The sequence below is a fragment of the Lysinibacillus sp. FW12 genome (assembly GCF_050817245.1).
In the GTDB taxonomy this organism is placed as follows: domain Bacteria; phylum Bacillota; class Bacilli; order Bacillales_A; family Planococcaceae; genus Lysinibacillus; species Lysinibacillus irui.
In genome coordinates this window covers 690,001-805,343 of the sequence record NZ_CP139094.1, presented here as the reverse complement: position 1 = coordinate 805,343, position 115,343 = coordinate 690,001, and the positions used below count along the sequence as shown (strand labels likewise).

Sequence of the window (115,343 nt, the reverse complement as noted above, 5' to 3'; positions counted from 1 at the left end):
GACACCTGTTAAATTATCACCTGAATGCTCTACTGAACCGTTTCCACCAATTGTATTGTTGTAAAAAATAAAGTCATTTTGATCTGCTACTTTCCCTGTATCAGCAAGTAAAAATACAGATGAGTCTAAATCAAAATCATGACCACCATCATATTTATTTGTATCCCAGCCTAATCCTACCACAACATTTGTTAATCCTGGATTTGTTTTTGTTAAATCTACCTTTTGACCTTTTTGTAGTGAAATGCCCATATTTTTATTCCTCCTATTTAGTCATTTATTTATTGATATCTTCGAACAACGTCGCCAAGTTTCAAATCATTTGTTCCCGTACCAACTGCAGCAAATTTCCATTCATTATTATGGCGGTAAATCTCCCCACAGACTAACGTCGTTAAATTCGAATAATTATCAGTTAAATTATAACGAATTAGCTCACTTCCTGTCCTGTCATCATACACACGAATATATGCATTTTGAATCATACCAAAGTGTTGGTTACGCCCTGCTGCATCGTAAATGTTTACAACAAACACAAGCTTGTTATATTGAGTTGGCACAGACGATAGCTCAATTGTAATTACCTCATCATCCCCATCGCCGTCACCTGTTAAATTATCACCTGAATGTTGAACAGAGCCGCATTTACTTGTTAATTTTCCAAAATAAACAACATCGTCTCCCGCAATAACCTTATCATCTTGCAGCATTAATACAGATGCATCACAGTCAACGCTTCGTCCACTACCGCTATTTCTACTAGAAAATAAACCGCCTAAAAAGCCGCCGCTTTTCTCTTGCCCTACAGGGTCCCAGCCTAAGCCTACTTTAATTTTATTTAAACCAGCATTTCCTTTTGTTAAATCAACACGTTGCCCTTTTTGTAAATTAATCCCCAATTTTAACACCCTCCTAAAATATGTATTTCAACTGAAAGATTATATGGTAAGCAATAATCTACTATGATAAAAATTTTCTACTTTTTAAGTCTAAATTAACATGACAAAAAATTCAATTAATGGCTCCAGAAAGATAATTTCACTTATTTTTGAAAAGCCGTTTGGTCCACTACTATAATTTAGAACGTTTTTGCTGTAAAAGAGTTCCTATTTACCCCTTTGTTCATGTTTGCCAAGTAGCTGAAAAAAAACCTTCTAACTTGTAGAAGGTGTCATGTATTAACTAGCTTTTCATTTTTGGATCAAGTGCATCTCGTAGTCCATCACCCATTAGGTTAAAGCCTAGAACTGTTAGCATAATAGCTAAACCAGGGAAAATCATTGTCCAAGGAGCATTTAATAAATACTTCCGCGCATCGGCTAGCATTTTTCCCCATTCTGGTGCTGGAGCTTGAGCCCCTAGTCCAAGGAAACCTAACGCTGCCGCTTCAATAATAGCTGTCGCAATAGCAAGCGTTCCTTGTACTATAATAGGTGTCATGGAGTTCGGCAAAATATGTGAAAATAATATTCTTGAATCCCGCATGCCAATTGCTTTTGCTGATACGATATACTCCTCTTCCTTGACACTCAACACTTTTGAGCGTATTAAACGACCAAAATTAGGTATGTTAATAATTGCAATAGCAATTAATGCATTTTGTAAGGATGGTCCAAGCACTGACACGACAGCAATCGCTAATAGCATACTAGGGAAAGCTAGCATAATATCAAAAATACGTGAAATAACTGTATCAATCCATTTTCCATAATAACCTGCAATAATTCCAAGCAAACTACCAACAATTACGGATAAAACTACTGAAAAAAAGCCTACCCATAACGAAATTCGTGCACCATGAATGATTCTAGAGAAAATATCCCGCCCAAAATCATCCGTACCAAACCAATGTTCACTTGTTGGTGCCAATAAACGTTTTGATAAATCTTGTTCATTTATCCCCTGTGGCGCCAAATATGGGCCTAAAATAGCAAGTAAAATAAAAAATAGTACAATTCCTGCACCTACTAAAGACACTTTGCTCTTTTTAAAGCTTCGCCAGCCTTCAAGCCATGGGCCTACTGCCTTTTCTTGAACAGGTGCTGCTTCTTTTTTTATGTCAATTGCTCCAGTCATCATTGCAACTCCCTTCTATTTGTATTTAATACGTGGATCAATCACTGTATACAACAAGTCCACGATTAAGTTAATCATGATGAAAATAAATGCAACGATTAGGATACCTGATTGAATGACCGGATAATCCCTGAAGCCAATCGCATCATAAATATAACGACCAATGCCTGGCCAACTAAAAATCGTCTCTGTTAAAATGGCACCGCCTAACAGTAATCCTGTTTGTAAACCGATTACCGTTAATACAGGAATAACAGCATTTTTTAATGCATGCTTATAAACCACAATAAACATTTTTTGTCCTTTAGCTCGTGCGGTGCGTACATAATCTGAACGCATCACTTCAAGCATGGATGCCCTTGTGATTCTTGCAATAATAGCCATCGGAATCGTCGCAAGCGCAACACCTGGTAATATTAATCTCTTTAAAACTTCAATGAATTGATCGAAGCGTCCTTGCATGAGCGTATCTAGTAAATAGAAATGGGTTATGGCGGTTACAGGATTACGAACATCATCTCGACCTGAAGTAGGCAACCAGCCAAGCTGACTACTAAATGTCCACTGCTCCATTAAACCTAGCCAAAATACGGGTACAGATACACCAACTAGTGCCACAACCATAGCAATGTAATCGAACCAAGAATTTTGGAACCAGGCAGAAATAATGCCAGCATTAACACCTATAACAATAGCAATAATCATAGCAAAAAATGCAAGCTCAGCCGTTGCTGCTAGATACGGAAATACTTCCTCTGATACAGGTAATTTTGTACGTAAGGACACCCCTAAATCTCCCTGAAAAATACCTGCTAAATAACTAAAATATTGTGTATACCAAGGCTTATCTAATCCTAAACTTGCGTTTAATGCCTCGACCGCCTCTTTTGTTGCCTGTTGTCCTAAAATAACTTGTGCTGGATTTCCAGGTATTGCACGTATCAACATAAAGACGATAAAAGTCATTCCAAGCAAAACTGGGATTAGTTGAAGTAATCGTCTCCCCATATAGTGAAGCATTTTCATCACCTCTCTATGATTTTCATAATCTACTTTGAAGTCTATATACTGTTGAAAGGTTAAGCTTTCACCAAACGGCTTTAATGTTTAGATGAGATCTTTCATACAGAGTAAAGGATTGGATTTCCTTTACTAGAAAAGAATCTGCTAGAATTCCACGGCTTACCCGCAGAAAAGCAAGCAGATTCTTTACATACCTCTTTATTATTTAAGAATGCAGTTTACTATTGAATATCTATTGCATCTAAACGGTCAGAACCAGTTGGATGCGCAATATAATTTGTAACTTTCTTGTTAGCAGCTAAAATTGGTGTTGAGTGAGCAAGAGGAACCCATGGAGCATCCTCAGAAATAATAACTTGTGCCTGCTTATACAATTCATTACGCTTATCTTCATCAATTTCAGTTTGCGCAGCTGTTAATAACTTGTGTAATTCTTGGTTGTCGTAGAATGTATAGTTATTAGAGCCAATATTATCACCGTCTAATAATGAATAAAGGAAGTTATCTGCATCTCCATTATCACCTGTCCAGCCAAGTAAGAATGCATCCGCTTCACCCTTTTCAGCTTTATCTAAATAAGTTGCCCATTCATATGACACAATTTTAGATTTAATGCCCACATCTTCTAAATTCTTTTGAATCGCTTCAGCAATTTTTTGTCCGTCTGGCATGTATGGACGTGGAACTGGCATTGCCCATAGCTCAATTTCCTTACCATCATAGCCTGCTTCAGCAAGTAATGCTTTCGCTTTTTCAGGATCATACGTATAGCCTGTTACCTCATCGTTATAGCCTGTAATTACCGGTGGCATTGGGTTTTTCGCTGGCTCTGCTAAGCCTTCATAAAATGCATCTACTAAAGCTTGTTTATCAATTGCATAGTTGACTGCCTGACGTACTTTGACATTATCAAATGGAGGACGAGTTACTGTTAAACCAAGATATCCAACGTTCATAGATGGACGTTCAATTAACTGTAGATTTGCATCGCCTTCAATTGTTCCTTTATCAGATGGACTTAAGCCATCAGCTACATCAATATTACCTGCGATTAAATCATTTAAACGTGCAGAGTTTTCAGGTATAGAACGATAAATAACTTTATCTAGTTTTGGATAACCATCAATATAGTAATCTGGATTTTTTTCAATTGTGATAGAATCATTTCGTACCCAGCTAACAAACTTGAATGGACCTGTTCCTACAGGATTTGTTGATAATCCTTCTTCATCTGCCTCAAAGGCTGTTGGAGAAGCAATCGCAAATGGAGACATGGCTAAATTTTTCAGGAACGGTGCTTGTGGTTGGCTTAGTTTAAATACAACTGTATAGTCACCCTCAGCAGTTACTGAGTCAATAATTTGCTTGCCACCAACGACAAATTGAGTACTAAAGTATGGATATTTATCAGTACTTGATTTCCAACGTTCAATATTTTTAACAACTGCCTCGGCATTGAAGTCTGTACCATCATGGAATTTAACACCTTCTTGGAGCTGGAAAGTATACGTCAATCCATCCTCTGATGCCTCCCAAGATTTTGCTAGACCAGGATTAATTGTTACATCTCTCTCACCAAAGTTTACAAGCGTCTCGTAAATATTAGCTGTCACTGTAAAAGATTCACCGTCTGTGACAACAGCAGGGTCTAGTGCTACAGAATCTCCACCACGACCATAAACTAAAATTTTTGGTTCACCACTGCCAGCTGAATCGCCACCAGTTGATGTATCTTTACTACCCGTATCCTTAGTATCTGAGCCGCCACAAGCTGCTAAGATCGTCGAGAGAATAAGGAGTAGCATTACACCCAAGGTCCAAAGCTTCTTTTTCTTCATTGATTTTCCCCCTATGTCGTTTTTATATCATTTAATGTTGGAGCGCCTCATACAGATGGCAAGCAACATAATGACCTGGTTTTACTTCTTGCATTTTAGGCACTACTTGTGAGCATTGTTCCTTTTTAAAAGGACATCTCGTATGGAAGGTACAACCGCTCGGCGGATTTGATGCACTTGGGATATCTCCAGAAATAATAATCTGTTCACGCTCAAATGTAGGATCTGGAACTGGAACTGAAGATAAAAGTGCCTGTGTATATGGATGAAGCGGTTCAGCATACAAGTCCTCACTCGCTGTCAACTCAACTAATTTACCTAAGTACATTACGCCAACACGATTGCTAATGTGACGTACAACCCCTAAATCATGTGATATAAAAATATACGTTAGCTTTAAATCTTTTTGCAGCTTTTGCAATAAATTCAAGACTTGTGCCTGAATGGACACATCTAGCGCCGAGACTGGCTCATCCGCAATAATTAAGCGAGGGTTCGTCATCAATGCTCTAGCAATGCCAATACGCTGCCTTTGCCCTCCACTAAACTGATGCGGATAACGCTTGATATGATATTCATTTAACCCAACAATCTCCAGAAGCTCCAACACTTTTTGTTTTCGCTCTTTGGCATTACCGATGCCATGGACAATAAGTGGCTCCTCTAATATTTTGCCGATATTATGGCGCGGATTTAATGAGGCATAAGGATCCTGAAAGATCATTTGGATATCCCTGCGTGCCTTCCTCATTTCGTTGTTAGATAATTCTGAAATCATTTTACCTGCAAATTCTATTTTACCTTCAGTTGGCTCTAGCAAACGCATTAATAGGCGACCCGTCGTCGATTTGCCACAGCCAGATTCTCCAACAATACCTAATGTCTCTCCTTCAAACACTTCAAACGAAACATCATCTACCGCCTTTACATCTCCTGCATGAGAATTAAGGACACCCTTTCGAATAGGGAAATATTTCTTTAAACCATCAACCTTTAATAACGCTTTCGACACGTTGCTCCACCTCCTGCTCCTCTAGTAAAAAACATCTTGATTTATGGTTCTCTGCTGCCTCAAATAAAGGTGGTGTTTCCTGTAAACAGCGTTCCATCGCATATTCGCAGCGTGCCGCAAAGCGACAACCAACTTGAATACTTCCAGGTTTAGGAACACTGCCAGGGATGGAGTATAGATTATCCTTTTTATAGCGCATATCAGGCACTGATTGAATAAGACCTTGTGTATATGGATGTTTAGGATTCTTAAAAATTTCTTGAATCGGCGCCTCCTCTACAATTTGTCCAGCATACATAACAATCACACGCTCACACGTTTCTGCTACAACACCCAAATCATGTGTAATTAACAATACAGCTGTATTCAATCTTTTATTTAAGTCTTTCATTAGCTGTAAAATTTGTGCCTGAATGGTAACATCCAACGCAGTTGTTGGCTCATCTGCAATTAGTACCTGAGGGTCACAAACCAGTGCCATGGCAATCATCACCCTTTGGCGCATCCCTCCAGATAGCTGATGCGGATAATCTTTTAGTAGGTCCTCTGCTCGTGGTAAACCTACAAGTTTCATAATGTCGATTGCTCTTGAAACCGCTTCCTTTTTCGACCACTTAGGATTATGAATTAATATAGCCTCTTTGAGCTGATCACCGATTGTAAATAAAGGGTTTAGAGAAGTCATCGGTTCTTGGAAAATCATTGCTATGTCTTTACCACGTATTTTTTGCATTTGTTTATCTGTACATTTCGCAAGGTTTTTGCCATCTAGCAATATTTCACCACCTGTAATTTTTCCTGGTGGTGATGGAATTAACCCCATGATGGATAGCGACGTAACACTTTTACCACTTCCCGATTCCCCTACAATCCCTAAAATTTCTCCTTCATGGACAGAAAAATCGATATCGTCTACAGCAGGAATTTCTCCATTATCTGTAAAAAAGGTTGTTTTTAACCCTTTTATTTCTAGTAGCCTTTTCCTCATGTGTAACGCCTCACCCTACCTATATTTTACTTAATTGTATAATAATATTAATAGAATACTATAACTTTCGTTAAATTCCTTATTTTCAGATAATTCTAACTAAAATACTGAACTCTTTCAATCATTAATATTCTGCAAATTACATAGAATTTCTACAATAATCGCCTTCAATAATAATTAAATCTTATAAAGGGATAATTTTTTACATTTATCACAAAAAAATAGCCTTCCATTTATAAATAAATGAAAGACTTTTTTGAAATAATTTCATAATTTGTACGAATTTTAATCCAAATGCTGTACTTGGAATAAATTATAATACGTCCCTTGTTTGTCCATTAACTGCTCATGTGTACCGCTTTCGATTAATTGACCATGATCTATGACAAAAATTTTATCAGCATGGGTAATAGTAGAAAGTCGGTGTGCGATAACAATAGTTGTCCGTTCATGAGCGAGCTGATCTAAGGATTCTTGAATCAATGCTTCACTTTCTAAATCTAAGGCAGAAGTAGCTTCATCCAGAATTAAAATCGGTGGATTTTTTAAAAATACTCGTGCAATAGCAACACGCTGTTTTTGTCCTCCCGATAGCTTTACTCCTCGTTCACCAACCTTTGTGTCATAACCATTAGGCAGACTCATAATAAAGTCATGGGCATTTGCCGCTTTGGCTGCTTCGATGACCTGTTCATCTGTTGCATCTGGGCGACCCATTAAAATATTCTCTTTAACAGAATCACTAAAAAGTATATTATCTTGCAGGACGATCCCAATTTGTGAACGCAACGAATGTAAAGTGACATCTCGTACATCGTATCCATCAATGGTTACTTGACCACTTGTTGTATCGTAAAAACGAGGAATTAAACTGATAATCGTGGATTTACCACCGCCACTCATGCCAACAAAGGCAACAGTCTCTCCAGGATTAATCGTAAAATCAATTGAACTTAAAATAGGTGACCCCGTTTTTTCATATTGGAAGGATACATTGTGAAAGCGAACTTTCCCATTTGCACGTGGTAGTTCACGTGCATGTTCCCTATTTTTCACTTCATAGGGCTCGTCTATTAAATCAAACATCCTATCCATTGAGGCAATTGATTGCGTTAAAGTGGTTGATGAGCTTACAAGTCGTCTCAGTGGACCATATAATCGCTCAATATAAGCAATAAAGGCAACCATCGTACCGACAGAAAGTGAGCCATTTATTACTTGGTAGCCCGCATAGGCTATAACTAGCAATGGCGCAACATCGGTAATAGTATTCACGACTGCAAATGATTTGGCATTCCATTTTGTTTGATCAAGTGCCTTCTCTAAAAATTCCCCATTTGCTGTATCAAATAATTTTTGTTCATGCTTTTCTAACGTAAAGCTTTTAATAATACTCATACCCGCTACACGTTCATGTAAATAGCTTTGTACACCTGCAAGTGCTTGAGAACGTTTACGTGTTAAGTCTCGCAGTTTGCCAAAAAAGTATTTAACACTCAATGCATAAAATGGAAAGGCAACTAACGCCACTAATGTCAGCTTTACATCCATCGTTAGCATGATGACAATGGCAATAACAATTGTCGCAAGATCCAGCCATACATTCATTAAACCTGTCATAACAAAGTTTTTCGTTTGTTCGACATCATTAATGACCCTTGAGATCACATCTCCAGCACGTGTATTGGCATAATATCTTAAACTTAATCGCTGTAAATGTGCATAGATTTCCTTACGAATATCAAACAAAACCTTATTGCTTACGTGTTGTGCAAAATATTGTCGATAATACTCAATTGGTGGACGGATAATAAAGAACACAATAATCGTTCCGCCTAGCCAATAAAACAGCTCTTTCGTTTTTTCTACATCTGTTAAATCTTCTGCTGCAATAATATCGTCTAACACAATCTTAATGAGCAGTGGAATAAATAGAGGAATAGCAAATTTTACTATACCAATGACAATCGTTAAAATAATTTCCCATGTATATGGTTTTACAAAGCGCATATACCGCCTGATACTTCCCAATTTTTTATCACATCCTTACAAAAAGAAACAGACATTCAATGATGATGAATGCCCTAAGTATTATAGCAATATTTTGATTAAAATACAGTTATGTGACTTTATAGCGAACTATTTTATATTCGCTGTTATTACACCTAATTTTCCGAGGACACATACAACATGTGCTGAAATTAACAAAAAAACAGGCAAAAATCATTTACGCCTCTTGATAACCGAGTGTCTTAAATAGAAAAAACGAACTATCTGGAGTCACTACTATAGAGTCTCACAGAATAGTTCGGATTTTCTTTAACAATCATCTGACTGCATATCAAGTTGGAATTTGTAACGATTTGTCCAGACATCGATGAAATCGGGTGCAAATGGTCCTCTTTTTTGTTGAATCCAGCTTATTAATTTATCGACATTGCGCTTTAAAATTTTATCAATGACATCAGGATAAGACATTTCCTTACGATGAAGCTCATATTCATCCTCGTCTAAGAGGGTATAAGACATATCAGGAAAAACTTTAATGTCTAAATCATAGTCGATATATTTAATGGCATTATTATCGAAAACAAATGGTGAGCTTAGATTGCAATAATAATACACTCCGTCTTCTCGTAGCATACAGATGATATTAAACCAGTGTTCCGCATGGAAGTAACAAATAGAAGGCTCTCTCGTTAGCCATGTACGACCATCGGATTCTGTCACAAGTGTCCGTTCATTCGCACCGATCATGATATTCTTCGTACCTTTTAAAACCATCGTTTCTTGCCAAACACGGTGGATACGGCCATTGTGCTTATAACTATGTATTTGTATCGTTTCTCCTTCTACCGGTAATGCCATTTTGAAGCCCACCTTTTCGTCTATGCTACCTAAATCTAGCAGTCTCTAGTATATTATAGCAATGTGTACGCGAAAGGTGTAGTTAGAAAACCACAAATTTCACTACGCTATTTTGAATTCGTATAAAATTTAGTCAATTATAAATGAATTTTATTATAACATCCACTTTGTTGATATTTTTTAGTTTTTTCACCAACTATTCTACTTCTAAAGGCACGCCTATATTCACTTCTTTCCTCAATAAGAAAGGGGCTGTCTTATTCATCTTTTCGGATTTCAGACAGCCCCTTAGAGGTAAATGCATTATGCAATTACAAAGTGTTATTCACCTAAATCTTGGTTAGTTTTCGAGAAACGACCTGAAGATTGAGCTTTCTTTTGCTCTGCTTTTGCATTTTGCTTTTGCACTTCATTTACGTCCGTTTCAAAACCAAACTCTTCACTTTGACGTTGCATGTTTTTATTCGGTTGGAAATTTTGGTTGTTTTGCTTTTTCATTATTCATTCACCTCCACGCTAATTATTGTGTACGGAGGTGATGACATTTATGCTCATGAATTGATGATTTACAGAAGGATTTATTTCCCTATGATTTGCTTTTTTACTTCTTCCCAAATTTTTAACATAGGAACCGGCATCGGTAATCGTTCTATCTGCTCCGGCGTTAACCAATTGCCCATTGTAGCTGTCTCACATTTCATATAATAGCTATTTAAATGCCATGTTAAATGTGAAAAAACATGTTTAAAAGAAATCAGCTCCTGTTTAGCTTGTCCTTCTAATGGGTATTCCTTTGTAAAGTTTTCAATTGATGATTGACTAGTATCAATCATCGGAAATTGCCATAATTTAGCCAGCAATCCTTCCTCAGGTCGTTGTTCCATTAGAAATTTTCCATTAACATCTTCACATATAAGGACTTCGTACGTGAGATGCTTCATTTTTATTTTCTTTGATTTGACAGGTAACTTTTCTGGTTCGCCCTCATTAAATGCGGTGCAATACTCTCTTACTGGACATAATAAACATTTTGGAGAGGTAGGCGTACAAATGAGTGCCCCCAGTTCCATTAAACCTTGGTTAAAAGAGGAAGCATGATTAGGATCAATTAGCTCTTCGACCGCTACTTCAAAAATTTTCTTCGTTTTTGGCAAGGCTATATCATCATGTATATCAAGCACTCTACTTAAAACACGCATAACATTGCCGTCAACTGCATGTTCAGGCTTATTATAGGCAATACTTAAAATAGCTCCAGCCGTATAGGGGCCAACACCTTTTAATTTCGATATTTCGTGACGATTATCGGGCACAACGCCACCGTAATTTTCTAAAACTTCACGAGCACCTGCTTGTAAATTACGTACACGGGAATAATAACCAAGACCTTCCCAATGCTTCAGTAAATAATCTTGTGGTGCTTCCGCGAGTAAATCTAATGTTGGAAAACTTTCCATAAAACGATTGTAATAAGGAATAACTGTGTCGACACGTGTCTGCTGTAGCATCACTTCCGATACCCAAATTTTATAAGGGTCTGTTGTATGTCTCCACGGTAAGTCGCGTTTCTCAGCGTTAAACCATTCGACTAAAGATTGTCGAAATTCTGTTACATATGGGTAATTCACAGTGACCTCCGATGTTTTTACGATTTAATTTATGATGAAAAGGGTATACAATTAGGAAAAGTACATTCGGGAATAATCGACAAAAATTGTCTTTATTCCAAGACTGAATGTTAGAAATTTCAATATACCTTTTATTATTGAAATAAAGATGTATGCACATTGTACTCGATTTTATTGCATACTAGGAGTGGATATTTTTGGATTCAGGTACACATTTCGTTATGGGTATAGCCCTTGGCGGTCTTGCATTAGCCGACCCTGTAGTAGCCAACCATTCAATGACTTTTACTGCAGTAATGGCAGGTACAATTATTGGCTCACAGGCTCCAGATGTCGACACTGTGCTAAAACTACGTAATAACGCCATCTATATTCGTCATCACCGTGGAATTACACATTCACTACCAGCTGTAGCTATTTGGCCCATTTTAATTACAGTTGTTTTATCGCTTATTTTGCAAGACGTAAATGTGTTTCATTTATGGCTTTGGACATTTTTAGCTGTAGCCCTTCACGTCTTTGTTGATATTTTTAACGCCTATGGTACTCAAGCAATACGACCATTTTCTAGAAAGTGGGTAGCGTTAGGTGTTATAAATACATTTGATCCAATTATTTTTTCCTTACATTGTCTTGGTATTGTGTTATGGGCATTTGGTACAAATCCTGTTTGGACATTTAGCATCATGTATGTCGTCATTGTAGTTTATTATATTTTACGATTTGCTGTTCAAAAAGCTGTAAAAAAAGCTGTGCATCATACCTTACAGGACGAAGAATACGTCATTGTAGCACCTACTATGCGCTTCTTTCATTGGCGAATCGCAGCCAAATCTAAAACACATTACTATGTAGGGCGAGCTTATGGAAGGACAGTTAATATTTACGATAAATTCGAAATTAAGCCTTTACCAAAAACTGCGCTTATCCATGCTGCAATGAAAGACCCTAACTTAGCAGCATTTGTGTCCTTTTCCCCCATGTACCGATGGGAAATCTCAGAGCTTGAAAACGGCTTAACAGAAGTAAGATTAATCGATCTGCGTTACCGTAGCGATAATCGTTATCCTTTCGTGGCCGTTGCACATTTAAATGATAATAATGAAATCATGACGTCCTATACGGGCTGGATTTTCACAGAAGATAAGTTACAGAAAAAACTACAAATCGGTGCAAGTAATTAAGCAGTAAACCCTGACCAATAGTGGTCAGGGTTTTCTTATTGGATCATATCATCACTAGCATCTAATAAATGAGAGTACTTTGGATTGCGTCCTGCAAAGGTATGGAGTTTATCACCATAGCTTGTAATTAATTGGCGTACTAGATTTTCTGTATAATCTGCGCCTCGATAAGCGTATCCTGCTTTGGCAGCTGTTGATTCAAAGTCACTCCATAACAGTTCAACCCAAACACGTGCTCGGCCCACTGACATTTGCGGATTTTTTGCCAGCAACTCAGCTGTCAATTTTTCAATTTTATCTTCCACTTACTTTCCCACCTTTACAGGGGATAGTATAGATACAGGTAATGCTTCTTGATACTTGTTTCCACCTAAACGGTGTCCCCAAGCAAAGCGTCCCTTTAGATAATCTACTTGGAAAAATTCATTATCCGAACCATCAATACGATACATTTCTCCTGGTACAATCGTATCCAGATCTACTAAATAAGCAGCTGCCATTAAGGCTTTGCGTTCATAAACAGCAAACTCATTGATAATTCCTAGCTGCTCAGCCTTACGTGCTTTTTCTTTTAGAAAAGCTATTTCATCACGTAGTTCATGCTCTGACATAGCAGCATAATTTTTTTCGTTCATTCTTCATTCTCCTTCTCTTCTATAAAACGATCTATTACCTCTATAGGAAAACCCTTTTGATAGAGCGCCTGTTTAATTTTCATTTTCAGCTCATAACCAGTATACTTCGATACGTACTTTTTCCAAACTTTTTCGCCTTGAACATCGAGGAGCTGTTGCCAGTTGTCTTCATCTTGTCCAAGCTCTATTTGGTTAAGCACCTCTTCAACAATAGAAAATGCATAACCTTTTCTTAACAGATAGTCTTGGATTTTTGCCTTTACTTGTGTTGGTGTTTTTTTGTTTTCTGAACGAACAATTTTATCGGCTAACTGGCTAGCTAGGTTTAATTGTTCTTCGAAACTATATGTAGCAAGCACCTCATCCTGTAAGTTTTTATCTATGCCTTTTTTGATAAGATCTTGTCTAATCGCTCTTGGCCCTTTTTTCATAGTAGCCTTTTTTGTATCGAGCAATGCCTTTGAGTAATTTTCATCATTGATAAAACCATATGTTTTTAACTTCTGGATTGCCTCTAACACCACTGCTTCTCCAAATTCTAATGCAAGGAGCTTTTTCTTAACCTCATGCTCACTTCGCATTTGATAAGATAAAAAATTTAATCCTTTATTAAATGCCTTACGTATTTCATCCTCATAGGCAATTTCCTGGATTTCAAATTCGTCCAGTACTTTCCCCTTTGTTAAACCAAATTGAATGAGAATAGCTTCATCAACCGGAAAAGCATATTCTTCATTTAAATAAATATTATAGCGCTCAGGATTGTTTTTTTGACGTGCAATTTTTGTAATCATACGCATAGCAAACACCTCACTCTAGTTATTATAGCATTTCTTTTTAAAGGATTTGATAATTGGTATTAGTATTTTGCCTACGTACACTGGTATTCACCTCTCTAATTAGGTAGTTATCTCTGCTTGCATGGGTACTATATATTAGCGGAGATTTTTTGCGCCTCTGACACATACGTTTTCAAACCATACGCTACAGATGTTCACTAATCGGTTACATGGTAAACTTACAAGTAAGCTTTTATTCGAAAAGAGGTGTTGTTATGAAAATCGTTATTGCAGGTGGTACTGGCTTTGTTGGAAAAGCCCTTATAAAGCTATTGCAAGACTATGGTCATAACCTTTTTGTCTTAACACGTCATCAATCAAAAATAGATAATGGCGTTCACTATGTACAATGGCTACAGCCGCACCAGCCTTCTGTAGAGTTATTTGAAGGTGTAGATGTTTTTGTTAATCTTGCAGGTGTTTCTTTAAATAATGGGCGCTGGACGAAAAGACAAAAAAAGGCTATCTATTGGAGCCGAATGAATACGACACTTGAAATAATACGGATAATGGAAATACTTACGAAAAAACCTAAAGTATTTGTTAATGCTAGTGCGGTAGGTATTTATCCGACTTCAACAGAAGCAATCTATGATGAAGATTTTACGGCTTATGCAACTGACTTTTTGGGAACAACCGTCCATGATTGGGAACGCCATGCAAAACGAGCAGAGCGTTTTGGGATTCGGGTTGCTCTCGCACGTTTTGGTGTCATTTTAGGACGAGACAATGGTGCACTCCCACCAATGCTATTACCGTATAAAATGCATGTAGGTGGAACTATTGGCTCCGGTGAACAATGGCTGTCATGGGTACATATCGATGACGTAGCACGTGCCATTTATTTCGCTATAATGAATGAAAGTATCCATGGACCATTTAATGTAACGGCCCCAAATGCTATGAGAATGAAAGATTTTGGACAAACACTCGCAAAGGTCATGGGTAGACGTCATTGGATGCCTGTGCCAGGTTTTGCTATACGTTTAGCTCTCGGTGAACAAAGTAAACTTGTTTTAGAGGGGCAACATGTCCTCCCAACAGTTTTAGAAAAACATCATTTTACATTTCAATATCCTTATTTAACACAAGCACTTGAAGACATATTAAATGCTCGGAAATAGTGGATAATTTCTAGCTTTTTTACGCATCCTAATGAAAAAGAAAGGATGCGTTTTTTATGTGGAAACAACATATTGTAGGTGCGGTAATCGCTACTTTTATTATTGCCGCAGGAATTAGCTTTAATCCAAATTTTGCTGCCGGTTCTGATGAACACCATTGGGGCTTTAAGCGCGCTAAAAATGGAGAACAGGCAGAGGCAGGAGCGCAGCTTGATCAGTTACTTGATAAATATGGAGCTATTTACAAAGGAAAGCCGGATAAAAAAATTGCCTATTTAACATTTGATAATGGCTATGAAAACGGCTTTACCGAAAGTATTTTGGATACATTGAAAAAGGAAAATGTACCTGCAACCTTCTTTTTAACAGGACATTATTTAGACAGTGCCAGCGATTTAGTGAAACGCATGGTAAAAGATGGTCATACAATCGGGAATCACTCTTATGGTCATCCCAATATGGCTCGTCTCTCTCCAGATGGAATGCGTGCAGAATGGAAAAAGTTCGATGGAAAGCTACGCGAATTAACAGGAATTGACCGCACAACTTATGCCCGTCCACCCGAAGGTATTTTTAATGCAAAAGTGTTAGAGGTGGGAAATGCAGAAGGTTATCGTCATATTTTCTGGTCTGTAGCATTTAAGGATTGGATGAAGGATGAACGTCGTGGTGCGGATTATGCTTATAATGCACTAATGGAACAATTGCATCCTGGAGCGGTTATATTAATGCACACAGTAGCACAGGACAATGCTGAAGCTTTACCAATGTTTATTGCAGAAGCAAAAAAACAAGGCTATACATTTTTATCACTTGACGATTTAGTATTAGAATATGATGATTTCCCTGTTGCTTTGCAATCCCCTGTACCTTCGTTATAATGGGGAGATGACATTATAAAGCAGGGACGTGGAACGTTTGACGCAGCAAACAACGATGACCGTGGGACAAAAATTCCCATTAACAATAAAAAGACTTGGTATTAATGGTGAGGGTGTAGGATTTTACAAACGTAATGTAGTATTTGTGAAAGGGGCAATTCCTGGAGAAGAAATTACAGCTCAAGTAACAAAAACACAGCGTAATTTTGCTGAAGCTGAAATATTATCAATCCGAAAAGCTTCAAAATACCGTCAGGAAGCACCTTGTCCAGTTTACAACGAATGTGGTGGCTGTCAGCTTCAGCACATGACTTATGACAAACAGCTAGTGGAAAAGCGTGATATTGTTATTCAAGCATTAGAACGTTATGCAAAACCATTAGCTGAAACTGTAGAGGTACGGAAAACACTTGGTATGGATAATCCTTGGCACTATCGTAATAAAAGCCAGTTCCAAGTGCGTAAAGAAGGCAAGCGCGTATATGCTGGCTTATTTGCAGAAGGAAGTAACAAGCTATTGAATATAAATGATTGCCTTGTTCAGCACCCCGTCACTTCTAAAATTACTGTTGCAACACGTAAGATTTTACAAAAATTGAATATAACTATTTACGATGGTCGTACGCTTGATGGTTTAGTTCGTACGATTGTAGTTCGTACTGGTATACGCACTGGGGAGACACAAGTAGTACTTGTAACTACTCGTAAAGAAATTCCTCATTTAACTGAACTTATAACACGTATTAAAAAGATTGATCCTAGCATTGTATCCATTGCACAAAATATAAATCGTGAGAAAACTTCTTTAATCTTTGGTGATGAAACGATTGTTCTTGATGGTAAAGAAACAATCCACGAGGAGCTTGGTGAATTGGCCTTTGATTTATCAGCACGCGCCTTTTTCCAGCTAAATCCAACGCAAACTGTTCATCTCTATAATGAAATTAAAAAGGCTGCTGCTTTAACTGGTAAAGAAACAGTTGTAGATGCTTATTGTGGAGTCGGAACAATTGGACTTTGGCTAGCAGATCAAGCGAAGGAAGTCCGTGGGATGGATGTCATTCCTGAAAGCATTCAAGATGCACGTAAAAATGCACGTAATCATGGCTTTAAGCATACTAAATATGCAGTTGGTACAGCAGAAAATGTCCTAGCTAAATGGAGAAAAGAAGGGTTTACACCAGATGTTATTACTGTAGATCCACCACGTACAGGACTTGCTCCTGAGTTTATTCGAACAGTGCTTAAGCTTAAACCTAAACGTTTTGTTTATACCTCTTGTAACCCTTCGACTTTAGCTAAGGACTTACAACAGTTATCGAACCTTTATCATGTTGAGTATATTCAGCCTGTTGACATGTTCGCTCAGACAGCTCAGGTGGAATGCGTGGCAAAGCTTGTATTGAAAAATAAATAAATGGCAAAAAGGACGTCTCAAAAAAATTGAGACGTCCTTTTCTTTATTTAGCACAGCACAAGCTGCCTGGTGGATGATAGACGGTCTAGAAAAGTCGATACCTTAACCATTTCCCCAGGATTTAAAAGATTTTTAAATGTTGAATTTTGAGCTTTTACCAAAAGAACTTTAAGACGTAAGCTTTGTACTTTTATCTTTACTCTTTAAGCTTTCAATTTAGTTTAGTTGAAAGTTTCCATTGGGTAAGGCATGTTTAAGGTTTTTACTCGCACACATGCCTTCAAGCGCGAGCGACTTTTCGTTTTCCATTTTCGCTAGGTCATGCAAATCTCGTTAAGCTTGTACTTCAATAAATGTTGTGGCATTCGACTCTGATAGAACAGCATCAACCTCAGATTCAAATTCTTCAATTCGATTACTCAATGTTTCTATTTGTTTTTTGACGTTTAGTGGATCGATTAATTCATACTCATTTCTTTTCAAAAATGTTTCAGTATGTAATTTGACTTCCTCTGGAGATTGTTTGTCTTTATTGCCTAATATGTTAATTAAATAAGTTTCCAACTTGGCTGGTAATGCATCATTTTCTTTGGCAACTGTATGAATTGCTGAACGGTATTGATGCTGCATAACTTCGAGCAAATTCTTTTCAAATTGAATAGATTGCTTTCGTTCAATTGCCTCTGCAACTGTCATTTCTTCCTTGCCAACTTTCACCTTAGTTTGGGCATTAGATTGAACAACGAGTGCTTTTATTTTATTTCGATAGTGAATTAAGCCAATCACTTTATCATACGAAGCTTGCATTTGTTTTTCATACTCACCAATTTCTATACCATTAATCTTACTATTACTTTTTCGATTAGCTAATACCGAGCTAACCTCATTTGTTGCTGCTTCAATTCTTATATTCAACATTTTTAATTCTGTTAACGCACGATGAATAGATAATTTTTTCATTTCAGTCATGATAAAATCTCCCTGTCTAAGCAAGTGTATTTTTTTATTATAAATGGTAATATTAACAATGTCCAAAATATACCTTTAATTTTTTATTGATTTCAAAAGAACATGTCTGTATAATATCTTTCTAGGTGCCAAACCTATGTAACTTGGACGGAACATCCTTGTTACGCAAAAAACGCCATAACAGCACGGATTTGCTGGGCGTTTTTTTGTTTTGAGCGGGAAGATGAGCCCCGCTCTTTTTATTTTGCCATCGATGGTTGTTTATGCTTCTGACGTCCAAAAATTAGTAAAACGATTGCAACTGCAAGCAATAGCATTGCCACAAGTAAAAGGAAGCTATAATTTTTTACATATTCTAAATAAACCCCACCTAAAAAAGGTCCTGTTAAGCTACCAATGCTTAGAGCAATACCGCACAGTAAATTTCCTGTAGGTAAAAGCTCCTTTGGTGTTAAATCCGCCATAAATGTAATCCCCAAAGAAAACATCGAGCCAACTAACGTACCCGTTAAGAAAAACGCTACAGCCACAGCCATTTGGGAATGCTCTAAAAAGCTTGCAATTCCGAAAATGATAGCACCCCCAAATGACCCTATCAGCAAGATGTTCCTTCTCCCGATTTTATCGCCTAGTGCACCTAGTGGAACTTGAGTCAAAATACCACCAAATGTAAAGACAGATAAAATAATAGGAATCATACCGACTTCAAAACCTTTGCGTAAAGCATAAACTGGAAACAACGCATTTAGTGAAGACTCCAGAAACCCATAAACGAAAGGTCCTAAAAAGGCAATCCAACCAAATACAATGGCCATTTTATAACGTTGCCATCCTCTTGCTTTTAAGTCACCAGTTAGTCGCTCTGGTTTTTCATTTTGTAAGAAAAATACAAAGGACCATGCGAATAGGCACATGATGGATGAGACGATAAACGGTAAAGCTTCTGTAATTTCTATCAGCTTGACTAAGAGTGGCCCAACTGCAAAGCCTATACTAAATGATAAACCATAGATGGCCATGCCTTTCCCTAAACTTTTAGGATCTGCTGTACTTGTAATCCATGTTTGTGTCGCATAGTGTAAAGCATGATCTCCTACACCGATTAGTAAACGAAGTACAAACCAAAAGGTCACACTCTTCCATAAGGGAAATGCAAGTAAAGACGCAAAAACAAGTGCTCCACCAACTAATATAATCGGTTTGTAACCCCATTTCCGTAAAGGCTGCTCAATAAAAGGTGAAATTAATAATGTTCCTATGTATAAGCCTGTTGCATTCAAGCCATTCAATGCAGAGGATACCCCATCACGTTCAAATATGATCGAAATAAGCGGTAGTAGCATCCCTTGTGAAAAGCCTGATATGGATACAATTAAAACTAAAATGGTAAATCTTTTTTTGCTGTAATCTGAGAAGTACGTCATTTTTCCCTCCAATATCAAGTCATTCTTCCAAAGAACAGCATACCAAAAAGCCTTAGCGCTCACCACATGTGATTTTACGCTAAGGCCTAACTAATACTTATCCTCATTTAATTGTATAAACACGAATTTCGGCTTTTGATTATTACCGAGTACTTGTTTAAACTCCCTCCTTTTCGAGTTAGTGTCGCAATTATTTTTTCAATCAGCTCCTTTACTTTATCTTAAAACAACTTTAACATACATCAACAATATTGTAAATATTCTGTCTATTCATTTTTAAAATTAATCGCTAAGTCCTAGGTGTTTACCTAAACATTGAAATTTCAGCTAAAATCAGCTACGATGAAGGGGATGAAATGAGGTGTACGAATGTCAAATCCAATCACTGATAAAAAGCAGCAAGTAACTTATTTAAAAGAGCGTCTTGAAATGTTTTTAGAAGTATTAGATGCCCTTGATCCTGAAACAGCTGAATTAGAAGATATTGATCGTTTAATTCAAATGATGGATGATTTAGAAGATAAAATGGAGCAATTTAATGCTCGTGAACAATAATGAATCGTAAATAGACAAGCACTATTTATACTCGCCTAAAGACTATTGGCAAACTTCAACATTTAAAAATTTGCCTATAGTCTTTTTACTTTAGTAAAGCTTTAATTTTCGCTTGTTTTTAATGACAGTCCCAGTTATATAATACTTTGCTAAAATCTTTATTCTTTAATTCTTCCTCTGTAATGAAGAAGTTACCAACACCACAATCACCCCAAAGAATATCATCCCCCACACTATCTACTTGTAACAGCAAGATTGTAGAGTCAGTATAATCTCCGTATGCTCTTGGATCTTCTTGTGTAAAGAACGGATAACCACCTATTTTATGACCATCCCCCGTTAAAGCATCATAGAATGCATCCTCTAACATTTCATCCTCCTCTATAGAAGTTAAGATGCTGCCATACTTGTCATTACTTCTAAAATCATCAATCGACAATGGTTCCAAACCTTTTTCAAAGGATAATGCCATTTCACGCTCTACAGGAAAATACATTTCCTCACCCTCAATATTGACAAATGAAAAATCCTGGACAAGTTGCGATTCATCATACGTGATTGTTTCATGGAAAATAACCCGAAAACCTTCTTGATGTTGTCCATTATCGAAATCCATTCCTAAAACGTCATCATACCCATCAATATAAAACTGCAATATTCCTTCCTCGGGGAAATTTGGTAAATGGTTAGGTACCTCTGCAAAATTAATTTGAGCTAATAGTTTCAATGGTTGTCCATTGATGTTTTTGGGGTACTCCATCGACAATGGAAAATAAGGATCCCCTGCAAACTTACTTTGAAACAAAGTTGTTGTACTGATTTCCGTATCAACTAATACAACAGGTTTCATAGTTTCCTCTATTAACGGTCTATATTGTTCAATTTTCTCGGGTAACTCAAGTAACGTTTTAGCACACATACTAGTTCCTCCTTAATTGTGGATTCTCTTTCATATTAGAACAAATGTTCTGTAAAATCAACTCTCAACTAAAATACTATTAAAATATGCTCTTATTTAACACTCTCAGATAAGGACTCTTTTTTTCATTAGTTGAAAAGAGTATAATGTAACGTGGAAATAATCAATTTTTCTATGGGGGGCAATACCAATGAATCTACAAACTTTGGAGAAAAGTCTTTACGATTTAATTACTGAAACATCTACGAATTTACCTAAGGATGTTCGTCGTGCTATTAAAAAAGCAAAAGAGGCTGAGAATGCTGGCACTCGTGCAGCAATGAGCTTAGACACAATCTCTACTAATATTATTATGGCAGAAGATAACGTGTCACCAATTTGTCAGGATACAGGACTTCCAACTTTCAAAATTTATACACCTGTTGGCGTAAATCAATTAGAAATTAAAGCTGCAATCAAAAAAGCAATCAATGATACGACAGCAGATGCAAAATTACGTCCAAACGCAGTGGATTCCTTAACTGGTGCAAACAGTGGTAATAACCTTGGTGATGGTTTACCAGTTATGAAATTTGAACAATGGGAAAAAGACTACATTACAATTAAGTTAATTTTAAAAGGTGGCGGCTGTGAAAATAAAAACATACAATACAGTCTACCATGTGAACTAGAAGGTCTTGGTCGTGCGGGTCGTGACTTAGACGGTATTCGTAAATGTATTATACACTCAGTATACCAAGCTCAAGGGCAAGGCTGTTCAGCTGGTTTCATTGGTGTTGGTATTGGTGGAGATCGTTCTTCAGGCTATGATTTAGCAAAAGAACAATTATTCCGTCATGTAGAAGATACAAATCCAAATCCAGATCTTGCAAAATTAGAAGAGTATGTAGTTAAAACAGCTAATACATTCGGTATCGGTACAATGGGCTTCGGTGGTGAGGCAACATTATTAGGATGTAAAATCGGCGTAATGCACCGTATCCCTGCTTCTTTCTATGTATCTGTAGCATATAATTGCTGGGCATACCGCCGCATGGCTGTAGACATTGATCCTCAAACTGGCGAAATTATTAAATGGCACTATCAAGAAGGCGAAAAAATTACCTTCAAAGAAGATGAAGTGGCTGCTACAACAGAAGATACAACAACAAATGTAGTAGAGCTTACTGCACCAATTACTGAAGAACAAATTCGCTCACTAAAAGTTGGTGATGTCGTTTCTATTTCTGGTCGTATGTATACTGGTCGTGACGCTATCCACCACCATTTAATGAGCCACGATGCACCAGTTGACCTAAACGGACAAGTTATTTATCACTGTGGACCTGTTATGGCAAAAGACGAAGAAGGTAATTGGACAGTAAAAGCTGCTGGTCCAACGACATCTATTCGTGAGGAACCATACCAAGGTGATATCATGAAAAAATTTGGTATCCGTGCTGTAATCGGTAAAGGTGGTATGGGACCAAAAACATTAAAAGCTCTTAATGAACATGGTGGTGTTTACTTGAACGCTATCGGTGGAGCAGCTCAATACTACGCAGACTGCATTAAAGGTGTTGACGGTGTTGATTTAATGGAGTTTGGTATTCCTGAAGCAATGTGGCACTTAAATGTTGAAAACTTTACAGCAGTTGTAACAATGGACTCACACGGTAACTCATTACATGCAGATGTTGATAAATCATCATTAGAAAAACTAGCTTTGCATGCTGAAAGAGTCTTCTAATTAAATAAAAGGTTGCAGTGATCTATTTTACTGCACAATTTAGTAAGGCACAGAATATTCCTAGTGAATAGACTGTGCCTTATTCTTTATTCGAAACAGACTCCCCTAACCGCCTTATGAACAACATAAAACTCCTTCAAACTTCCTACTTTATTTTTATAAATTCCTTTGTTATAATAATTCTAAATAAAATAGATGGTAATTGAAATCTATTTTCAATTAAAACCACTGAATAAACACTTATTTATAGAGGTTTTGATATTGATTTTCATTATCAGGAGGGATATGAATGGAATACTCTAATCGAGAAAATATAAATTTAATTGAGAAAATTAAGGAGCATGCTGAATTAATCGCTGCTCTTATGGCCGGCATTTTTATTTTACTTGCTTGGCGTTTAGATACAAGCGGACAAACAACTGCATCAGTTCTACTGTATTTAATAGCGTTTTGTGTAGGTGGTTTTGCAAAGGCCAAAGAAGGTATTGAAGAAACGATTGAAGATCGGAAACTTAATGTGGAACTACTAATGGTATTAGCCGCCATTGGTTCGGCAGCAATAGGCTATTGGACAGAGGGAGCTATTCTTATTTTTATCTTTGCTGTAAGTGGTGCTCTTGAAACATATGCCATGAATAAAAGTCACCGTGAAATATCAGCCCTTATGAACTTACAGCCAGAAGAAGCTTGGTTAGTGCGAGGCGGTTTTGAGCCAATGAAGGTGTCAGTCTCAACGTTACAAATCGGTGATCATTTACTTATTAAACCTGGAGAACGCATTCCAGCAGATGGGGTTATTTTCAAAGGGCAGTCTTCCATTGATGAATCTGCGATTAGCGGTGAGCCATTACCTGTTTTAAAAAACGAAGGTGATGAAGTATTTGCAGGCACTGTTAACTTAAATGGTGCTATTACGATGGAAATGACAAAAGCTAATTCAGAAACACTATTCCAAAAAATTATACAACTTGTTCAAAGTGCACAAAGTGAAAAATCACCCTCTCAGCAATTTATTGAGAAATTTGAAGGGACTTATGTAAAATTTGTATTATTAGCTGTTGCCATTATGATGTTCCTTCCCCACTTTTTACTTGGCTGGGACTGGACAACAACATTTTACCGAGCAATGGTGTTATTGGTAGTTGCCTCGCCATGTGCACTTGTTGCATCCATCATGCCTGCTACATTAGCAGCAATCTCTAATGGTGCAAAAAATGGTGTCCTATTTAAAGGTGGTTTACATTTAGAACATCTCAGTGTTTTACGTGCATTAGCAGTTGATAAAACAGGTACTTTAACACAAGGTAAACCCGAAGTTACAGATTTCATTGTCCGAGATGGTGAAGATCGTGCTAAGGCTTTAGCCATTCTTGCAGGGATTGAATCTCAATCCAATCATCCACTTGCCCAAGCCATTACCTCGTATGCTAAGGCTCAAGGCATTAATGCCTTGCCTCAAGCAACAATAGAGGATATTCCAGGCTGGGGTATGAAAGGAACAATTCAAAACAAGGAATATCAAGTAGGAAAACCAGAGTTTGTGGATGCGCAACTTGCCAATGATTTTGCAAACGGCGCAGTGACTAAGCTGGCAGCAGAAGGAAAAACAGTTATTTTCATTCGCGATGAACATGGAATTGTTGCATTAGCAGCATTAAAAGATACTGTACGCTCCGAAGCTAAGAAAGCTGTCACTTTATTAAAAGAGCTTGGTATCCACGTGGTAATGCTAACAGGCGACAATGAAAAAACGGCTAAAGTGATTGCTCAAGAAGCTGGCGTTACGGAATATGTTGCAGAATGTCTGCCTGAAACAAAGGTAACTGAAATGAAACGATTACTTACCCAACATCAATTTGTTGGTATGGTCGGCGATGGTATTAATGATGCTCCTGCGCTTGCTACTGCAACTACAGGGATTGCTATGGGTGAAGGCACAGACGTTGCACTAGAAACAGCAGATGTCGTGCTAATGAAAAATGACTTATCTAAAATCGCTTATGCTGTTCGCCTATCACGAAAAATGCAGCGAATAATAAAACAAAATATATTCTTTTCAATTGGAGTTATTGTCCTATTAATCGCCTCAAACTTCTTACAAGTAGTCGACTTACCTTTAGGTGTAATTGGCCATGAGGGTAGTACAATTCTAGTAATATTAAACGGTTTACGCATGCTTAATAAAAATGTCTAGGCTAACATAAAACAGCCCCGCTCATCTTGTACCAAGAAGCGAGGCTGTTTTTTCTTATTTTAGCATTTCCTTTTGAAGTGCCCTTTTCTGCATTGTAGCATTTAATATCCCACCAAAGATAAGGATAATCCCCGTAAAATATAGCCAGAGCATTAAAATAATGACGCCACCAATACTACCATATGTAGCAGAATAATTAGCAAAATTATTAATATAAAAAGAGAAACCATATGTGACTGCTAACCAAGCGAATGTAGCAAACATCGCTCCTGGCCAAACGCCCATTATTTTCAAGCGAGGACTTGTATTAGGTACAATCCAGTAGATCCCCATTAAAACGATAAAAATAAGTATTGGTGGAATGGACCATCTTAATCTATGCCAAATGGATTCAAACTGCTCCTCTATTCCAATGATTGAGAATAGGAAATGGCCAATTTGCTGACCAAATACAGGCAATAAGAGAGCAATCGCAATAACAAAAACGAGAGCGACTGTAAAAACTAATGACAAGCCTCTATCTAGTATACCTACTCTACCCTCTGTATCATAAGCTTTATTTAATGCACGAATCAGTGCATTAATGCCTTTAGATGCAGACCAAATTGTACCTAGTACCCCGATCGACAATAAGCTACTATTTCTATTTGTTAAAATCTCATTCAGCGTATTTTCAATCAGTTTATACACTTCATCTGGTAATACATTCACTAAAAATGAATAAACCTGTGTCGTTTTTAAGTTTAAATAAGGTAATAACGTCACTAAGAAAATAAGTAAGGGGAAGAACGATAATAAAAAGAAATAAGCCAATTGTGCAGCAAGCGCAGATATTTCAACTCGCTTTAGCCGACCTATTAAATCTTGGACAAAGCCTTTGGATGTCATCACACTCACTTCCTCTTCAGGAGAGACGAACGATTTCACAACCCCAAAAGCATTATGCATAGTTGCTTTTTTCTTCTCCATACAATTCCTCCTAAAACTACCTTTATTCCTTATGAGGTACAGTAAAGGCTGATTTGGTGTCTTCAATCATTCCCTGTATTGTAGAAGGTAAATCTTTAAATTCATCAACCTTTTCTGCAATTGTGTTGACATTTTCTGACACACTTTCACAAAGTACCTTCGCAGCTAATACTTTTTCCTCAACTAAATCCTGTAATTCTTCTCGATTGGTTGCATAATAAGAAATGGCTTCCTTCATTTTTTTAGTTGTGGCAATTGTTTTTTCCCGAGTTGTACGATCTAGCATACTTAATGCAGCACCAACTGCTGCTCCTGCCACGATAGATGCTAATAATTTACTTTGACCCATATTAAAACCCCCTGCTTGTGTAATTGCATATTCCCTATTATTTCATAAATAAACAGTCTACTGCCCTTATTCTACCCAATAACAGTCTATTTTTAAAGCAATGCCCAAATACGGAGTTGACATTTTTTTTATTCAATGAAATGATATGTGCGAGGAGAACGAAAGGTAGGGTAAAAAATGGATTTATCAGTTCCATCTAAAGAAAACGTTGTTTATATGGTTGATCAAATGAAAGACAAGCTTCGCATGGTGAATGTCGATGCGATGAAATCGGAACACTTCGATGAAGCAAATTATGAAGATTTAGTGTATTTATATGAAATGGTTATGAAAAGAGAAACATTTAGCCCAAGTGAAATGCAAGCAATTGTCGCTGAATTAGGATCTTTACGTAAATAAGTCAATAAAAAGGCCATTAGCAAGAGACATTTTGTCTGTTGCTAATAGCCTTTTTTTATTGTGTATTTTTAGCTTCCGAACCATCCTCAGTCACTAATGGCTGGATGAGCACCTCAACACGACGATTCTGTGCACGACCCTCTGCTGTATCATTCGGTGCAATAGCTCGGTTTTCACCATAACCCTTCGCACTAAAGTTCTCCGATTTTAATTGTGAATTACTATCCAATAATACCATGTAAAAATTGGATGCACGCATTAAGGACAACTCTAAATTTGATGAGAAATTAGGTCCAGCTGGCACATTATCCGTATGACCCGTAATGACAATGTTACGTGGCGGATTAGACACTAGTACATTTGCAAGCTCTTTGGCAATTGGAATATATTCTGGTTTAATCGTTGCTTGACCAGGATCAAATAAAATACTATCTCGAATTGTCACAAGTAACCCTTCATCCGTCATCTCTGTTGCAAATTGTTCTTCCATTTCATTGACGGCAATAAAGTTATCCACACTATCTTTAATAGCTGCTAGCTCTTGCTGATCTTTTAAATAGGCTGAATTTTGCTGTGGTGTTTGGTCGCTGTCCGCATTTGGAGTTGGTACTGGTGCTGGTTGCTCTAAAAAGCTTGTTCCACCTTCAAATACTTGATTAAATACTGCTGACATTCTATCTAACTTTTCTTGGTCGACTGAACTTGAAGCAAATAAAATAATAAACACCGCTAAGAGCAGCGTTAAGATATCTGCATATGGTACTAACCAAGATTCATCAATATGCTCATCATGCTTTTTTTTCTTAGCTTTCTTTGCCAAGGCCACCCGCCCCGCTTTCACCAGAAATTTGACGACGTTCTTCCATCGTTAAGTATGATGATAATTTCTGTTCAATAACACGTGGAGCCTCCCCTTCTAATACTGAAAGGATACCCTCAATCATCATTCTCTTTTGTTTTACTTCTAAAGCAGACTTACGCTTTAATTTGTTTGCAAATGGGTGCCATAACACATAACCAGTAAAGATACCGAGTAATGTAGCCATGAAGGCTGCCGAAATAGCATGTCCAAGTTTTTCAATATCGTTCATATCTGCCAATGCGGCAATTAACCCTACTACTGCACCAAGAACCCCTAGAGTAGGTGCATATGTACCTGCTTGCGTAAAGATAGCAGAACCACTAGCATGACGCTCTTCCATTGCCTCTACTTCTTCCGTTAGTACGTCACGAATGTAATCAGCATTTTGACCATCAATTGCTAATGTAAGACCATTTTTTAAAAATGGGTCTTCAATTTCCGAAGCTTTACTTTCTAGCGCTAATAATCCTTCACGACGAGCTAAATCAGCCCATTGTGAAAACATTTTAATAATTTCTATATCATCTGCTAATTTAGTTTCTTTAAAAAGAATTTTAAATAGCTTTGGTACACGCTTTAACTCCTTCATAGGAAAGGCAATTGTTACTGCGGAAATAGTACCAAAAATGATAATTAGAATGGCTGCTGGGTTATAAAATGCAGATAAACTTACACCCTTCATGACCATCCCTACTAACAGCGCTATTAACGCAATTATCAACCCTATAACTGATGACTTATCCATCCTAGAACCTCCAAATCTACTAATAATGTTAATTTCGGCTGTTTTTCCATAATTTAAATATATAAATGTAGTATAAATGTATTTCACTTATTTTTCGATGAAATTAATGCTTTTTATTCACATTTCGACCATTTTTGATTATATTGAATTAAGAATATTACACTAAACTGTCTTATTTCGAAAGGGGATATGAATTTGTTATTATCATTCGACACAAAATTAATAAAATATGCTGAATTGGCGGTAAAAGTAGGAGTAAATATCCAAAAAGATCAATATCTTTATATAAGCTGTTCGACCGATAACTTAAAATTAGCACAAATAATTACTAAAATTGCTTATAAAAATGGTGCAAAGCAAGTATTCGTCGATTTATCAGATGACGAACTTGTACGCGCTCGCTATGAAGGAGCACCAAAAGACTCATTTGATTTCTTCCCTCCTTGGAAAGTACAAGAGCGTGAATGGTTGGCGGATCATGGAGCTGCATTCTTAAGCATTAGTTCACAAAACCCAGATTTATTAAAAGGTATAGAACGAGACAGAATCATGGCCTTTCAAAAAGCATCTGGTCAAGCATTGGCTAACTATTATCAATGGCTACAAGCAGATAAATTTAGCTGGTCAGTGATTGCTGCACCTTCTAAGGCTTGGGCAGCAAAGGTTTTCCCTAATTTACCAGAAGAGCAACAAATCGATGCCTTATGGGAAGCGATCTTTGCAGCGACACGTATTGACGTTGAACAGTCTGTTGAAGCTTGGCATGCTCATGATCAGGAATTACATAGCAAAGCCGACTATTTAAACTCAAAGCAATATAAGTCACTTCACTATACTGCTCCAGGCACTGACCTCATGATTGAGCTACCTGCACATCACATATGGACAGGTGGGAGTAGTATCAACATACAAGGCCAGGCATTTATGGCCAATATGCCTACAGAAGAAATTTTTACTGCACCGTTAAAAACAGGTGTTAATGGCTATGTAACAAGCACTAAGCCATTAAGCTACGGCGGCAATATTATCGATCATTTTACATTAACATTTAAAGATGGTCGTATCATTGACATCAAGGCTGAGCAAGGGCAAGACATTTTAGCTGCTCTAGTTGAAACGGATGAGGGAGCTCATTACCTTGGTGAAATAGCATTAGTACCACATGCATCACCTATTTCACAATCTAATTTGTTATTTTACAATACATTATTCGATGAAAATGCCTCCAATCATTTAGCCATCGGAAGTGCTTATGCATTTTGTATAGAGGGTGGTAAAGAAATGACTACTGAGGAATTAAGTGCACATGGACTTAACCAAAGCTTGACTCATGTTGATTTTATGATTGGTTCGAACAAAATGAATATAGACGGAATTACTAACGATGGTCAAAAAGAACCTATATTCAGAGATGGAAATTGGGCATTCTAAATAATCCATTCCTACTACTAGTATTCTAGGCTAACTATGTTAAGGTTGTCATAAATTATCCTTAGATTTTACTAGGAACCTATTGTATAATTGTTTTAGGGTAATTAATAGATCATTTAAGTAGAGAGGAGCTCTAATAATGTTCATTACAACTGTTCTTGGCTTTACAGTAGTTTTATTAATTTCTATGGCATTCTTCATCCACTACCTACAAGTTGGTTTAGATAGCAAGTCTTCAGTAACTGTAGATCCAAAGCCAAACGAAAAATTCTAATGTATAAAAAACAGCTACTATAAAGGTAGCTGTTTTTTTATAGCCTACAATTTAAAAATGTATGAAGTTGCTCCTTTATTGTAAAAATTATCTGAATAAAGTCTTTATAGTTTGCATATTTAAAATTTTGCTCTAAAATATTTTTTGTAAGGAAGGGAGCAATTTTCATGACAATGTTACAAGATATTTTAGAGTTTAACAAAGTGTTTGTCGAAGAAAAAAAATATGAACCATTCATCACTACAAAATATCCTGATAAACGTATTGTTGTTTTATCTTGTATGGATACTCGACTTGTAGAGCTTTTACCGAAAGCAATGAATTTACGTAATGGCGATGTTAAAATTGTGAAAAGTGCTGGCGCTTTAGTTAGCCATCCTTTCGGCGCAGTTATGCGTAGTTTATTGGTTGCTGTTTATGGCCTACAAGCAGATGAAGTTTATGTCGTTGGGCATTATGACTGTGGTATGAGTGCAGTTGATCCCGAAGCAATGTTAAGTGAAATGATTAAAAGAGGTATTGATCCAAAAACAATTAATATGCTAGAATATTCCGGTTTTGACTTAAAAGAGTTTTTACGTGGTTTTGGTGATGTAGCGACAAGTGTTAAAAAAAGTGTTGATACAATTCGAAATCATCCGCTAATGGTGAAAGATGTACCTGTTCATGGCCTCATTATCGATCCAAATACAGGTCATCTAGATTTAATTGAAGATGGTAATAAACAATAGTCATTACCTTTTGATTTACAACTAATAAGGTGCCTATCTTTCTCCATAACGAAAGATAGGCACCTCTCTAATTATTCATCCTCTAAACGTGCATATATAAAATGATCTACCCATTGACCATTTATATACAACAGCTTTCTTAACAGACCTTCCTGTTGAAACCCTGCTTTCTCTAATACGCGCATAGAAGGTGCATTTTGAGTAGAAACATATGCCTCTACACGATGTAGGCCTATTTGATCGAACGCGAATCGTACCACCATATTTACGGCCTCTGTGACGATTCCCTTCCCTACATAAATTTCATCCATCGCATAGCCAACAAATGCACTTGAGTATGGTAAGCGTTTTACAGCATAAAGTGCAATATGTCCTATTAGATTGTTTGTACCATGCTCAAAAATACCAAAAGTATATTCTCGCTTTGACTCCATCAAATAGAGACTTTCTTGAATTTTTTTGTATTGAGCGTCAATTGTATAATATTCTGGTCTTTGTAGTGGCTCGTAAATAGACCAAAAGTATTTATTTCGGCTTACGAGACCCGTTAAACTTCGTGCATCTTTTTCTTGGAATGTGCGGATGTAGCATTTTTCTCCCTTTATCGTTACCACATTCCCACCCTTTTTTCTTAATAGATTCCAAATTTTAAGCACCATTTCTCCACACTAGCCTTCCAATAAATATCAGTACATTCATCATTCTGGTAACATCACTACTTTGAATTTAACATAGCTTAAAAAATGGTTTTCATTCGCTACATTTCAAAGGTTGAACATTTAGTTTATTTCATTGTATGTAAGAAAAGATGCTGCTACAACTAAAACAACTCATGTCCTATTTCATAGCAGCACAATTCATTATTTTGATTTGGTTCTTACTTCTCGTCCCCAATTTCTAAACTGGACGAATCAGCATCCTCTAGTTGGCCATTATCTAATACATTTGTTAAATGGAGACCACGTTTTAGAGCCTCTCGTTCAATATGTGCAATGGTTTCCTGCAGCACCTGTACACGGGCGTGCTTTTTATCATCACCAGCAACTAAGATCCATGGAGCATCCTTTTTATCAGTCTTTTCAAACATTTCATTTGCCGCTTCAATATACTGTGGTGTTTTTTCACGATTTCGCCAATCTTCGTCTGTTAGCTTCCAAGATTTATAAGGGTTTTGTTCCCGTTCTTTAAAGCGTTTTAATTGTTCTTCATCTGATACATGAAGCCAAAATTTAATGATTATGTAATCTCCTGCAGTTAAAATTTTCTCGAAGTTATTGATTTCTTCATACGCACGAGACCATTCATCCTTCGATGCGAATCCTTCGATACGTTCTACTAATACACGACCATACCAAGAACGATCAAAAATAGCGATTTGCCCATGCTGCGGTAACTTTCTCCAGAATCTTTGTAAATAGTTATAGCGCAATTCATGAGGCTGTGGAGCTGAAATAGGGTGTACAACATAACCTCGTGGATCGACACGTTCAATTAGTCGTTTAATAGCGCCACCTTTACCAGCGGCATCCATTCCTTCAAATACCAAAATTAAACCAATTTTGTTTTTTAATAAAAACTGTTGGGCATTTAACATTTCATATTGGAGTACTTTTAATTTCTTTTTATACATTTTTTTATCTAGTTCAATCGATAAGTCTAGATTTTTTAAATTTTGTGCCAATGAAACTTCACTCCTTTTATGTAGATAATCCCATTGTACTAAAGAAAAATATAGATGCCTATTGAGATGGTAAATTGTAGTGATTATTAGCAAAACAACACGATACATTGTTGGAAATTTCCGTTATAATAAAAAAAGTGACAGTACTATACTTATTTGTCTTTTCCCTATACAATCTAAACACGAAGGGAGAGGAAATCATGCCTCGGTTTATCTTGATGACAATCTCTTATCTTGTCTCATTCATCCTAACCTTTTTATCCTTTTTCATGAAAATAAACGGTCAATCTTCTCTAGAAATTTCTAATCGGTTTTCTGTAGTATTTGCACCAGTTGATATTAGTCATGCAATATGGATTGTCATTTATTTATTAATTGGCTATTGGTTATTGGTGAACATTAAAAAGACATCTATGAAACAGTCTGCTCTCTTTAGTTGCATAAATATTTTGCAAGCCTTAACGATATATGTATGGCATCATGAGTTATTTATTGTTTCTCTTGGCATCACCTTGCTTTTGGTCTTGTACTTATTTATGTTGTATAATACGTACTCTCTTCACGACAAAGCGTTGTCAGGTCGTATTCCTTTCTCCATTTATTTTGCATGGATGACATTTATCTTGATTACGAATAGTAGCTTTACGTTAACGGCTTATGGTTGGAACGGCTTTGGTCTTAGCACTCCTCTTTGGGCAGTAATTTTACTGACACTTGGTGGAGCTATTGCACTACATATCCGCTTTCATCACTTTGATACCATGTATCCGAGTGTTTTTATTTGGGCTTATTTAGGAATCGCTTTACATAATGGTTTTGATGAGCTTCTTGTAACAACTGCCGCCTTATTTTTATGTGGTGTTCTCTTTGTTGGTATTTTATTTATTAAAAAAAATCCTGCCCACCAAAAATAAATTGGTTAGCAGGATTTTAAATTATATCCTATTCTTCATCTAAGGAAGTTAAAATAATTGGTTTATCTTTAGTGACAATAACTGAATGTTCAATTTGAGCTACAAGCGATTTATCAGGTGTAACAAATGTCCAACCATCACCAGCTTCTACAATATGCTCTGCTTTTGCTGAGATAAATGGCTCAACAGCAAGCACCATTCCTTCTTTCATAATCGTAGAATCCCACGCATCATAATAATTTAAAATATGATTAGGCTCATCATGTAAAGATTGACCTAAGCCATGTCCTGTTAAATTCATAATAACAGTTAAACCATTAGCATTCGCCTCTCGTTCAACCGCTTTACCTATTTGATTTAATTTAGACCCTGCTTTAACCTTTGTCATTGCTCGATCAAAAGCACTTTTAGCAACTCGGCATAGTTTTTCTTTGTCCTCATAACCCTCACCAACAACAAATGAAATGCCAGTATCTGCAAAGTATCCATTTAAAGACCCAGAAACATCGATATTCACAATATCCCCTTCTTGAATAACACGTTTTCCTGGAATACCATGTGCCACTTCTTCATTGACACTAATACATGTATATCCTGGGAAATCATATTCCCCCTTAGGTCCAGAAATAGCACCAGCCTCTGCAAACATGCGGCCAGCAATTTCATCTAGCTCAAGTGTTGTAACACCTGGTTTTGTTGCTGCTTTCATGGCTTCACGAATTTCGGCACAAATGCGTCCAATTTTTTTAAAAGCTTCAATCTCATCTTGCGTTTTTACAATCATTTATAACGTCCCTTTCATCTAATATCTATTCTTTAATATAACATAACTTTTTATGCGTATAACGATAAACGCTTTAAATATTGTATGCTTTCCTACAATGCAAAGTGCTAAAAGAGCTATTCATGACCAAAAGTCCCTTCACATGAGTGAAGGGACTTGCTTGTTGTTGAAAAAAGTTGATAATTTTGCTAATGATTCTGTGCGAAAGCGAATATCATCAAGTAGTATAGAACGAAAAGCTTTTATACCCTTTTACAATAAATCATTTGAGGAAACTTTTATTATGCTTTTCTTTGCATTAATTGTGGAGCGGCTGTGAATAAAAGCACGCCTACAATTGCCGTTAAAATGGTTGCTGGCAACATATATGTACCATTATAAATGATAGAATAGATCCATGCATTTTGATCACCCGCATACTCTGCAAAAAATACAGCTCCAGCAATTGTATGTGCTGCGTATCGTAAAAAGCCTGCAAAAACAGTACCTACGATAATGTAAAGTGCCATTTTCGTTTTGTTCATATTTTTTGCAGCATCCAACACAGGTCCACGTACAACTGCTGCTAATCCTACAACTGTAAAGGCAACACCATAATCCAATAATCCTTGAAGCCAGTGCACAATATAAGCACCAAACATGGTTTGCATAACACCCACAAGTAATCCCGTTGTTAGCCCAGCAACTAAGCCCCAACGAAATGCAATTAACATAATAGGCACCATGACAAGACTAACAGAGCCACCTTGTGCCCATACTTTAAAGGATACTTGATCGAGCACAAGGCCAATCGCTGCAAATATCGCAATCTCCACAAGCATTAATAGTCTTTTTTTGTCCATACATATTCTCTCCTTTGTTCCGATGTAGGATACAAGAGCAGGAATAGAAATGCAGACATCTTTTTTATTCCTAAAGAATGAAAAAACGATGCCAGGACAGAGCCTGACATCGTACAAGTGTCGGTTTCTATCCACATCCCTACGCAAGTGTTAACTTACAGGTTCAAAGAGTCAAGGCATTACGTGCCCAGTCTCAGCTGACATCATCAGCTCCCCTTGTGGTCGTTACATCTGAATTTATTTGAACAATCCCATTGTACGCAAAGGATTGGATGATTACAACCTCTTCCATACATTATTTTTTTGAAACTTTGCCGTTTTTCATGCGTAAATATTAAAAAAGGAGGTACAACTATGGAGAACCAAAAAATTTTATCTGCCTTTAGTTATCTTAGTATTTTCTTCGCCCCTTTTATCGTCCCATTAATTGTTTACTTTGTAACGAAAGATAGTGATGTAAAAAGACATTCAATTCGTGCACTTGTCTCTCATTTAATTCCTTTTGTTTTTGGCATCCTATTTTTTATTGTCTTTGTTTTTTCTACATTAAGATTAGATCCAACGTCAAGTAATAATACTGTGATGGTTGTTTGGTTAGTTTCATTTGCCGTTTATGCCATTGTCTCACTTGGTATTGTCATATGGAATATTATTCAGGCTGTTCGAGTAATACGTTAATGTTTCAATTTTAAGCGAAACAGGTAGTAATAATTGTAAAAGGAGCTGTTTTTTAATGAAAGTATCAAACGTTGTGAAAACTGCTGTAAAATTGGCACCTATTGTTATTCCTATCGTCAAAAAAGTAATGGCTGCAAAAAAAGGAACAACTCCTACAGCCACTTCTCGAAAAAAATAAAACAAAGGCGTATTCCCTATTTCGGAAATACGCCTTTCACTTATTTCACTTCAAAGTATGTCTGACTATGGCCATTTAATGTCTTTTCTACATGTAAAACCGCTGGCATTGCAGATTTTAATTCAGGCACATGAGAGATTACGCCAATCATGCGACCAGAATCCTGTAAATCAATTAATGTATCGATTGCTTTATTTAATGATTCCTCATCAAGCGAACCAAAGCCCTCATCAATAAACATCGTTTCAATATGAATATTACCTTGGAAGCTTTGAATTACATCTGCCATTCCTAAGGCAAGGCTTAATGAGGCATTAAATTTTTCGCCTCCCGATAATGTTTTGACATCTCGTAGTTGATCGGTATAGGCATCGTAGACATCAAGACCTAGTCCGCTTTGTTTCGCATGCTTTTCCAATCTATCTGAACGTCTGAGCTCAAATTGACCATTTGATAAATGATAAAGGCGAATATTGGCAGCTTCAGTAATTTGGTCTAAGTAATTAATTTGAATATAGCGCTCAAAAGATAACTTTTTCGAATTTTGGCCGTTTAATAATCCATAGAGCTCCTTTACTCTTCCCGCTTCTTGCTCAAGTAAATGAAGCTCCCTCGCTATTTCTTCTACTCTTTCAATAAAACCTTGGCAAGCTTGAGCAAAACCTCTCAACTGTTGTAAACGTTTAAATGCTTCCTCATAAGATATACGAAGTTGTTCTACTTTGGCTTCCATGGACACTAAATCTTGTTGCTCTTTTCCTTGAAGATACATAGCCCCTTCAGTAATTTGGATTTGCAATGTGTGTACCTGTAAAGCATAGTCACTACAAGCTTTTCGAAGGGTCTCTATTTGCAATAAACTCCGTTTGGCAGCTGTATATTCCTCGTAGCTGTCAAAGCCTATCTCCTGCATGCTTGCTGAGAATTGCTGACGTTTTTCATTCATTTTGAGTTGTAATTCTTCAAAAGTTTGTTTGGCTATTTCCATCGTCAATTTTGCATTACTTGTTGCTTCCTTCGCGCTATGCAATTCGTCTTGACTCTCTTGCCATCTTTTTTGCAAATCCATTTTTTGTTTACTGATATCTGTAAGCTGTTGCTGTAATTGCTGCAAGGTTGGTAAATGGTTTGGCATATGTTTAAGCTGTTCTTCAAGAACTGCTTGCAGTCTTGTCATTTCTTTCAACTGCTCAGCTAAATATTGCTCTAAGTTCATCTGTTTAGTTCGTAGCTGCTCTATTCTCTCACGTTGCTGCTTAAGTTTTAATCGCATATCTGCTAATTGATGATGAACAATTTTTAATGTCGCAATCTCTTGCTCTATGTTGTTTAATGTAGAGATGAGCTGTGCATGGTCTTGCTGTGTAATGTGCTGCTCTTCTAGTTGCTGACAGGTTTCTTGATAAAGCTGTTGCGCAGATGACAAGAGCGCTTCTTTTTCTAGGTACTTACGCTCATCTAAAGAAGCCTTAGCCCTTAACACTTCGACTTCAGAGAGCTCTATCATTTCCTGTTGCTCATTATGTGTTTTCTGGTGTGTCAAACTGCCACATACAGGGCAAGGTTCCCCGTCCTTCAACTGTTCAGCCAAAATACTAGCCTGACTTGTCAACCAACGCTGCTCTAATAATTGTAGAGCCTTTTTACTCTCCTGATAGTGAATGTCAGAAGTGGCTACGTCCTGCTTAGCTAACTCTACAGCCCCTTTGTATTTGTCTACTTGTTTTATTAATGCTACCTGCTCACGAAGTTTCGGTAACTGCTCTAAGTAGCTTTCATATGGCTCAACCTGTTTTTCATATTGTTCCATCGTTTGAGAAAATTGCTGTAACTGCCCTTGTTCTTTCTCCAATAACATAAGATTATCAGCTACTGCCTGTTTTGCTGTTTCGACATATTGTTCTGCTATTTGCAGCTGCTGCACATTGTTTTCATAGGCTTCAAATTTAGGCAATAAAGTCTGTAATTGCAATTCCTGCTGCAACATCTGTTGACGTTCAGGCTCTTTCGCCTCTTCAATCTGATATTTTTCTTGTGCCCGTTGTAGCTGCTCTTTTGTTTGTTGAAGTTTAAATTGAGCCTGTTGAAATGTTTGTTCTTTTAAGTTCAGTTCAGCACGTAAATCAATACATTGTTGTTCAAGTGGCACAAGTCGCTCCGCTTGTTCTGCTAAAACAATCTCCTGCTCCTTTGCTCGGTATCTATCCTGTTCTTTTAACAATAGTTGCAGTCTCTGCTGCCGACTAGCTTGCTCTTCGAACTGCTCATTTATTGTTTTTGCTAGTCGATAATATTCCTGCTCCTTTTGATGAAGACTATAAGCTTCATCATATTGCTGCTGTTCTTCCTCTATACATTTCTTATAGTAGCTAAACTCCTCCTCAAGTGCCTGTGTCAGTTGATGTAAATTTTCCGTATTGTCAGCAATCAAGGTGAATAAAGAGGATGAACGTTGCGGTAAGGCACCAACAATTTGACCTAATAGATGTTCCTTTAATTGCTTGGCACGCTCAAAATCCTTCTCCGCCTCTTTCCGTTTGGCATCCAGTTTTTTTGTCATGACGCCAAAACGATCTGTTTTAAAGATTTTTCGTAAAATAACTTCCTTATTTGTAGAGTCAGAGGTCAATAACTTGCGAAATTCACCTTGAGGTAACATTACAATTTGGCTAAATTGATCTTTTGTGAGACCTATGATTTCCAGCAATTTTTTATCGACTTCAAGCGTTTGTTGTTTCTCTACGATGCTATAATCGAGCTTTCCCTCTCTTACTTCAGCTAATTCTATTTTCTTACCTGTGATCGTTTTATTTTTTTCTTTAATATGACCTGGCTGTCTTACTATTTGATAAACTCTGCCATGCATTTCAAATAGGAGCTCTACAGCTGTATAGACATCATCATGAGCAAAGCCGCTTCTCAGTAAAGCCGTATCCTGGCGATCCTCACCACTACCTGATCCGTAAAGCGCATAACAAATAGCGTCGAAAATGGTTGTTTTCCCAGCGCCTGTTTTTCCGGAGATGGCAAACAAACGATGTTCTCCAAGCTCTTGGAAATCAATCACCTCAGTATCTTTATACGGACCAAATGCAGTAATCGTTAACTTTAATGGCTTCATTTTACTGTCTCTCGCTCCTCATCTAATAATTCCTGTAACATCTCGGTAAAAAGGCGTTCCGTATCTTCATCTGGCTGGATGCCGATAATATTCGTAAAGAAAGAACGGAACAAGTCTATATCCTCTAGCTTTTCTGTTTCTACAACTTGTAACTCACGTGGTGACTCTTGTCGTAGTATCTTACGTTCTACATGCATCGCATGGGGAAAAACACTACGAATGCGTTCCATCGGTGAAGAGACGGTTGTCGTATCCGTCAATCTGACAAAGACATAATCATCACTCGGTGGTAGCTTTAACAGATCCTCCAATTGACCTTCTACTACTCGTAAATTTCTTCTTGGTACGAGCTTTCTTTTGGTTACTATGCTTTTACCGTGTTCATCTAATTCAATGATTAAAAAGCCTTTTTCATGTAAGTGCTCTGATAATGAATATTTTAACGGAGAGCCTGCATAGCGGATCGTTTCATTTAAGACAAAATGTGCCTTATGTAAGTGTCCAAGAGCGGTATAGTGGAAAGGTTTAAATAAAGCTGCATTCACACAATCTGAGCCCCCGATAGAAAGCGGACGCTCTGAATCACTGGTATTGGCTTCTTCCTCACCATACTTTGTGACGAAAGCATGTCCCACAAAAATATGACGCTTACTCGCATCCATATCCTGAGTAATATGATCTATAATTCTCTGCATAGCGTCTTGATGAGAACGAATCGTTTCATCTTCAAAAATATGACGAATTGAGGCGGGCTCAGCATACGGTACAAGATGAAAATGTACCTCTCCATATTGATCATTCAAAATAATAGGGACATGATCTTTCGTAAATTGCCCCTTGATATATAAACCACTATCACTCATCAATCGACTCCCAAAATTTAAACGACCCGCACTATCATGATTTCCCGCCACTGCTAAAACAGGAATCTGCTTCTCTAATACTATTTTCGCTAATACATCATTTAGTAAATTGACTGCCTCAATAGGGGGCATTGAACGGTCATATAGATCACCTGCGATGACAATTACATCTGGTTTTTCATCATCTATCGCTTGTATAAATTGTTGCAGAATATATTGTTGATCTTCTGTCATATAAACACCTTGAACAAGCTTCCCTAAATGCCAATCTGCTGTATGAAATATCTTCATTCTAGTCCCTCCTAATCTTCTTTATATTTTAGCATGACTACTGCCTATCTAGTGGTATTCAGCAGTATAGTAGTTCTATCCAATATTGGATTTCATATAAAAAAGCATCTAAATAGATGCCCTTTAATAACGATTATTTAAATGTTTTCTATAAAAGCTTTATAGCCAGGAAATCCTTGAATAGCATAAGCTGTACGGGTAGACTGCCGTTGTGTCGTTTCCCGTTCCTTGGATTTCGCTGATAATTGTTGCTTTATAATTTCCTCAAACGATAGAGGATTGGGCTTGGGTAATTCGGATGAAGAGATCGTCAAAGCATTACTACCACTATAAGACTGTAAAAATGCATTAGCCATTTGACGGTAGCCTTCAAAGTTTGGATGAACATCTGCACTATTTGGTAAGTAGTTTATGGCATCCAATCCAAAGCGATCATAAACATCTACATAAACCGCTCCTGCATCCTCTGCCTGTTGTTGTAAAATCGTATTTAATTTAACTAGCTGTTCGTTCGTTCCCTTTTTTTGTGTAGGATGAACATATGGATACGCAAAATAATAGCCCATTACAAAAATCTTTGCTTTCGGCGCAAGTTCATTTAACTCATCTAAAATGGTTATCATATTTTTTCTAGCCAAGTTTAAAGTGGAATCTGTTTGAAGCTGTGAAAATGCTAATGTGCCAGCAGTTGGGTTCACTTTAACAAGGCGTAATAAATCATTGGCCCCTGCTGACACTGTAATAAGGGTCGCATTTTCTAGTAAGTGTTTGGATTCCTCAGATTGGATTCGTTCTAGCACATCGGCCGTTGTTAAGCCTGGAAAGGCAAGTTCTTTTGTATAAAATGATAATTGACCCATTGAACTTAACTTCATGGCTATTAAATCACTATATCCTGCATCAATTTCTTGATAAGGTGTTTGACCAGCAGCTAAGGAATCTCCAATAGCTATATAGCTTTCTGTTTGAGCATAAGCAGATGAAGCCCAACATGTCATTGCTAATATCGTCACACCGATGAAGCTCCATAATCGCTTCATCTACTCTCCTCCTTTGCACTTTGACTAGTGATTAAAAGGCCCAGCTACCCTTGCGGAAAATTGGCTCTACTGTACCATCCGGTAAAATACCATCTATATCCATTTCTCCACTACCAATCATAAAGTCTTCATGTGTCACAGAAATATTTGCACCTAGTGCCTCAAGTTGACCATTTTCTAAATCTCTTCCACCTTCTAAGCATGTCGGATAGGCTTCACCGATAGCTAAATGGTTTGAAGCATTTTCATCGAATAACGTATTGAAATATAAAATCTCCGACGCTGAAATTGGTGATTCATGAGGGACAAGTGCTACTTCACCTAAATAGCTAGAGCCTTCATCTACTTGTATCAGCTCTTGCAGTAAATCATGACCCACTTCAGCTTCTGCTTTAATAATTTTGCCCTCTTTAAAGGTTAATTTAAAGCCATCAATGATATTGCCTTGATAAACTAAAGGCTTGGTATTACTTACGTACCCATTTACACCTTGTTTCATCGGAAGTGTATAAACTTCTTCTGTCGGCATATTGGCAATAAAAATATTACCATCTGGTGTTTGACTGCCACCTGTTAGCCATTTATGCTGTGGCGCTAAGGCAATTGTTAAATCTGTTCCTGGTGCTGTATAGTGAAGCTTTGCATATTTTTTATTATTTAGCAATTGTGCACGTGATTCTAAATTAGCTACATGCTCTCGCCAATTATCCACTGCATTCCCTTCCCCAATATGAACCGTTTTAAAGATAGCTTCCCACAATGCTGGAACTTGCTCCATTTCCGTTAATTGAGGAAATACCTTCGCTGCCCATTTTGGTGAAGGAACCGCGACGATAGACCAAGCAATTAAATCCTTCATGACTGCATTACGATAATTTTTCAATGCTGCTCCTGACACTTTTTGGTGTGTTGCTAATCTGTCTGCAGGTATTCCTGTCAATTTATCAGGATCAGCAGCATCAATCCATAGTAAAGCACCTTTACGCTCAATTAGTTCATCACGCATTTTTACGACCCATTCAGGGAAACGATTAAACTCCTCATCAGAAGCGTGTTCAAAATACGCACGATCCATTTCATCATCCGAAAAGTTTACATGGACACGCCCTGCGCCAGCCTTATAAGCCTCTTTTACAACTAAACGAGCAAAATCTAAAGCTTCTACTGATGTATTCACTAACAAATATTGACCTGGTTGAATATTGACACCCACTTTTACCGCAAGCTCTGCATATGCCTGTAATTTTTCATCAAATGTCATGTTAATTCCCTCGCTTTTGTCCAATTGTTTTAGAATTACCTTCAATCAGCTTGCCATCATGCCATATTTTTTGCACAGGCTTGCCTGGAATTTCTCTTGTCCATTTTTTATAGGTCTTCTCATCACGATAAGATAATAACGTCAATACTTCTCCGTCTGCTCCTGCACGACCAGTACGCCCTGAGCGATGTAAGTACTGTTCAATTGTTCTTGGTACATCAACATGAATAACATGTGTTAAACCTGCAATATCTAAACCACGAGCGGCGATATCTGTTGCGATTAAAATACGTGCATCCCCTTTACGGAATGCATCTAATGCCTTTTTACGTTCTTCCTTTTTCATGTCGGAGTGAAGTGTTACGATTGGCGCAGAGCGATATTGTAATTTCGTTTCCTTCATTAATAATTGATCGATATTATTGACGAAAGCAAGTGCTCTTAACCCTTCAGTATGTGATAGTCTTCGTAGAAAATCAGTTTTATCACGTTCTTCTACCTTCACAAATGAGTGGATAACTTTGCCGACCTTTAACATATCCTCTGGCTTAATTTTAAAACGAACTGGTTCGAACATCATACGACTTGCTACTAATTCAATTTCCTCTGTAATCGTAGCTGAAACAACAACGACTTGTCGGCCATAGGCAGAACCTTCGATAAAGGATTTGATAACTACACGGTATTCGCGACTAAGCAGTTGATCACACTCATCCAAAATAATCGTTTCTATTTCTTTTAGTTTTAATTTTCCTGCTCGTGCTAATTCATTTAAACGGCCAGGAGTTCCAACAACAATCGTTGGTTTTTTCTTGAGCTTTTCAATTTGACGAGCAGAATTGGCACCACCAATAAGCTGCTGAACTGTAATATCTGTGCCAGCTGTCCATTCGCGGATAACTTCTACAATCTGCATAGCAAGTTCTTGTGAAGGAGCCACGATCAGTCCCTGTGTTTGTTTTTTTGCCCCATTTACTTTATTCAATAGTGGTAAAACATACGCTAATGTTTTACCTGATCCCGTTGGCGATTCCGCTACAATGTCTTTACCTTCAAGCATAGCTGGTATCATTTCATCTTGAATTTTCATAGGTGTTTCAAAGTTCCATTTTGCTTGAATTTCTTCTTTTAATAAATTAATGACTGACATGTTATTTCCCACCTTCTATCTACTTGACACTAGTTTAACACACTCCGCCGTTTCCTACTTTATATGTACGAAGCAATGGACCATTCGTTTCAAAAATCAGCGGTTCCTTCCATAAAAAATCTGCCTAACCTAACACGGAAAAAGTAGCATGTCCACAACTCTTTAAAGACTTGTAGCTTACCCGTGAAAAGCAAGCAGATTCTTTTCAATTCACTCAACAACTAATCGACTAGCTCATAACCGCAAGCCAAAATGGCACATTCAGCTAATACGATTAGTGAATCGATATAGATTTCATTTAATTTCAAATCCCGATTAACAATAGATAGCTCTGTACAGCCTAACACAATGCGATCACAATTTAATGCCAGCATCGCATCTTCTAGTGGTTGCCAGTCCTCCAGCGTAACATCCTTACCAGCCTTGACATAATCATAAATGATAGTCATGACATAGGCTCTCATTTCATTATCTGGTACTACTGGTGTAATGCCATATTCCTCTAAGGCTTCTTGGTACATACGAGATGTTAAAGTACCTGTCGTTGCTAAAATACCAACACGTTTTGCACCTAAATCCGCAGCACGCTTCGCTGTTTCACGAATCATATGCAATACTGGAATGGGTGAACCCTCTTGAATATCATGATAAAACGTATGGGCTGTATTACATGGAATAGCAATCATATCTGCCCCTACAGAAGCTAATTTTTTTGCATCCTCAATTATGACTGGAACTGGATTATCCTTCGTTTTATCTAAAATAAAAGCTGTACGGTCAGGGATATTTGTATCATTATCTATGATCGTATGTAAATGCTCCTGATCCTTTTGTGCCTTCGTACGTCTTACAATCATTTCACCAATAAACATTGTTGCAAGTGGCCCTACGCCACCAATGATACCTAAAGTTTGTTTTTTCATATATTAGACAGACCTTTGTTATTAAAATATTTCTTATATTTGCGATAAAAGCTTAAATTATCAAGCGTAACATTCAACCATCGTTTCGCATTCATATCCTTGTAATTAAAAATAGAATCTGTAGCCATCCCTTGACGAATCAAGCTTTTCGCTTCAATCACTAATTGTTCATTTTGAACATATTTGAAAAGAACACCATTTGGTACAATCGTCCAAAGATGCTTGTTTTCCACGTATGTTAACGATTGTTTACTCCCTCGAACAAAATCATCCGCTACATACTGCATAAAGTTATAGCCACTAGCTGTCACATAATAATTGGAAAGCTCATTATGTAATTCTATACTCAACAATTTATATTGACCATCACGATCATCATATTTCATATCGAATGTAGCAAAGCCTTGGAATTGTATTGCTTCAAGGAATGTCTTCACGATATCCATCAATTCCTTATTATAAGTTGTCATGATGGCTACATAACGACCTATTCCTTCTGGAGAATGCTCTTCTAAAATGGGATTGCCCACAGCAAGAAGTTTTGCTTTTCCATCTTGTCCAACATACGCATTGACAACACGCATATTAGCATCTTCTCCTGGAATATATTGCTGAATCATCAGATCATCACGATAGGCTGATTCCTTATAAATAGCATGGAATATACTGTCCTTTTCATCCTTATCATGTGCAATATATACTTTTTTCTTACCAGGAAAAATACATGCAGCATATTTTTCCATATTCATGGGCTTAATGACAATTGGATACTCAAAAGGCATGTCGAAGTTTTCATAATCATTAACCGTGCATACATGCATGGCAGGAAATTGAAAACCATATTGTGCACAAAGCTCATACATCTTTTCTCGGGTTAATAGCTGATGAGCAAGTGTAGCATCTACATAAGGAATAATGAAATCCTCTGTTAATTCTGCTTTATGCTCTACAATTTTTTTGACATAAAATTCGTCACAGGCTAGGAGCAGTAATTTTTTATCTATAAATTCCTGGGCAATTGACTTAAGTGCCGTAACAAATCGTTCTTCTATATGAAGTCTCGGTACCTCACGAAAAGTCAGTAAATCACTTTGCTGAATTTTTTCCATGTTTGTATGATTTAGTGCAAGGGGCTTTACACCATAGGCTTCGTAAAATGCTCTGGCCATGCCATAAGCATTCATTTCATCCCCAAGCAATACGGGTAAAAAAGCGTGTTCAATGGCCATTCTACTCAACTCACTTTTTGCTTTTTTTATTAGTGTAACATACTAAAGATTTATAGCTTGCTTATTTATGGACAGCTACAGCCTGTTTGCCTAACTCACGATAGCTATTAAAGAACTGATCCACATTGTATGTTACGTAGCCCTTTAACGGGTCCATTACAACTACTTTATCGCCTAAATGTCCTGTTAAAACAACAGCATGTAAATTCATAAAGGCATCCCGTGAAGTTGACTCACCTTCATAAATCCAGCCTCGTTCAGCTTTTTGTTTAGGCTTTGATAAATCCAGTGTCACCCATGTCACAACAGGAACTCCCTCACGGACTAGCTCTAAAATATCTGCCTGTGATGCCTGACTCATATTCGTTACGCGTAAATTTTCCTGTTTATCAGCAATGACTGCCTCTGCCGCTTTGACAATTGGTGCAGCAAAAACATACATCCCATGAGCCTTATCACGAGGATTGCCAGCAAAAGCTACATTTGGATTTGGTCCAAAACGTTTTCCGCCTACTGTACGTATTTCTTGCTTTGGTAAATAATGATCTGCCATTTCAAGCTTTGTCACATTCATTCCAAAATAATTTAACACGGCTGTGAGTGATGTGATTTCACAGCCATGTGGCAGTTCAGGATTTTGCATAACAACAGGTACATCTAATTCTTGCTCGTCTCTAGAAAAATGTGTTTGCAATCGATAGTACGGCTTTGTTGTATCGTACGTAAAATTCTCAATTGTTGTATATCCGACATTTGCCTCACTATTTTCTAGTGTAGTTGCAGCAATTGCATATTCTCGTCCTGCCTTTAGCTTCGAAAATATTGCTTCCCCTTCTTCAGAACCAATTGCTTCTTCTACTACATCACCTGTTTGTACATCTGTGATCGTTAAATATAAATTAGGGATAGGTGCTCCACTATTAAATTCTACTGTTAAAACTGTTAATTGGTTTTTTTGTTGTGAATCTTGCTGTGAAAATGGCTGGCAGCTAGACAGCAACATGATGATCAAAATGCCAATAAGTAAAAGGCGCTTATATCCTGTCCACAAGACAAATTCCGCTCCTATTCTAATTCAAAGAGTAATCTCTTCTCCAATTCTATTAATACAATTTGTCGTAGACTCTATTATACGATACTTTCCTAGTTGTTCCTATTAGAATAGAAGCTTATTCGAGCATGAATTCTATCACATGTAAAGCCATTATGGTGATGCATCCAAAGCGTAATGGATAATACTTAAATCGTCGTTTCTTTTGGTCGTAATGTATGCTTTAATACCTTACCAGAGGCATTCCGCGGTAGCTCAGCTAAAAATTCGATCTCATAAGGGACTTTATATTTGGCAAGTCTAGTCTGACAATAGGAGAGTATCGAATTTTCATCAAGGGATTTGTCTTCTTTTAAAACAACAAATGCTTTCGGCACCTCACCATACACTTCATGTGGTAAGCCAACCACTGCTGCTTCTAAAACTTCTGGCATTTGATATAAAACTTCCTCCACTTCGATTGGGTAAATATTTTCCCCTCCTCGAATGATCATATCCTTTTTTCGATCTACTATATACAAATAGCCTTCATCGTCAAACCGTCCTAAATCACCTGAGTAAAGCCACCCATCTCTAATTGTTCTAGCTGTTTCTTCTGGATTGCGCAAATATCCCTTCATAACCTGTGGCCCTTTTACACAAATTTCCCCTACCTCACCAGCTGGTACTGACTTACCTTCACTATCAACTACACAGACCTCTGTCTGCGCTAATGGCTTACCAACGGAGCCGATTTTCGTTAAAGCATCCATATCAAGTAAGGATGTGGCCGCAGGTGAATTTTCTGTTTGACCGTATAGATTTTGAACTTTTACATTTGGAAATGCCTCTTTTACTTGTTTTACAAGCTCATAAGGCATTGGAGCTGCCCCGTAACATAATAAACGTAAATGGTTTAAGCTATGTTCCTTAAATCCAGGCGTATTTAAAATGATCGTGTACATGGATGGAACTCCGAAGAAAATCGTCGCTTCTGTTGCTGCAATTTGCGCTAATGTTTTAGTTGGTGAAAATACTTCTTCAATAACAACGGTTCCCCCTTGATAAAACATCGGCATAGCAAAAACATGCAGGCCAGCACAATGAAATAAAGGTGTGCAAATAAACATCTTATCCTTGCTCGACATGTTCATAGAAGCAGACCAAATTTCTGCTGTAGCCGCAATATTATGATGGGTGAGCATGACACCTTTTGGTTTACCAGTTGTACCAGAGGTGTACATAACAACGGCTGTATCATCCGCCACCAATGGAACGATCGTTCTTTCACGATCCTGTTGTTCAATCCTATTATTCATTTCCTGAAGTTCAATAGCATGTTGGAACGAATAGGAAACATCCTTCAATGTTTCTGCTAATCTTTCATCATAGATTAGTCCCTTTGCCTGTGAGTGATTAAAAATATAATCAACCTCTGGTGCCGCTAATTTAGTGTTAATGGGCATCACGATAAAGCCTGCTAATTGAACACCTAAATAAGCGATTAAAAACAAATCGGAATTAAGCGTATATAATGCAATTACATCCTCTTTTTCATAACCTTGCTCCTGTAAGTAAGCAGCAAATCGATCAACACGTTGATAAAGTTCACGATAACTTAGCTTTTTTCCATCATACAAGGTTGCTATCGTATTTGGTTGCTGTACAGCATAGTTTTCAAGAATATCTGTCATACACGTCGTCATTTTAAGCCCTCCAAAAGTTCATTTTTTAATCCGAGATAGAGTAAATTAATTCTCCTCAACATTCATGCATCCAGAATTCTTCAATCCGTCCCATACATTTGAGTGGAACCTTTGGGATAACATGATGTCCCTACACTTTCATTGCCATATACACGTTTAACAGGTCTTCCCTATTTACATGGAATACCGCTAAATTAACACCAGTACACAAAATCAATAAAATTCAGAAAATTATGATTATATTTTAACAAGCAATGAATTTCTTGGCAATTTTCCTCACGTTCAAATTAAAGAAATATTCTTAGACGTTTTACTTTTCTAGTAATTTCTAATAGGTGTATGATGTTTGTACGATTATTAAAGGAAAGGCCGGATTTACATGCTTTATGCACTTTTAGGAGATTTACATTCTAATATAGAAGATACTAAAGCTGTTCTTGCTCATATACAACAAACAGCAGAGGAAGCAACCATCATTGGGTTAGGTGATTTATATGAATGCACTGTTAGTAAGAAAAAGGCGCAAACTATGTCTGGCTTGTCGTTGGAAAAGGCAGCCATAGTAGAAAATGAATTTGAAGAACTACTAACCTTCCCGTCTATACGAGGCAATCAAGAAGAACGCATTACTCAAGTTACAGGCATCCAACGTTTTAAAGCTTTACCTGAGTCAATAGAGATTGATGGTGCGATACTTATGCACGGACATCAATTTAAGTGGAACGTCAACTGGCAACCTACATTTCCTCCTTTTCATCAACCATTGTTATTCTTTGGTCATAGCCATGAATCGGGACTCTATCATCAGCAAAAAAAATTACCTATCCGTATTCGTTACGGCCAACCGATTGCAATACAAGAGAAACAATATGGGGTTAACGTAGGTTCAGTTATTGACCACCGTGAATGGTGTCTCTATGATAGTAAAAAACGGACAGTGACATTTATGTGTGTCCCCCCTACTATAAACGTAACTGAATAGCAAACATAAAGAGCAAGCTAGTTTTAACTAGCCTGCTCAAATTTTTAATGTATATATTGTTTTTTACTGTTTAGTAAAATTTCCTTTAACGCCTGTAGTTTTTCTATGACAACAGAAGATTCTTCCGTAATTTCCTCCAGGTATTTCTCAGCCTCCACTTTATTACCTGTATTATATTCACGGACTGCTTTTTTAGCTATATCATGTATATGAATAAACGGTTGTTCAAGCTCTATATAGGCCCGCTCATCACCTAACAGCTTTTTGCCTGTGCCATAATACCATTCGCCAAGGCGCGATTCCTCCGGTGAACCTACGTCCTGTTCAGTCATCGCTTCAAAGCCCAGCAGTAAATTATAAATCTTCCAACGCCATAATAAATGGTCTGTAATCGCTAATTGAATAATATCCTCTTGGCTAATAATAAAGTTTTTAGAAATCGTTGTTGATCGGTATCCATCAATCATTTTACTTAGCTTATAAATGGCAGAACCCATATCAAAAACAATTACCTTACTTTTTTGCATACTCTCTGTGATTGTATGATTACGTTCAGAAATAATTGTAGCGGATTGTGCTTGTACCTTGGTTGTAGTAGCTATTTCCTCAAAACGAGCTCCTTGCTGCTGTAAATTTCTGTTTATTTCTCCAAGGGTTTGTGAAACATGTAAGGTATCCGTAACACCTTGATGTAAATCTTGTGAAAATTGTGTTGTTAAAAAACTAATATTTTGCGTAATTTGAAGTAATTCCTGGATATCTGTATGTATCGATTTAACAGATGTATTTGTATCATCTGCAAGTTTTCGCACTTCCTCTGCAACAACCGCAAAGCCTTTCCCTGCTTCACCGGCACGAGCCGCCTCAATTGATGCATTTAATGCCAACAGATTAGTTTGATCTGCAATTTTCTTAATTAATTCCATTAGTTTTGCGACGCTATTTACACGATCTACTAAACGTTTGATATCCTCCTGCATGGATTTATGCCCCTCATCGGTCGTTTGCAAAATGGATGAAATTTGTTGTAAAGATTCCAAATCCTCATTTAATTTTTTAAACGCCTGCTTTGTTTGCTCGGAAATATCACCAACAGATGTGGCGATTTCTTCAATACTTTCATCTAACTCATGCATCAATTGGTCTGCCGCAATAATTTCCTGATGTTGAATATCTTGAAATTCAATCAATTCCTTTATTGTATCTAACTGTGTATTATAAGTAATGATTTCGCCTAAACCGTTCACTACAGATCCTGCTTGAATTTCAATATAGGTCTCCAAAATAATTTGTTGGTCAATCGTTACTAAGCTATCATAAGACAATAAAACATCAAGCATTTTTTCTTGATCTCGTGATAGTTCTTTTACAATAAGCGGAATAATTAATTGATTGATCAACGTATAGGCTGAAATCATCCAATTCGGGAGTACACCAATGCGAGCATGAATGTAGGCGATTTTACGTCGTTTAAATACATAATCTAAATCTAACTCATCGTCAAATAAGCTAATAAAATGTGAATCAAATAAGCCTTTCAAACGCTCTACTGATGAATGCGTATTGATGACCTGGTTAAACTCTGGAATTTCCAGTAGACGATCATAAAAATTATCCAGTATATGCTGACGATTGTTCTCATACATTTTACGTAAAAAACCTACAGACTCCCTTCTTATTCTAGACAAAGCAAGAAAATCTAGTTTTTCTTTAAAACGTTCATTGGCCTCAATGTCTGAGTTTTTTGTTGCTGAGAAATAATCATAGTTTTGACTAATCTTCTTCCTTTTGAACATAGTTCCCACTCCTTTTCGAATCTAAAGTAAATATAAATTCCCAGTGTTTTAAAACGAATTATAGATCTTTCCTCATTACCTTCAACAAAATAAAACATATATATTTTACCAACAATAAAAAAACAAAAGTAGATTCTCCAAAAATTCTTTACACTTTCTTATTTTTTTGTCCACCTTATTGACAATTTCTCATTTTCTAGATAAACACTATTTTTACGCAGAAAAAACGCTAAAATCATCATTTGACTTTAGCGTTTTTTACCGTATAAGATTAAAATTTGACCTAGCACTCGCAATCGCAATTTTGTAAGCTATCCAGTAACTTTTCCATCTCCTCTAGTTGCTCACAAAGCGTTTGAATCATGCACTTTAGAATTGGAATTAATTCTTGGCAAATACAGAATCTAAGGACATTTTGTGCTAGTCTTATACCTCCCTGATGATGGACAATCATTTCCCTTAAATAGTTAATGTTAATACTATTGGATACTGGTGGTGCACACATGCAATTAAACATTGCTTCCGTGATTTCTTTGTAAGCACACATATACTCGTATAATTCGTACTCTGAATTTTGTACGACACAACATCGATTTTGTATCGCTTCAAGACTTTCAAGCATTTCTGTATGTGTTCGAATGATTTCTAATGCGAGATCCTGTACAGGAATATTTGTTGTGTAGCGTAAAACATTTTCTGACATTTGGATTGCCGCTACTTGATGAGGAATGATTTGCTTAATAAAATTTTCTGAAATACTACAAGTAATGGTTACATAGGTCATACCCTGCATCATTTTTTTGAGGATTCGTTGATATTCCTCTAAATATGCCTTTGTTACATTACTAAGTTCAATTGGTTTAACCATTAGACACACTCCTTTCAGAGTAATGTATGCCCGCTAGGTTGTTGTGCGATAGACAATTGTACCAATTGCTTAATAATTACGGATGCATCATTTCTCAATGCTTGTATTTTTCTTTATATGTATCTAAGCATGTTTGACAAATACATTTATCTGACTCTTTCTGTGCAACTTTTAAAACTTTCTCTGGAAAGTTGACTGTCATACACCAGCATTCTTTTTCACCTTTTACTAAACCACAATGGTTTTTCCCCCCACATAATGGACAACTCTCTTCTCCTGTTAACAAGATGCTCACCTCCCTTACTTTACTCACCATTGTAAAGTAAAAAAGGAAGAGCACTCAATACCTTACTCCTCCCCATACATTTATTGCTGATTCTTGTGTATTTCTTGTCTTACTTCTTCAAAATCTGTATCACTATAGATAGCCGTCCCATGTCCTCCGGTTTTAGCCAATAGCGCCTTTACGTCATTATAGGATAATCCTGCCTCTGCGTTTTTTTGCTTCACTTCATTAATATTTGTACCCGCAGAGGTAAATTGGCCTTCTTTTTCATCATGCATATACTTCTACCTCCTATAATTCATCAGGCTGCATTTCAATCAATTCATCGCCTTCTCTTTCCACTCTCTTATTAAGTTCTTCAATTGGAATAGCGTCTACAGTTTGCATATCCTCATGCAAATCGAAAAGACTAATGTTATCTGATTCAACCATATCAGGCTTATCTTTACTATTTAAATTCATAAACATTTTCTTTTGATGTGGTACTTTATTCATATCCATCTTGTCACACTCCTTTACCTATAATGTGTGTAGTGCTGGATATATTATGTGTTTTTCTGTTTTGTACTTTTATCAATACGATGATATTCAGATATTTGAATAACTCGTACATGCCTTGTATGCAATTCATGATAGATACCTCTACTGTCTGTAAAGGATATATATTGATCTCTTTCACTTTTAACCAATTGCTCTGCTTCTTGCTGAGATTCAATATAAATAAATCTTCTCACATAATGCATCTCATCAAAAAAATAAGTAATCTTAAATTCCTTCATTCTCAATGCTCCTTGGCTATACATGGTACTCTATATTCTATCCAAAGAGCTGAAAAATTTACGTTCTTAAAATTACTTAAATCATTCAAGCATATAGTAAAACAATTACCAATGCTTAGGAGGAAATCAAGATTGAATCATACAGTCAAAGCGGGAGAAACACTGTCCCAAATTGCTCAAGATTATCGCACCTCTATCACATCAATCATTGCTGCTAATCCAGGGATTCAGCCAGATCATCTTTTAGTTGGTCAACAAATTGCTATTCCTGGCTTTCCCAATCCTGATACAATTCCATATCGTATTGAGATATCCACCAATAATCGTTGGCTACGCTTGTATAGAGACAATATCCTTCAAAAACAATACCCTATTGCAGTGGGACGCATGTTACATGAAACACCAGTAGGCAGTTTTATTATCATCAATAAAGCCCCAAACCCAGGTGGTCCTTTTGGAACGATGTGGATGAGCTTATCTAAAGAACACTACGGAATTCATGGCACTAATAATCCTAGTTCCATTGGGCATGCTGTTTCACACGGATGTATTCGCTTGCATAATCGAGATGTTGAAGAGTTAGCAAGTATTGTGCCTATTGGTACGGAAGTAATAATCCATCCATAATAAAAGGGCTATCTTTTTTTGATGAATCAAAATAAGATAGCCTTGTTTATTATTTTTACCCATCGCTTCTAGCTTGTGCAAGCTTTGTTAAATAGTATTGCTCTTCACGCCACATATGGTCTGCCATTGGCGCTGTAAATGTGCCTAATACCTCTGCACTTAACTCCATTTCTTCTAATTCTTTTAAAAACGTCTTAAATAAAGCCATTTCGATTTCTACATCTTGATTAAAGCGCTTTAAAGCTGGAAAAGAATGCATATTTGTACGTAAATAGCCCGTTAATTCGACTGCCTTTAAATAAAATCCTTCAAAATGCTTAGCAAATGCATGACTCTTCTGCTTTAATCGTTTCTCTACACCATCTAAATCATCATTGATGATGCCTGCGTGTCCAGAGGCGTCTAAAAGCCACACTAAATGATGATGTAGCTCGTGAAAGATTGGTGGAGCCTCACCTTTTTTCAAGTAACTCAGTACATTTTGGTATTCTTCTAATTCATTAATCATGTGATTGATAAATGTAGGCGTTAAATGGATCCCAATATCACCCGACAGTTGATGTCTAAGTAGATGAAGTTTGTATTGCTTCAATTGCTCGACATTGTCATCCACTGTTACTGAAAACGAAACAGCATTTGAATCATCGAGAGAAGGAATATAAGTAAGTAGCTGTGAGAATTGTAGGATATACTGATTAGCTCTTTGAATATCACCTTTTTCTGAAGGATAAAGTGCGTCATGAATAAATTGAGCGTGGTTTTGCATGATTTCTAGCCAAAATCGATGTTCGAAAATGGCATGTTGCACAAAATTAGACAATCATTTACCCCCTTTATTTTAAATTTTGAGTTTAACTTTTAAGGAACAAAAAAATTTAAACAGAAACATGCTGTTCGTAAGGATATCTCTCCATTCTATTCATCGAGCAATTCAAATAGTAGCAATCCATATAAATAGATCGTTCATTGTAAATATCGTATAGGATGAAATATGAAAAGCTATACTACCTATGGCTAAAGAAATTTTTAATGCATTTAGTGAAAACTATAGGAGGGAATACGTTGTCTACAAGTAAACAGTTATTATCCATATTCGCCCTTGGTGGCATTAACGAAATCGGAAAAAATATGTATGTAGTGCAGTATGCAGATGACATTATCATTATTGATTGTGGGGCAAAGTTTCCAGATGAGACCTTGCTTGGTATTGATTTAATTATTCCTGATATTACTTATTTACTTGAAAATAAAGAAAAAATTAAAGCTTTAATTGTGACTCATGGACATGAGGATCATATTGGTGGAGTACCTTATCTACTAAAAAAAATAAATGTACCTGTCTATGCAACTCGATTCACTTTAGGTCTTATTGAATTAAAGTTAAAAGAACATAAACTTTTAAGAGAAACCGATTTAATTGAAATTCACGCTGACTCTTCTTTACATCTAGGACAAATAGATATTAGTTTCTTTAGAACCAATCACAGTATTCCCGATTGTTTAGGAATCGTTCTAGCCACACCCGAAGGAAATGTTGTCCATACAGGAGACTTTAAATTTGATCTAACACCTGTGAATAATCAGTTCGCCGATATTCACAAAATGGCAGAAATTGGATCGAACGGAGTGTTAGTTCTTATTTCTGAAAGTACCAATGCAGAAAGGCCAGGTTTAACGCCTTCTGAACAACTTGTCGGACATCATATCGAAGAAGCCTTTTTACACGCTGAACGTAAAGTAATTATCTCAACTTTTGCTTCCAACGTTAATCGTATCCAACAAATTGTTAATGCCGCTATTACTACGAATAGGAAGTTAGCATTATTAGGTCGCAGTATGGTGAACGTCGTTGATGTTGCAATTCAACGCGGTTATTTAAATGTTCCAGAAGATATGCTGATTGATGCTCGCGAAGTTAAATACCTTCCACCAGAGGAGGTTGTAGTGCTATGCACAGGTAGCCAAGGTGAACCACTAGCCGCACTCGCTCGTTTAGCAAATGGCAACCATCGTGAAGTAAAAATCCTACCAGACGATACCGTTATTCTAGCGGCCTCTCCTATTCCAGGCAACGAGAAGGGTGTTTCTCGTATTGTCGACAATTTGTTTCAACTAGGTGCAAAAGTCATTTATGGATCTTCTAGTCATACTGGAATGCATGTTTCAGGTCATGGACATCAAGAAGATTTGAAGCTTATGTTAACATTCATGAAGCCTAAATTTTTTATTCCTATTCATGGTGAGTACCGTATGTTACATCAACATCGTTTATTAGCTGAAGCCGTTGGCGTTCAAAAGGGACATACATTTATTATGAAGAACGGTGATGTCGTTGATATTGAAAATTCAAAGGCAAGACAAACACGTAAAATTCCAGCTGGTGATACGTATGTTGACGGTATCGGAATAGGAGAAGTCGAAGGAATTGTTCTACGAGATCGCAAACAGTTATCAGAAGATGGAATGCTTGTCATTGTTTTGACACTTAATAAAACAGATGGTGCTTTTATTTCCGAACCAGATACTATTTCACGAGGTTTTGTTTATGCAAAGGATTTCGAGGAGCTCTTAAATAAGGTCAATGTCCTTACTAAAGAAATAGTCAATGAGCTTCAAGAAGAAAATAGACAACAAATACATGTTCTACGAAGAGAAATTAAAAGGGCTGTAGGACAATATTTGTTTGCACAAACGAAACGCAAGCCAATGATTTTACCGATTATTATCGAAATTTAACATGTCGGTGCAAGGATTTTTACATCCTTTTGCACCGACTTATTTTTTATTGGTTTCCTAGCTGTCGAAGAGTGTCATTCAAAAAATCACCATTGAAAATTTTATGTAACATTTCACTATAAAGATGTTGGATCTGTTCAAAGCCATGATGTAAGTCTTTTGAATGCTGCTTTGCTTGGCTTGAAATATGATCGAAACGCTGTGGAAGCTCCTCTACCGCCATTACTAAAGAGTCTTTATTCATTGTTAAATGTTGAATAGCATTTAATAGTTGAACTATTTTAAGCTGAATATCTATAGGAGGTAATTCAAGCATTAGCCGATAAATATTACGCTTTTCCTTATTTTCTTGGTACCATTTTAAAAAATGAAATAAATAATCACTGATAACAATAGATTCATTCGGGATAATGGCAATGATACCATGTCCAATGTATATATCTTTATTACATCGATAAATGGATGCTTCCTTCAAATTTATTTTATTAAGAAGAATACTTTTCGCAGGCACTTGTAAAACGGTAAACTCATTAATCGAATAATCTATCCTAGGCACTTGACTAAAATCGTCTTCTATCAATAATTTCAGTAACGTTTCTTCAGTTATAAATGGAGTACCTTCCCTAGTAAAAAATTGATCATTCATAATTCTATTGCCAATTTGAATTTTTGCTACTTCTTCTAAAAAAACCTGTTTCACCATGTGAACCCTCCAATCCTCTGTCTCAAGTTATACCCTTTCTGTAACATTCATTAACGCATTATACCTAGTAATTCAATTAGGTCATTTGTCTAATAAAAGTTACTACTCTAAAGATTGTACCATTTTAATATAACATTTTCTCTATTATACCACTATAATAGTATAGTCAACTCCTTTGTTTTTCACTAGCTTTTAACATAGAGGTGAATCATATGTCAGATTTCTTAAAGCTAGTAGGTGAACAGCTCCGCATTATTAGATTATCCAAAGGGCTAAGTCAGGAGGAAGTGGCCGAAAGAACAGGTAAGTTAGGTTTCAGTAAAGGGCGAGTGTCTAATATTGAACACGGTCAATCAAATATTACGCTAAGTACATTGGAAACAATCATGAAGGCTTTAGATATTGCCCCTGAGGAGCTTTTTAATTTTCAAAAATTATCAGGCGTTACTGATATTGAGGAAAAGAACCTCATGCTAGACATTCATCGATCATTATTAAGAGAACGAAATTTAGACGAGGTAAAATATGTAGTTCGTATTACAAAGGATTTTTTAGATACAATTGATTCTCAATCGAAAAAAAACAGCTCCAATGGTCAATGACGCATTGGAGCTGTTTCTTTATTACGTTTTAGTCGTTACATGCCAAATTTTTGTCGATAGCCGCATTTTCTACAAAGCTCTTCAACAGCCTCTCTTCGTGAAAATCCATCTACAATTTTAGTAGCACGTTCCCCTTCTACAATTTCAGAGAAGGATTTTTCATGGACATTTCCTAAATTAATAACTCCTTCACCATCTAAGCAGCAAGGCACAACGGTCCCATCTACAAGAATTGCTGCTTGACTACGAAGTGCGTGACAAAAACCTTTTCCTTCATCCTCATGCTCGAGCAAGCTTGGCCATCTAAATTCATGATCTTGATTCAAATAAACATGAGGGGCAATTTTGACCCCTTTACCCGGCTCTACTTTTTCCTCGATGCGATAGTCAAGATTATATTCTTTTTCTAAAATTTCTAATGTTTCACGGTTGCGACGTGCTGCAATATCAGAAACATGATCCCTTTGTAAATTCCATAAACGATAAGAAATAATTGTATTATATTCTCTAGACGCTCGTACAAAAGTCAAAATATCCTCTAAATACTTTTCTCGGTTTTCGGAACCCTCATGACCATCAAAGCTATGCAATGAAAAATTAATTTGACGTAATGCTGGTTTTCCTAATATTTTTTCATGGTTCTTTTTAATCAACGTACCATTCGTTGTAATATTGACTTTAAAACCCTTTTCATGGGCAGCATCTAATAATTGATCAATTCTTGGATGTAAAAGCGGCTCTCCCTTCACATGCAAATAAATGTATTTTGTATGCGGTCGAATCTCATCTAATATTTTATTAAATTGTTCTACTTTTATAAGACCTTTTGCACGTGCCGTTGGTGGACAAAAACTGCATGCTAAATTACAGACACTAGTTATCTCTATATAAACCTTTTTAAATGTTCTCAATGTTGCTTCTCCGTTCCAGTTCGCTAAATATTCAAATCCTATTTATTTTAACAAATTTATTGTATAGATAGCAAAATTCGACGAGTTTTCATATAAACACCCTTTTCTCTATAGAACATGGCTACACGTACAAGTGATCTTACAAAGCACTAATATCCTAATAGTAATATTAAACGAAAGGAGGAGAAACGATGTCTAGCTTTAACTCAAAGAAATTTTATGGACCAGAAGAACCTGAAAACGAATCCTCTAATAAGTCAGCCAAAAACCATATAACAATTAATTTGACATTCAATATAGGAAATACAGATTTTCACTTTGCACAACGAGCAGAAGGTGGAGGACAAATCAACCATGATGTGGGGACAAATGCTAACCAAGGAGGACAAAACGCTAGTGATGGTAGTCACACCCGTAACGTCAATTCTCAATTTGCTGATGGTAATGGCAGAAGTGGCATAGCTGGTAATAATAATGATGAGGCTGGTGGGCAGCAAGGCATAAAGGTGCGGGACAGCCTAGTCATTGATAGCGATATCCACTCATCTTCTAACCATAGTGAAAGTAATGAAAAGGAAAATGATGTATTAACTGAAGAAGGTGAATAGACGATCTAAATAACTTCTATCTGTTCGAGCAGGTTCAACAGATAGAAGCTTTTGGTTACACATTGCGTTTATAGTTTTTTGTACCATCAAAGGAGTAAAGCATTGGTTTATTATCCACATACGTCTCTAGATGAACCGGACGTCCCCACAGCTGATAAATATATGGCAATACATTTTCTAAATAATGAGGGTCTAGCTCCATTCCTTCGTAGCCATGCACTAAATAAAGCTCACCATTACGTAAATAATCACCATTTTTCACCACAATATAAGGAAAGCCACCATTGACACGCATCGATACAAGCTGATCTCGAACCATCTCATGATCCTTATCAGTAATACGATACTCATTACCTTTCTTTTGGAACAAATATAAATCTTCACGCTTCGCTAAATCCTTAGTTAAGTAGTTTCGGATAAAGGAAATATCGGATTCTACCTCTCTTACCTCAAAAATCTTTTCACGCCCCGAATTTGGCAGTACACCTAACTTCTTCATTTCCTCTGTAGGGTTATTATAGCGATTTTCAATATCTTCAAATATTTTAATCCCGAGGTAATATGGATTTATCGATGTTTTGGAGGGTTGCACGACCCCTGCATTTAATTTTGCATATTCGATGGTCTCAGCGGTTGTTAGCTTTAACTCCCGCATAATTCGTTGGTGCCAGAAGGATGCCCATCCCTCATTCATGATTTTCGTTTCTAATTGAGGCCAAAAATAAAGCATTTCCTCCCGCATCATCGTTAATATATCACGTTGCCATTCTTCCAACTCACGACTATGCTCCTCTAAAAACAACAGCAGGTCCTTTTCTGGCTGCGGCGGAAATTGCTTTAATCTGCGGCGGATAGGTTTATAAACTTTTTCCTTTTCTTCTATGCTCCACAAATCATCATATGGTGATTTTGTTGGTGGTTTTTCCTCATCAAGCTCATCGTCCTCACTCCAGGATAACTTCGGTCGTAAAATAGATGGATCAATATGTTCTTGAATCGCTAAAACTGCATCTAAAAACTGTTCAACCTCATCTTTGCCATATTCTCGTTCATAGCCAGCTATACGCTCAGCCGTTGCGGTCATGCTCTCTACCATATCTCTTCTTGTATTGGAAAAACGGACATTATTTTTAAAGAAATCACAGTGCGCTAAAACGTGGGCGATAATTAATTTATTTTGGGTCAATGTATTTGTATCAAGTAAAAAAGCATAGCATGGATTAGAATTAATGACGAGCTCATAGATTTGGCTAAGTCCTAAATCATATTGAAGCTTCATTTTATGAAATTGTTTGCCAAAGCTCCAATGGGAAAAGCGGGTAGGCATACCATAGGCACCAAATGTATAAATGATATCCGCTGGACAAATTTCATAACGCATTGGATAGAAATCTAAGCCAAAGCTAGTGGCAATTTCGGTAATTTCATCTATTGCTCGATGAAGCTCTTTCGTGTCCATTTTACGTCCCCTCCTTTGAACGTGATGCTAATCAAACAATCATACTATTCTTCATTTTTCTTAAAAAAGCTTTTTAAGGCATCATATACATCGCCTTTTTTTCTCAAAATATGATATCTAAATTTGGGATCATCAATTTTCTTATACGTATACATAAGTGTTGAGAAACGATTATGCTGATTGACTTCACCATAGCCAAACATGCTGGATACATCCATTAATTCTCCTACTAGTTTCAAACATTTTTCATTATCCATCGAAATATTTTCACCATCTGAAAAATGGACAGGGTAAATATTGTAGCGAGATGGATGATATTTATCCTGTATCAATTCCAATGCCTTTTTATAAGCTGAAGAACAAATAGTTCCCCCACTCTCTCCCTTCGTGAAAAACTCCTCTTCTGTGACAACCTTCGCCTCCGTATGATGGGCAATAAATTCAATCTCCACCGTTTCATATTTTGACCGTAAGAACTTAGTCATCCAAAAGAAGAAACTACGTGCACAATATTTTTCAAAGGATCCCATCGAGCCACTTGTATCCATCATGGCAAGCACTACTGCTTTGGATTCTGGTTTTTCAACCTCATCCCACGTTTTGAAACGTAAATCATCATTATGGATAGGTGTTATTTCGGCTTTTCCATACATCGCATTTCGCTTTAACGCATTTAAAATGGTACGTTTTTTATCAACGTTACCCATTAACCCCTTTTTGCGAATATCATTAAACTCAATTTTTTCGGTTTTAATATCTGCCTTTTCTTTTTGCTGTAGATTGGGTAACTCAAGTTCATGAAATAAGATGTTTTGAATTTCCTCAATACTTACTTCCGCTTCATAATAATCTTGGCCAGGCTTGTCACCCGCTTCTTTTCCTTTACCTTGCGCCTGATTTGCTTTACTGCCATCCCGCGCCACTACATCTCCAACATTACTATCGCCTTGTCCTTGCCCTACATGCTTAGAGTTATCATAGTTATAACGAATTTTATATTCATCAAGTGAACGAATCGGTATTTTAATAACCTCGCGACCATTGGACATCACAATACTTTCTTCACTAACTAAATCTGGTAAATTATTTTTAATCGCATCTTTCACTTTTTCCATATGACGTTGCTGGTCTTGGTGCCCTTTACGATGGAGGGACCAATTTTCCTGAGAGATAACAAAGCGTTTATTTTCGTGTTCAGTCATTTTTATCCTCACCCATCTATCAAATTCGCTTTTTCTATACTATGCTTGTGAGCCAAATTCTTGAACTTTTTTCGTAAAATCAATTGTGCATCTAATGAAAACCTTATTTTGATAATAAAAGGAGTGCCCTAAAAATGGGACACTCCTATCTGACTTGTAAACGTAAAAGTCAATTAACGATTGAGTAGACTACCTACATATTGTAGCAGCTCGTTTGCCGATGTGGTGTTATAGCCATGCTCATCTACGAGCCTTGCTACGACTTCATTTATTTTCTTCAGTTGCGATTCATCTGGCATTTTAGAGGAAGTTGTAATTTTCACAACATCCTTCAAATCTGCAAACAATTTCTTTTGTATCGCTTCTCTTAATCTTTCATGAGAATTATAGTCAAAACGTTTGCCTTTTCGTGCATAGGCTGAAATTCGAATGAGAATCTCCTCACGGAATGCCTTTTTAGCATTTTCTGATATTCCAATTTGCTCCTCAATCGAGCGCATTAATTTTTCATCAGGGTTCATTTCCTCACCAGTCAGTGGATCATAAAGCTTATTTTTATTACAAAATGCCTCTACATTGTCTAGATAGTTGTTCATTAATGTTTTCGCAGATTCTTCATATGAGTATACAAAAGCCTTTTGTACTTCATTTTTAGCAATTTCATCGTACTCTCTACGAGCAACCGCAATATAATTCATGTACTTTTCGCGATCCTCTTGAGAAATAGATGCATGCTGATCCAATCCATCCTTTAGAGCTCGTAAGACATCTAAAGCATTTATAGATGGTACTTCTTTGCGAATAATAGCAGAAGAAATACGGTTAATAATATAGCGTGGATCAATACCGTTCATGCCTTCGTTCGGAAACTCTTTTTTCAGCTCCTCTAAGTCAACGGAATTAAATCCCTCCACATTTTCTCCGTCGTACAAGCGCATTTTCTTAATTAGATCCACACCTTGTTTTTTCGGTACTTCTAATCTAGTCAGAACCGAAAAGATTGCTGCAGCCTTTAAAGCATGCGGTGCAATATGGACGTGGGACATATCACTCTCTTTTATCATCTTTTCATAAATATGCTCTTCCTGACTTACTTTAAGGTTATATGGAATTGGCATAACGATAATTCGAGAATGTAATGCCTCGTTCTTTTTATTAGAAATAAAGGATCGATATTCTGTTTCATTCGTATGAGCAACGATTAACTCATCTGCACTAATTAAAGCAAATCTACCCGCTTTAAAATTCCCTTCCTGTGTTAGGGATAATAAATTCCATAAGAATTTTTCATCAAGCTTCAGCATTTCTTGGAATTCCATCATTCCTCTATTGGCCTTGTTCAGCTCACCATCGAAACGATAAGCACGAGGATCAGACTCTGAGCCAAATTCGCCAATTGTAGAAAAATCAATACTTCCTGTTAAATCAGCAATATCTTGTGATTTAGGGTCTGATGGTGTAAATGTTCCTATACCAACACGTTTGTCTTCTGAAAAAGTAATACGTTCAATCATTACGTTTTCAATACGCCCTTCGTATTCCTTTTCAAGACGCATCGTATTTAAAGGCGATAAACTTCCTTCAATTCTTATGCCATACTCTTCAAAAAAGTCATTACGTAAATGATGTGGAATCAAATGCAGTGGATCTTCATGCATCGGACATCCCTTAATTGCGTAAACCGCACCCTCATCTGTGCGTGAGTATTGCTCTAATCCGCGTTTCAATAAAGTAACTATTGTGGATTTACCACCACTTACAGGTCCCATTAATAATAAAATACGTTTTCTAACATCTAACCTGCGTGCTGCTGGATGGAAATATTCCTCCACCAGTCTTTCAATTGCTGTTTCAAGCCCAAAAATTTCTTGTCCGAAAAATTTGTACATTTTTTGCCCATCGCGTTCCACTACACCAGCACTTTTTATCATATTGTAGACGCGTGAATGGGCTGTTTGAGCAACTTCAGGTCTTTCCCTAAGGATGTTTAAATAATCTGCAAATGTCCCTTCCCACTTCAGCCTGTTTTCTTCTTCGCGATAGTTTTTCACTTTATCTAAAATGTTAATAGCCTTCCCTCCATTCAGGGCTTGATTTATAACATAGTATGAAGTAAATGACATGATGATACCCATTACTTTTTCTTTGATGAAGTTTCTTCTTATTATTTATATTTTTTTAACTACAACAATGGGAATTTACCGACGATTTTGATACATAAAAGCTTACTGAATGAAGATAAAAAATTCGGTTATTCTAACGTTAGAAAGGAGGTCCATTATCATTGAATCGCCATTTTAAATTTCTTTTCACATGTTTACTTTTAGGGATGCTACTTTATCCTTCTGCAGCTTATGCAAAAGAAGAGCTTACAGAAGAAGAAATTTTACAGCAGCGTATGACCTATTATGTACAATTCGATGAATTACTCATCCCCTGGTATTTTTTAGCAGCTATTGATCAGTATGAAAGGAATTTACAGTCTGTTCGTAAAGATATCCCTAAACGGGAAGGCTATTTGGCTATACAATTCTCTGATGAATATTGGTCAGGTGCATTTAATCCTGTAAAGGAAGATACCTCACCTGAAACGATTAGCTATTTCGGAGGAATGGGCCTTGATGGTAATCATGACGGAATCGCTAGTCCAAAGGATGATGAGGATGTCATCTTTTCCATGGCTAGTTATTTAGGGAAATTTGGAACGACTGATGAGGATTTTAAATTAGCATTATGGGAATATTACGGAAGTGAAGAAGCCGTTAATCAAATTTTCACTATCTCAACACTATACAGACATTTTAAAACAACGGAACTTGATGCCCATACCTTCCCACTTAATATTCGCTCTGATTATAGCTACAAAGGCACTTGGGGCGCAAATAGAGGGTGGGGTGGACGTCGCATCCATGAGGGAACCGATATTTTTGCAAGCTACGGAACCCCTGTACTTTCTACCTCCTATGGTATTGTCGAGGTAAAAGGTTGGAATCAATTTGGTGGCTGGCGTATCGGAATTCGTGACAATCATAACTCCTATCACTATTATGCCCACCTTGGGAGCTATCATAAGGATATTGAAGTAGGCACCATTGTAAAGCCTGGCACAGTTCTTGGCTATGTAGGAAGCTCAGGATACGGAAAAGAAGGGACATCAGGTAAATTCCCACCCCATCTCCATTATGGTATTTACAAATTTAATGGTAGAACTGAATGGGCTTTTGATCCATACCCTTCCTTACTGCAATGGGAGCGGCAAGCAAAAAATCAAAAAAAGTAGGTTTTATTTCTTTCATTCATACATGTTGTGCACTTGAAGCAATTTGCTACAAGTGCTTTTTTTATTTATATAGGTAATTTTACATAAATACATTAATTAGTTGCTCGACCTCTATATATTTTTAACTACTAGCAGAAGGAAAATAAGTGTACTGTTGTACTAAAAAACTATTTTTAAATATTTCTACCGAAAGCCTTATTTATCAACCTAAATAGTTATAAAATAATAATTGTGTTTTATTAAAACTCTTGATGAGTTAGTAAAGGGATGGGGAAATGAAGAGCATTTTTCAGTTTAAGACACTTAAAGCTCGTATTTTAAGTGCATTTATTCTTTTATTAGTATTAGTAATTAGTTTTACAACCTACACTTACAATTCCAATACAAATATGGAAAAACAGGCAAAAGGTTTAGTAAAGGAAGATTTAGTAGTTTTGAACGCTAGTAAAAATTTAGCGTTGTCTATGAGTGTCCGTCTGTCTGCAGCTTTAAACTATGTGATGACTGGAGACGAAAAGTACAAGGAAACATTTAATGAGTATCGGGAAATGGCTGAAGAAAATAATGCTATTCTAGACAAATATGAAAAATCTGAGGAACGTACCAAACTAGTAGAAATAGCACGTGATTGGAGCAATCTCGTCAATACAGAGGTATTTGATATTTATCAAAAGGGCAATCATGAATTGGCTTTAGAAAATTTAATGGATACCCATGACCTCGTCACGACTATACGCAATGGGTATGAAAAACTTGCAGATGAACGTGCAGACGCGATTATGGACGTTGGCAATGATGTTGTGTCAACCAGTTCAAATAACAGGTCAATTGGCATTGTTGTTAGTTTGGTCTTAACTATCGCTGGTATTGTGATTGCTATTATCACAGCAAGTATCATTTCTAAACCAGTGACAGTAGTAGCAAATCGAATGAAAGAATTAGCAGATGGTAATTTGCAACTTGAACCATTAGTAGTAAAAACAAGAGATGAAATCGGAACGTTAATGGCTTCTGCCAACGACATGAACGATAAATTAAAACAAACCATTCACTCGATCTACACTGTTTCTGAAACAGTAGCAGCAAGTAGTGAAGAGCTTGCCCAATCATCGAATGAGGTACAAGCAGGGACTGAACAAATTACAATAACAATGCAGGAGCTTGCTTCAGGCACAGAAACACAAGCATCAACAACAGGTGATTTAGCAGAAACAATGAACGTATTTAAGCGTAGTATTTATGATACTACACAAGAAGGCGTTGAATTAAAGGAACATTCTAGTCATGTTCAAAACTTAACGGTTTCTGGCAAAAGCTTAATGGTACAATCTACAAAGCAAATGGCCGCCATTAACGACATTATGTTAGATTCCGTCAAGAAGGTAGAAAGTTTAAATAGCCAGTCTGCTGAAATTTCAAAGCTAGTTTCCGTTATAGACGATATTTCAAACCAAACAAATTTACTCGCATTAAATGCAGCAATTGAGGCAGCACGAGCAGGTGAACATGGGAAAGGCTTCGCTGTCGTTGCAGATGAGGTCCGTAAGCTTGCCGAACAAGTACAATTCTCTGTCACAGATATATCAACTATTGTCCACCGCATTCAAGGTGAGACGAGCAATGTCACTTCTGCTTTACAAATGGGCTATGAGGAAGTAAAAAGAGGGACAACACAGCTTGATCAAACGAATGAAACATTTGAACAAATCTCTAGTGCTGTAGAGGATATGATTGATAATATTACAACCATTTCAACTAATTTAAACAGTCTTGCTCAAAACTCTGACACCATTAATGCCTCTATAGATGATATGGCTTCCATTTCGCAAGAATCAGCCGCTGGTGTTGAACAAACAACAGCTACTGTAGAGGAAACTGCTGCTACTATGGATGAAATTGCTAGAAGCGCAAATCAGCTAGCAGGAATGGCTGAAGAGCTAAATAATCAACTACAACAATTTAAAATATAAAGTACTATAAAAGCTATCTCAAACTTACGAGATAGCTTTTTGTATCATTGCCAATGTCTAATTGGGACTCTTTCAAGTTCGTGACGTTTGATAATTACACTTATCTTTTGGTACCACTTCTCACATAATTCCATTGCTTCTTTATATTCATCCTCTTCTTTTGAAATAGGATCTTCTTCAGTATCCATAAAAGTATACTCTAAAATAGGATCTGATAAATGATCAACTACTAGCTTTAGCGATAGCTTTGTTACCGTATCCTCTTCTTCTTCATCCTCTTGTTCTGCTAATTCCTCATCCTCATTATCTTCTTCTAATAATGAACCACTCATTAAATAATTTTTAGTTTTAAGCATAAACACTTCATCTTCCATAATAGCTACTTCATATATTTTGCTAAATGGAATCTCCGTAACTGTCAGCTCTCCGCCTAACTCTTCTCTTTGTGCGATTATGAGCATATTGGTTTGTTCATTTAACAATAATGCATGTAAAGCATTACTAGATAATGTGTATTGAGTATGAGGTATAGCCATTATTTCCTCTGTACTAGCCTCTGTTAGCGCAGCCAGGGCTTGGGCCGCAAGATATCGTTCTTTTATATAACGAACAATACCTATACATACTAAAGCTAAGCCAATTAAAAAAAATATCTCTTGAATGATGATTATATTTATTGCATTTGCTAGAAAAAGATAGATAATCCCTAATAAAATGAAAAAAATAATTTTCATTCAGATCCCGCCTTTATCAAGATAATCGCTAGAGAAATAGTTTGATGTACTAGCAATTTATTCTCGACTCTATCTTTTCATTCTTATTTCTCATATTTATCTACCATAAATAAAAAACACGAGAACCTTGAATAGCCAATGTTCTCGTGTAAGAGTCAATTAACGACCGATTAATTCTTCTTTACTGCTTACGTCGTCTAAAGTTTTATCTTTTTCTATTTTATGCATCTCTAGGACATGCTGTGAAGGTGGTACTAGTAAGCTCACCACTACTATCGTGATACCTGTTATAACAACGCCTGAAAATACAGGTGCTTGCCATAATTCATTTAGTAAACCAATGAAACCATCCGATTGGATTGTGAGACTAGGTACGAATGTTAGAGATGTAATAATGTAATAGATTAAACCAACGGAAATACTTGCCCAAACTGCAGGTGTACTCACACGTTTCCAAAATGGGCCTAATACAATTGGCCAGAAAATCGTTACAAAAATAATATCCCATGCTAAATAAGCTAGATCAATTACTTTTTGGAAGCTTATAGCCAGCACTAAACCTAATAATGCACTTGATAGAATAATAGAGCGTGAGAATCTTAAAAGCTTTTTCGGATCTGGATTACGGTTAATAAAATCTAAATAGATATTCTTTGTCACAATACCCGAAGTCGCTACATAACATGCCGCTACAGTAGACATCCCCATAGCTGCCATTGCCGTTAAGAAAATAGCTGCTAATAAAGGAGGGAAATAGCCCTGTGCGAAAGTCAGCATCAATGTTTCTGGGTTTGTACTATTGGGATAAATGGATTTGAAAGCTTCACCCAACATCCCTGGAATCCAGCTAATAGCAATAACAATACTACCTGCAATAATCATACTGCGCTGTGCCACTCTTGGGCTTTTCGCAGCTGCTACCCTTTGTCCTAGGTCAACTGCAGGGATGTCACCGAGTGCTAGAACAAGATACAATGTCCAAAACTCGGCTCCTGCCTTTTCAAATAATGTACTGATATTCCACCACTCAGGGTTGAAGGTAACGTCTGGATAGTAAAATAAAATAAAAATAGTAATACCTAGTATTCCAGCTACTGCAAGCGCCCCTTGCACTATTTCTGTATAAGCAACTGCCCATAAACCCCCAATAACAGAATAGATAGCAGTTAAGGATACAAATAAAAGCGCTGCCGGAATGAAATCAATTTGTAATAGTTGCTGAATAATATACGTCCCACCAACTGTTAATGCAGCTGCATTAAAAACACCGAAAGCAATAGCCATTACGATACCAGTATACGCACCTAGCTTTTTACTGCCATAGCGTAATCCATAGTAATCTGCTAGTGTCCAACCCTTTAAGCGTCGTAATGGCTTTGTCCAAATGAGTGACCCAAGAATCATACAAGTCCCTAGACCACCCATTGTTGCCGTTCCCTCAAAGCCACCGCTCGTATAACCTGAACCTACAGCCGCAAAAAAGAATGGAGCTGCTAGTAAGGCAGCAACTAAACTTCCCGTGACAACTGAAAGAGGCATACTCCAGCCAGCGACAATTAAATCCTCAGCTGTGTTGACACGCTTATAACCTTTATAACCAATGTAATAGATAAATAGTAAGTATAAGCAAAAAATTATAACGTTTAACATAGTCGTACTCCTTAGTTTTCCATTATCCGTTCATCACAACTCCACCATTAGGCGTTAAAATTTGACCTGTATAGAAGTCAGCATGATTAGAGGCTAAAAATAGCACACTTTTCGCAATCTCTTCAGGTTGCGCTAAACGTTTTAATGGATATTTAGCGGACTCTTCCTCCACATAGTTATCTCCAAACTCTTTTAGAATGTCCGTAAATGTTCCACTAGGAGCAACAGCGTTGACAAGTATTGAAGGTGCTAACTCTCTAGCTAATGCCTTTGTAAAAGCATTGATAGCGCCTTTTGCCGCTGAGTAATGAGTAAATTCTTCACAACCTAGGCTGCCAATATCAGATGATATATTGATGATTTTCCCTGTATTGCGTTCCTTCATTCTTTTAGCTGCTTCACGGCAATTGTAGAAGCAACCATATAAATGAACTTTAATCATTTTATCCCACTGTTCATCCGTTAAATCTGTAATGCTAGATCCCTGTGCAAATCCGGCGTTATTTACAAGAATATCAATTTCCCCGAAGTGCTCGTCCATAAATTGATGCATCGCTTGTACTTCTTGTGAGTTAGAAACATCGGCATGGAAAGTTAAAGCTTTCACACCAAACTTTTCTGCTTCAGCACGTACAGCTTCTGCCTCTTGCTCATTCCCAATATAATTGATTAAAATATTCGCACCATGTTGAGCAAAGCCTAATGCAATGGCCTTGCCAATTCCTTTACTTGAGCCAGTAATTAATACATTTTTACCTGTAAAGTTAATTTCCATCCTGATCATTCTCCAATTTGAATTTTGCAACAAGCCCTTGTAGCTCTTCAGCTGTTTTTCCTAATGAAGAAGAGGCATCCTTTACTTCCTGCATTGTAGATAATTGCTCTTGTGTAGATTTCGAAACATTTGAAGAGAATTCTGCTGACTGCTCTGCCGATTGTTTAATATTATTGACAGATGCCGCTACTTCCTCTGATGAGGCAGAGATTTGTTGTGAGGCAGCTGAAATTTCACGTATTTGGCTAGCTACTTCTTCTGATGAAGTAAGAATTTCTTTAAAGATTTCTCCTACTTCATTCGTGAATGCCATACCCACTTTAACATCCGCTTTCCCTTTCTCCATTACAGTTATCGAAGCGTTAGAATCAGATTGAATAGAACTAATTAGATTATAAATTTCTGTTGCTGACTGTGAAGATTGTTCAGCTAAACGTCTCACCTCATCGGCTACAACAGCAAAGCCTTTACCATGCTCACCTGCTCGTGCTGCTTCAATAGCGGCATTCAATGCTAACAGATTTGTTTGATCGGCAATAGCAGTAATCAAGCTTACAATTTCACTTATTTTTTTCGTATTGACATGTAAGCCATTAATTGTTGTCCCTATTTGTTCAACAGAATCATTAATTAATTCCATTTGTGCAATAACTTGCTGTACAACTTGATTACCTCGTTCAGAGGCTTGCGAAGCAGAAATAGAAGATTCCGCAGCCGTGTTAGCAGAGTCAGCAATTTGCTGGATACCTGTAGCTGTCTCTTCCATTGCAGCAGCTGTTTCTTCTGTCATGGTCATAGAAGCTTCAGCATTCTGAGTGATTAGTTTCATATCTTGTGCAATATTTGTGGAGCTATTATACGTCTCCCCAGCATGTACCGTTAATTGATTGGCTGCTGAAGAAACATGATTTGAAGTATTTCTTATGTTTAAAATAATATGTTGTAAATTAGCAACCATTGTACGAATGGACTCAGATAATTTTCCAATTTCATCTTTTGACGTATCTAAATCCACATCGATTAATTCGCCATTGGCAACTTGATTTGCAACATTTACTACTTTTTTAAGTGGTTTTAAAAGACGGTCTATAATTATGTAAACTAAAACTAATAAAATTAATATTCCGATAATGGCAATAACAATTTGTTTAATAACACTTGTTTTAATTATCGTATTAATATAATCAGCGGAGTAATCAATTCCTAATAATGCAATCAGTTGTCCGTTATCATCTTTAATTGGACTAAAAACGGTTCTCCAAGAGCCAAAAGGATCTTCAAAAATATCAGTTACTTCCGTACTATTATTTTCAATAGCCTTCTTTGCTGTTTCAACATGTTCATCCGCTAAATCAGTAAAAATTTCACCGGCTTCATACACCTCATTTAAATTGGTTGTATAACCGATTGGGTTGACCCCACCTTCATCTTGAACGTCCCAAATATAGCTCCAACTCATAATACCTTGTTGTTCCTGGATCATATCGAGTTGTTTTTGGATCTTTGTAAACTTAGCGTTCTTTTCCCCTTTTTCAGACAATAAATCTTTTACTTCATCACTATCTAAATTCATAGCTGTCAATAAACCAACACTTTTTAACTCTTGCTCTAAGTCGACAGTCATCCGATTATTTAATTCGCTAATACTTTGCGAAGTAATAATGGCGATGAGCAGTAACACTACAATTGTAACCGTCAGTAAAAGTTTGTTTTTTAATGAGGCATTTTTTAATAACTTCATGATCTTTTTCCCCCTTACAATGATTTTTTTGCAAAAAAATAACCTATTTCAAAAGAAATAGGCATAAAAGAACATAAACTAGAAATTGATGGATATAACTAGCAGTCTTTTGCAACCCAGCCATCCTAGCAATTATTGCCTTAGACCTGTAGCTTTGCGTCTCTACTTTTCAGTAAATTTGCCTATATTTCCACTCCCAAAATTAACACAGCAGGTAAAAGTAGTCAATGCTATCCAGGTAAAATATACATACTTTATACTATTTTACCCTTCGTTAACAAATGGTTGATTGATTGAAAATACAGCAACGTGAAGCATTCATTCACCATTTCTTTTCATAAAGAAAAACAGCTACAACTGTTTTTAACGTTGTAGCTGTCTATTTTTCATCATTTCACTTACCCCTAAGTGTTTGAATACATTATACGTTTTGTGTAACAAGTAAAACAGATGGTATAAAGGATAGTGCAAACATAGTGATATACCAAACTGAAGTACGTCGTAATGAAAAACGAACTTTCTTTCGTTCTGCATAAAAAATATCTAACATTACTGCAACAATAAAAGGCATTGTAACACATGCAATAGCTACCAATAAGATGTCAAAATAAATCATACAAGCACCCCTTTGTTTGTGAACATTTTTCATCTTTTTTGTGAACATTTTGTGATAATTTTATTGTACACAATTTCGTCACAAAATGTCAACAAAATTTAAAGAAAAAAATGGTACTTTTTGATTTCTATTGACAAGGCATTTATGCTTTATTCTCTATACTTATATGTTAAGCCTCTTAAAAAATTCCGAACGAATGAATCGCCACATTCTTTATAATTGCGATGGCTTGGATTTCTTAATAAAGCGCCTAATTCACCTTTTGTAACTTTGATTCCACCATCATATAAAATTTCGAGCATATCCTCTGTTGTTAACGCTAAGGCAATTTTTACTTTCTTTAAAAGCATATTATTTGGACTTTCTTTGCCTGTCACAGGTAGCGGTCCTTCAGGCTGACCATCCTTTGATTTTTGTGGTCCACGTTTAAAAGTAATTAATCCATTTAAAAATGCTTCAAGCATTTTATTATTACATTTGATGTATTCTTCTGGCGCTTCTTCCTCATCATTAATCTTAATGAGCATATTTAAGACTTCTTCTTTCGAATAGTCGAGTCCGCCTAATTTAAAAATTTCCACCATATCAACATTTTTTATATCTAGTGCATAGCGTAAGCGAATTAAAATATCATTATTCGTCATTATATTGTCCTCCTTTTACTCCTACTATAGAAATGAGCCAGGCTTTATTATAACAGAGAGTTTGCTGATTATTGCTAGCTTTCCACAAGTTGTTGTTGTTAGCAATTAGCGTGTGCGTTTCCTTCTTTTAAAATGTATGAAAAATACGTTAGCAACCATTCTAATCTCAAGGAGGTGAGAAAAATGGCTAACAATAACCGCAGTTCAAATAAACTTCTAGTACCTGGTGTACATGAAGCTGTCAATCAAATGAAATACGAAATTGCACAAGAGTTTGGCGTTCAGCTAGGGCCAGAAGCATCTTCTCGCGCAAATGGTTCCGTAGGAGGAGAAATTACAAAACGCCTTGTAGAAATCGCTGAGAAACGTTCAAAAGGTTTACTATAATTAATTAAAAACTAATAAGAAAAGAACGAATCCCATTTGAAGAAGTGGAATTCGTTCTTTCGTGATTTTAAAAATTATGCTGTTTGCATTTCCTTGCTGGAGCTTTTAAGCGTGAGCATAACGATAAAGGAAATACAATATAGTGCTGCTAAGTAAATCATTACAACTGTCATATCATAGCTTTGTAAAATATAGCCGACAAAGATTGGTGAAAATCCACCAATAGCTCGACCAAAGTTAAATATCGTGTTTGTTGCTGTACTGCGAATTTGTACTGGATAGAAGCTGCTAATTAATGCACCATACCCTGCAAACATTCCGTTAGAGAAGAATCCTACAACCGCACCACCAATTAATATAGCTGCTGCACCAGTGGCAAAGGAATAAAGGAACACTGCACAAGCAGATGCTAATAAAAAGATACCAAACGATCGCTTCGCACCAAAGCGATCCATAAATCTACCAAATGTCAGCATCCCAATTATCATCCCGACGGCAGTACTAATTGTCCACAATGCTGAGCTTGAGACAGATAAACCTTGCGATTTCTGTAGCATCGATGGTAACCAAATCATCAGACCATTATAGCCTGCGATTTGAACAGTAGCCATTAAAATTAGAGAAAGAGTCGTTAGTGTAATGCGTGGAGAAGCAAATAACTGAGCTAGTTTTCCCTTCTCTTGCTTGTTATTATCTTTTTTCTGCGATGCTAACCATTCTGGTGATTCCTCCAGATTTTTACGAACAATAAAGGCGAAGATCACTGGTAATAACCCAACGAAGAATAATGCTCTCCATCCTAAAGTTGGTAAAATGATGGCACTTAATAATGCTGCTAATATAACCCCATATTGTGCTCCTACACTTACATACGAAGAAGCTCTACCTTGTTTATTTTTTGGCCAAGCTTCCGCTACAAGCGCCATACCAATACCATATTCCCCACCGGCACCTAGACCGGCGATAAATCTATAGACATAAACTTGTTCAATGCTTGTTGCTACTCCTGTTAAGGCTGTGCCGATAGCAAATAATATGACCGTATATGTAAATACTTTTACGCGGCCATATTTATCTGCTAGCACACCGAAAATAATTCCACCGAGTAGCATCCCAATATTCGTAATAGATGAAATCAATCCACCTGTTGCAAGATCAATATTAAATTCTGCAATAATCATTGTCATGGCAAAAGAAATAAACATAATGTCCATTCCTTCTAAAGTCAACCCAGCCACTGAAGCGACAACGGTTTTTTTCCGATAATCCATTCTTTCTAACCTCCAAGTTTTCTAGTTGTCTATCTCTTTTAGTGTTCGAGTGAATGGATTAAAGATGTCTTGTCCATTCTCTTTTGAAGCCTCACGGGACTTCCTTTAAAAGAGGGATGTGAACAAAAATAAAGCCCTTCTGTCACAGAGGACAAAAGGGCATGCCAAAGCAAAGATATTAGCTTAAAAATATCATGTAGCCCTTTTCAGCCTCTCTGGACCGTATTAAAGGTAATTTATATCGTTCATTTATACCGTTCTACATTCTATAAGATTACGAATGAAAAAGCAATGGTTGAATAGTGGAAATTAACTCGGTAACTCTATAAAGTTTTGAGCAAACTGATAAATTAAATGTGCAGGCACAGCCAAGTTAAGATTCTGGCCATCATCAAAGCCAGCTGTAATCAAACCGACTAACCTCCCATGCATATCCAATAAAGCACCACCAGAACTGCCATTTGAAATTGCAGCCGTAAATTGAATCATAGACATATTTCGTAGATCCCTAAAACCCGAAACAATTCCATCAGAAACTGAATTAAATAATCCTAAAGGACTGCCAATCGCAACAATCTTCTGCCCACGAACTAATTGACCATCTACTTTAACAGGCAAAGGTTTGCTTTTCCTCTCCACCTTTAAAATAGCTAAATCATGCATATCATGATATTTCACAAATTGGTGGGTAATATACTCATTGGTATCATTTTCATATATTACAGAATAATATTTTCCACCGCACACAACATGTAGGTTCGTTAAAATATAACCATCTTGATGGAGAACAACACCAGACCCAAAACATAAAACCTTGTCATCCTCCCCGAATGTCTTAATCATTACAACAGATGTCGCAAAGGAGGCTAATTGCTCATAGCTACATTCCTCTGTAATAGCAGTGTAATTAGGGGTTGGGACAGGCATTGGTTGTGGCGCGAGTATGCTTTTCTTCGACCGCAATTTAGGGATTATTATTTCTTGTTCATAGCAATCTTGACATTTATGTAAAGTGGATGATGCTGCAATAATGGGATGCAAATTGGCAATATCACCTTTCGGATTCATATAACAAATATCACATCCTAGTGTGGATAAAAAATATAAGAATAATAATTCGTGCTGTGTAATATCCCCTATAAAAACAATTTTCCGCGATGTACAGTTATCCTGAGAAAAAATTTGAGGCAAATAAAAATCCATCCAGTATAAAAATTTTACTGCAAAGTTCTTCAGTAACGTATCATTAGCCTGTGGCTGCTGTTCCTTATAAAGATGGATGATTTGTTTAAAGCTCAGCTTTTTTGACCATTCAAGTTGATCATTCGTTAACGTACCACATAAAGATGTCTCATATAGTATGGGAATAGTATCAACTGCATCCTGCCATTTTCCCCAAAGCTCTGTCAATCTATCTATATCTTTTTTATTATTAATAACCTCAAGCCTATGTAGTCGTAAATAAAATACACTTTCGTTTGTGAAATATTCATCCATTTTTAAAATATCTTCTTTATAAAGATCTACAGAATCAGGTATGCCGATATAACGTAGAAAAATAACTTCCTTCGTAAAGATACTACCGTTAGGATTGATCTGCATAAAGTCCTGAAAAGGATTCGCAGACTTTTTATACTTAATTTTTAACGGTCTAGTTGTCACAATCATCTTCATACAACTCCTATAAGCACGTCATAACAATACATATATACAATTCTCTGACATTCTTTTAAATCCTCCAAAAGAGTCCAATTCTTTAAAGAATTGGTGATTCATATGCAATTGAACAGACTTGTTTAAAACTACATTTCGTGCAGCTTCAATGAAAAAACTTGCATATAAACTCCTCTTTATGATTACAAAAAACGTTGCTAATAATAGCAACGTTTTTTCAAACTCCTTAGACTTTACCGTCCATTATTATTCAATATAATTTGATTCAAAATGATCAAGCAATCCACGTACTTCATCAGTTGATTTCGTGTTCATCAATTGACTTCTTAATTCACTAGCTCCACGGAATCCTTTGACGTAAATTTTGAAGAAGCGATGAAGCCCCGTGATCGAACGTGGTAGTACTTCTGCATAATGATCTTGAAGATCGAGCTGCAGTCTTAAGAGGTCAAGGTATTCTTTACTGCTATGTTCTTGTGGTTCTTTTTCAAAGGCAAACGGATTTTTAAAAATACCTCGTCCAATCATTACACCATCAATACCATATTGTTCTGCAAGCTGAAGCCCAGTTTGACGATCTGGGATATCCCCATTGATGGTTAGTAGCGTATTTGGTGCAATACGATCACGAAGCTTTTTGATTTCCGGAATGAGCTCCCAATGCGCATCTACTAGGCTCATTTCCTTTCTTGTACGTAAATGAATCGAAAGGTTTGCAATATCTTGTTTTAAAATATGTGTGAGCCACTCCTCCCACTCATTCACATCTTTATAGCCAAGTCGTGTTTTCACACTAACAGGTAGTCCACCTGCCTTTGCTGCCTGAATTAATTCTGCCGCAACGTCTGGACGGAGAATTAGTCCACTACCTTTCCCTCTCGATGCTACATTCGGTACAGGGCAGCCCATATTAATATCGATACCTTTAAAACCTAGCTCAGCCATGCCCATACTCATTTGACGGAAATAGTCGGGATTATCCCCCCAAATATGTGCCACCATAGGCTGTTCATCCTCGGTAAAAAGCAAACGGCCACGCACACTTTTCTGTCCTTCAGGATGACAATAGCTGTCGGAATTTGTAAACTCTGTGAAAAAGACATCTGGTCGACCAGCTTTACTTACTACATGACGAAAAACAACGTCCGTCACATCTTCCATTGGTGCAAGTACAAAAAATGGCCGTGGTAAATCACGCCAAAAATTATCTATCATGTTAATTCCAAATCCTCTCACTATGCTCTAAACTTTTTTATTTTACATGTATACCATGAAACATAAGTACATGTTTATGATAAAAATCAACAATGTTTATTGTAACGAAATTCTGCCCTAAATGGTATTTTAAAAAACAAAAAAGCAGATGATATAGATTTTTTCTATATCCACTGCTTTTCAATTATACTAACTCCAACCACGCCACCGCTTCACAATGCGTCGAATGCGGGAACATATCTACTGGCTGAATTTCCTGTGTTTGATAGCCACCATCCTCCAAAATACGAAGGTCGCGTGCTAATGTGGCTGGGTTACAGGATACATAAACTACCCGTTTTGGACGCTGTTCTAAAATTGTTTTTAGAAGTGCTTCATCGCAGCCTTTGCGTGGTGGATCCACAACAAGTACATCCGCTTCTTTACCTTCTTTATACCATCTCGGAATAACTTCCTCTGCAGGGCCAGCCTCAAAATAAGTATTTGTAAAACCATTGAGTACTGCGTTGCGTTTGGCATCTTCAATTGCTTGTGGGACAATTTCAACTCCCATGACTGCTTTTGCTTTTTGTGCAAGGAATAAAGAAATCGTACCAATTCCACAATACGCATCAATGACGCGTTCATCACCCTGCAAGTCAGCATAATCCAATGCTTGTTTGTAGAGGACCTCTGTTTGCTCTGGGTTGACTTGATAGAAGGAGCGAGCTGAAATTTCAAAGCGTACGTCGCCAATTGTATCTATAATGACATCCTTACCCCAAAGGTTGATCGTGTCATCACCAAAAATCACATTGGTTTTCTCACTATTCACATTTTGCATAATTGACGTGATATTCGGAACGAGCTTTTGAATCACTGCAATGGCTGCCTCTTTTTGAGGGAACTTTTTCTTTTTGGTCACGAGGACAACCATGACTTCACCTGTTGCTCGTGCCTTTCGAATGACAACATGACGTAGCATTCCTTCATGTGTATGTTCGTTGTAAGGGCGAATCCCTATCGCGTTTAATTCTTTTTTCAAGCCAGCTAGAATTGCGTCTGCTTCTCCTGTTTGAATTAAGCAACGTTCCATATCAACAATGCTATGTGTTTTTGTTTTATAAAACCCTGCAATCGCTTGACCTGACTCATTTTCAGAGAAAGGAATCTGCGCTTTATTACGATAATGCCAAGGCTCTTTCATTCCTTTTACAGGAAGAACTGGTGCATCAATTTTACCAATGCGCTGCATCACATTACGCACCATATTTTCTTTCCATTTTAGCTGTCCCTCATAGGATAAATGCTGTAATTGACAGCCGCCACATTGTTTGAAATAGGCACAAGGTGCTTCTACTCGGTCTGGTGATGGCTCTATAATTTCTACAACTTTTGCAAAGCCATAATTTTTCAAAGTTTTCATCACATGGATTTCAGCTGTTTCATTTGGTAGTGCGCCTTGTATAAATAATGGATAGCCCTCAACCTTAGCGACACCATTACCATCATGCGTTAAATCTTCTATATAAACAGTAAGTCGTTCATTTTTTTTCACGGGTGCTGACATTCGTACATCCTCCATTTCAATCTCCTTATTGTAGCATGTGTTGGCGAATGAAAAAAGAACAAGACTTGCCGTCATCATTTCTCTTGTAGCTCACTTGAAAAAAGAGCCGCTATTCGCGACTCTTTCCTTGCTCTTTAGTAATATGATAATCCCTTGGTGCCCACCAAAAAGCACACAAGATACCAAGAATGACGACAATAAAAGGCGCATAAAAAATTAAAAAACTTTGCATAATTGATTTCCTCCTATGCGTGATTGTCTTCTTTTCCTGTCACATAGTTTTTATTGAACAAGAATAATTTCATCAATAAATAAAGTGAAGGGAGAAGAAGACACAGCCCTAAAATAAATGCGATGACTAAAGCAATCGCCATTTGTGTGCTTGTGAAGCTATCGTAAATTGTTAAATACGGATACAGTAAATATGGATATTGCGCAATACCATACGCAAAGAAAGCTACTGCAAATTGAGCTATAAGAAGACCAACTGCGAGACCGTATTTTTTACGCATCGCAATGAGTATGACTGTGATGATAAATAAAACAGCTGAAATCGCAAACATCCACCATAAATTAACCATGTGGCTAAAACTTTCTGGATTGATGGATTTCATTTCATACATAATACCAAGTGCACTAATCATTAAAGGAGCTGCCCAAACAAGTGCATATTTTCGCATCAGTTTTGTTGCTTCTTTGTCATTTGCTTTATGGGCATACCAAGTTAAAAATACAGCCGATATATACAATACAGCAGCAATACTTAGTACTACGATGCTCCATGCAAATGGACTTGTATATAAAGTCCAATAGTTTAGCACAGGTTGCCCTTCGACTAGATCAACATAGCCTCCACCCGCAATGGCAAAGACCACAGACAAGGAAGCGGGAATTAATAAACCTGCCACACCATATGTCAGTGTATATCCTATATGTCCTCGTGTTCCATAGGATTCAAAGGCATAGTAGGAGCCTCGAATTGCCAATAGTACAAGTGAAATACTGACTGGTACAAGTAAAATCGTTCCGTAATAAAAAGCAGTTTGCGGGAAAAATCCTACGATTCCTACAAAGAAGAATACTAAAAAGACATTAGTTACTTCCCAGACTGGCGATAAATAACGTTTAATAATATTTGTTAAAATGTGATTTTTACCAATAAGGAGACTATAGGCGTTAAAGAAGCCAGCACCAAAATCAATTGATGCGACAATCACATAGCCAAATAGAAAAATCCATAATACTGAAATACCTAATATCTCTAACGTCATAGAATGTCACCGCCTTTTTCAGAGTGACGATCTTCAATCTCACGTTCGATTGGATTCTTTTTAAACATTCGTACCAATACAACAATACTTCCTACAGCTAATACAGCATAAACACCTGCAAATAATAGCATCATTAAATCCACATGATCACTCGTAGTAGCTCCTTCTGGTGTACGCATCAAACCATAAAGTATCCATGGTTGTCGTCCCACTTCTGCAAGCCACCATCCCGCTTCAATGGCGATGATGGACAGTGGTCCTCCCGCTACAATAATCCATCTATACCATCGTGAATGAATAAACTGCCATCTCCGTGCCTTCCCTACAACATAAAGTAATGAAACTAGCACCATAAACATACCGATGGAAACCATGATATCGAAGAGATAATGAATATAGAGTGGTGGTAGATCCTCTTCCGCAAATTGATCTAAGCCGATTACCTCTGCATTAGGATTAAAATGTGCAAGAATGCTTAAAGCATACGGAATTTTGATTGCATATTTTACTTCTTCTCCATCTAATACACCAAATAGTACAAGAGAAGCTTTACCTTCTGTTTCAAAATGCCATTCTGCTGCGGCAAGTTTTTCCGGTTGATATTCGGCTAAGTATTTTCCTGAAAAATCTCCAATCACCGCTGCTGCTATGGAGAAGATCAAGCCAATTTTCATTAATAAAAGTAAAGATTTCTTATGGTATACATGCTTAGAACCTTTTAGCATTCTAAATCCTGCAATAGCTGCTAGCACAAAGGCCGATGTCATATACGCTGTAACGAGCACATGTGCCACCTTTGTCGGCATGGCTGGATTAAACATTGCAAGAAAAGGTTGTATATTAACAAGTTCACCGTCTACAATATCGAATCCTCTCGGCGCATTCATAAAAGCATTGACGATTGTAATGAATACCGCTGACATTGATGCTCCCACAGCAACAGGGATTAACAATAGCATATGCTTTTTCTGACTATCAAAGCGGTCCCATGTATATAAATATATGCCCAAGAAGATTGCTTCAAAGAAAAATGCAAACGTTTCCATAAATAGTGGTAATGCAATGGTTTGACCAGCTAGCTGCATAAAGTTAGGCCACAATAAAGAAAGTTGTAAGCCAATGGCAGTCCCTGTTACAACACCAACTGCCACAGTAATAACAAAACCACGCGCCCAACGTCTTGCCATTAAGATATAATGCTCATCATTCTTTTTATACCCAGTCCATTGTGCAATCATAATCATTAACGGGACACCCACACCAATCGTTGCATAAATAATATGGAACGATAATGTTAACTCCGTTAAGGCTCGACTCCAAAAGACTGCTGATTCATTAATCATCTCATTGCCCCCCTAACTTCCAAATATTCTTCCAACAATGGAAAGTAGCATAATAATTGCAACACCAAAGCTTAGCCATATAAGCTTCTTTTCTTGTGACTTATACAAAGGCAACACTTCCTTTCCCTTATCCATACCCCCATTTTCCACTATTACAACGAAAAAAACCTTAATAACGGCCTGAAATTTCAGCCTATTATTAAGGTTTCAAATTTTGTTCAAGTAATATACGCACATTCGCCAAACATTTTTCTAAATTCATTCACAATTCCAGTTCTAAATGATAAAACCGGGATTTCATTGGATTTTATTCTAGGTAGGGAAAATGGATAGAATGGATTTTCAGGAATTTTCTTGCTTCGTAAGTTTCTTTTGATTGTATATTGAAGTTAATTGGGGTGAGCTTTCTTTTGGAGCGGGTCCTATACTTTTATGAGCGCTTTTGGTTTCCTTATGAGCGGGTGCCACACCTTTTTGAGCGCTTCCGGCTTCCTTTCGAGCGGGTGCCACACCTTTTTGAGCGCTTTTGCCTTCCTTTCGAGCGGGTGCCACGCCTTTTTGAGCGCTTCCGGCTTCCTTTTGAGCGGGTGCCACACTTTTATGAGCGCTTCCGCCTTCCTTTCGAGCGGGTCCTACACTTTTATGAGCGCTTCTGGCTTCCGTTCGAGCGGGTGCCACACCTTTTTGAGCGCTTCCACCTTCCTTTCGAGCGGGTGCCACACCTTTTTGAGCGCTTCCGGCTTCCTTTTGAGCGGGTGCCACACTTTTATGAGCGCTTCCGACTTACTTTTGAGCGGGTCCTACACTTTTATGAGCGCTTCCAGCTCCAGTTCGAGCGGGTCCTACACTTTTATGAGCGCTTTTGCCTTCCTTTCGAGCGGGTGCCACACCTTTTTGAGCGCTTCCGGCTTCCGTTCGAGCGGGTGCCACACTTTTATGAGCGCTTCCGGCTTCCTTTTGAGCGGGTGGCCACACATTATGAAAAAAGCTCATCCACACTATACTGGATGAGCTTTATAATATTTAAATTCGGTCTTCTTCTCGAATATCAGCAAGAGGAACAAAGATTTCAATATGACGCTTCAGGTTTTCAAATGTAGCAGGTGCGTCACCGCCATATTCGCCATCTAGGTTGAGATGTACCTCATTTTCAGTTGTCACTTTGACGACACTAGCTTTTTTGTAAATGACGCGATCATCATTCAGGTGCTCGCCTCTTAAGGCCATCGCAGCTAGTTGAATAAACTCTGGGAGGCTTACTTTTTTTAGTACTAGCAATGTAAAGTATCCATCATTAATGCTTGCATCAGGTGCTAGTTTTTCAAAGCCTCCAACTGAATTTGTTAATCCACATAGGAACATCATGGCATCACCGTCAAACACTTCGCCATCATATTCGATGCGCATGTGCGAGGCCTTAATTGAAGGGATCATTTCTACTGCCTTTAAATAATAAGCTAACTGACCAAGCATCGTTTTCATTTTACTTGGTACTTCATATGTTAGCTCCGTAATGCGTCCTCCAGCAGCAATATTGATAAAATAGCGTTCACCATTTAATAGACCCACATCAACAGGTAATGTGTCGCCTTGAATAATAATGTCTACTGCCTCATCAATATTTCGAGGAATATGCACGGCACGGGCAAAATCATTTGTAGTGCCCATCGGAATTAGACCAACTTTCGGACGGTTTTCAAATGGACTTACACCTGAAACAACTTCATTTAATGTGCCATCTCCACCAACTGCGATGATGATATCAAAACCGCGTTCTACCGCATTTTTTGCTGCAAGCGTTGCATCACCCTCACATGTTGTTGCGTGACAGGATGTTTCATAGCCTGCTACCTCTAGTTTTTCCAACACCTCTGGTAGATGTTTCTTAAACACTTCGCGTCCAGATGTAGGATTATAAATGATTCTTGCTCGTTTCATAACATACCTTCCTGCTTCATAAGATTCTATTTCATTCAACGAATTATACGTCGAAATGTTGTCATGCTTTTGTTATTTTTGTAAAGCGTTTGTTACCTGCTTTTTAAAATCCTCATAGACATACGTCCAGTATGTTTGATTCGAAATGTTTTCCTCTCGAATTTCTGCATATAAGGCTTTTTGAGCTTCTTCAAAAGCTGGATCTTCCTTATCAGGTAAGCTCGCACGTTTTGTTACTACTAGTTCTTGTAATTCAGGTGCACGTGGTCCCCATTTGCCAATAACCTCACCTGCATCTAATAGCAAGTAAATTGGGATCGCACGACCACCATTTGTTAGATAACGGTCAATAAGTTCTGTATCTGCATCACGGAAAACAGTACGCATCTCTAATCCTGCTGCTTCAGCAACACGACGAATAATTGGATTGTTTAACATTGCATCTCCGCACCAGTCTTCTGTGATTGTTAAAATTTTTGGTTGTTTGTTCTTTAACAATTCGATAAAACCATCATTTGTTGGCACTTCAAAGCCATCATAAATACGAAAGCTCTCTTCCTTCAGTGTAGACATATTGTCCATATATTGTTGTATTGAAATAGCTTCATTGAAATATTGTTGTTCTGTTTTCATTGGCTCGTCCCCCTTATTATTATCTATTCTATATTTTGCTATGAATACTCTTTTTAAACAACTATTAAGTATCGTGAATTTCAAATTTGTTACATTTATTAAAATTAATAGCCGAGGGAGCAAGAAGCTCTCTCGGCTATTATGTTACAACGAGTATTATCGTTTGGCAATTTCTTGTTGTAATAATTTATTAACCATTGGTGGATTGGCTTGGCCTTTTGTTGCTTTCATAATTTGACCAACTAAAAAGCCAATAGCACGATCCTTACCATTTTTGAAGTCTTCGATAGATTGAGCATTGTTATCTAAAACCTCTGTTACGATAGCTAGTAATGCACCCTCATCGGAAATTTGAACTAACCCTTTAGCTTTTACAATTTCCTGTGCAGAACCACCTTTTTCAACTAATTCAGCAAATACCTTTTTACCGATCTTAGAAGAAATTGTACCATCAGAAATTAATTTCACCATCTCAGCAAGGTTTTCTGGTGTTAATGCTGTATCTTTTAAGTCTTTTAATTCTGCATTTAAGTAAGCAGAAACATCACCCATTAACCAGTTGGCAGATAGTTTTGCATCTGCACCATTTGCTACCATTGCCTCGAAGAAGTCTGAGATTTCTTTAGAAATAACAAGCACACCTGCATCATATGGTGTTAAGCCTAATTCTTCAACGTAACGTTTTTTACGTGCATCTGGAAGCTCAGGAATTTCTGATTTTACACGCTCTAACCATTCGTCATCAATAGATAGACGAACTAAGTCTGGCTCTGGGAAGTAGCGGTAATCATCTGTTCCCTCTTTAACACGCATTAAAATTGTTTTACCTGTTTTTTCATCAAAACGACGTGTTTCTTGCTCAATCACGCCACCTGATAATAATACATCTGCTTGGCGTAATTCTTCATGCTCTAAACCACGACGAACATAGTTGAAGGAGTTGAGGTTTTTAAGCTCTGTTTTTGTTCCAAACTCTTCTTGACCATAAGGACGAATAGAAATGTTGGCATCACAACGAAGTGATCCTTCTTCCATCTTACAGTCAGATACTTCTGTATATTGGATAATTGATTTTAATTTTTCAAGGTAAGCATACGCTTCGTTTGGTGTACGAATGTCTGGCTCTGAAACGATTTCTACTAGTGGTGTTCCTTGACGGTTAAAGTCAACTAATGAATGATCACCAGCATGTGAAAGTTTACCAGCATCTTCTTCCATATGAAGACGTGTAATACCAATACGTTTTGTATAGCCGTCTACTTCAATATCAATCCAGCCATTTTTACCGATTGGTTTATCAAATTGTGAGATTTGATAAGCTTTCGGATTATCTGGATAGAAGTAGTTTTTACGGTCAAACTTTGTTTCTTGCTCGATTTCCATGTTTAGTGCAAGAGCGGCACGCATTGCGAAATCTACCACATTTTTATTAAGTACTGGTAGGACACCAGGATAGCCTAAGTCGATTACTGTTGTATTTGTATTTGGTTCAGCACCGAAGTGAGCAGGTGCTGGTGAGAAGATTTTTGAGTTAGTTTTCAACTCAACGTGTACTTCTAAACCAATGACTGTTTCAAAGTTCATGTTATTTTCCCTCCCACATTTGAGGAACTTCTTTATGGAACTCCGTTGCTTGTTCAAAAGCATGAGCTACACGGTAAATAGTTTCTTCATCGAAGTATTTACCGATAATTTGTAAACCTAGTGGTAAGCCATTTTCAAAGCCACATGGAATAGAAATGGCTGGTACGCCTGCTAAGTTCATCGGGATTGTTAAAATATCGTTGGCATACATTGTCATAGGATCATCAACGTTTTCACCAATTTTGAAAGCTGGTGTTGGAGATGTTGGTCCAATGATTACGTCAAAGTCTTCAAATACTTTGTCGTAGTCTGCTTTGATCAGTGTACGTGCTTGTTGTGCTTTTTTATAATAGGCGTCATACGTACCAGCACTTAATGAGTAAGTTCCTAGCATAATACGACGTTTTACTTCATCACCAAATCCTTGTGCACGTGTTTCTTTATAAAGATCCATTAAATTAGTAACGTTTTCTGCACGGAAACCATAACGGATACCATCGAAACGAGATAAATTAGAAGACGCTTCAGATGAAGAAAGGATATAGTACGCTGCAAGTGCATATTTCGAATGAGGAAGAGATACTTCTTCTACTGTAGCACCTAAGCCTTTTAATACTTCTAATGCAGCAAGCACTGATTGACGTGCTGCTTCGCCAACACCCTCACCAAGGAATTCTTTTGGTACAGCGATACGTAAACCTTTTACATCACCAGTAAGAGCTGCTGCATAATTTGGCACCTCTACGTTTGCAGAAGTAGAATCATTTGGATCTAAACCTGCAATCGCTTCAAGTAATAGCGCATTATCTTCAACATTGCGTGTAATTGGTCCAATTTGATCTAGAGATGATGCAAATGCTACTAGACCAAAACGAGATACACGACCATATGTAGGTTTCATTCCTACAACACCACAGTAAGCTGCAGGTTGACGGATTGAACCACCTGTATCAGAACCAAGAGAGAATGGAACTTCCCCTGCTGCTACTGCTGCTGCAGATGCACCTGAAGATCCCCCTGGTACGTGGTTTAAGTTCCATGGATTTTTTGTTGTTTTATAGTATGAGTTTTCGTTAGAAGAACCCATAGCAAACTCGTCCATGTTTAATTTACCGATTGTAATCATTCCAGCTTCGCGTAGCTTATTTACAACAGTTGCATCGTAAATTGGCATAAAGCCTTCTAGAATTTTAGAGGCACAAGTTGTTTCTAATCCTTCTGTTACAATGTTGTCTTTCACACCGATTGGAAGACCAAATAAAGGTCCACGCTTTTCAAATGGTACTTTATCCATTTCAGCAGCTTGTGCAGTTGCTTTTTCTTCGTTTGAAGCAAGGAATGCTTGTACATCGCCATCAAGCTTTGCAATACGTTCGTATGCTTCTTTCGTTAAGTCAGCGATTGATAAGTTACCTGCTTTTATTTCAGCTTGTAACTCCTTTGCTGAACGTTCAAATAACGTCATGAGGAATCCTCCTATGTTTTAGTATTACATGATAGCTGGTACTTTTACTTGACCATCTTCTTGTTCTTTTACGTTTAACATCATTACTTCGCGGTCTAAACCTTTTACTGCTACATCTTCACGCATTACATTCACTAGTGGTAAAACGTGAGTAGTTGGTTCAACATTTGTTGTATCTAGCTCATTTAACTGCTCCGCAAATTCAGTAATTTTTCCAAGTTGCTCAGCAAATTTCTCTGCTTCTTCTTCTGTTATTGCAAGACGTGCTAAATTTGCCACGTGCTTTACTTCTTCTTTTGTTAATTTAGCCATTTTTCACACCTCCGAATACTTGTTCAATTCATTGTTTTTATTGATAACAATAGGGTTGAATAAAGTTAACCATGCCAATAATCATAACATTTTTCATATTAAAAATCACAACTTTCACCAAAAATATAGAAACTTTCACTACTATAGCAAAGTGTTGTCACGATATACCAGTTCCCTCTCCTGCATTTTATCCGTCTACATAAAAATATAGCCAGCACAGAGGCTGACTATATTAATCATAAACATGAACGAAAGGATCCTTGTCATTGGCTTTTTTTATGATCAATGCCTCTGGACCATTTACTGAAGTAACGCTCACTTCAACATGAATATTATCAAATTGATTGATTAAAATACCTGTCAAATATTGCGTAAAGCCTATTATTTCAGCTTTGCCGAAAAATTGGATTGGAATTTCAATCGAAAGATTTTGTATTTGCTTATTACGATAGAAGCCAGTCCCGATCACACTTGTATAGTTAGAGAAATATTTATCAACATCTTGTTTAAAATTCTTGAAATTATTGTTGATATCACGGTATACATCCTGTGAATCATCTGTTGGGAACAGGACGTAATTTTCATCTATTCCTTCCCAATCAGCAATGTTATTCTGTCCAGCTTTTGCTACACCATAGCTAAAATAGGTTCCTGGAATAATCTGATTGCGAGCTTGCTGTTTAAACAAGCCAACAACAATCGGAATATCCTTTAACTCATCACGTGTTCGCAAACGCGAAACAATTTCCGCGGCCATTTTTTTGCCTTGCTCAACAAGAGTAGACTCAGAAATTGGTTTCTCGTAGTATTCACCATATTGTTCCTTTTGATAATAATAAATAGAATTTAACGCAAGACCGATTGATATTCCACCTAATTTAACTTTATTATCCTTTGTCTTCGTTAAGTAATTTTGCTCGACAATATGGGATAAATAAACAGGAGCCTTTAGTGCTCGCTCTTCAGGTGTCATTGTGTCTGTTGTCGGTGGATTTAATCCATCTTCTGTTTGCGAACTTCGAGCAAGCCAAGAGCTCACTGTACTTTCAGCTAAATATTGACCTTCTTGGAAGTAATAGTTTTCAGTGTCAAACTCATTTTGAGATAGACGCATTAAACCTGTTTCAACTTCCTTCATATCATATTTCGTATAAATATTAGATACAACTAGACCTCTACTTGCACTCTCTTTATAAGGAATAAGTGTCTTATAATAGGATTCATCAATTTGTATGCTTGGGATAATTGTTGTTTCAGCTTTTTCTTTCTGTTGCGTTTCCTGTGTAAGCTCTGTCTCCTCCTTGTTAGAAGGCACACAGCCGACTAGCATTGCAGCAGCTACGATTGCTGGAATGAGTCGAAAAGACTTCATTATTTAGTGCTCCTTTACTAATAATCAATTTTGTCCGACGAAATCACTGGACGCCATGATGTAATCTAGCATTCCACATGCCTTTCATGAGGATATGTCGTCAGTGTTTTTATTAGATGAGGTCAAGTTGTTCAATTAAGTTTTCTTCATTCCAAACTTCAATACCTAATTGCTCAGCCTTTGCCAGCTTAGAGCCTGCGTCCGCACCCGCGATAACAAGGTCTGTTTTTTTGCTGACACTGCCTGTGACAGTACCACCTAACTCTTCTATTTTCGCCTTTGCTTCGTTACGTGTCAATTGCTCAAGTTTACCAGTTAAAACAATTGTTTTCCCTGCAAAAGGACTTTCCCCAATAGCCACTTCTACTTTTTTACCTTTATAGGTCATATTTACGCCTGCCTCTGCAAGACGTCCAATAACCGCGCGTGCGTCTTCATTTGAGAAATATTCCACTAACGAAGACGCCATTTTATCACCAATCTCATAAATTGCCACTAGCTGATCCTCTGTTGCTACCATTACCGCTTCCATTGAACCAAATTCCTCTGATACAATTTTTGCTGCTTTTTCACCAACATGTCGAATTCCAAGACCGATTAATAAACGCTCCATAGAATTCTCCTTCGAAGCTTGGATGGCATTCACTAAATTAGTTGCCGATTTTTCACCCATGCGTTCTAATTCAACAAGTTGCTCAACTGTTAGATGATATAAATCAGAAACATCATGGATTAAATCTGCACGTAATAATTGCTCAACTACTTTATCTCCAAGGCCATCAATGTTCATGGCATTTCGAGAAACAAAATATTTTATGCTTTCCGCAATTTGAGCAAAGCAAGCAGGATTTACACAGCGTAATGCTACTTCACCTTCAATACGAATCAATTCACTATCACAAACAGGGCAATTTTTTGGCATCATAAATGGAACGGAGTCCTCTGGTCGTTGTTCGATTAGCACCCCTACCACCTGTGGGATAATATCACCTGCTTTTCGAATGATGACTGTATCCCCTAAACGAATATCTTTATCTCTAATTAAATCTTCATTGTGTAGGGAAGCACGTTGCACCGTTGTCCCTGCTACTTGTACTGGTGTTAAAATAGCCGTTGGCGTAACTACACCTGTACGTCCCACTGTTAAGTCAATATCAAGCAATGTTGTAACAACTTCTTCTGCGGGAAATTTGTATGCAATCGCCCAACGTGGACTCTTTGCTGTATAACCTAGCTCATCTTGCTGAGCATAACGGTCCACTTTAATAACAATGCCGTCAATCTCGTAAGCTAATTTTGGACGGTTTTCTGTCCAATGTTCTATAAAGGACATTACTTCTTCAATAGAAGAGCATCGTTGGCGCTCTTTATTTGAAGGGAAGCCTAGGCCTTCCAAATAATCAAGCATCTCCGCATGACCATCGATACCATATACTTCTCCGTCTCCGCCAATGGCATAGATAAAAGTTGATAGTTGGCGACTTGCCGCAATTTTAGGGTCTAACTGGCGTAATGAGCCAGCTGCAGCATTACGAGGATTGGCAAACAATTCCTCACCATTGTCTGCACGTTGGGCATTTAATTTTTCAAAAGACTTTTTAGGCATATATGCCTCACCACGAACTTCAATCGTAACTGGTTCCTTTAAACGAAGGGGAATCGCACGGATTGTCTTTAAATTGGCTGTAATATCTTCCCCAACTACACCATCTCCTCGTGTAGCACCTTGTATAAACACACCATTTTCGTACTTAAGTGAAATAGCTAGACCATCTATTTTCAACTCACATACATAAGAAAAATGGTCCCCAATCGCCTGACGAACTTTACGATCGAATTCTCGTAAATCTGCTTCGTTAAAAGCATTGGAAAGACTAAGCATTGGATAATCATGTGTTACTTTTTTAAAGCCCTCTACCACCGCTCCACCAACACGCTGCGTAGGAGAATCTGGGTAAATAAGTGACGGATTTGCTTCTTCTAATGCAATCAGCTCATGTAATAATTGATCGTAGACACTATCAGCTACGACAGGTTTATCTAACACATAATAGGCATGACCATATTCGTGCAATAATTTATTTAACTCTGCAATTCGCTGTTCGATTTCGTTCATTTACGTTCCTCCGCTATGCTTTTTCAATTGGGGCAAATTGCGCCAGTAATCGCTTAATACCAATTGGTTGTGGAAAAGCGATATCAAGTTCTGTACTATCACCTTCACCTTTTACACTAACAACCATACCCGTTCCCCATTTTTTATGAATAGCCTTATCTCCAGCCTTCCAGCCAAATTGATCTCCGCCAGTTGCTTGTAAACGTGCGGTAGCAGGCTGCGTTTGCTGAATTGCTCCTAGTGTACGTTTTTGATGATAGCCACCTGTTGTACGATTGCCAGTAGCAAACGGCATAGTTGATTTAGTACCTGCCTTCGAAATAGATTCAGTAATGTCTTCTGAAATTTCACCTAAAAATCTTGAAGCATTATTAAAGCTTGAACGGCCAAAAATTGTTCGGCTCTGAGCACATGTTAAATAAAGGCGCTCCTCTGCACGTGTCACCCCAACATACATAAGTCGACGCTCTTCCTCCATTTCATCCTGATCATCTAGAGAGCGGGAATGAGGGAAGATGTTTTCCTCCATGCCAATGATAAAGACAATCGGGAACTCTAAACCTTTAGCAGCGTGCATAGTCATTAAAATAATATTGCCCTTAGAGGCATCCTCTTTATCGAGCGCATCAATATCAGCAATTAGGGCTAAGTCCGTTAAAAATGCTACTAAGCTTTTATCATCACTACGCTCTTCAAAAGCCTTCGTAACAGATAAGAACTCTTCAATATTTTCTAAACGGCTTTCTGCTTCAATCGTTTTTTCATTTTGTAGCATTGCACGATAGCCAGATTTATCAATGACTTGCTCTACAATTTCCGTGACAGACAAATATTCCTGCATGTCTGTAAAGCCTTTAATCATTGCATAAAATTGCTCTGCTGAGTTTGCTGCCTTCCCTGATAGACCCATAAATACAAGATCATTCATTGCATCAAAAATCGAACGATCCTGGTCAATCGCATAGCGTGCCATCTTCTCAAATGATGTAGCGCCAATACTACGCTTTGGTTCATTAATAATACGAGCTAATGATAAATCATCGTCATTATTGGCAATAAGACGCAAATAAGCTAGTAAATCTTTAATCTCTTTTCGATCATAGAACTTTGTCCCGCCAACAATTTGATAGGCCATATTAGACTTAACAAGTACTTCCTCCATTACACGGGATTGAGCATTTGTACGATAAAGAATAGCAAAATCATCAAATGAACGATTTTCTTTTTCAATTAACTGTTGAATGGTTTGTACAACAAATTGCGCTTCTTCCTGCTCGTTATAAGCTTTATATAAGGCAATTTTTTCACCTTCTGCGTTTTCAGTGCGCAGTTCTTTTGGGTAACGTGTTGTATTATTTTGAATGACGTCATTCGCTGCCTGTAGGATGCGTTTAGTTGAACGATAATTTTGCTCAAGCATAATCACTTTGGCATCAGGATAATCCTTTTCAAAAGAAAGAATATTGCCAATATCTGCACCACGCCAACGATAAATAGACTGATCAGAATCCCCTACAACACAAATATTTTTAAACTTTTTAGCAAGTAATTGAACAAGTAAATATTGTGATTTATTCGTATCTTGATATTCATCAACATGAATGTATTGGAATTTATTTTGATAGTATTCAAGTACTTCAGGTACACGATTAAACAACGTAATTGTCGTCATAATTAAATCATCAAAATCAAGAGATTGATTGCGTCGTAATCTTTTTTCATAGCCTTTATAAACACGTGCAACAGTTTGTTCATATGGATTTTTTTCGTTCATTTGACCAGCATAATCCTCTGCTGTTATACACTCGTTCTTCGCTGCACTAATGGCATTTAAAATGGCACGTGGCTCATAGCGCTTAGGATCAATATTCTCATCCTTCATCACATTTTTAATCACTGATAATTGATCGGTAGAATCTAAAATGGAGAAATTACGAGATATACCTAGCTGATCGATATTACGACGTAAAATTCTTACACACATTGAGTGGAACGTAGAGACCCACATACTATCGCCTGTGCCATTACCAAGAATGTTATCTATACGCTCGCGCATTTCACGTGCCGCTTTATTCGTAAACGTAATGGCTAATATTTTTGAAGGATATACTTCCTTTTCGATGACTAAGTAAGCAATACGATGTGTTAAAACTCGTGTTTTTCCTGACCCAGCACCCGCCATAATCAGCAATGGTCCCTCAGTTGTTTTGACCGCTCTTTCCTGTTCAGGATTCATGCCTGCTAGTAAATTTTTTGTTAACTGTTCCATTTCGCACCGCCTTACAAACATTTGTTCTAAAATTATAACGTATTTTTCACAGCCTTAACAGTCGAAAGTGCAGCTTTTATATCTTCATAAATAATATTTCCAACTACTACTGTATCTGCAAACTGTGCCATTTCCTCTGCCTGCTTTGCAGATGTAATTCCTCCACCATAAAAGAGCTTCGTATGCTTTAGCTCATTTTTTACTGTGCTAACTACTTCTAGATTCCCATAAACTCCACTGTATTCTAAATAAAACACTGGAAGCTTAAAGAAATTTTCTGCCATCCGTGCATAAGCTACGACATCATCAATGGTTAAATCAGTTTTTGCGCCTGTTACTTCTGCTACTTTACAATCTGGATTTAAAATGCAATATCCCTCGGCAACTAATTCATCCCACACCATAATATCTCCGTATTCTTTAATGGCTTCATGATGTAAATTTTTAATCCATTTTGGGTCATCACTATTTAATACAGTTGGGATAAAATAATAGTCATAGCCTGGTGTAACGGCATCAATGGTAGAAATCTCAAGTGCTATAGGGACTTCAAAGCGTCGCACACGGACAAGTAAATCTAATACCCCATCTAATGTCACGTTGTCTGTTCCGCCAACCAAAATAACGTCTGTCCCAGATTCACAAATTTTTTCTAAGTCTTCATCTGAAATGTCCTTTGCTGGATCAAGCTTGAACACATGTCTCCATTCTAAATAATCCATTTATTTTACCACCTATCATTTTCTATCTATTCGTTTACAAGTATAGCTTATGATGAACGACAAAAAAATGAAAAAGACTGAGTAGAACTTCTACCCAGTCTCTTTTTCCTACTATTCTTTTGGTGCTTGGAATGGTTTTTCATCAGGATACAAACGACCTAGCATTTCATCATATGTATCATTTCCATAATCGAAGCAACGACGCACACGTGAAATAGTAGCTGTACTTGCCCCAGTTTCCTTTTTAATGGATTCGTAGGTTTTCTTTAAACGTAATAAATGTGCAACCTCAAAGCGTTGTGCCAACGATTGAATTTCACTAATCGTACATAAATCATCAAAAAACTTATAGCATTCCTCGATGTCTTTCAGCTCTAACACTGCTTTAAATAATTGATCTGTTTGATGCCCCCGAATTTTTTCGATTTGCATGCAATTTTCCTCCCTTTAAGGCTGCGTTTTCACCATTGCTTGTAACCCTGGTGAAGATGGTACGAAGTGAACCCAAGACTTTCCTGGTACAAGCTTTACAGGTTCTCCTGATTGCTCTACAGCGGTCGGTATTCCATTCACATTAGACCATTCAACTTCCCTCAAATAGCCATTTTGAAATACGTACGCATTTCCACCAGACGTTAAATCAATTTCTTGGCGACCGATATCATCAATTATTTGGTGATCCATTTCAAAAAACAGGACATTTGCTAATGATATTGTTTCGCCCGTTAACATATCTTTTGTGTCCACGCCAGCCGATTGTCGTTCATAGTGATTACTTTGATGATCATACACATACGAGTTGTGGAAATCTTCATTATTTCCGTAGTAAATGTCAACTTGACTTGTTTCAATGCCTATTTTACCACGTTCATTGGGTTCATAAAAACCCTGAAGTACTTTTTCACTGTAATTCATTGAAGCGTCTACCATTTTAGCACCTTTTACAATGTTTTCTGATGTAATATATGAATTGTGCGGAGCCACACGATCGCTAGAACGTTTAAAAAGTATGCCATCATAAGCCATCCCATTAATATTGTCTACTATACGATTATCAAGCATGGTTTTCGCTTCAGGGCTATAGCCATGTGCTACGTAAAAGGCATCATATCCCTTTGCCATATCGATAAAATAGGAGCGCGCACTACGCACAGGCCCAATATTTTCCGGTAGTTCACTTTGGTAGATTGCTAAAAAGCGTGTCACATTACCTTCCGCAAGCATTTCATAAATAATATCTGCAGCAGCTAAACCAGATTGTGGACGTGCTGCTGGATGATTATTGATTGTCACCATAATAGGCCGCTGTGTAATTTCCTTCTGCACAGCCTCCCCAGTAAGGGGTGCCACGAATTCTGGTTGTTGTACAGTTTCTTCAACTACTGTTTCTTCCTCCACTACATTTTCATCATCTTCTTTAACCTTTGGCGCTTCCTTCGAACATCCCCCGATTACGAAGGCACTAAAAGCCATAGCAATCAATAATTTCTTCGATTTGAACACAAGCATACCTCTCCTTTAAACAATTACACATAACTGCAATTGTTTTAAAACACTTTCACCAATTAGCGCATAACAGCAGGCAATAATAACTTATTCTTCATTACATCGAAAATTCCTTTTGGTGTGATGCGAATATATGGTAAATGAGTAGATTGTAAAAATAATAGCGTGTAAATGGCATCCCCTAGTTGATAGCCTCGATCTGCTAAAGCTTGTTTTAAAGCCTTTTCTTTCTCCATTAGTGTTAGTACATCCCCATCATATAAAAGACCGCCTATTGTGAGTGGTATATCTGCTACGACTTCCCCTTTTTCGACCAGAACAATACCGCCATTCATTGCCTTCATTTCTTCAAAGGCTTTGATCATATCGTCTTTATTTTTTCCGATTAATAAAATATCGCCTGTGTTTGAATAGGAGGATGCAAAGCCTTGGACATCGGTTGCGAACCCTTTAATCATTGTATTAACATGCCAGTTTCCTTCTCGATTTATTAGCATTAAATAGCATTCATCATGATTGGCAAGCTGACCTTCTCTTGTAATCAATGAATTATAAGGTTTTGTAATGACATCATTAACAAGCGCAATTCCAAACGGCATAGAAAACTGGAAATCCTGTGAATCTAATGAAAAATCTAAATCAAATGCAGGAATAGCTGAATAATCTATTGTTGCAAGTTTATGCACACGTTCACCATCACGCTTTAGCCAAACACCTTTAGATAAGACACTTTCTGGAACAGGATGATATTCATCTTGTAAAATATTTATAGAAGCAAAACGTCCTGTCGCGATAAAACCATGTAAATTAGACATATTATAATAGCGTGCCACATTATAAGATGCCATTTGGTAGGCATCAATTGGAGATACCCCCGCATCTAAGGCAGCTTGTATGCATTTATCCATTACACCATCCTCATGGAATGAAGGTGGCGAGCCATCCGTTGTCATCATTAAATGATCAAAAATAGGAAGTTCTTTTTCTACTATTCCTTTTAGCAGATCGGGTAAATCTGGACGAATTGAAGAATGGCGTAATGTTACGGCATAGCCTTGCATAATGCGTCGCTCAACCTCTTCCACTGTCATCGCCTCATGGTCACCATCAGCACCAAGTAATTTCATGCGTGCTAACGTTCTTTCTGAAGCACCAGGAAAATGTCCTTCAATCTTTTTACCTAGACCCTTTGCCATTTGCATACGATAAAGCATTTGATCATCGCCATGTAGTAGCTTTGGCCAGCCCGTCAATTCTCCACCAAGCAGGACATCACTTCGCTCTAACCACTCTAATATCGAGGTATTAGAGAAAACTTCTTCCTCTTGTTCAAGCTCTGTTTGTGAATCAAAGCGAGTCCACCAATAAAAAGAAAACGGTAGCTTTTTCAAATTATCTAAAATTGAAAACGCTTTCTTATTTTCTAAATTTAAAACAAAGCTTAAATTATCCGAAATAAATGTCGTTGTTCCAAGCTGACCACAAAAATCTGCAAATGACTGTGGATGGTAAAGCTGGAATGGATGAACATGAGGTTCAATATAGCCAGGTACAATTGTTTTTCCTGTACAATCCACGACTTCTGTTCCTTCTAATAAAGGAGGCATTCTATCACCAGCATAGACAATGCGATCTCCTAAAATCCAAATGTTTCCCACTGTAAATTGTTTCAACATACTATGCAAATAACGTGCATTTTTCAGCACGATATCAGGTGCCTTTTTCCCATCGATTACTGCTAATTGCTGACGTAATGTTGTTATTTTCCATACTGGATCCATGCTATTCGCTCCTTCCTAAATTACGTAATTTTTCATTGTGTAAATCCAACTTGAAATCACATACTACTACTGCATAATCGCATATTTTCTTAAAAATTATGCTTTATGCAATCATCTTGTTTCAATCGTAACACAGCACTTTCATAAAGCAAAGTGCACCTCGCTAATTTTTTCCACAATGACTAAAGGAGGAAGTTTGATGATGCAGCAAGCAAATTTAAGCGAAAAAAATGCATTTTGTCGTTTTGCCATGGGTACAGGTTTGACAGCATTTGGTATCGCGAAAGTTTCAAGAAATCCTAATTGTACAAAAGGTCGATTGATGATTGCATTAGGTGCCATGAAAATGGCAGAGGGATTGTTTAAATATTGTCCAACAAAGTCAATCTTAAACTCCAATATGCAAAATGCCATGAACACCTCTATGCAAAGTATGTTCAGCGGGCAAAATTCTATGTCTTCTGAACAAATCGATAAGCTCATGAAGGATTTTTCTTCTGCTATTTCTGGTAATTCTTCAGGTTCTCAAGCTACTACTTCAAAGCAATCTGATACCAGCACTTCAACTCAAAATTCCTCAACAAGTAGTAATAACGCTCAAAATCCTTCTTAGTCAAAGGAGCCGTCCCAATCTATTATTGAGACGGCTCTTACCTCTTACGTTTTGAATCAACAAGAGGTTTCAAAAGTTGATTAAAAATTACTTTAAATTTTAGTAAAAATACGTTTACTTAAATGTACGCCAGCCAATATCTTTACGGTAGAAAAAGTGATCCCACTTTTCTGTGGCTATGCCTGCATATACTTTTTCCTGTGCTTCCTGTAATGTAGACGCTTTTGCACCGATAAGTAATACACGTCCACCAATACCAACAAATCGGCCGTCCACTAGTTTTGTACCAGCATGGTATACTGCATGTGTTGTAGAAAGTGCCTCTAAATTTGGTAACGCTTTACCTTTTTCAACATCACCAGGGTATCCTTCTGCCGCAATGACAACACCTAACATTGCTTCTTCAGACCATTGCAGATCAAATGGCTGTTCATCCATTAATGCCATCATAAATGCCCCAAAATCTGAAACCATGCGCGGTAAGACTACTTGTGTTTCTGGATCACCGAAACGTGCATTAAATTCTATTACCTGAGGGCCATTTTTCGTTAAAATCAACCCTGCATATAAGATACCTGTAAAGGAAGCGCCATCAGCCTCCATTCCTTTAACAGTAGGCTCTACAATCGTTTGAAATGCAATATCAACTACCTCTTGTGAAATTTGTGGTACTGGTGAATAAGCACCCATTCCTCCAGTGTTTGGTCCTTTATCCCCGTCATAAGCACGTTTATGATCCTGTGCAATAACCATTGGATAAATCTGTCCTTTATGCACAAAGGACATAAAGGAGAATTCTTCCCCATCTAAAAACTCTTCAATGACAACACGTGAAGAAGATTCACCGAATCGTTGGTTCCCAATCATATCCTGCACGGCAGCAATAGCTTCTTTCTCTGTCATCGCTACAACAACGCCCTTACCAGCAGCTAAACCATCTGCTTTTATTACGATAGGCGCTCCTTGTTCTTTAATATAAGCTATTGCCTTTTCTGCTTCAGTAAACGTTTCATAGGCTGCAGTAGGGATGTTGTATTTGTTCATAATTTCTTTCGCATAGGATTTACTACTTTCTATTTGAGCCGCAACTTTTGTAGGGCCAAAAATACGTAAGTCACGAGCTGTAAAGAAATCAACAATCCCCTCAGCAAGCGGCTGTTCAGGACCAACAAATGTTAAAGCAATATCATTTTCCTTAGCAAATTGAGCGAGACCTGCAAAGTCCATTGAATCAATAGACACCACTTCTACCTCGCCTCGCATGCCATCATTGCCTGGCGCGACAAATACTTTGTTAACGGATGGAGATATACTAAATTGCTTAGCGATTGCATGCTCACGACCGCCACTTCCTATTACTAATACATTCATTTTAGAGAATCCTCCTCTTTGTGAGTAAGACCGAGATGAACCAACATCTCGGTCTGTTTTGCTTTCTATATGTTTAGTCAATTAGTGTTTAAAATGGCGTACACCTGTAAATACCATTGCAATACCATATTCATTTGCTTTATCAATAGAATCTTGATCCTTGATTGAGCCACCTGGTTGAATAATCGCTGTAATTCCAGCAGCAGCCGCAGCTTCAACAGTATCACTCATTGGGAAAAATGCATCTGATGCTAGTGCTGCACCTTTTGCTTTTTCTCCTGCTTGCTCAAATGCAATTTTAGCTGCCCCAACGCGGTTCATTTGGCCTGCACCTACACCAAGTGTCATATGAGAATCTGTGACAACAATCGCATTTGATTTAACATGCTTTACAACCGACCAACCAAGTTGTAGTGCATCCCATTCTTGTTCTGTTGGCTCACGATCTGTCACTACCTTAATATCTGCATTGCCAAAGCCATAGCGATCTGGCTCTTGTACAAGCAGGCCGCCTTCAACTGATACTACATTGAATTGATCTTGTTTTGCTTGTTCGAAAGGAATAGTTAATAAGCGAATATTTTTCTTTTTGGTTAAAATGTCTAATGCTTCTTGTGAGAAAGCTGGTGCGATAATAATTTCAAGGAAAATATGACTTAGTTTCTCAGCCGTTGCTGCATCCACTTCCATATTTAATGCGATAATACCACCAAAAATAGATGTTGGATCTGCTTCATAAGCTTTATCAAATGCTGCCTCTAATGTGTTACCTGTTCCAACACCACATGGATTCATATGCTTCACTGCTACTGCAGCTGGCTTTTCAAATTCTTTTACAATTTGTAATGCTGCATTTCCATCTTGAATGTTGTTGTAGGATAGCTCTTTACCATGTAATTGTGTTGCATAGGCTAATGAGAAATCAGAGCCAAGGCGTTTTTGGTAGAATGCCGCTTTTTGGTGCGGGTTTTCACCATAGCGTAAGTTTTGCTTCAATTCATATGTCATCGTTAAGCTCTCTGGGAACTCTTCCTCTGTCAGGTAGTTTGAGATATAAGAATCATAAGCGGCTGTGTGACGGAAAACTTTTGCAGCTAGTTTTCGACGTGTTTCAATTGTCGTTGCACCATTAGCTTTTAGTTCTTCTAATACTGTTGCATAGTCATTGCTGTCCACGATTACTGTTACATATTGATGGTTTTTTGCAGCAGAACGTAACATTGTTGGACCACCGATATCAATGTTTTCAATTGCATCATCCCATGTTACATTAGGCTTTGAAATTGTTTCAACAAATGGATATAGATTAACACATACAATCTCAATTGGCTCAATTCCATGCTCATTCATTTGTGCTTGATGAGATGCATCGTCAAACTTCCCTAATAGACCACCATGAATCATTGGATTTAATGTTTTAACACGGCCATCTAAAATTTCTGGGAATTTCGTTACTTCATCTACTGCTGTTACAGCTACTGCATTGTCCTGTAGCATTTTTTTTGTACCGCCAGTTGATAAAATTTCATAACCTAATGCTACTAATTCCTTTGCAAATTCTAAAATACCATCCTTATTGGAAACACTGATTAATGCACGTTTTGTCACAACAATATCCTCCTAATTTTTATCGCGCTTTTGCGCGAATAGACTTGCTTAATAGATTAATAGAGTTAGGTCTTATTTGCTGAGTAAGGCTCTCGACCTAACTCCTCTTTAGTTACTGTAATAATTGCTTTAAAGCTTTTGTATATAATAGATGCTCTTGCTCGTGAATGGCCGCTTCTGTTGCCTCCTGATTTCCTTCTATAACAGGTACTGCAGCCTGAGCGATAATCGGGCCAGTATCCATCCCTTCATCTACAAAATGGACCGTTACACCTGTGATTTTCACACCATGATTCATTGCCTGTCCGATGGCGTCCTTTCCAGGGAATGCTGGCAATAAAGAAGGATGAATATTAACTATTCGTTGTGGAAATGCGGCTAATAATACGTCACTAATTAAACGCATATATCCTGCAAGTACAATCCATTTAACATCGCATTTTTGTAAAGCATCAATAATAGCATTCTCGTAAGCAGCCTTCGATGAAAATTCCTTTGGGTTTAAAGCTAACACGGGAATCCCAAAGTTTTCAGCACGTGTCACTACAAAAGCACCGGGCTTATCTGTCACCACAAGTTCAACCTTTGCATGCAGTTCCCCACGATCAATAGCTTCTTGAATAGCTTGAAAATTACTACCGCTGCCTGAAGCAAACACGGCTATTTTTGTTGGTGCAGTCATTACACTAGACTCCCATCATGTGAGCCATTAAATACTACGCCTTCACCTTTAATAACACGGCCGATTGTATATGCTTTTTCGCCATTTGCTTCTACTGCTGTGATGACTTTATCAGCTTCATCTGCTGGTACAGCTATTACAAAACCAATACCCATATTAAACACATTATATAAATCTTTATCTTCTAACTGACCTTTATCTTTCAGGAATTCAAAGATACGTAATACAGGCCAAGAACCTAGGTCGATTTCAGTTGCTAATCCTTCAGGCATCATACGTGGTAGATTTTCATAGAATCCTCCACCCGTAACATGTGCACAGCCATGTACATCGGCTGCCTTTAAAGCAGCTAATACTGGCTTAGCGTATAGCTTTGTTGGTACGAGAAGTGCCTCACCAATTGGTCCTAAATCTTCATAGCCTTCTACAACAGCATCAACCTTGTATTGATGATCTGCAAAGACAATTTTACGCACTAAAGAATAACCGTTTGAATGTACACCGCTTGATGCAATACCAATTAGGACATCACCTTCTACGATTTTTTCTCCTGTAATAATGTCAGATTTTTCGCATGCACCTACAGCAAAGCCAGCTAGATCATATTCATCCTCTTCATATAGACCAGGCATTTCAGCAGTTTCGCCACCTATTAATGCCGCACCAGATTGCACACAGCCATCTGCAACACCTTTAACAATCTGTTCGATTTTTGCAGGCTCAGCTTTTCCAAGAGCTACGTAATCTAAAAAGTACAAGGGCTCTGCTCCCTGGGCAACTATATCATTAACACACATGGCTACACAGTCAACGCCAATTGTATCGTGCTTATCTACCATAAATGCTAGCTTTAGCTTTGTTCCAACACCATCTGTCCCTGAAATAAGAACAGGTTCTTTAAGTTGAAGTTCTGACAAGTCAAACATGCCACCAAAGCCACCGAACGTTCCCATAACACCAAGACGGTTTGTACGTTCAACATGAGACTTCATTCGTTTAACGGCTTCATAGCCCGCTTCTATATTTACACCTGCTTGTTCATATGCCTTTGACACGCAGAGTTCCTCCTTATCATCCGAATCGCCTAATTATTATTCTAGAATCACTGTACAACCTTCTAGAGGTCACTAATTCGTTGCGATATTTTTCTTAACGTAACAGTTCTTTTTCATGTGGTAAGATGGTATCCGGGAAAATCTCGGTTGGATATTTGCCTGTAAAACATGCTAAGCATAGTCCACGGTTGTCATCTTCATAGGGACGAGCGATGGTCTCTACCATTCCTTCAACAGAAAGGAACGTCAAAGAATCTGCACCGATCGCTTCACGAATTTCATCTACATTATGACTAGAGGCAATCAGTTCCTCATGTGTGGAAGTATCAATGCCATAATAACAAGGGTTTGTCATCGGCGGAGATGAGATCACAACATGGACCTCTGCTGCACCAGCATCTTTTAACATTTTGACAATACGACGTGATGTTGTGCCGCGAACAATGGAGTCGTCCACCATAACTACACGTTTACCCTTTACGACTTGAACAACTGGTGAAAGCTTCATTTTTACGCCACGTTCACGTAATTCTTGTGTAGGTTGAATAAACGTACGACCAACATAGCGATTTTTAATAAGACCTAGTTCATAAGGGATACCACTTTCCTCTGCAAAGCCGATTGCTGCTGAAATACTTGAATCAGGTACACCTGTTACAACATCAGCCTCAATATGCGCACATTCACGAGCAAGCTGTTTCCCCATACGTTTACGTGCCATGTGAACGTTAATACCGTCAATATCAGAGTCAGGACGTGCTAAATAGACATACTCCATTGCACACATAGAACGCTTTTCCATATCAGCAAAACGATCTGATTTGACACCCTCATCGTTAATAATGATTAGTTCTCCTGGTTCCACAGAACGAACGAATTCTGCACCAATTAAATCAAAAGCACAAGTTTCAGAAGCTACCACCCAGCCATCTCCTAGCTTTCCTAGAGATAATGGACGTAAACCATGTGGATCACGTGCAACAAGCATTTCATCCTTTGTCATAATTAAGAAAGAATACGCTCCCTTTAATAAAGAAAGGGCATTTTTCACTTTCGCACGGAAAGGTGAATGTGAGCTTTTCTTAATAAGATGCGCCAGCACTTCTGTATCAGAGCTTGAATGAAAAATACTACCTTGTCGCTCTAAATACTGTTTTAAATGTGTCGCATTGACCAAGTTACCGTTATGGGCAATTGAAAGGCTACCAGTTGAGGAATGGAATAATAATGGCTGGACATTTTCAATACCGCCACCACCAGCAGTCGTGTAACGAACATGAGCAATAGCTGCTTTGCCGTCCACTGCTTTTAATTTTTCTTCGTTGAAAACATCATTAACTAGTCCTTCGCCTTTCACCGCGCGAAGATGCTGTCCGTCTGAAACGACAATTCCAGCACCTTCTTGTCCACGGTGTTGAAGAGCATGGAGCCCGTAATAGCTAAGGTGTGCTGGATTTGGGTTACCCCAAATACCAAACACCCCACATTCTTCGTTTAAGCCTCTGAGTTCAGCAAGCATGGGATTGCTCCTTTCCAATTAGAACGGAATTCCTCCACTGTACCTTCTACAAGCACACCTTTGTCCCCGTTGATTTTAACTAGTGCATCGTTTGTTACGACACCAATTTTTTGAGCGTCTTTCATAATTTCTACAAATGCAGCTGTATTTTCTTCTTTAACTGTTACAACAAAACGAGATTGACTCTCGCTGAATAATGCAGTGGTTGCAGAGCCTGATAATGTTACATCAACACCAAGACCGTTTGCACCGAATGTTGTTTCAGCAATAGCCACCGCTAGGCCACCTTCAGCTACGTCATGAGCTGATTGTACAAGACCAGCTTTAATAGCCTTTAATAAAGCTTGCTGACGTGCTGCTTCTACATCTAAATCGATGGCAGGTGCTTTCCCTGAAATAACCCCATTATTTAATAGTTTTTGAAGCTCTGACCCACCAAACTCGGTTTTAGTCTCACCAATCACAAATACGATATCTCCTGCACATTTTACTTCTTGTGTAGTGACATGAGCTAAATCTTCAATAAGACCAACCATACCAATTGTTGGCGTTGGATAAACCGCTTCGCCTGAACGTTCATTATAAAGCGAGACGTTACCACCAATAACTGGGGCATTTAATGCCGTACATGCAGCTGAAATACCATCAGCAGATTTTTCAATTTGCCAGAAGATTTCTGGTTTCTCTGGATTACCAAAGTTCAAGCAGTCTGTAATGGCAAGTGGCGTACCACCAGTTGCCACGATATTACGAGCTGCTTCAGCTACAGCAATCGCACCGCCCACTTCTGGATCTAGGTAAATATAACGAGAGTTACAGTCTGTTGTCATTGCTAAACCTTTATTTGTACCACGTACACGAATAACGGCAGCATCAGACCCCGGTTTAACAACTGTGGATGTACGCACTTGATAATCATATTGATCATATACCCACTCTTTAGAGGCAATTGTTGGTGCTCTTAATAATGCATTTAATGTCTCTTTGTAATCTGTCACAACAGGCTCTGTATTTTCAATTGCTTGGAACTCTGCATAGTATGCAGGCTCTGCAGATGGCTTATGATAAACGGGTGCATCTTCTGCAAGTGCATCAGCAGGTACTTCAGCTACAACTTCTCCGTTGTGTAATAGACGAAGCATTTTATCATCAGTCACTCGACCGATTGCAACAGCATCTAAATCATATTTATCAAAAATCGCTTTAATTTCATCTTCGCGACCTTTTTTCACAACTAGTAGCATACGTTCTTGAGACTCAGATAACATCATTTCATAAGCTGTCATACCTGTCTCACGTTGAGGGACTAAGTCTAAGTTCATTTCTACACCAGAACCAGCCTTTGATGCCATTTCTGCTGAAGAAGAAGTAAGACCAGCAGCACCCATATCTTGAATACCAACTAAAGCATCGGATTTGACAACCTCTAAACAAGCTTCAAGTAAAAGCTTCTCCATAAATGGATCTCCCACTTGTACTGCTGGACGTTGGTTTTCTGATTCCTCAGTTAATTCTTCGGAGGCAAATGTTGCACCATGAATTCCGTCACGACCTGTTTTCGCACCAACGTACATAACTGTATTACCTACGCCAGCTGCAATACCACGTTGAATATCCTTATGGTCGATTAAACCGACACACATCGCATTTACTAGTGGATTTCCTTCATAACACGGATCAAATTGAATTTCACCGCCTACTGTTGGAATTCCAATACAGTTACCATACCCAGCAATACCAGCAACGACTTCTTCAAAAAGATATTTACCACGCGCCGATTTTAATTCACCAAAGCGTAATGAATTTAACATGGCGATTGGACGTGCTCCCATTGAGAAAACATCACGAATAATACCGCCTACACCAGTAGCAGCTCCTTGATAAGGTTCAATCGCAGATGGATGGTTATGAGATTCCATTTTAAATACTACAGCTTGTTCGTCACCAATATCGACAATCCCTGCGCCTTCACCTGGTCCTTGTAATACTTGAGGACCTTTTGTAGGGAATTTACGTAATACTGGCTTTGAATTTTTGTAAGAGCAGTGCTCAGACCACATTACTGAGAAAAGACCTGTCTCTGTCCAGTTAGGTAGACGTCCTAAAATACCTTCTACCATTGCAAATTCTTCGTCTGACATCCCCATACCAGCGTATAGCTTTTCATCTTTAATTTGCTGTGCTGTTGGCTCAAACTTAGTTGTTGACATGATTTTCCCTCCACTGCTTCACAATTGATTTAAATACTGCTAGACCGTCAGCTCCGCCCACCAGTGCATCAACAGCACGCTCTGGGTGTGGCATCATCCCTAATACATTGCCGCGTTCGTTTATAATCCCTGCGATATCTTCTAAAGAACCGTTTGGATTATCACCTGAGTATGTGAATACAATTTGATTATTATCTTTTAGTGATTGTAATGTTTCCTCATCACAGTAGTAATTTCCTTCACCATGTGCGATTGGAATATTAATGATTTGACCTTGCTCATATTGATTTGTAAATAATGTATTGTTGTTTTCAACTTTTAGCTGTACTGTGCGGCACATAAATTTTAAATTTTTATTGCGCAGTAAAGCTCCTGGCAATAAACCAGCTTCTGTTAGGATTTGGAAGCCATTACATACACCTAGAACTGGTTTACCAGCATCAGCTGCTTTTTTAACCTCTGCCATAATGTTAGATTGATTAGCCATTGCACCACAACGAAGATAATCTCCGTAAGAGAAGCCTCCAGGTACTAAAACGCCATCAAACCCACTTAGATCTGTTGCTGTATGCCATACATATTCTACTTCTTCACCTAGCTCGTCTTTAATGGCATGATACATATCGATGTCACAGTTTGACCCAGGGAATACGAGTACTGCGAATTTCATGATTAGTTAGCCTCCTCGACTTCGTAACGGTAGTCTTCAATTACAACGTTCGTTAAAACCTTTTCACACATTTCTTTTACTAGAGTATCAATGTCACGTTCTGTATCTTTAATTGTTAGTTCAAGATATTTACCGATACGTAAATCCGCTACTTCACCGTAGCCCATTTTAGCTAAAGAACCTTGTACTGCAGAGCCTTGTGGGTCAAGAATGCTCTCACGTAATGTTACATAGATTTTTACTTTTTTCATTGTTATTTGCCTCCGAGTCTAGAAAGTATAATAGTATAAACTTCAGTTAAATTACCAAGGTCACGACGAAAAACATCTTTGTCTAACTTTTGCTTTGTTGTTGCATCCCAAAGTCTGCAAGTATCCGGTGAAATTTCATCAGCTAATAATACATTGCCATTCGTATCACGGCCAAATTCTAATTTGAAATCAATTAGTGTCACATTAACATCTGCAAAGATTGGCTGTAGAACTTTGTTAACCGCTAGTGCCCCATCATAAATAGCAGTTACTTCAGTAGAAGTCGCAAGGTCAAGAACATCTATATGCTCTGTTGTAATAAGGGGATCGCCTAACTCATCATCTTTATAATAAAATTCGACGATTGGTCTTTTTAAAGCTGTGCCTTCTTCCAGACCAAGACGTTTTGCTAAACTTCCAGCAGCTATATTACGAACAACCACTTCAATCGGAATAATTTCTACTTTTTTTACAAGTTGTTGCGTATCAGATAATTGTTTTACGAAATGTGACGCAATTCCGTTTGCTTGTAATTTTTCGAAAATTAATGAAGTAATGCGATTATTTAAAATGCCCTTGCCTTCTATTTCTTCTTTTTTTTCACCATTGAATGCTGTTGCACTATCCTTATACTCAACAAGAAGCACATTTTCTTCCTCAGTTGTGTACAATTTTTTTGCTTTACCTTCATACAAAAGTTGACCTTTAGTCATGTCGTTTTTCCCCCTGATATTATAGATACGCTTGTATTAATGTCCAGAATTGAATCGTGTCACCACGATCCAACTCTGAAACATTTACTAGTGGGCTCTAACATTTAGAAAGTTTAAATATTAGATAAGTCCTAATCGTTCAAAAATCATATCAACATGCTGTAAGTGGTAGTTGTAATCAAAACACTCATCCAGCTCTTCCTTAGTTAAATAAGATGTGATTTTTTCACTTGCATCGACTAATGTACGGAACTGAACTTGCTCGTCCCATGCCTGCATCGCTAAAGGCTGTACGGTATCATAAGCTTCTTCACGTACTAAGCCTTTATCAATCAATGCTAACAAGATGCGTTGAGAATAAATTAGACCAAATGTGCGATCCATATTACGTTTCATATTTTCAGGGAATACTGTTAAGTTTTTCACAATATTACCGAAGCGATTTAACATATAGTTAAGAGTAATTGTTGCATCCGGTAAAATAACGCGCTCTGCGGATGAATGAGAAATATCACGCTCATGCCATAAAGCAACATTCTCATACGCTGTCACCATGTATCCACGCATTAAACGAGACATACCAACCATGTTTTCAGAACCAATTGGATTACGTTTATGTGGCATTGCTGATGACCCTTTTTGTCCTTTTGCAAAAGCTTCTTCTACTTCGCGTGTTTCTGATTTCTGTAAGCCGCGAATTTCTGTTGCGAATTTTTCAATAGATGTAGCGATTAAAGCTAAGGCACTTAAATACTGTGCATGGCGATCACGCTGTAAAGTCTGTGTTGAAATCGGTGATGCTGTAAGTCCTAATTTATCGCATACATATTGTTCAACACGAGGATCGATGTTGGCATATGTTCCAACGGCTCCAGACATTTTCCCAGTTTCAATTACTTTAGCTGCTGCTTCAAAACGTTCAAGGTTACGCTTCATTTCCTCATACCATAAACCAAGTTTTAAACCGAAAGTTGTTGGTTCTGCATGAACACCATGTGTACGTCCCATCATAACTGTATATTTATGTTCTTTTGCCTTAGCAGCAATAATATCAATGAAATTCACAATGTCTTTGCGTAAAATATCATTTGCTTGTTTGATTAAATAAGATAATGCTGTGTCCACTACGTCTGTAGAAGTCAAACCATAATGTACCCACTTACGTTCTTCACCAAGTGTTTCAGAAACGGCACGTGTAAAGGCAACAACGTCATGACGAGTTTCTTGTTCAATCTCTAAAATACGGTTCACATCAAATGAAGCATTTTCACGAATTTTAGCAACATCCTCTTTTGGGATATCCCCTATTTCAGCCCAAGCCTCACAAGCTAAAATTTCAACTTCTAGCCAAGCTTGGTATTTATTTTGTTCTGTCCAAATTGCGCCCATTTCGGGTCTTGTGTAACGTTCAATCATCGCGTATCTCCTTCTATTCTGACCAGATGCCAGAACTCTCGATTTGTTGTAGTGTTTCCTCTATGTCTTTTGTCATAATCGTTACATGGCCCATCTTACGGTTGACCTTAGCTTCAGCTTTCCCATAAAGATGGATGGACCATTCAGGATATTTAGCAATTGAGTTACTAAGTGGCACGACATGCTGCCCTAATACATTGACCATAATAGATGGTGCCCAAAGTTCTGGTTTTCGTAATGGCCAACCACAGACAGCTCGAATATGCTGATGGAATTGAGAAACATTACATGCCTCTATTGAATAGTGACCAGAATTATGAGGTCTCGGTGCTAATTCATTAATAACAATCCCACCATCTTCTAACACAAACATTTCTACCGCTAACGTTCCTACTAAATGTAAGTAATCTGCAATTTTTAAAGCTTCACGTTCTGCAGCTTGAGCTGTACTTTCTGATATGCGAGCAGGCACAATTGTTTCATGTAGAATATGATGAACATGAATGTTCTCTCCAACTGGCTGACAATACGATTCACCGTGGCCATTTCTTTGAACAATGACCGATACTTCCTTAACGAAAGGAACAAAGCCTTCTGCAATACATTGAGAATGCGTGAATAAATCTTTCGCTAAAGGTAGATCGTCAGTTGATTTTAAAAGCTGCTGCCCTTTGCCATCATAGCCACCTCTTGCTGTTTTGACTATACAAGGATACCCAATCGAATCAATATTGGCTACTAATTCTTCATAAGTTTTTGCAACAATATATGGAGCTACTGGACAACCAGCTTTCACAATAGCGTCTTTCTCTGTCACACGGTTTTGTGTAATGCGTACCAACTCCGCCCCTTGTGGAACGTAAGCCATTTGTGATAAACGCTTTAAGCCTTCATAATCAATATTTTCAAATTCATACGTGATGACATCACTTACTTCTGCAAGCTCTTCTAAAGCAGCTTCATCATCATATGGGGCTACAATACGAATATCAGCTACCTGTCCACACGGTGAGTCCATTGCAGGTTCAAGAACAGCAATTTTAAATCCAGACTCTTTAGCAGCAAGTGCCATCATCCGACCAAGTTGGCCACCACCTATAATACCTATCGTTTGTCCAGGATAAATAATCTTCGTCACACTAAGTCACCTGTGCTTTCTAATACTTGCTGCTTTGTTGCTTCACGTCTAGCATCTAATTTATTGGCAAGTTCTGAATCTGTTGTTGACAAAATTTGAGCTGCAAGTAATCCTGCATTTGTTGCTCCTGCTTTGCCAATAGCTACAGTTGCTACAGGTACACCACCAGGCATTTGAACAATGGATAATAATGAATCAAGTCCATTAAGTGCACGTGACTGAACTGGAACTCCAATTACAGGCAACGTTGTTTTAGCTGCCACCATTCCTGGTAAATGTGCAGCCCCACCTGCTCCAGCGATAATTACTTGTATTCCTCGCTCACGAGCAAGCTCTGCATATTCAAACATTAAATCAGGTGTACGATGTGCAGATACAACCTTTTTTTCGTACGGTACTTGTAATTCATCTAAAATATCACATGCATGTTTCATTGTTTCCCAGTCACTTGAACTACCCATAATGACACCGATTTTCGGATTCATAAATTGTCGCTCCTTTTAAACGATAGAAAAATGATCAGTTATTGTGCTAGCATCTATTTTTAATAGCACTGCAATTCTTATCTTATACAAAGAAAATCCCCAAATAAACTACTCTCTACTACTACACGTGAAAGCAGCTTACTTGAGGACTTATCAGAACAAGAATATACCTATGTACAAACTGCACATAGAGTTTCTCATCATATGCCAAAAGTGCTTTCCCGCATAGTCCAGCATTTACGGTGCCGGGTAGAGACACTAGAGCCAATCCTCTAGCATATATGTGGGATATATTTGTTTTTCCTTATCACATTTTAACAAGTGATCACCTTATCGTCAATGCAAAAATGCGAACATTTTTTATAAGTGCAAAAAAAACGTTCGGATTTTAGTCATAATCATTCCGTATCTTGCGCAGGAATAGCTTTAAATTGAATTTTTTGACGCAAATAGGTTGGTTCACCATTGACGATATGAAAAAGAGGCTCTTCTTTTCGTCCAATGGCCATATAACCGTCTTGTCGCATTCTTGCTAAACACTCTTCTATGGATTCATTTTCTTGTACTTCATACCAAATTTGTTTTTTTCCCAACTTCTTCTTCCTTTCCACTTCACGTTTTGCATCTTTACTACTTGTACTCCATTATACCTTTAGTTGCTTATAGAAGTATGCATGAACTTAATAATGATTTTTAGTGTCTATATCATATTCAAATCCTTAGTAGTCTCCTTATATAAAAAAGAAGAACCTAAATTTTATTAAGTTCTTCTTTAAGAATCGTTTCTTATTAAATTTGAAAATCTATCTCCTTCGGCAATGCTTACCTATTACTATTAAAAAGCTTTTATATAAATGCCTAAAAAAAGAAGTAGTATAAATGAATGAAGGACAACAAGAACCATACGATAATCACCTTTAATACCGAAAATGGCACTGATCATACCTATCCCTGCTAATATAAACGGCATAAACATATTTACGTCATAGAGAAGTTTTAAAAAGCTCCCATACCATTTCGTTGAATCATACCCAAACATAAAGATTGTTATTAATAAGCATAAGATTGAAATAGTAGAAAAAATGATACGTCTCATTTTAATTCCTCCATTATCAAATCCGATTGTGTACAGTTCAGTGAATTGTCAAAATGTATGGAAATAGCTTTATTTATTATAACATTTTATGAATAGTGCACATAACAAAAAAAGCCATGGAATATGTCCATGGCTTTTCATAAATTGCCTAGCGACGTCCTACTCTCACAGGGGGAAGCCCCCAACTACCATCGGCGCTAAAGAGCTTAACTTCCGTGTTCGGTATGGGAACGGGTGTGACCTCTTTGCCATCATCACTAGACTATATTCGACCTTCAATACACGGCGTATTACTGCGTCAGCTGCTCTCGCTCAATCAGTCACGTACAGAAGTATGCTCCCTCAATCACTCAGTTGCTTCCTTGTTCTACTTGTGTCTTGAAGCTCTCATTATTATTGTTGAAAGAATTGTTCTTTCAAAACTGGATAAACGGCGCATTGATTGCTTCAAACAATTTGGTTAAGTCCTCGATCGATTAGTATTCGTCAGCTCCATGTGTCACCACACTTCCACCTCGAACCTATCTACCTCATCGTCTTTGAGGGATCTTACTTACTTGCGTAATGGGAAATCTCATCTTGAGGGGGGCTTCATGCTTAGATGCTTTCAGCACTTATCCCGTCCACACATAGCTACCCAGCGATGCCTTTGGCAAGACAACTGGTACACCAGCGGTGTGTCCATCCCGGTCCTCTCGTACTAAGGACAGCTCCTCTCAAATTTCCTACGCCCACGACGGATAGGGACCGAACTGTCTCACGACGTTCTGAACCCAGCTCGCGTACCGCTTTAATGGGCGAACAGCCCAACCCTTGGGACCGACTACAGCCCCAGGATGCGATGAGCCGACATCGAGGTGCCAAACCTCCCCGTCGATGTGGACTCTTGGGGGAGATAAGCCTGTTATCCCCGGGGTAGCTTTTATCCGTTGAGCGATGGCCCTTCCATGCGGAACCACCGGATCACTAAGCCCGTCTTTCGACCCTGCTCGACTTGTAGGTCTCGCAGTCAAGCTCCCTTGTGCCTTTACACTCTACGAATGATTTCCAACCATTCTGAGGGAACCTTTGGGCGCCTCCGTTACCTTTTAGGAGGCGACCGCCCCAGTCAAACTGTCCGCCTGACACTGTCTCCTGCCCCGCTAAGGGGCATGGGTTAGAATTTCAATACAACCAGGGTAGTATCCCACCGACGCCTCCTTCGAAGCTGGCGCTCCGAGATCTCTGGCTCCTACCTATCCTGTACAAGTTGTACCAAAATTCAATATCAGGCTACAGTAAAGCTCCACGGGGTCTTTCCGTCCTGTCGCGGGTAACCTGCATCTTCACAGGTACTATAATTTCACCGAGTCTCTCGTTGAGACAGTGCCCAGATCGTTACGCCTTTCGTGCGGGTCGGAACTTACCCGACAAGGAATTTCGCTACCTTAGGACCGTTATAGTTACGGCCGCCGTTTACTGGGGCTTCAATTCGCAGCTTCGCTTGCGCTAACCACTCCTCTTAACCTTCCAGCACCGGGCAGGCGTCAGCCCCTATACGTCACCTTACGGTTTTGCAGAGACCTGTGTTTTTGCTAAACAGTCGCCTGGGCCTATTCACTGCGGCTCTCATGCGCTTGCACGCTCAAGAGCACCCCTTCTCCCGAAGTTACGGGGTCATTTTGCCGAGTTCCTTAACGAGAGTTCTCTCGCACACCTTAGGATTCTCTCCTCGACTACCTGTGTCGGTTTGCGGTACGGGCACCTCTCACCTCGATAGAGGCTTTTCTTGGCAGTGTGAAATCAGGAACTTCGTCCATACGGACTCGCCATCACAGCTCAACGTTACAGTGTGCGGATTTGCCTACACACACGCCTTACTGCTTGGACGCGCATAACCAACAGCGCGCTTACCCTATCCTACTGCGTCCCCCCATTTCTCAAACGGTGAGGAGGTGGTACAGGAATATCAACCTGTTGTCCATCGCCTACGCCTGTCGGCCTCGGCTTAGGTCCCGACTAACCCTGAGCGGACGAGCCTTCCTCAGGAAACCTTAGTCATACGGTGGACGGGATTCTCACCCGTCTTTCGCTACTCATACCGGCATTCTCACTTCTAAGCGCTCCACCAGTCCTTCCGGTCTGACTTCAACGCACTTAGAACGCTCTCCTACCACTGACATCGTAGATGTCAATCCACAGCTTCGGTGAATCGTTTAGCCCCGATACATTTTCGGCGCAGCGTCACTCGACCAGTGAGCTATTACGCACTCTTTAAATGATGGCTGCTTCTAAGCCAACATCCTGGTTGTCTGTGCAACGCCACATCCTTTTCCACTTAACGATTACTTTGGGACCTTAGCTGGTGGTCTGGGCTGTTTCCCTTTTGACTACGGATCTTATCAC

At 37.8% G+C, this 115,343-nt stretch carries 109 protein-coding genes, 2 rRNA genes and 3 riboswitches (2 of these 114 only partly in view); of the genes, 24 read left to right on the top strand and 87 right to left on the bottom strand.

The window, feature by feature from the left end; all coding sequences use genetic code 11:
• From SJW71_RS04095 to mutY, 11 genes are all read right to left on the bottom strand, one after another.
• A protein-coding gene (locus SJW71_RS04095) for a TerD family protein (RefSeq protein WP_274794497.1) crosses the window boundary here: on the bottom strand, positions 1 to 252 show its 5' end (the start). It extends 330 nt beyond the left edge of the window; 252 of the gene's 582 nt are visible here — the first part of the coding sequence; its start codon is at positions 250 to 252; the stop codon falls past the left edge of the window.
• Positions 253 to 281: 29 nt separating this feature from the next.
• Positions 282 to 899: a TerD family protein gene (locus SJW71_RS04090; RefSeq protein WP_274794498.1), complete on the bottom strand. Its 618-nt coding sequence runs from the start codon at positions 897 to 899 to the stop codon at positions 282 to 284.
• Between the two features lie 283 nt (positions 900 to 1,182).
• Complete coding sequence (nikC, locus tag SJW71_RS04085; RefSeq protein WP_313470803.1) at positions 1,183 to 2,079, bottom strand: nickel transporter permease; 897 nt, start codon at positions 2,077 to 2,079, stop codon at positions 1,183 to 1,185.
• Positions 2,080 to 2,091: 12 nt separating this feature from the next.
• Positions 2,092 to 3,096 carry an ABC transporter permease gene (locus SJW71_RS04080; protein WP_274794500.1) on the bottom strand — a complete coding sequence of 335 codons (1,005 nt, stop codon included), beginning with the start codon at positions 3,094 to 3,096 and terminating at the stop codon, positions 2,092 to 2,094.
• A 224-nt stretch (positions 3,097 to 3,320) separates the two neighbouring features.
• A complete protein-coding gene (locus tag SJW71_RS04075; protein WP_274794501.1) occupies positions 3,321 to 4,937 on the bottom strand; it encodes an ABC transporter substrate-binding protein in 1,617 nt (538 codons plus the stop codon).
• Between the two features lie 31 nt (positions 4,938 to 4,968).
• The gene (locus tag SJW71_RS04070) at positions 4,969 to 5,949 is read right to left on the bottom strand and encodes an ABC transporter ATP-binding protein (RefSeq protein ID WP_274794502.1); all 981 of its coding nucleotides are present in this window, start codon (positions 5,947 to 5,949) and stop codon (positions 4,969 to 4,971) included.
• A complete protein-coding gene (locus SJW71_RS04065) occupies positions 5,924 to 6,937 on the bottom strand; it encodes an ABC transporter ATP-binding protein (RefSeq protein WP_407135584.1) in 1,014 nt (337 codons plus the stop codon). The genes SJW71_RS04070 and SJW71_RS04065 overlap by 26 nt, the downstream gene beginning before the upstream one ends.
• A gap of 285 nt (positions 6,938 to 7,222) precedes the next feature.
• The gene (locus SJW71_RS04060; protein ID WP_312507506.1) at positions 7,223 to 8,968 is read right to left on the bottom strand and encodes an ABC transporter ATP-binding protein; all 1,746 of its coding nucleotides are present in this window, start codon (positions 8,966 to 8,968) and stop codon (positions 7,223 to 7,225) included.
• 288 nt (positions 8,969 to 9,256) lie between these two features.
• Positions 9,257 to 9,805 (bottom strand): nucleoside tri-diphosphate phosphatase, encoded by a 549-nt coding sequence (gene ntdP / locus SJW71_RS04055; protein ID WP_274794505.1) that lies wholly within the window; start codon positions 9,803 to 9,805, stop codon positions 9,257 to 9,259.
• Positions 9,806 to 10,126: 321 nt separating this feature from the next.
• Entirely contained in the window at positions 10,127 to 10,303 is a 177-nt protein-coding gene (locus tag SJW71_RS04050) for a gamma-type small acid-soluble spore protein (RefSeq protein ID WP_274794506.1), read from the bottom strand.
• A gap of 80 nt (positions 10,304 to 10,383) precedes the next feature.
• Positions 10,384 to 11,433 carry an A/G-specific adenine glycosylase gene (gene mutY / locus SJW71_RS04045; protein ID WP_274794507.1) on the bottom strand — a complete coding sequence of 350 codons (1,050 nt, stop codon included), beginning with the start codon at positions 11,431 to 11,433 and terminating at the stop codon, positions 10,384 to 10,386.
• Between the two features lie 197 nt (positions 11,434 to 11,630).
• Between mutY and SJW71_RS04040 the strand changes: the two genes are divergently transcribed.
• Positions 11,631 to 12,617 carry a metal-dependent hydrolase gene (locus SJW71_RS04040; protein ID WP_274794508.1) on the top strand — a complete coding sequence of 329 codons (987 nt, stop codon included), beginning with the start codon at positions 11,631 to 11,633 and terminating at the stop codon, positions 12,615 to 12,617.
• A 35-nt stretch (positions 12,618 to 12,652) separates the two neighbouring features.
• Here SJW71_RS04040 and SJW71_RS04035 read toward each other — a convergent pair whose 3' ends face one another.
• The 3 genes from SJW71_RS04035 to recX are packed head-to-tail and all read right to left on the bottom strand — an operon-like array spanning position 12,653 to position 14,052.
• A complete protein-coding gene (locus SJW71_RS04035; protein ID WP_274794509.1) occupies positions 12,653 to 12,922 on the bottom strand; it encodes a YfhJ family protein in 270 nt (89 codons plus the stop codon).
• Entirely contained in the window at positions 12,923 to 13,252 is a 330-nt protein-coding gene (locus tag SJW71_RS04030) for a YfhH family protein (RefSeq protein ID WP_431811764.1), read from the bottom strand.
• The gene (gene recX, locus SJW71_RS04025; protein WP_274794511.1) at positions 13,249 to 14,052 is read right to left on the bottom strand and encodes a recombination regulator RecX; all 804 of its coding nucleotides are present in this window, start codon (positions 14,050 to 14,052) and stop codon (positions 13,249 to 13,251) included. The genes SJW71_RS04030 and recX overlap by 4 nt, the downstream gene beginning before the upstream one ends.
• A 254-nt stretch (positions 14,053 to 14,306) precedes the next feature.
• Here recX and SJW71_RS04020 point away from each other — a divergent pair, with 254 nt between their 5' ends.
• From SJW71_RS04020 to rlmD (SJW71_RS04010), 3 genes are read left to right on the top strand one after another with little or no spacing between them, the layout of a single operon-like run.
• Positions 14,307 to 15,215, top strand: a complete 909-nt coding sequence (locus SJW71_RS04020; RefSeq protein ID WP_274794512.1) for a TIGR01777 family oxidoreductase — start codon at positions 14,307 to 14,309, stop codon at positions 15,213 to 15,215.
• A 56-nt stretch (positions 15,216 to 15,271) separates the two neighbouring features.
• Positions 15,272 to 16,096, top strand: a complete 825-nt coding sequence (locus SJW71_RS04015; RefSeq protein WP_274794513.1) for a polysaccharide deacetylase family protein — start codon at positions 15,272 to 15,274, stop codon at positions 16,094 to 16,096.
• 37 nt (positions 16,097 to 16,133) lie between these two features.
• Entirely contained in the window at positions 16,134 to 17,513 is a 1,380-nt protein-coding gene (gene rlmD, locus SJW71_RS04010) for a 23S rRNA (uracil(1939)-C(5))-methyltransferase RlmD (protein ID WP_274794514.1), read from the top strand.
• A 333-nt stretch (positions 17,514 to 17,846) separates the two neighbouring features.
• Here rlmD (SJW71_RS04010) and SJW71_RS04005 read toward each other — a convergent pair whose 3' ends face one another.
• Together SJW71_RS04005 and SJW71_RS04000 are read right to left on the bottom strand one after the other, a co-directional pair.
• Positions 17,847 to 18,482, bottom strand: a complete 636-nt coding sequence (locus SJW71_RS04005) for a hypothetical protein (protein WP_431811763.1) — start codon at positions 18,480 to 18,482, stop codon at positions 17,847 to 17,849.
• 239 nt (positions 18,483 to 18,721) lie between these two features.
• Positions 18,722 to 19,906, bottom strand: coding sequence for an MFS transporter (locus SJW71_RS04000; RefSeq protein ID WP_274794516.1), 1,185 nt, complete (start codon positions 19,904 to 19,906; stop codon positions 18,722 to 18,724).
• A 369-nt stretch (positions 19,907 to 20,275) separates the two neighbouring features.
• Between SJW71_RS04000 and SJW71_RS03995 the strand changes: the two genes are divergently transcribed.
• Positions 20,276 to 20,461 (top strand): SE1561 family protein, encoded by a 186-nt coding sequence (locus SJW71_RS03995; RefSeq protein ID WP_274794517.1) that lies wholly within the window; start codon positions 20,276 to 20,278, stop codon positions 20,459 to 20,461.
• A 118-nt stretch (positions 20,462 to 20,579) separates the two neighbouring features.
• Here SJW71_RS03995 and SJW71_RS03990 read toward each other — a convergent pair whose 3' ends face one another.
• Entirely contained in the window at positions 20,580 to 21,380 is an 801-nt protein-coding gene (locus SJW71_RS03990) for a YwqG family protein (protein WP_274794518.1), read from the bottom strand.
• A 190-nt stretch (positions 21,381 to 21,570) separates the two neighbouring features.
• Here SJW71_RS03990 and SJW71_RS03985 point away from each other — a divergent pair, with 190 nt between their 5' ends.
• Positions 21,571 to 23,109 carry a fumarate hydratase gene (locus tag SJW71_RS03985; protein ID WP_274794519.1) on the top strand — a complete coding sequence of 513 codons (1,539 nt, stop codon included), beginning with the start codon at positions 21,571 to 21,573 and terminating at the stop codon, positions 23,107 to 23,109.
• Positions 23,110 to 23,398: 289 nt separating this feature from the next.
• The gene (locus SJW71_RS03980) at positions 23,399 to 25,303 is read left to right on the top strand and encodes a heavy metal translocating P-type ATPase (RefSeq protein WP_429978505.1); all 1,905 of its coding nucleotides are present in this window, start codon (positions 23,399 to 23,401) and stop codon (positions 25,301 to 25,303) included.
• Between the two features lie 54 nt (positions 25,304 to 25,357).
• Here the strand turns inward: SJW71_RS03980 and SJW71_RS03975 are convergent, their stop codons facing one another.
• Both SJW71_RS03975 and SJW71_RS03970 read right to left on the bottom strand, forming a co-directional pair.
• A complete protein-coding gene (locus tag SJW71_RS03975) occupies positions 25,358 to 26,272 on the bottom strand; it encodes a YihY/virulence factor BrkB family protein (RefSeq protein ID WP_274794521.1) in 915 nt (304 codons plus the stop codon).
• 22 nt (positions 26,273 to 26,294) lie between these two features.
• On the bottom strand, positions 26,295 to 26,621 hold the full coding sequence (locus SJW71_RS03970; RefSeq protein WP_274794522.1) for a YtxH domain-containing protein: 327 nt from the start codon (positions 26,619 to 26,621) through the stop codon (positions 26,295 to 26,297).
• A 177-nt stretch (positions 26,622 to 26,798) separates the two neighbouring features.
• Between SJW71_RS03970 and SJW71_RS03965 the strand changes: the two genes are divergently transcribed.
• Positions 26,799 to 27,020 carry a DUF1128 domain-containing protein gene (locus SJW71_RS03965; protein WP_036123318.1) on the top strand — a complete coding sequence of 74 codons (222 nt, stop codon included), beginning with the start codon at positions 26,799 to 26,801 and terminating at the stop codon, positions 27,018 to 27,020.
• 55 nt (positions 27,021 to 27,075) lie between these two features.
• Here SJW71_RS03965 and motB read toward each other — a convergent pair whose 3' ends face one another.
• Positions 27,076 to 27,840, bottom strand: a complete 765-nt coding sequence (motB, locus tag SJW71_RS03960; RefSeq protein WP_431811762.1) for a flagellar motor protein MotB — start codon at positions 27,838 to 27,840, stop codon at positions 27,076 to 27,078.
• Positions 27,824 to 28,627 carry a flagellar motor stator protein MotA gene (motA, locus tag SJW71_RS03955; RefSeq protein WP_274794524.1) on the bottom strand — a complete coding sequence of 268 codons (804 nt, stop codon included), beginning with the start codon at positions 28,625 to 28,627 and terminating at the stop codon, positions 27,824 to 27,826. Before motA ends, motB begins: the two co-directional genes overlap by 17 nt.
• A 189-nt stretch (positions 28,628 to 28,816) precedes the next feature.
• Between motA and SJW71_RS03950 the strand changes: the two genes are divergently transcribed.
• From SJW71_RS03950 to SJW71_RS03940, 3 genes are all read left to right on the top strand, one after another.
• Positions 28,817 to 30,058 (top strand): aminopeptidase, encoded by a 1,242-nt coding sequence (locus tag SJW71_RS03950; RefSeq protein WP_274794525.1) that lies wholly within the window; start codon positions 28,817 to 28,819, stop codon positions 30,056 to 30,058.
• A gap of 139 nt (positions 30,059 to 30,197) precedes the next feature.
• Positions 30,198 to 30,332, top strand: coding sequence for a hypothetical protein (locus SJW71_RS03945; protein ID WP_274794526.1), 135 nt, complete (start codon positions 30,198 to 30,200; stop codon positions 30,330 to 30,332).
• Between the two features lie 167 nt (positions 30,333 to 30,499).
• Positions 30,500 to 31,063 carry a beta-class carbonic anhydrase gene (locus SJW71_RS03940; protein WP_274794527.1) on the top strand — a complete coding sequence of 188 codons (564 nt, stop codon included), beginning with the start codon at positions 30,500 to 30,502 and terminating at the stop codon, positions 31,061 to 31,063.
• A gap of 71 nt (positions 31,064 to 31,134) precedes the next feature.
• Here the strand turns inward: SJW71_RS03940 and SJW71_RS03935 are convergent, their stop codons facing one another.
• The gene (locus SJW71_RS03935) at positions 31,135 to 31,722 is read right to left on the bottom strand and encodes a GNAT family N-acetyltransferase (protein WP_274794529.1); all 588 of its coding nucleotides are present in this window, start codon (positions 31,720 to 31,722) and stop codon (positions 31,135 to 31,137) included.
• Positions 31,723 to 31,940: 218 nt separating this feature from the next.
• Positions 31,941 to 32,744, bottom strand: coding sequence for a polyphosphate kinase 2 family protein (locus tag SJW71_RS03930; RefSeq protein WP_274794530.1), 804 nt, complete (start codon positions 32,742 to 32,744; stop codon positions 31,941 to 31,943).
• Between the two features lie 200 nt (positions 32,745 to 32,944).
• Here SJW71_RS03930 and SJW71_RS03925 point away from each other — a divergent pair, with 200 nt between their 5' ends.
• On the top strand, positions 32,945 to 33,658 hold the full coding sequence (locus SJW71_RS03925) for a hypothetical protein (protein ID WP_274794531.1): 714 nt from the start codon (positions 32,945 to 32,947) through the stop codon (positions 33,656 to 33,658).
• 28 nt (positions 33,659 to 33,686) lie between these two features.
• Here the strand turns inward: SJW71_RS03925 and map are convergent, their stop codons facing one another.
• Together map and thiT are read right to left on the bottom strand one after the other, a co-directional pair.
• Entirely contained in the window at positions 33,687 to 34,442 is a 756-nt protein-coding gene (gene map, locus SJW71_RS03920) for a type I methionyl aminopeptidase (RefSeq protein ID WP_429978504.1), read from the bottom strand.
• Positions 34,443 to 34,723: 281 nt separating this feature from the next.
• The gene (gene thiT, locus SJW71_RS03915) at positions 34,724 to 35,284 is read right to left on the bottom strand and encodes an energy-coupled thiamine transporter ThiT (RefSeq protein ID WP_312507221.1); all 561 of its coding nucleotides are present in this window, start codon (positions 35,282 to 35,284) and stop codon (positions 34,724 to 34,726) included.
• A 119-nt stretch (positions 35,285 to 35,403) separates the two neighbouring features.
• Positions 35,404 to 35,511: riboswitch (TPP riboswitch) on the bottom strand.
• Between the two features lie 127 nt (positions 35,512 to 35,638).
• Here thiT and SJW71_RS03910 point away from each other — a divergent pair.
• Both SJW71_RS03910 and SJW71_RS03905 read left to right on the top strand, forming a co-directional pair.
• Positions 35,639 to 35,962 (top strand): DUF4870 domain-containing protein, encoded by a 324-nt coding sequence (locus SJW71_RS03910; RefSeq protein WP_274794534.1) that lies wholly within the window; start codon positions 35,639 to 35,641, stop codon positions 35,960 to 35,962.
• Positions 35,963 to 36,017: 55 nt separating this feature from the next.
• Positions 36,018 to 36,140, top strand: coding sequence for a hypothetical protein (locus tag SJW71_RS03905; protein WP_274794535.1), 123 nt, complete (start codon positions 36,018 to 36,020; stop codon positions 36,138 to 36,140).
• A 40-nt stretch (positions 36,141 to 36,180) separates the two neighbouring features.
• On the opposite strand, the gene SJW71_RS03900 is transcribed toward SJW71_RS03905, so the two are convergent.
• From SJW71_RS03900 to SJW71_RS03860, 9 genes are all read right to left on the bottom strand, one after another.
• Entirely contained in the window at positions 36,181 to 39,261 is a 3,081-nt protein-coding gene (locus SJW71_RS03900) for an AAA family ATPase (RefSeq protein WP_429978503.1), read from the bottom strand.
• Complete coding sequence (locus SJW71_RS03895; protein WP_274794537.1) at positions 39,258 to 40,415, bottom strand: exonuclease SbcCD subunit D; 1,158 nt, start codon at positions 40,413 to 40,415, stop codon at positions 39,258 to 39,260. Before SJW71_RS03895 ends, SJW71_RS03900 begins: the two co-directional genes overlap by 4 nt.
• Before the next feature lie 137 nt (positions 40,416 to 40,552).
• Positions 40,553 to 41,455: an SGNH/GDSL hydrolase family protein gene (locus SJW71_RS03890; protein ID WP_322611951.1), complete on the bottom strand. Its 903-nt coding sequence runs from the start codon at positions 41,453 to 41,455 to the stop codon at positions 40,553 to 40,555.
• A 31-nt stretch (positions 41,456 to 41,486) separates the two neighbouring features.
• Positions 41,487 to 42,716: an aminopeptidase gene (locus SJW71_RS03885; RefSeq protein ID WP_322611950.1), complete on the bottom strand. Its 1,230-nt coding sequence runs from the start codon at positions 42,714 to 42,716 to the stop codon at positions 41,487 to 41,489.
• A 1-nt stretch (position 42,717) separates the two neighbouring features.
• On the bottom strand, positions 42,718 to 43,866 hold the full coding sequence (locus SJW71_RS03880; protein WP_274794540.1) for a DEAD/DEAH box helicase: 1,149 nt from the start codon (positions 43,864 to 43,866) through the stop codon (positions 42,718 to 42,720).
• A 221-nt stretch (positions 43,867 to 44,087) separates the two neighbouring features.
• Positions 44,088 to 44,789, bottom strand: coding sequence for an aspartate/glutamate racemase family protein (locus tag SJW71_RS03875; RefSeq protein WP_274794541.1), 702 nt, complete (start codon positions 44,787 to 44,789; stop codon positions 44,088 to 44,090).
• On the bottom strand, positions 44,786 to 46,018 hold the full coding sequence (locus SJW71_RS03870) for an ATP-grasp domain-containing protein (RefSeq protein ID WP_431811761.1): 1,233 nt from the start codon (positions 46,016 to 46,018) through the stop codon (positions 44,786 to 44,788). The genes SJW71_RS03875 and SJW71_RS03870 overlap by 4 nt, the downstream gene beginning before the upstream one ends.
• Before the next feature lie 61 nt (positions 46,019 to 46,079).
• Positions 46,080 to 47,069 (bottom strand): C39 family peptidase, encoded by a 990-nt coding sequence (locus SJW71_RS03865; RefSeq protein ID WP_312507227.1) that lies wholly within the window; start codon positions 47,067 to 47,069, stop codon positions 46,080 to 46,082.
• A gap of 188 nt (positions 47,070 to 47,257) precedes the next feature.
• The gene (locus SJW71_RS03860) at positions 47,258 to 48,754 is read right to left on the bottom strand and encodes a class I adenylate-forming enzyme family protein (protein ID WP_431811760.1); all 1,497 of its coding nucleotides are present in this window, start codon (positions 48,752 to 48,754) and stop codon (positions 47,258 to 47,260) included.
• Positions 48,755 to 49,133: 379 nt separating this feature from the next.
• Between SJW71_RS03860 and SJW71_RS03855 the strand changes: the two genes are divergently transcribed.
• Positions 49,134 to 49,736 carry a metallophosphoesterase family protein gene (locus SJW71_RS03855; RefSeq protein ID WP_431811759.1) on the top strand — a complete coding sequence of 201 codons (603 nt, stop codon included), beginning with the start codon at positions 49,134 to 49,136 and terminating at the stop codon, positions 49,734 to 49,736.
• A gap of 44 nt (positions 49,737 to 49,780) precedes the next feature.
• On the opposite strand, the gene SJW71_RS03850 is transcribed toward SJW71_RS03855, so the two are convergent.
• The 6 genes from SJW71_RS03850 to SJW71_RS03825 form a co-directional block, all read right to left on the bottom strand.
• The gene (locus SJW71_RS03850) at positions 49,781 to 51,532 is read right to left on the bottom strand and encodes a protoglobin domain-containing protein (protein ID WP_274794547.1); all 1,752 of its coding nucleotides are present in this window, start codon (positions 51,530 to 51,532) and stop codon (positions 49,781 to 49,783) included.
• Between the two features lie 283 nt (positions 51,533 to 51,815).
• On the bottom strand, positions 51,816 to 52,400 hold the full coding sequence (locus SJW71_RS03845; RefSeq protein ID WP_274794548.1) for a DUF305 domain-containing protein: 585 nt from the start codon (positions 52,398 to 52,400) through the stop codon (positions 51,816 to 51,818).
• Between the two features lie 94 nt (positions 52,401 to 52,494).
• Positions 52,495 to 52,686, bottom strand: a complete 192-nt coding sequence (locus SJW71_RS03840; protein ID WP_322606335.1) for a cysteine-rich CWC family protein — start codon at positions 52,684 to 52,686, stop codon at positions 52,495 to 52,497.
• An 80-nt stretch (positions 52,687 to 52,766) separates the two neighbouring features.
• A complete protein-coding gene (locus SJW71_RS03835; protein WP_322606336.1) occupies positions 52,767 to 52,964 on the bottom strand; it encodes a gamma-type small acid-soluble spore protein in 198 nt (65 codons plus the stop codon).
• Between the two features lie 13 nt (positions 52,965 to 52,977).
• Positions 52,978 to 53,187, bottom strand: coding sequence for a hypothetical protein (locus SJW71_RS03830; protein WP_274794551.1), 210 nt, complete (start codon positions 53,185 to 53,187; stop codon positions 52,978 to 52,980).
• 44 nt (positions 53,188 to 53,231) lie between these two features.
• On the bottom strand, positions 53,232 to 53,465 hold the full coding sequence (locus tag SJW71_RS03825) for a hypothetical protein (RefSeq protein WP_274794552.1): 234 nt from the start codon (positions 53,463 to 53,465) through the stop codon (positions 53,232 to 53,234).
• 132 nt (positions 53,466 to 53,597) lie between these two features.
• On the opposite strand from SJW71_RS03825, the gene SJW71_RS03820 reads away from it, so the two are divergent.
• Positions 53,598 to 54,092, top strand: coding sequence for a L,D-transpeptidase family protein (locus SJW71_RS03820; RefSeq protein WP_274794553.1), 495 nt, complete (start codon positions 53,598 to 53,600; stop codon positions 54,090 to 54,092).
• 55 nt (positions 54,093 to 54,147) lie between these two features.
• On the opposite strand, the gene SJW71_RS03815 is transcribed toward SJW71_RS03820, so the two are convergent.
• Positions 54,148 to 54,912, bottom strand: coding sequence for a DUF2935 domain-containing protein (locus SJW71_RS03815; protein WP_312507232.1), 765 nt, complete (start codon positions 54,910 to 54,912; stop codon positions 54,148 to 54,150).
• A gap of 242 nt (positions 54,913 to 55,154) precedes the next feature.
• On the opposite strand from SJW71_RS03815, the gene SJW71_RS03810 reads away from it, so the two are divergent.
• Positions 55,155 to 56,828, top strand: a complete 1,674-nt coding sequence (locus SJW71_RS03810) for a ribonuclease J (protein WP_274794555.1) — start codon at positions 55,155 to 55,157, stop codon at positions 56,826 to 56,828.
• A gap of 46 nt (positions 56,829 to 56,874) precedes the next feature.
• Here SJW71_RS03810 and SJW71_RS03805 read toward each other — a convergent pair whose 3' ends face one another.
• Complete coding sequence (locus SJW71_RS03805) at positions 56,875 to 57,531, bottom strand: hypothetical protein (protein WP_274794556.1); 657 nt, start codon at positions 57,529 to 57,531, stop codon at positions 56,875 to 56,877.
• A gap of 212 nt (positions 57,532 to 57,743) precedes the next feature.
• On the opposite strand from SJW71_RS03805, the gene SJW71_RS03800 reads away from it, so the two are divergent.
• Positions 57,744 to 58,133: a helix-turn-helix domain-containing protein gene (locus SJW71_RS03800; protein ID WP_274794557.1), complete on the top strand. Its 390-nt coding sequence runs from the start codon at positions 57,744 to 57,746 to the stop codon at positions 58,131 to 58,133.
• A 35-nt stretch (positions 58,134 to 58,168) separates the two neighbouring features.
• Here SJW71_RS03800 and SJW71_RS03795 read toward each other — a convergent pair whose 3' ends face one another.
• Positions 58,169 to 59,044 (bottom strand): radical SAM/SPASM domain-containing protein, encoded by an 876-nt coding sequence (locus SJW71_RS03795; RefSeq protein WP_274794558.1) that lies wholly within the window; start codon positions 59,042 to 59,044, stop codon positions 58,169 to 58,171.
• Positions 59,045 to 59,235: 191 nt separating this feature from the next.
• Here SJW71_RS03795 and SJW71_RS03790 point away from each other — a divergent pair, with 191 nt between their 5' ends.
• Positions 59,236 to 59,652 carry a hypothetical protein gene (locus SJW71_RS03790; RefSeq protein WP_312507233.1) on the top strand — a complete coding sequence of 139 codons (417 nt, stop codon included), beginning with the start codon at positions 59,236 to 59,238 and terminating at the stop codon, positions 59,650 to 59,652.
• A 55-nt stretch (positions 59,653 to 59,707) separates the two neighbouring features.
• On the opposite strand, the gene SJW71_RS03785 is transcribed toward SJW71_RS03790, so the two are convergent.
• From SJW71_RS03785 to SJW71_RS03775, 3 genes are all read right to left on the bottom strand, one after another.
• Positions 59,708 to 61,111: a SpoVR family protein gene (locus SJW71_RS03785; RefSeq protein ID WP_274794560.1), complete on the bottom strand. Its 1,404-nt coding sequence runs from the start codon at positions 61,109 to 61,111 to the stop codon at positions 59,708 to 59,710.
• Between the two features lie 44 nt (positions 61,112 to 61,155).
• Positions 61,156 to 62,313 carry a sporulation protein YhbH gene (gene yhbH, locus SJW71_RS03780; RefSeq protein ID WP_274794561.1) on the bottom strand — a complete coding sequence of 386 codons (1,158 nt, stop codon included), beginning with the start codon at positions 62,311 to 62,313 and terminating at the stop codon, positions 61,156 to 61,158.
• A 173-nt stretch (positions 62,314 to 62,486) separates the two neighbouring features.
• The gene (locus tag SJW71_RS03775; protein WP_322606347.1) at positions 62,487 to 64,382 is read right to left on the bottom strand and encodes a PrkA family serine protein kinase; all 1,896 of its coding nucleotides are present in this window, start codon (positions 64,380 to 64,382) and stop codon (positions 62,487 to 62,489) included.
• Between the two features lie 215 nt (positions 64,383 to 64,597).
• Between SJW71_RS03775 and SJW71_RS03770 the strand changes: the two genes are divergently transcribed.
• Together SJW71_RS03770 and SJW71_RS03765 are read left to right on the top strand one after the other, a co-directional pair.
• Positions 64,598 to 65,593, top strand: a complete 996-nt coding sequence (locus SJW71_RS03770; protein ID WP_274794563.1) for a M23 family metallopeptidase — start codon at positions 64,598 to 64,600, stop codon at positions 65,591 to 65,593.
• Between the two features lie 275 nt (positions 65,594 to 65,868).
• Positions 65,869 to 67,563, top strand: coding sequence for a methyl-accepting chemotaxis protein (locus SJW71_RS03765; protein WP_274794564.1), 1,695 nt, complete (start codon positions 65,869 to 65,871; stop codon positions 67,561 to 67,563).
• 44 nt (positions 67,564 to 67,607) lie between these two features.
• Here the strand turns inward: SJW71_RS03765 and SJW71_RS03760 are convergent, their stop codons facing one another.
• The 6 genes from SJW71_RS03760 to SJW71_RS03735 all read right to left on the bottom strand — a co-directional run bounded on the left by SJW71_RS03760 (position 67,608) and on the right by SJW71_RS03735 (position 73,723).
• Complete coding sequence (locus tag SJW71_RS03760; RefSeq protein ID WP_322611940.1) at positions 67,608 to 68,297, bottom strand: hypothetical protein; 690 nt, start codon at positions 68,295 to 68,297, stop codon at positions 67,608 to 67,610.
• Positions 68,298 to 68,456: 159 nt separating this feature from the next.
• Positions 68,457 to 69,947, bottom strand: a complete 1,491-nt coding sequence (locus tag SJW71_RS03755) for a sodium:solute symporter family protein (protein ID WP_274794566.1) — start codon at positions 69,945 to 69,947, stop codon at positions 68,457 to 68,459.
• 22 nt (positions 69,948 to 69,969) lie between these two features.
• Positions 69,970 to 70,722, bottom strand: coding sequence for an SDR family NAD(P)-dependent oxidoreductase (locus SJW71_RS03750; RefSeq protein WP_274794567.1), 753 nt, complete (start codon positions 70,720 to 70,722; stop codon positions 69,970 to 69,972).
• Positions 70,712 to 72,463: a methyl-accepting chemotaxis protein gene (locus SJW71_RS03745; protein WP_274794568.1), complete on the bottom strand. Its 1,752-nt coding sequence runs from the start codon at positions 72,461 to 72,463 to the stop codon at positions 70,712 to 70,714. Before SJW71_RS03745 ends, SJW71_RS03750 begins: the two co-directional genes overlap by 11 nt.
• A gap of 107 nt (positions 72,464 to 72,570) precedes the next feature.
• Positions 72,571 to 72,656, bottom strand: a riboswitch (cyclic di-GMP riboswitch).
• Between the two features lie 228 nt (positions 72,657 to 72,884).
• Positions 72,885 to 73,079, bottom strand: coding sequence for a hypothetical protein (locus tag SJW71_RS03740; RefSeq protein ID WP_274794569.1), 195 nt, complete (start codon positions 73,077 to 73,079; stop codon positions 72,885 to 72,887).
• Between the two features lie 149 nt (positions 73,080 to 73,228).
• Positions 73,229 to 73,723, bottom strand: coding sequence for a DUF1456 family protein (locus SJW71_RS03735; protein ID WP_274794571.1), 495 nt, complete (start codon positions 73,721 to 73,723; stop codon positions 73,229 to 73,231).
• 183 nt (positions 73,724 to 73,906) lie between these two features.
• Here SJW71_RS03735 and SJW71_RS03730 point away from each other — a divergent pair, with 183 nt between their 5' ends.
• Positions 73,907 to 74,110 (top strand): alpha/beta-type small acid-soluble spore protein, encoded by a 204-nt coding sequence (locus SJW71_RS03730; protein WP_004225662.1) that lies wholly within the window; start codon positions 73,907 to 73,909, stop codon positions 74,108 to 74,110.
• 74 nt (positions 74,111 to 74,184) lie between these two features.
• Here the strand turns inward: SJW71_RS03730 and SJW71_RS03725 are convergent, their stop codons facing one another.
• From SJW71_RS03725 to SJW71_RS03695, 7 genes are all read right to left on the bottom strand, one after another.
• The gene (locus SJW71_RS03725; protein WP_274794572.1) at positions 74,185 to 75,381 is read right to left on the bottom strand and encodes an MFS transporter; all 1,197 of its coding nucleotides are present in this window, start codon (positions 75,379 to 75,381) and stop codon (positions 74,185 to 74,187) included.
• A gap of 309 nt (positions 75,382 to 75,690) precedes the next feature.
• The gene (locus tag SJW71_RS03720) at positions 75,691 to 77,049 is read right to left on the bottom strand and encodes a trypsin-like peptidase domain-containing protein (RefSeq protein ID WP_429978498.1); all 1,359 of its coding nucleotides are present in this window, start codon (positions 77,047 to 77,049) and stop codon (positions 75,691 to 75,693) included.
• A gap of 252 nt (positions 77,050 to 77,301) precedes the next feature.
• Positions 77,302 to 78,270, bottom strand: a complete 969-nt coding sequence (locus SJW71_RS03715) for a tRNA dihydrouridine synthase (RefSeq protein WP_429978497.1) — start codon at positions 78,268 to 78,270, stop codon at positions 77,302 to 77,304.
• 184 nt (positions 78,271 to 78,454) lie between these two features.
• Positions 78,455 to 79,819 carry a 23S rRNA (uracil(1939)-C(5))-methyltransferase RlmD gene (rlmD, locus tag SJW71_RS03710; RefSeq protein WP_429978496.1) on the bottom strand — a complete coding sequence of 455 codons (1,365 nt, stop codon included), beginning with the start codon at positions 79,817 to 79,819 and terminating at the stop codon, positions 78,455 to 78,457.
• 109 nt (positions 79,820 to 79,928) lie between these two features.
• The gene (gene cydS, locus SJW71_RS03705) at positions 79,929 to 80,051 is read right to left on the bottom strand and encodes a cytochrome bd oxidase small subunit CydS (RefSeq protein WP_012292033.1); all 123 of its coding nucleotides are present in this window, start codon (positions 80,049 to 80,051) and stop codon (positions 79,929 to 79,931) included.
• 13 nt (positions 80,052 to 80,064) lie between these two features.
• A complete protein-coding gene (locus SJW71_RS03700; RefSeq protein WP_274794575.1) occupies positions 80,065 to 81,090 on the bottom strand; it encodes a cytochrome d ubiquinol oxidase subunit II in 1,026 nt (341 codons plus the stop codon).
• Entirely contained in the window at positions 81,087 to 82,433 is a 1,347-nt protein-coding gene (locus SJW71_RS03695; RefSeq protein WP_312507239.1) for a cytochrome ubiquinol oxidase subunit I, read from the bottom strand. Before SJW71_RS03695 ends, SJW71_RS03700 begins: the two co-directional genes overlap by 4 nt.
• 410 nt (positions 82,434 to 82,843) lie before the next feature.
• On the opposite strand from SJW71_RS03695, the gene SJW71_RS03690 reads away from it, so the two are divergent.
• Entirely contained in the window at positions 82,844 to 83,533 is a 690-nt protein-coding gene (locus SJW71_RS03690) for a hypothetical protein (protein ID WP_431811758.1), read from the top strand.
• Here the strand turns inward: SJW71_RS03690 and SJW71_RS03685 are convergent.
• From SJW71_RS03685 to SJW71_RS03630, 12 genes are all read right to left on the bottom strand, one after another.
• Positions 83,457 to 84,371 (bottom strand): diacylglycerol kinase, encoded by a 915-nt coding sequence (locus SJW71_RS03685; protein WP_274794577.1) that lies wholly within the window; start codon positions 84,369 to 84,371, stop codon positions 83,457 to 83,459. The two genes, SJW71_RS03690 and SJW71_RS03685, sit on opposite strands and share 77 nt — an antisense overlap.
• Positions 84,372 to 84,443: 72 nt before the next feature.
• The gene (locus SJW71_RS03680) at positions 84,444 to 85,004 is read right to left on the bottom strand and encodes a thioredoxin family protein (RefSeq protein WP_431811757.1); all 561 of its coding nucleotides are present in this window, start codon (positions 85,002 to 85,004) and stop codon (positions 84,444 to 84,446) included.
• A gap of 156 nt (positions 85,005 to 85,160) precedes the next feature.
• Positions 85,161 to 86,588, bottom strand: a complete 1,428-nt coding sequence (gatB, locus tag SJW71_RS03675; protein WP_274794579.1) for an Asp-tRNA(Asn)/Glu-tRNA(Gln) amidotransferase subunit GatB — start codon at positions 86,586 to 86,588, stop codon at positions 85,161 to 85,163.
• A gap of 1 nt (position 86,589) precedes the next feature.
• Complete coding sequence (gene gatA, locus SJW71_RS03670; protein WP_431811756.1) at positions 86,590 to 88,053, bottom strand: Asp-tRNA(Asn)/Glu-tRNA(Gln) amidotransferase subunit GatA; 1,464 nt, start codon at positions 88,051 to 88,053, stop codon at positions 86,590 to 86,592.
• 24 nt (positions 88,054 to 88,077) lie between these two features.
• Entirely contained in the window at positions 88,078 to 88,365 is a 288-nt protein-coding gene (gene gatC, locus SJW71_RS03665) for an Asp-tRNA(Asn)/Glu-tRNA(Gln) amidotransferase subunit GatC (RefSeq protein WP_274794581.1), read from the bottom strand.
• A 232-nt stretch (positions 88,366 to 88,597) separates the two neighbouring features.
• Positions 88,598 to 89,737, bottom strand: a complete 1,140-nt coding sequence (locus SJW71_RS03660) for a CamS family sex pheromone protein (protein ID WP_274794582.1) — start codon at positions 89,735 to 89,737, stop codon at positions 88,598 to 88,600.
• Positions 89,738 to 89,849: 112 nt separating this feature from the next.
• A complete protein-coding gene (gene ligA, locus SJW71_RS03655) occupies positions 89,850 to 91,853 on the bottom strand; it encodes an NAD-dependent DNA ligase LigA (protein ID WP_407135735.1) in 2,004 nt (667 codons plus the stop codon).
• 13 nt (positions 91,854 to 91,866) lie between these two features.
• The gene (gene pcrA, locus SJW71_RS03650; protein WP_274794584.1) at positions 91,867 to 94,122 is read right to left on the bottom strand and encodes a DNA helicase PcrA; all 2,256 of its coding nucleotides are present in this window, start codon (positions 94,120 to 94,122) and stop codon (positions 91,867 to 91,869) included.
• Positions 94,123 to 94,154: 32 nt separating this feature from the next.
• The gene (locus SJW71_RS03645; RefSeq protein ID WP_312507241.1) at positions 94,155 to 94,844 is read right to left on the bottom strand and encodes a heptaprenylglyceryl phosphate synthase; all 690 of its coding nucleotides are present in this window, start codon (positions 94,842 to 94,844) and stop codon (positions 94,155 to 94,157) included.
• Positions 94,845 to 94,955: 111 nt separating this feature from the next.
• Complete coding sequence (locus tag SJW71_RS03640; RefSeq protein WP_004225717.1) at positions 94,956 to 95,276, bottom strand: YerC/YecD family TrpR-related protein; 321 nt, start codon at positions 95,274 to 95,276, stop codon at positions 94,956 to 94,958.
• 15 nt (positions 95,277 to 95,291) lie between these two features.
• On the bottom strand, positions 95,292 to 96,347 hold the full coding sequence (locus SJW71_RS03635; RefSeq protein ID WP_429978493.1) for a DUF3048 domain-containing protein: 1,056 nt from the start codon (positions 96,345 to 96,347) through the stop codon (positions 95,292 to 95,294).
• Between the two features lie 62 nt (positions 96,348 to 96,409).
• A complete protein-coding gene (locus SJW71_RS03630; protein ID WP_312507243.1) occupies positions 96,410 to 98,131 on the bottom strand; it encodes an adenine deaminase C-terminal domain-containing protein in 1,722 nt (573 codons plus the stop codon).
• A 199-nt stretch (positions 98,132 to 98,330) separates the two neighbouring features.
• Here SJW71_RS03630 and SJW71_RS03625 point away from each other — a divergent pair, with 199 nt between their 5' ends.
• Positions 98,331 to 98,744: a YgaP-like transmembrane domain gene (locus SJW71_RS03625; RefSeq protein ID WP_274794588.1), complete on the top strand. Its 414-nt coding sequence runs from the start codon at positions 98,331 to 98,333 to the stop codon at positions 98,742 to 98,744.
• Positions 98,745 to 98,858: 114 nt separating this feature from the next.
• Here the strand turns inward: SJW71_RS03625 and purD are convergent, their stop codons facing one another.
• The 16 genes from purD to SJW71_RS03545 all read right to left on the bottom strand — a co-directional run.
• Positions 98,859 to 100,115 (bottom strand): phosphoribosylamine--glycine ligase, encoded by a 1,257-nt coding sequence (gene purD / locus SJW71_RS03620; RefSeq protein ID WP_274794589.1) that lies wholly within the window; start codon positions 100,113 to 100,115, stop codon positions 98,859 to 98,861.
• Positions 100,116 to 100,196: 81 nt separating this feature from the next.
• On the bottom strand, positions 100,197 to 101,723 hold the full coding sequence (gene purH / locus SJW71_RS03615; RefSeq protein WP_274794590.1) for a bifunctional phosphoribosylaminoimidazolecarboxamide formyltransferase/IMP cyclohydrolase: 1,527 nt from the start codon (positions 101,721 to 101,723) through the stop codon (positions 100,197 to 100,199).
• A 112-nt stretch (positions 101,724 to 101,835) separates the two neighbouring features.
• A complete protein-coding gene (gene purN, locus SJW71_RS03610; protein ID WP_274794591.1) occupies positions 101,836 to 102,405 on the bottom strand; it encodes a phosphoribosylglycinamide formyltransferase in 570 nt (189 codons plus the stop codon).
• On the bottom strand, positions 102,405 to 103,460 hold the full coding sequence (gene purM, locus SJW71_RS03605) for a phosphoribosylformylglycinamidine cyclo-ligase (protein WP_274794593.1): 1,056 nt from the start codon (positions 103,458 to 103,460) through the stop codon (positions 102,405 to 102,407). The genes purN and purM overlap by 1 nt, the downstream gene beginning before the upstream one ends.
• Positions 103,461 to 103,554: 94 nt before the next feature.
• Positions 103,555 to 104,979, bottom strand: coding sequence for an amidophosphoribosyltransferase (purF, locus tag SJW71_RS03600; RefSeq protein ID WP_274794594.1), 1,425 nt, complete (start codon positions 104,977 to 104,979; stop codon positions 103,555 to 103,557).
• The gene (gene purL, locus SJW71_RS03595) at positions 104,955 to 107,189 is read right to left on the bottom strand and encodes a phosphoribosylformylglycinamidine synthase subunit PurL (RefSeq protein ID WP_429978491.1); all 2,235 of its coding nucleotides are present in this window, start codon (positions 107,187 to 107,189) and stop codon (positions 104,955 to 104,957) included. The genes purF and purL overlap by 25 nt, the downstream gene beginning before the upstream one ends.
• Positions 107,176 to 107,859 carry a phosphoribosylformylglycinamidine synthase subunit PurQ gene (gene purQ, locus SJW71_RS03590; protein WP_054611985.1) on the bottom strand — a complete coding sequence of 228 codons (684 nt, stop codon included), beginning with the start codon at positions 107,857 to 107,859 and terminating at the stop codon, positions 107,176 to 107,178. Before purQ ends, purL begins: the two co-directional genes overlap by 14 nt.
• A 2-nt stretch (positions 107,860 to 107,861) precedes the next feature.
• A complete protein-coding gene (purS, locus tag SJW71_RS03585; RefSeq protein WP_274794596.1) occupies positions 107,862 to 108,110 on the bottom strand; it encodes a phosphoribosylformylglycinamidine synthase subunit PurS in 249 nt (82 codons plus the stop codon).
• A 2-nt stretch (positions 108,111 to 108,112) separates the two neighbouring features.
• Entirely contained in the window at positions 108,113 to 108,823 is a 711-nt protein-coding gene (purC, locus tag SJW71_RS03580) for a phosphoribosylaminoimidazolesuccinocarboxamide synthase (RefSeq protein ID WP_312507249.1), read from the bottom strand.
• Positions 108,824 to 108,943: 120 nt separating this feature from the next.
• Positions 108,944 to 110,239: an adenylosuccinate lyase gene (gene purB / locus SJW71_RS03575; RefSeq protein WP_274794598.1), complete on the bottom strand. Its 1,296-nt coding sequence runs from the start codon at positions 110,237 to 110,239 to the stop codon at positions 108,944 to 108,946.
• 13 nt (positions 110,240 to 110,252) lie between these two features.
• The gene (gene purK / locus SJW71_RS03570) at positions 110,253 to 111,377 is read right to left on the bottom strand and encodes a 5-(carboxyamino)imidazole ribonucleotide synthase (protein ID WP_274794599.1); all 1,125 of its coding nucleotides are present in this window, start codon (positions 111,375 to 111,377) and stop codon (positions 110,253 to 110,255) included.
• Positions 111,374 to 111,862, bottom strand: coding sequence for a 5-(carboxyamino)imidazole ribonucleotide mutase (gene purE, locus SJW71_RS03565; RefSeq protein WP_312507250.1), 489 nt, complete (start codon positions 111,860 to 111,862; stop codon positions 111,374 to 111,376). Before purE ends, purK begins: the two co-directional genes overlap by 4 nt.
• A 206-nt stretch (positions 111,863 to 112,068) precedes the next feature.
• A riboswitch (purine riboswitch) is annotated at positions 112,069 to 112,167 on the bottom strand.
• 93 nt (positions 112,168 to 112,260) lie between these two features.
• The gene (locus tag SJW71_RS03560) at positions 112,261 to 112,455 is read right to left on the bottom strand and encodes an NETI motif-containing protein (RefSeq protein ID WP_274794601.1); all 195 of its coding nucleotides are present in this window, start codon (positions 112,453 to 112,455) and stop codon (positions 112,261 to 112,263) included.
• Between the two features lie 242 nt (positions 112,456 to 112,697).
• A complete protein-coding gene (locus SJW71_RS03555) occupies positions 112,698 to 112,958 on the bottom strand; it encodes a hypothetical protein (protein WP_322606346.1) in 261 nt (86 codons plus the stop codon).
• Positions 112,959 to 113,104: 146 nt separating this feature from the next.
• Positions 113,105 to 113,220 (bottom strand): 5S ribosomal RNA (rrf, locus tag SJW71_RS03550).
• A 194-nt stretch (positions 113,221 to 113,414) separates the two neighbouring features.
• Positions 113,415 to 115,343 (bottom strand): 23S ribosomal RNA (locus SJW71_RS03545); it runs 999 nt beyond the window's last position.

Coding starts and splice junctions, on each gene's coding strand:
- nikC (WP_313470803.1), bottom strand. CDS start 2,079: ATGATGACTGGAGCAATTGACATAAAAAAAGAAGCAGCACCTGTTCAA.
- SJW71_RS04080 (WP_274794500.1), bottom strand. CDS start 3,096: ATGCTTCACTATATGGGGAGACGATTACTTCAACTAATCCCAGTTTTG.
- SJW71_RS04075 (WP_274794501.1), bottom strand. CDS start 4,937: ATGAAGAAAAAGAAGCTTTGGACCTTGGGTGTAATGCTACTCCTTATT.
- SJW71_RS04065 (WP_407135584.1), bottom strand. CDS start 6,937: ATGAGGAAAAGGCTACTAGAAATAAAAGGGTTAAAAACAACCTTTTTT.
- ntdP (WP_274794505.1), bottom strand. CDS start 9,805: ATGGCATTACCGGTAGAAGGAGAAACGATACAAATACATAGTTATAAG.
- SJW71_RS04050 (WP_274794506.1), bottom strand. CDS start 10,303: ATGAAAAAGCAAAACAACCAAAATTTCCAACCGAATAAAAACATGCAA.
- SJW71_RS04030 (WP_431811764.1), bottom strand. CDS start 13,252: ATGAACGAAAAAAATTATGCTGCTATGTCAGAGCATGAACTACGTGAT.
- recX (WP_274794511.1), bottom strand. CDS start 14,052: ATGCGTATGATTACAAAAATTGCACGTCAAAAAAACAATCCTGAGCGC.
- SJW71_RS04020 (WP_274794512.1), top strand. CDS start 14,307: ATGAAAATCGTTATTGCAGGTGGTACTGGCTTTGTTGGAAAAGCCCTT.
- SJW71_RS04015 (WP_274794513.1), top strand. CDS start 15,272: ATGTGGAAACAACATATTGTAGGTGCGGTAATCGCTACTTTTATTATT.
- SJW71_RS04005 (WP_431811763.1), bottom strand. CDS start 18,482: ATGACTGAAATGAAAAAATTATCTATTCATCGTGCGTTAACAGAATTA.
- SJW71_RS04000 (WP_274794516.1), bottom strand. CDS start 19,906: ATGACGTACTTCTCAGATTACAGCAAAAAAAGATTTACCATTTTAGTT.
- SJW71_RS03995 (WP_274794517.1), top strand. CDS start 20,276: ATGTCAAATCCAATCACTGATAAAAAGCAGCAAGTAACTTATTTAAAA.
- SJW71_RS03990 (WP_274794518.1), bottom strand. CDS start 21,380: ATGTGTGCTAAAACGTTACTTGAGTTACCCGAGAAAATTGAACAATAT.
- SJW71_RS03985 (WP_274794519.1), top strand. CDS start 21,571: ATGAATCTACAAACTTTGGAGAAAAGTCTTTACGATTTAATTACTGAA.
- SJW71_RS03980 (WP_429978505.1), top strand. CDS start 23,399: ATGGAATACTCTAATCGAGAAAATATAAATTTAATTGAGAAAATTAAG.
- SJW71_RS03975 (WP_274794521.1), bottom strand. CDS start 26,272: ATGGAGAAGAAAAAAGCAACTATGCATAATGCTTTTGGGGTTGTGAAA.
- SJW71_RS03970 (WP_274794522.1), bottom strand. CDS start 26,621: ATGGGTCAAAGTAAATTATTAGCATCTATCGTGGCAGGAGCAGCAGTT.
- SJW71_RS03965 (WP_036123318.1), top strand. CDS start 26,799: ATGGATTTATCAGTTCCATCTAAAGAAAACGTTGTTTATATGGTTGAT.
- motA (WP_274794524.1), bottom strand. CDS start 28,627: ATGGATAAGTCATCAGTTATAGGGTTGATAATTGCGTTAATAGCGCTG.
- SJW71_RS03950 (WP_274794525.1), top strand. CDS start 28,817: ATGAATTTGTTATTATCATTCGACACAAAATTAATAAAATATGCTGAA.
- SJW71_RS03945 (WP_274794526.1), top strand. CDS start 30,198: ATGTTCATTACAACTGTTCTTGGCTTTACAGTAGTTTTATTAATTTCT.
- SJW71_RS03940 (WP_274794527.1), top strand. CDS start 30,500: ATGACAATGTTACAAGATATTTTAGAGTTTAACAAAGTGTTTGTCGAA.
- SJW71_RS03935 (WP_274794529.1), bottom strand. CDS start 31,722: ATGGTGCTTAAAATTTGGAATCTATTAAGAAAAAAGGGTGGGAATGTG.
- SJW71_RS03925 (WP_274794531.1), top strand. CDS start 32,945: ATGCCTCGGTTTATCTTGATGACAATCTCTTATCTTGTCTCATTCATC.
- map (WP_429978504.1), bottom strand. CDS start 34,442: ATGATTGTAAAAACGCAAGATGAGATTGAAGCTTTTAAAAAAATTGGA.
- thiT (WP_312507221.1), bottom strand. CDS start 35,284: ATGGACAAAAAAAGACTATTAATGCTTGTGGAGATTGCGATATTTGCA.
- SJW71_RS03910 (WP_274794534.1), top strand. CDS start 35,639: ATGGAGAACCAAAAAATTTTATCTGCCTTTAGTTATCTTAGTATTTTC.
- SJW71_RS03905 (WP_274794535.1), top strand. CDS start 36,018: ATGAAAGTATCAAACGTTGTGAAAACTGCTGTAAAATTGGCACCTATT.
- SJW71_RS03900 (WP_429978503.1), bottom strand. CDS start 39,261: ATGAAGCCATTAAAGTTAACGATTACTGCATTTGGTCCGTATAAAGAT.
- SJW71_RS03895 (WP_274794537.1), bottom strand. CDS start 40,415: ATGAAGATATTTCATACAGCAGATTGGCATTTAGGGAAGCTTGTTCAA.
- SJW71_RS03890 (WP_322611951.1), bottom strand. CDS start 41,455: ATGAAGCGATTATGGAGCTTCATCGGTGTGACGATATTAGCAATGACA.
- SJW71_RS03885 (WP_322611950.1), bottom strand. CDS start 42,716: ATGACATTTGATGAAAAATTACAGGCATATGCAGAGCTTGCGGTAAAA.
- SJW71_RS03880 (WP_274794540.1), bottom strand. CDS start 43,866: ATGTCAGTCATTAATTTATTAAAAGAAGAAATTCAAGCAAAATGGAAC.
- SJW71_RS03875 (WP_274794541.1), bottom strand. CDS start 44,789: ATGAAAAAACAAACTTTAGGTATCATTGGTGGCGTAGGGCCACTTGCA.
- SJW71_RS03870 (WP_431811761.1), bottom strand. CDS start 46,018: ATGGCCATTGAACACGCTTTTTTACCCGTATTGCTTGGGGATGAAATG.
- SJW71_RS03860 (WP_431811760.1), bottom strand. CDS start 48,754: ATGACGACGTGTATGACAGATATTCTTGAAAACTATGCTGTACAGCAA.
- SJW71_RS03855 (WP_431811759.1), top strand. CDS start 49,134: ATGCTTTATGCACTTTTAGGAGATTTACATTCTAATATAGAAGATACT.
- SJW71_RS03850 (WP_274794547.1), bottom strand. CDS start 51,532: ATGTTCAAAAGGAAGAAGATTAGTCAAAACTATGATTATTTCTCAGCA.
- SJW71_RS03845 (WP_274794548.1), bottom strand. CDS start 52,400: ATGGTTAAACCAATTGAACTTAGTAATGTAACAAAGGCATATTTAGAG.
- SJW71_RS03835 (WP_322606336.1), bottom strand. CDS start 52,964: ATGCATGATGAAAAAGAAGGCCAATTTACCTCTGCGGGTACAAATATT.
- SJW71_RS03830 (WP_274794551.1), bottom strand. CDS start 53,187: ATGGATATGAATAAAGTACCACATCAAAAGAAAATGTTTATGAATTTA.
- SJW71_RS03825 (WP_274794552.1), bottom strand. CDS start 53,465: ATGAAGGAATTTAAGATTACTTATTTTTTTGATGAGATGCATTATGTG.
- SJW71_RS03805 (WP_274794556.1), bottom strand. CDS start 57,531: ATGGTGAAACAGGTTTTTTTAGAAGAAGTAGCAAAAATTCAAATTGGC.
- SJW71_RS03800 (WP_274794557.1), top strand. CDS start 57,744: ATGTCAGATTTCTTAAAGCTAGTAGGTGAACAGCTCCGCATTATTAGA.
- SJW71_RS03790 (WP_312507233.1), top strand. CDS start 59,236: ATGTCTAGCTTTAACTCAAAGAAATTTTATGGACCAGAAGAACCTGAA.
- SJW71_RS03785 (WP_274794560.1), bottom strand. CDS start 61,111: ATGGACACGAAAGAGCTTCATCGAGCAATAGATGAAATTACCGAAATT.
- yhbH (WP_274794561.1), bottom strand. CDS start 62,313: ATGACTGAACACGAAAATAAACGCTTTGTTATCTCTCAGGAAAATTGG.
- SJW71_RS03765 (WP_274794564.1), top strand. CDS start 65,869: ATGAAGAGCATTTTTCAGTTTAAGACACTTAAAGCTCGTATTTTAAGT.
- SJW71_RS03760 (WP_322611940.1), bottom strand. CDS start 68,297: ATGAAAATTATTTTTTTCATTTTATTAGGGATTATCTATCTTTTTCTA.
- SJW71_RS03755 (WP_274794566.1), bottom strand. CDS start 69,947: ATGTTAAACGTTATAATTTTTTGCTTATACTTACTATTTATCTATTAC.
- SJW71_RS03750 (WP_274794567.1), bottom strand. CDS start 70,722: ATGGAAATTAACTTTACAGGTAAAAATGTATTAATTACTGGCTCAAGT.
- SJW71_RS03745 (WP_274794568.1), bottom strand. CDS start 72,463: ATGAAGTTATTAAAAAATGCCTCATTAAAAAACAAACTTTTACTGACG.
- SJW71_RS03740 (WP_274794569.1), bottom strand. CDS start 73,079: ATGATTTATTTTGACATCTTATTGGTAGCTATTGCATGTGTTACAATG.
- SJW71_RS03735 (WP_274794571.1), bottom strand. CDS start 73,723: ATGACGAATAATGATATTTTAATTCGCTTACGCTATGCACTAGATATA.
- SJW71_RS03730 (WP_004225662.1), top strand. CDS start 73,907: ATGGCTAACAATAACCGCAGTTCAAATAAACTTCTAGTACCTGGTGTA.
- SJW71_RS03725 (WP_274794572.1), bottom strand. CDS start 75,381: ATGGATTATCGGAAAAAAACCGTTGTCGCTTCAGTGGCTGGGTTGACT.
- SJW71_RS03720 (WP_429978498.1), bottom strand. CDS start 77,049: ATGATTGTGACAACTAGACCGTTAAAAATTAAGTATAAAAAGTCTGCG.
- SJW71_RS03715 (WP_429978497.1), bottom strand. CDS start 78,270: ATGATAGATAATTTTTGGCGTGATTTACCACGGCCATTTTTTGTACTT.
- rlmD (WP_429978496.1), bottom strand. CDS start 79,819: ATGTCAGCACCCGTGAAAAAAAATGAACGACTTACTGTTTATATAGAA.
- cydS (WP_012292033.1), bottom strand. CDS start 80,051: ATGCAAAGTTTTTTAATTTTTTATGCGCCTTTTATTGTCGTCATTCTT.
- SJW71_RS03700 (WP_274794575.1), bottom strand. CDS start 81,090: ATGACGTTAGAGATATTAGGTATTTCAGTATTATGGATTTTTCTATTT.
- SJW71_RS03695 (WP_312507239.1), bottom strand. CDS start 82,433: ATGATTAATGAATCAGCAGTCTTTTGGAGTCGAGCCTTAACGGAGTTA.
- SJW71_RS03685 (WP_274794577.1), bottom strand. CDS start 84,371: ATGAAACGAGCAAGAATCATTTATAATCCTACATCTGGACGCGAAGTG.
- SJW71_RS03680 (WP_431811757.1), bottom strand. CDS start 85,004: ATGAAAACAGAACAACAATATTTCAATGAAGCTATTTCAATACAACAA.
- gatB (WP_274794579.1), bottom strand. CDS start 86,588: ATGAACTTTGAAACAGTCATTGGTTTAGAAGTACACGTTGAGTTGAAA.
- gatA (WP_431811756.1), bottom strand. CDS start 88,053: ATGACGTTATTTGAACGTTCAGCAAAGGAGTTACAAGCTGAAATAAAA.
- gatC (WP_274794581.1), bottom strand. CDS start 88,365: ATGGCTAAATTAACAAAAGAAGAAGTAAAGCACGTGGCAAATTTAGCA.
- SJW71_RS03660 (WP_274794582.1), bottom strand. CDS start 89,737: ATGAAGTCTTTTCGACTCATTCCAGCAATCGTAGCTGCTGCAATGCTA.
- ligA (WP_407135735.1), bottom strand. CDS start 91,853: ATGAACGAAATCGAACAGCGAATTGCAGAGTTAAATAAATTATTGCAC.
- pcrA (WP_274794584.1), bottom strand. CDS start 94,122: ATGGAACAGTTAACAAAAAATTTACTAGCAGGCATGAATCCTGAACAG.
- SJW71_RS03645 (WP_312507241.1), bottom strand. CDS start 94,844: ATGGATTATTTAGAATGGAGACATGTGTTCAAGCTTGATCCAGCAAAG.
- SJW71_RS03640 (WP_004225717.1), bottom strand. CDS start 95,276: ATGCAAATCGAAAAAATTCGGGGGCATCAAACAGATCAATTATTTAAA.
- SJW71_RS03630 (WP_312507243.1), bottom strand. CDS start 98,131: ATGGATCCAGTATGGAAAATAACAACATTACGTCAGCAATTAGCAGTA.
- SJW71_RS03625 (WP_274794588.1), top strand. CDS start 98,331: ATGATGCAGCAAGCAAATTTAAGCGAAAAAAATGCATTTTGTCGTTTT.
- purD (WP_274794589.1), bottom strand. CDS start 100,115: ATGAATGTATTAGTAATAGGAAGTGGCGGTCGTGAGCATGCAATCGCT.
- purN (WP_274794591.1), bottom strand. CDS start 102,405: ATGACTGCACCAACAAAAATAGCCGTGTTTGCTTCAGGCAGCGGTAGT.
- purF (WP_274794594.1), bottom strand. CDS start 104,979: ATGCTTGCTGAACTCAGAGGCTTAAACGAAGAATGTGGGGTGTTTGGT.
- purL (WP_429978491.1), bottom strand. CDS start 107,189: ATGTCAACAACTAAGTTTGAGCCAACAGCACAGCAAATTAAAGATGAA.
- purQ (WP_054611985.1), bottom strand. CDS start 107,859: ATGAAATTCGCAGTACTCGTATTCCCTGGGTCAAACTGTGACATCGAT.
- purS (WP_274794596.1), bottom strand. CDS start 108,110: ATGAAAAAAGTAAAAATCTATGTAACATTACGTGAGAGCATTCTTGAC.
- purC (WP_312507249.1), bottom strand. CDS start 108,823: ATGACTAAAGGTCAACTTTTGTATGAAGGTAAAGCAAAAAAATTGTAC.
- purB (WP_274794598.1), bottom strand. CDS start 110,239: ATGATTGAACGTTACACAAGACCCGAAATGGGCGCAATTTGGACAGAA.
- purE (WP_312507250.1), bottom strand. CDS start 111,862: ATGAATCCGAAAATCGGTGTCATTATGGGTAGTTCAAGTGACTGGGAA.
- SJW71_RS03555 (WP_322606346.1), bottom strand. CDS start 112,958: ATGAGACGTATCATTTTTTCTACTATTTCAATCTTATGCTTATTAATA.